General features: G+C 58.3%; 105 protein-coding genes, 2 tRNA genes and 3 rRNA genes (2 of these 110 cut by a window edge). 75 read left to right on the top strand and 35 right to left on the bottom strand.

Going from position 1 to position 114,738, the window contains the following annotated elements; genetic code table 11:
- The 16 genes from Q7U39_19220 to Q7U39_19145 all read left to right on the top strand — a co-directional run.
- Positions 1-272 carry the 3' portion of a PqqD family protein gene (locus Q7U39_19220; GenBank protein ID MDO9120090.1) on the top strand. It extends 187 nt beyond the left edge of the window, so only the last 272 of its 459 coding nucleotides appear in the window; the start codon falls outside the window, past its left edge; its stop codon occupies positions 270-272.
- Between the two features lie 79 nt (positions 273-351).
- Positions 352-1,386 (top strand): hypothetical protein, encoded by a 1,035-nt coding sequence (locus Q7U39_19215; GenBank protein MDO9120089.1) that lies wholly within the window; start codon positions 352-354, stop codon positions 1,384-1,386.
- 122 nt (positions 1,387-1,508) lie between these two features.
- Positions 1,509-1,640 carry a hypothetical protein gene (locus Q7U39_19210; GenBank protein ID MDO9120088.1) on the top strand — a complete coding sequence of 44 codons (132 nt, stop codon included), beginning with the start codon at positions 1,509-1,511 and terminating at the stop codon, positions 1,638-1,640.
- A gap of 95 nt (positions 1,641-1,735) precedes the next feature.
- Complete coding sequence (locus tag Q7U39_19205; protein MDO9120087.1) at positions 1,736-2,812, top strand: sterol desaturase family protein; 1,077 nt, start codon at positions 1,736-1,738, stop codon at positions 2,810-2,812.
- Positions 2,813-2,835: 23 nt separating this feature from the next.
- Positions 2,836-2,973, top strand: a complete 138-nt coding sequence (locus Q7U39_19200; protein MDO9120086.1) for a hypothetical protein — start codon at positions 2,836-2,838, stop codon at positions 2,971-2,973.
- Between the two features lie 207 nt (positions 2,974-3,180).
- Positions 3,181-3,309, top strand: a complete 129-nt coding sequence (locus tag Q7U39_19195; protein ID MDO9120085.1) for a hypothetical protein — start codon at positions 3,181-3,183, stop codon at positions 3,307-3,309.
- Between the two features lie 181 nt (positions 3,310-3,490).
- Positions 3,491-4,525 carry a sterol desaturase family protein gene (locus tag Q7U39_19190; protein MDO9120084.1) on the top strand — a complete coding sequence of 345 codons (1,035 nt, stop codon included), beginning with the start codon at positions 3,491-3,493 and terminating at the stop codon, positions 4,523-4,525.
- 2 nt (positions 4,526-4,527) lie between these two features.
- Positions 4,528-5,784 (top strand): nucleotidyltransferase family protein, encoded by a 1,257-nt coding sequence (locus Q7U39_19185; GenBank protein MDO9120083.1) that lies wholly within the window; start codon positions 4,528-4,530, stop codon positions 5,782-5,784.
- A gap of 139 nt (positions 5,785-5,923) precedes the next feature.
- Positions 5,924-6,460, top strand: a complete 537-nt coding sequence (locus Q7U39_19180) for a TlpA disulfide reductase family protein (protein ID MDO9120082.1) — start codon at positions 5,924-5,926, stop codon at positions 6,458-6,460.
- Between the two features lie 56 nt (positions 6,461-6,516).
- A complete protein-coding gene (locus Q7U39_19175) occupies positions 6,517-6,756 on the top strand; it encodes a hypothetical protein (protein ID MDO9120081.1) in 240 nt (79 codons plus the stop codon).
- Positions 6,757-6,803: 47 nt separating this feature from the next.
- Positions 6,804-7,397, top strand: coding sequence for a hypothetical protein (locus Q7U39_19170; protein MDO9120080.1), 594 nt, complete (start codon positions 6,804-6,806; stop codon positions 7,395-7,397).
- 12 nt (positions 7,398-7,409) lie between these two features.
- A complete protein-coding gene (locus Q7U39_19165) occupies positions 7,410-8,234 on the top strand; it encodes a tetratricopeptide repeat protein (GenBank protein MDO9120079.1) in 825 nt (274 codons plus the stop codon).
- Positions 8,231-8,668, top strand: a complete 438-nt coding sequence (locus Q7U39_19160) for a hypothetical protein (protein MDO9120078.1) — start codon at positions 8,231-8,233, stop codon at positions 8,666-8,668. Before Q7U39_19165 ends, Q7U39_19160 begins: the two co-directional genes overlap by 4 nt.
- Positions 8,665-9,732 carry a methyltransferase gene (locus tag Q7U39_19155; protein MDO9120077.1) on the top strand — a complete coding sequence of 356 codons (1,068 nt, stop codon included), beginning with the start codon at positions 8,665-8,667 and terminating at the stop codon, positions 9,730-9,732. The genes Q7U39_19160 and Q7U39_19155 overlap by 4 nt, the downstream gene beginning before the upstream one ends.
- 370 nt (positions 9,733-10,102) lie before the next feature.
- Positions 10,103-10,498, top strand: coding sequence for a DUF393 domain-containing protein (locus tag Q7U39_19150; GenBank protein ID MDO9120076.1), 396 nt, complete (start codon positions 10,103-10,105; stop codon positions 10,496-10,498).
- A gap of 125 nt (positions 10,499-10,623) precedes the next feature.
- Positions 10,624-11,511 (top strand): hypothetical protein, encoded by an 888-nt coding sequence (locus tag Q7U39_19145; GenBank protein MDO9120075.1) that lies wholly within the window; start codon positions 10,624-10,626, stop codon positions 11,509-11,511.
- A gap of 11 nt (positions 11,512-11,522) precedes the next feature.
- On the opposite strand, the gene Q7U39_19140 is transcribed toward Q7U39_19145, so the two are convergent.
- Complete coding sequence (locus Q7U39_19140; protein MDO9120074.1) at positions 11,523-12,953, bottom strand: hypothetical protein; 1,431 nt, start codon at positions 12,951-12,953, stop codon at positions 11,523-11,525.
- 136 nt (positions 12,954-13,089) lie between these two features.
- Here Q7U39_19140 and recG point away from each other — a divergent pair, with 136 nt between their 5' ends.
- From recG to Q7U39_19110, 6 genes are all read left to right on the top strand, one after another.
- Positions 13,090-15,642 (top strand): ATP-dependent DNA helicase RecG, encoded by a 2,553-nt coding sequence (gene recG, locus Q7U39_19135; GenBank protein ID MDO9120073.1) that lies wholly within the window; start codon positions 13,090-13,092, stop codon positions 15,640-15,642.
- An 8-nt stretch (positions 15,643-15,650) separates the two neighbouring features.
- Positions 15,651-15,974, top strand: a complete 324-nt coding sequence (locus Q7U39_19130; protein MDO9120072.1) for a hypothetical protein — start codon at positions 15,651-15,653, stop codon at positions 15,972-15,974.
- A complete protein-coding gene (locus Q7U39_19125; GenBank protein ID MDO9120071.1) occupies positions 15,971-16,927 on the top strand; it encodes a Ppx/GppA phosphatase family protein in 957 nt (318 codons plus the stop codon). The genes Q7U39_19130 and Q7U39_19125 overlap by 4 nt, the downstream gene beginning before the upstream one ends.
- 619 nt (positions 16,928-17,546) lie before the next feature.
- Entirely contained in the window at positions 17,547-17,966 is a 420-nt protein-coding gene (locus Q7U39_19120) for a nucleotidyltransferase domain-containing protein (protein MDO9120070.1), read from the top strand.
- A complete protein-coding gene (locus Q7U39_19115) occupies positions 17,963-18,379 on the top strand; it encodes a DUF86 domain-containing protein (GenBank protein ID MDO9120069.1) in 417 nt (138 codons plus the stop codon). The genes Q7U39_19120 and Q7U39_19115 overlap by 4 nt, the downstream gene beginning before the upstream one ends.
- A 203-nt stretch (positions 18,380-18,582) precedes the next feature.
- Entirely contained in the window at positions 18,583-18,897 is a 315-nt protein-coding gene (locus tag Q7U39_19110; protein ID MDO9120068.1) for a hypothetical protein, read from the top strand.
- Positions 18,898-19,515: 618 nt separating this feature from the next.
- On the opposite strand, the gene Q7U39_19105 is transcribed toward Q7U39_19110, so the two are convergent.
- Together Q7U39_19105 and Q7U39_19100 are read right to left on the bottom strand one after the other, a co-directional pair.
- Entirely contained in the window at positions 19,516-21,006 is a 1,491-nt protein-coding gene (locus tag Q7U39_19105; GenBank protein ID MDO9120067.1) for a class I SAM-dependent methyltransferase, read from the bottom strand.
- 147 nt (positions 21,007-21,153) lie between these two features.
- Positions 21,154-21,531 carry a hypothetical protein gene (locus Q7U39_19100; GenBank protein ID MDO9120066.1) on the bottom strand — a complete coding sequence of 126 codons (378 nt, stop codon included), beginning with the start codon at positions 21,529-21,531 and terminating at the stop codon, positions 21,154-21,156.
- Positions 21,532-21,860: 329 nt separating this feature from the next.
- Here Q7U39_19100 and Q7U39_19095 point away from each other — a divergent pair, with 329 nt between their 5' ends.
- The 15 genes from Q7U39_19095 to Q7U39_19025 all read left to right on the top strand — a co-directional run bounded on the left by Q7U39_19095 (position 21,861) and on the right by Q7U39_19025 (position 40,298).
- Positions 21,861-22,430 (top strand): hypothetical protein, encoded by a 570-nt coding sequence (locus tag Q7U39_19095; GenBank protein MDO9120065.1) that lies wholly within the window; start codon positions 21,861-21,863, stop codon positions 22,428-22,430.
- 108 nt (positions 22,431-22,538) lie between these two features.
- On the top strand, positions 22,539-22,982 hold the full coding sequence (locus tag Q7U39_19090; protein ID MDO9120064.1) for a hypothetical protein: 444 nt from the start codon (positions 22,539-22,541) through the stop codon (positions 22,980-22,982).
- Between the two features lie 274 nt (positions 22,983-23,256).
- Entirely contained in the window at positions 23,257-24,351 is a 1,095-nt protein-coding gene (locus tag Q7U39_19085) for a pentapeptide repeat-containing protein (protein MDO9120063.1), read from the top strand.
- Between the two features lie 75 nt (positions 24,352-24,426).
- A complete protein-coding gene (locus Q7U39_19080; GenBank protein ID MDO9120062.1) occupies positions 24,427-25,245 on the top strand; it encodes a segregation/condensation protein A in 819 nt (272 codons plus the stop codon).
- Positions 25,242-26,252, top strand: coding sequence for an SMC-Scp complex subunit ScpB (scpB, locus tag Q7U39_19075; GenBank protein MDO9120061.1), 1,011 nt, complete (start codon positions 25,242-25,244; stop codon positions 26,250-26,252). Before Q7U39_19080 ends, scpB begins: the two co-directional genes overlap by 4 nt.
- Positions 26,253-26,506: 254 nt before the next feature.
- On the top strand, positions 26,507-29,470 hold the full coding sequence (locus Q7U39_19070; protein MDO9120060.1) for a 6-bladed beta-propeller: 2,964 nt from the start codon (positions 26,507-26,509) through the stop codon (positions 29,468-29,470).
- 39 nt (positions 29,471-29,509) lie between these two features.
- Positions 29,510-30,976: an IMP dehydrogenase gene (gene guaB / locus Q7U39_19065; protein ID MDO9120059.1), complete on the top strand. Its 1,467-nt coding sequence runs from the start codon at positions 29,510-29,512 to the stop codon at positions 30,974-30,976.
- A gap of 125 nt (positions 30,977-31,101) precedes the next feature.
- Positions 31,102-32,658: a glutamine-hydrolyzing GMP synthase gene (gene guaA / locus Q7U39_19060; GenBank protein ID MDO9120058.1), complete on the top strand. Its 1,557-nt coding sequence runs from the start codon at positions 31,102-31,104 to the stop codon at positions 32,656-32,658.
- A gap of 155 nt (positions 32,659-32,813) precedes the next feature.
- Entirely contained in the window at positions 32,814-33,662 is an 849-nt protein-coding gene (locus Q7U39_19055) for a pseudouridine synthase (GenBank protein MDO9120057.1), read from the top strand.
- Positions 33,659-35,422: an aspartate--tRNA ligase gene (aspS, locus tag Q7U39_19050; protein MDO9120056.1), complete on the top strand. Its 1,764-nt coding sequence runs from the start codon at positions 33,659-33,661 to the stop codon at positions 35,420-35,422. Before Q7U39_19055 ends, aspS begins: the two co-directional genes overlap by 4 nt.
- 337 nt (positions 35,423-35,759) lie before the next feature.
- Complete coding sequence (locus Q7U39_19045; protein ID MDO9120055.1) at positions 35,760-36,200, top strand: hypothetical protein; 441 nt, start codon at positions 35,760-35,762, stop codon at positions 36,198-36,200.
- 6 nt (positions 36,201-36,206) lie between these two features.
- A complete protein-coding gene (gene aroC, locus Q7U39_19040) occupies positions 36,207-37,370 on the top strand; it encodes a chorismate synthase (GenBank protein ID MDO9120054.1) in 1,164 nt (387 codons plus the stop codon).
- A 127-nt stretch (positions 37,371-37,497) separates the two neighbouring features.
- Positions 37,498-38,790: a ribonuclease HI gene (gene rnhA / locus Q7U39_19035; GenBank protein ID MDO9120053.1), complete on the top strand. Its 1,293-nt coding sequence runs from the start codon at positions 37,498-37,500 to the stop codon at positions 38,788-38,790.
- A 223-nt stretch (positions 38,791-39,013) separates the two neighbouring features.
- A complete protein-coding gene (locus Q7U39_19030; protein ID MDO9120052.1) occupies positions 39,014-39,928 on the top strand; it encodes a S16 family serine protease in 915 nt (304 codons plus the stop codon).
- Positions 39,912-40,298, top strand: coding sequence for a hypothetical protein (locus Q7U39_19025; protein MDO9120051.1), 387 nt, complete (start codon positions 39,912-39,914; stop codon positions 40,296-40,298). The genes Q7U39_19030 and Q7U39_19025 overlap by 17 nt, the downstream gene beginning before the upstream one ends.
- A 31-nt stretch (positions 40,299-40,329) precedes the next feature.
- On the opposite strand, the gene Q7U39_19020 is transcribed toward Q7U39_19025, so the two are convergent.
- Positions 40,330-41,355, bottom strand: coding sequence for a S1C family serine protease (locus Q7U39_19020; protein MDO9120050.1), 1,026 nt, complete (start codon positions 41,353-41,355; stop codon positions 40,330-40,332).
- 131 nt (positions 41,356-41,486) lie between these two features.
- Between Q7U39_19020 and Q7U39_19015 the strand changes: the two genes are divergently transcribed.
- Complete coding sequence (locus Q7U39_19015; protein MDO9120049.1) at positions 41,487-41,777, top strand: hypothetical protein; 291 nt, start codon at positions 41,487-41,489, stop codon at positions 41,775-41,777.
- A gap of 35 nt (positions 41,778-41,812) precedes the next feature.
- Here Q7U39_19015 and Q7U39_19010 read toward each other — a convergent pair whose 3' ends face one another.
- The 5 genes from Q7U39_19010 to Q7U39_18990 all read right to left on the bottom strand — a co-directional run bounded on the left by Q7U39_19010 (position 41,813) and on the right by Q7U39_18990 (position 45,639).
- Positions 41,813-42,259, bottom strand: a complete 447-nt coding sequence (locus tag Q7U39_19010; GenBank protein MDO9120048.1) for an FUN14 domain-containing protein — start codon at positions 42,257-42,259, stop codon at positions 41,813-41,815.
- The gene (locus Q7U39_19005) at positions 42,256-43,119 is read right to left on the bottom strand and encodes a neutral zinc metallopeptidase (GenBank protein MDO9120047.1); all 864 of its coding nucleotides are present in this window, start codon (positions 43,117-43,119) and stop codon (positions 42,256-42,258) included. The genes Q7U39_19010 and Q7U39_19005 overlap by 4 nt, the downstream gene beginning before the upstream one ends.
- 35 nt (positions 43,120-43,154) lie before the next feature.
- Entirely contained in the window at positions 43,155-43,811 is a 657-nt protein-coding gene (locus tag Q7U39_19000; protein ID MDO9120046.1) for a DUF2959 domain-containing protein, read from the bottom strand.
- 173 nt (positions 43,812-43,984) lie between these two features.
- On the bottom strand, positions 43,985-45,199 hold the full coding sequence (locus Q7U39_18995; GenBank protein MDO9120045.1) for an OmpA family protein: 1,215 nt from the start codon (positions 45,197-45,199) through the stop codon (positions 43,985-43,987).
- A gap of 260 nt (positions 45,200-45,459) precedes the next feature.
- Positions 45,460-45,639, bottom strand: a complete 180-nt coding sequence (locus tag Q7U39_18990; GenBank protein MDO9120044.1) for a hypothetical protein — start codon at positions 45,637-45,639, stop codon at positions 45,460-45,462.
- A gap of 350 nt (positions 45,640-45,989) precedes the next feature.
- Between Q7U39_18990 and Q7U39_18985 the strand changes: the two genes are divergently transcribed.
- Complete coding sequence (locus Q7U39_18985) at positions 45,990-46,550, top strand: Slp family lipoprotein (protein MDO9120043.1); 561 nt, start codon at positions 45,990-45,992, stop codon at positions 46,548-46,550.
- Positions 46,551-46,682: 132 nt separating this feature from the next.
- The gene (locus Q7U39_18980) at positions 46,683-47,363 is read left to right on the top strand and encodes a pseudouridine synthase (GenBank protein ID MDO9120042.1); all 681 of its coding nucleotides are present in this window, start codon (positions 46,683-46,685) and stop codon (positions 47,361-47,363) included.
- A 15-nt stretch (positions 47,364-47,378) separates the two neighbouring features.
- Here the strand turns inward: Q7U39_18980 and Q7U39_18975 are convergent, their stop codons facing one another.
- Both Q7U39_18975 and Q7U39_18970 read right to left on the bottom strand, forming a co-directional pair.
- Positions 47,379-48,296 carry an alpha/beta hydrolase gene (locus Q7U39_18975; GenBank protein ID MDO9120041.1) on the bottom strand — a complete coding sequence of 306 codons (918 nt, stop codon included), beginning with the start codon at positions 48,294-48,296 and terminating at the stop codon, positions 47,379-47,381.
- A gap of 174 nt (positions 48,297-48,470) precedes the next feature.
- Entirely contained in the window at positions 48,471-49,508 is a 1,038-nt protein-coding gene (locus tag Q7U39_18970; protein ID MDO9120040.1) for a molybdopterin-dependent oxidoreductase, read from the bottom strand.
- Positions 49,509-49,814: 306 nt separating this feature from the next.
- Between Q7U39_18970 and Q7U39_18965 the strand changes: the two genes are divergently transcribed.
- The 5 genes from Q7U39_18965 to rrf all read left to right on the top strand — a co-directional run bounded on the left by Q7U39_18965 (position 49,815) and on the right by rrf (position 55,124).
- A 16S ribosomal RNA gene (locus Q7U39_18965) occupies positions 49,815-51,352 on the top strand.
- 151 nt (positions 51,353-51,503) lie between these two features.
- Positions 51,504-51,580 (top strand) — tRNA-Ile (locus Q7U39_18960).
- A 63-nt stretch (positions 51,581-51,643) separates the two neighbouring features.
- A tRNA-Ala gene (locus tag Q7U39_18955) sits at positions 51,644-51,719 on the top strand.
- A 139-nt stretch (positions 51,720-51,858) separates the two neighbouring features.
- Positions 51,859-54,865: ribosomal RNA gene (locus Q7U39_18950) — 23S ribosomal RNA — on the top strand.
- 142 nt (positions 54,866-55,007) lie between these two features.
- Positions 55,008-55,124: ribosomal RNA gene (rrf, locus tag Q7U39_18945) — 5S ribosomal RNA — on the top strand.
- Together the 16S, 23S and 5S rRNA genes with 2 tRNA genes alongside form the textbook arrangement of a ribosomal RNA operon.
- A 228-nt stretch (positions 55,125-55,352) precedes the next feature.
- On the opposite strand, the gene Q7U39_18940 is transcribed toward rrf, so the two are convergent.
- On the bottom strand, positions 55,353-57,581 hold the full coding sequence (locus Q7U39_18940) for an ATP-binding protein (GenBank protein MDO9120039.1): 2,229 nt from the start codon (positions 57,579-57,581) through the stop codon (positions 55,353-55,355).
- Positions 57,582-57,587: 6 nt separating this feature from the next.
- Positions 57,588-59,324, bottom strand: coding sequence for a hypothetical protein (locus tag Q7U39_18935; protein ID MDO9120038.1), 1,737 nt, complete (start codon positions 59,322-59,324; stop codon positions 57,588-57,590).
- Positions 59,325-59,678: 354 nt separating this feature from the next.
- Here Q7U39_18935 and Q7U39_18930 point away from each other — a divergent pair, with 354 nt between their 5' ends.
- From Q7U39_18930 to Q7U39_18920, 3 genes are all read left to right on the top strand, one after another.
- On the top strand, positions 59,679-61,046 hold the full coding sequence (locus Q7U39_18930; protein ID MDO9120037.1) for a dicarboxylate/amino acid:cation symporter: 1,368 nt from the start codon (positions 59,679-59,681) through the stop codon (positions 61,044-61,046).
- Between the two features lie 269 nt (positions 61,047-61,315).
- On the top strand, positions 61,316-61,609 hold the full coding sequence (locus Q7U39_18925) for a BrnA antitoxin family protein (GenBank protein MDO9120036.1): 294 nt from the start codon (positions 61,316-61,318) through the stop codon (positions 61,607-61,609).
- Between the two features lie 181 nt (positions 61,610-61,790).
- Entirely contained in the window at positions 61,791-62,384 is a 594-nt protein-coding gene (locus Q7U39_18920; GenBank protein ID MDO9120035.1) for a CDP-alcohol phosphatidyltransferase family protein, read from the top strand.
- A 147-nt stretch (positions 62,385-62,531) separates the two neighbouring features.
- On the opposite strand, the gene Q7U39_18915 is transcribed toward Q7U39_18920, so the two are convergent.
- Entirely contained in the window at positions 62,532-63,704 is a 1,173-nt protein-coding gene (locus tag Q7U39_18915; GenBank protein MDO9120034.1) for a YncE family protein, read from the bottom strand.
- 244 nt (positions 63,705-63,948) lie between these two features.
- Here Q7U39_18915 and Q7U39_18910 point away from each other — a divergent pair, with 244 nt between their 5' ends.
- The 11 genes from Q7U39_18910 to Q7U39_18860 all read left to right on the top strand — a co-directional run bounded on the left by Q7U39_18910 (position 63,949) and on the right by Q7U39_18860 (position 74,850).
- Positions 63,949-64,239, top strand: coding sequence for a nucleotidyltransferase family protein (locus tag Q7U39_18910; protein MDO9120033.1), 291 nt, complete (start codon positions 63,949-63,951; stop codon positions 64,237-64,239).
- A complete protein-coding gene (locus Q7U39_18905; protein ID MDO9120032.1) occupies positions 64,236-64,514 on the top strand; it encodes a DUF2442 domain-containing protein in 279 nt (92 codons plus the stop codon). Before Q7U39_18910 ends, Q7U39_18905 begins: the two co-directional genes overlap by 4 nt.
- 357 nt (positions 64,515-64,871) lie before the next feature.
- A complete protein-coding gene (locus Q7U39_18900; GenBank protein MDO9120031.1) occupies positions 64,872-66,326 on the top strand; it encodes an N-6 DNA methylase in 1,455 nt (484 codons plus the stop codon).
- The gene (locus tag Q7U39_18895; GenBank protein ID MDO9120030.1) at positions 66,323-67,501 is read left to right on the top strand and encodes a restriction endonuclease subunit S; all 1,179 of its coding nucleotides are present in this window, start codon (positions 66,323-66,325) and stop codon (positions 67,499-67,501) included. Before Q7U39_18900 ends, Q7U39_18895 begins: the two co-directional genes overlap by 4 nt.
- A 9-nt stretch (positions 67,502-67,510) precedes the next feature.
- Entirely contained in the window at positions 67,511-69,196 is a 1,686-nt protein-coding gene (locus Q7U39_18890; protein ID MDO9120029.1) for an RNA-directed DNA polymerase, read from the top strand.
- Positions 69,193-71,529 (top strand): DEAD/DEAH box helicase family protein, encoded by a 2,337-nt coding sequence (locus Q7U39_18885; protein MDO9120028.1) that lies wholly within the window; start codon positions 69,193-69,195, stop codon positions 71,527-71,529. Before Q7U39_18890 ends, Q7U39_18885 begins: the two co-directional genes overlap by 4 nt.
- A gap of 58 nt (positions 71,530-71,587) precedes the next feature.
- The gene (locus Q7U39_18880) at positions 71,588-72,511 is read left to right on the top strand and encodes a sigma-54 dependent transcriptional regulator (GenBank protein MDO9120027.1); all 924 of its coding nucleotides are present in this window, start codon (positions 71,588-71,590) and stop codon (positions 72,509-72,511) included.
- Between the two features lie 225 nt (positions 72,512-72,736).
- The gene (locus Q7U39_18875) at positions 72,737-72,943 is read left to right on the top strand and encodes a hypothetical protein (GenBank protein MDO9120026.1); all 207 of its coding nucleotides are present in this window, start codon (positions 72,737-72,739) and stop codon (positions 72,941-72,943) included.
- A 210-nt stretch (positions 72,944-73,153) separates the two neighbouring features.
- Positions 73,154-73,381, top strand: coding sequence for an addiction module protein (locus tag Q7U39_18870; protein ID MDO9120025.1), 228 nt, complete (start codon positions 73,154-73,156; stop codon positions 73,379-73,381).
- A 593-nt stretch (positions 73,382-73,974) separates the two neighbouring features.
- Positions 73,975-74,190, top strand: a complete 216-nt coding sequence (locus tag Q7U39_18865) for a hypothetical protein (protein MDO9120024.1) — start codon at positions 73,975-73,977, stop codon at positions 74,188-74,190.
- A gap of 261 nt (positions 74,191-74,451) precedes the next feature.
- Entirely contained in the window at positions 74,452-74,850 is a 399-nt protein-coding gene (locus Q7U39_18860) for a YkvA family protein (GenBank protein MDO9120023.1), read from the top strand.
- A 53-nt stretch (positions 74,851-74,903) separates the two neighbouring features.
- On the opposite strand, the gene Q7U39_18855 is transcribed toward Q7U39_18860, so the two are convergent.
- The gene (locus Q7U39_18855) at positions 74,904-75,173 is read right to left on the bottom strand and encodes a helix-turn-helix transcriptional regulator (GenBank protein MDO9120022.1); all 270 of its coding nucleotides are present in this window, start codon (positions 75,171-75,173) and stop codon (positions 74,904-74,906) included.
- A complete protein-coding gene (locus Q7U39_18850) occupies positions 75,170-75,451 on the bottom strand; it encodes a type II toxin-antitoxin system mRNA interferase toxin, RelE/StbE family (protein MDO9120021.1) in 282 nt (93 codons plus the stop codon). The genes Q7U39_18855 and Q7U39_18850 overlap by 4 nt, the downstream gene beginning before the upstream one ends.
- A 275-nt stretch (positions 75,452-75,726) precedes the next feature.
- On the opposite strand from Q7U39_18850, the gene Q7U39_18845 reads away from it, so the two are divergent.
- The 4 genes from Q7U39_18845 (at position 75,727) to Q7U39_18830 (ending at position 78,463) form a co-directional block, all read left to right on the top strand.
- Positions 75,727-76,125 (top strand): YkvA family protein, encoded by a 399-nt coding sequence (locus tag Q7U39_18845; GenBank protein ID MDO9120020.1) that lies wholly within the window; start codon positions 75,727-75,729, stop codon positions 76,123-76,125.
- A gap of 229 nt (positions 76,126-76,354) precedes the next feature.
- Positions 76,355-76,687 carry a hypothetical protein gene (locus tag Q7U39_18840; GenBank protein ID MDO9120019.1) on the top strand — a complete coding sequence of 111 codons (333 nt, stop codon included), beginning with the start codon at positions 76,355-76,357 and terminating at the stop codon, positions 76,685-76,687.
- Positions 76,688-76,702: 15 nt separating this feature from the next.
- A complete protein-coding gene (locus Q7U39_18835; protein MDO9120018.1) occupies positions 76,703-76,912 on the top strand; it encodes a DUF4926 domain-containing protein in 210 nt (69 codons plus the stop codon).
- Positions 76,913-77,551: 639 nt separating this feature from the next.
- On the top strand, positions 77,552-78,463 hold the full coding sequence (locus Q7U39_18830; protein ID MDO9120017.1) for a hypothetical protein: 912 nt from the start codon (positions 77,552-77,554) through the stop codon (positions 78,461-78,463).
- Between the two features lie 272 nt (positions 78,464-78,735).
- Here the strand turns inward: Q7U39_18830 and Q7U39_18825 are convergent, their stop codons facing one another.
- Positions 78,736-79,014: a hypothetical protein gene (locus tag Q7U39_18825; GenBank protein ID MDO9120016.1), complete on the bottom strand. Its 279-nt coding sequence runs from the start codon at positions 79,012-79,014 to the stop codon at positions 78,736-78,738.
- A 6-nt stretch (positions 79,015-79,020) separates the two neighbouring features.
- On the bottom strand, positions 79,021-79,218 hold the full coding sequence (locus Q7U39_18820) for a hypothetical protein (GenBank protein ID MDO9120015.1): 198 nt from the start codon (positions 79,216-79,218) through the stop codon (positions 79,021-79,023).
- A 324-nt stretch (positions 79,219-79,542) separates the two neighbouring features.
- On the opposite strand from Q7U39_18820, the gene hflX reads away from it, so the two are divergent.
- The 5 genes from hflX (at position 79,543) to Q7U39_18795 (ending at position 83,256) form a co-directional block, all read left to right on the top strand.
- Entirely contained in the window at positions 79,543-80,931 is a 1,389-nt protein-coding gene (gene hflX / locus Q7U39_18815) for a GTPase HflX (GenBank protein ID MDO9120014.1), read from the top strand.
- 176 nt (positions 80,932-81,107) lie between these two features.
- Entirely contained in the window at positions 81,108-81,386 is a 279-nt protein-coding gene (locus Q7U39_18810) for a hypothetical protein (GenBank protein ID MDO9120013.1), read from the top strand.
- 196 nt (positions 81,387-81,582) lie between these two features.
- Positions 81,583-82,146 carry a hypothetical protein gene (locus Q7U39_18805; GenBank protein MDO9120012.1) on the top strand — a complete coding sequence of 188 codons (564 nt, stop codon included), beginning with the start codon at positions 81,583-81,585 and terminating at the stop codon, positions 82,144-82,146.
- Between the two features lie 118 nt (positions 82,147-82,264).
- Complete coding sequence (locus Q7U39_18800) at positions 82,265-82,912, top strand: DUF3365 domain-containing protein (protein ID MDO9120011.1); 648 nt, start codon at positions 82,265-82,267, stop codon at positions 82,910-82,912.
- A gap of 80 nt (positions 82,913-82,992) precedes the next feature.
- Positions 82,993-83,256, top strand: a complete 264-nt coding sequence (locus Q7U39_18795) for a hypothetical protein (GenBank protein ID MDO9120010.1) — start codon at positions 82,993-82,995, stop codon at positions 83,254-83,256.
- A 30-nt stretch (positions 83,257-83,286) separates the two neighbouring features.
- On the opposite strand, the gene Q7U39_18790 is transcribed toward Q7U39_18795, so the two are convergent.
- A complete protein-coding gene (locus tag Q7U39_18790; protein MDO9120009.1) occupies positions 83,287-84,309 on the bottom strand; it encodes a TIM44-like domain-containing protein in 1,023 nt (340 codons plus the stop codon).
- Positions 84,310-84,524: 215 nt separating this feature from the next.
- Between Q7U39_18790 and Q7U39_18785 the strand changes: the two genes are divergently transcribed.
- From Q7U39_18785 to Q7U39_18775, 3 genes are all read left to right on the top strand, one after another.
- Positions 84,525-85,253 carry an MBL fold metallo-hydrolase gene (locus Q7U39_18785; GenBank protein ID MDO9120008.1) on the top strand — a complete coding sequence of 243 codons (729 nt, stop codon included), beginning with the start codon at positions 84,525-84,527 and terminating at the stop codon, positions 85,251-85,253.
- 190 nt (positions 85,254-85,443) lie between these two features.
- On the top strand, positions 85,444-85,725 hold the full coding sequence (locus tag Q7U39_18780) for a hypothetical protein (protein MDO9120007.1): 282 nt from the start codon (positions 85,444-85,446) through the stop codon (positions 85,723-85,725).
- Positions 85,726-85,727: 2 nt separating this feature from the next.
- Positions 85,728-86,873: a glutathionylspermidine synthase family protein gene (locus tag Q7U39_18775; GenBank protein MDO9120006.1), complete on the top strand. Its 1,146-nt coding sequence runs from the start codon at positions 85,728-85,730 to the stop codon at positions 86,871-86,873.
- Between the two features lie 6 nt (positions 86,874-86,879).
- Here the strand turns inward: Q7U39_18775 and Q7U39_18770 are convergent, their stop codons facing one another.
- Positions 86,880-87,908, bottom strand: a complete 1,029-nt coding sequence (locus Q7U39_18770; GenBank protein ID MDO9120005.1) for a zinc-dependent peptidase — start codon at positions 87,906-87,908, stop codon at positions 86,880-86,882.
- Between the two features lie 732 nt (positions 87,909-88,640).
- Here Q7U39_18770 and Q7U39_18765 point away from each other — a divergent pair.
- The 3 genes from Q7U39_18765 to Q7U39_18755 all read left to right on the top strand — a co-directional run bounded on the left by Q7U39_18765 (position 88,641) and on the right by Q7U39_18755 (position 90,952).
- On the top strand, positions 88,641-88,778 hold the full coding sequence (locus Q7U39_18765) for a hypothetical protein (protein MDO9120004.1): 138 nt from the start codon (positions 88,641-88,643) through the stop codon (positions 88,776-88,778).
- A 948-nt stretch (positions 88,779-89,726) separates the two neighbouring features.
- Positions 89,727-90,677 carry a hypothetical protein gene (locus Q7U39_18760; protein MDO9120003.1) on the top strand — a complete coding sequence of 317 codons (951 nt, stop codon included), beginning with the start codon at positions 89,727-89,729 and terminating at the stop codon, positions 90,675-90,677.
- A 107-nt stretch (positions 90,678-90,784) separates the two neighbouring features.
- Positions 90,785-90,952, top strand: coding sequence for a hypothetical protein (locus Q7U39_18755; protein MDO9120002.1), 168 nt, complete (start codon positions 90,785-90,787; stop codon positions 90,950-90,952).
- A 358-nt stretch (positions 90,953-91,310) separates the two neighbouring features.
- On the opposite strand, the gene Q7U39_18750 is transcribed toward Q7U39_18755, so the two are convergent.
- From Q7U39_18750 to Q7U39_18680, 15 genes are all read right to left on the bottom strand, one after another.
- Positions 91,311-92,750 (bottom strand): sigma-54 dependent transcriptional regulator, encoded by a 1,440-nt coding sequence (locus Q7U39_18750; GenBank protein MDO9120001.1) that lies wholly within the window; start codon positions 92,748-92,750, stop codon positions 91,311-91,313.
- 116 nt (positions 92,751-92,866) lie between these two features.
- Entirely contained in the window at positions 92,867-95,185 is a 2,319-nt protein-coding gene (locus Q7U39_18745; GenBank protein ID MDO9120000.1) for an ATP-binding protein, read from the bottom strand.
- Between the two features lie 12 nt (positions 95,186-95,197).
- The gene (locus Q7U39_18740) at positions 95,198-96,103 is read right to left on the bottom strand and encodes an ABC transporter substrate-binding protein (GenBank protein MDO9119999.1); all 906 of its coding nucleotides are present in this window, start codon (positions 96,101-96,103) and stop codon (positions 95,198-95,200) included.
- A gap of 73 nt (positions 96,104-96,176) precedes the next feature.
- On the bottom strand, positions 96,177-98,597 hold the full coding sequence (locus tag Q7U39_18735; protein MDO9119998.1) for a PAS domain S-box protein: 2,421 nt from the start codon (positions 98,595-98,597) through the stop codon (positions 96,177-96,179).
- Positions 98,598-98,736: 139 nt separating this feature from the next.
- Positions 98,737-99,126, bottom strand: a complete 390-nt coding sequence (locus tag Q7U39_18730; protein ID MDO9119997.1) for a hypothetical protein — start codon at positions 99,124-99,126, stop codon at positions 98,737-98,739.
- Between the two features lie 53 nt (positions 99,127-99,179).
- Positions 99,180-99,374 carry a hypothetical protein gene (locus Q7U39_18725; protein MDO9119996.1) on the bottom strand — a complete coding sequence of 65 codons (195 nt, stop codon included), beginning with the start codon at positions 99,372-99,374 and terminating at the stop codon, positions 99,180-99,182.
- 148 nt (positions 99,375-99,522) lie between these two features.
- Positions 99,523-99,696 (bottom strand): hypothetical protein, encoded by a 174-nt coding sequence (locus Q7U39_18720; GenBank protein MDO9119995.1) that lies wholly within the window; start codon positions 99,694-99,696, stop codon positions 99,523-99,525.
- Positions 99,697-99,963: 267 nt separating this feature from the next.
- Positions 99,964-100,722 carry a DUF928 domain-containing protein gene (locus tag Q7U39_18715; protein MDO9119994.1) on the bottom strand — a complete coding sequence of 253 codons (759 nt, stop codon included), beginning with the start codon at positions 100,720-100,722 and terminating at the stop codon, positions 99,964-99,966.
- Positions 100,723-100,798: 76 nt separating this feature from the next.
- On the bottom strand, positions 100,799-103,168 hold the full coding sequence (locus Q7U39_18710) for a CHAT domain-containing protein (protein ID MDO9119993.1): 2,370 nt from the start codon (positions 103,166-103,168) through the stop codon (positions 100,799-100,801).
- Between the two features lie 10 nt (positions 103,169-103,178).
- Positions 103,179-104,942 (bottom strand): ShlB/FhaC/HecB family hemolysin secretion/activation protein, encoded by a 1,764-nt coding sequence (locus Q7U39_18705; protein ID MDO9119992.1) that lies wholly within the window; start codon positions 104,940-104,942, stop codon positions 103,179-103,181.
- 13 nt (positions 104,943-104,955) lie between these two features.
- Entirely contained in the window at positions 104,956-107,907 is a 2,952-nt protein-coding gene (locus Q7U39_18700; GenBank protein MDO9119991.1) for a filamentous hemagglutinin N-terminal domain-containing protein, read from the bottom strand.
- 674 nt (positions 107,908-108,581) lie between these two features.
- Positions 108,582-109,334 (bottom strand): hypothetical protein, encoded by a 753-nt coding sequence (locus Q7U39_18695; GenBank protein MDO9119990.1) that lies wholly within the window; start codon positions 109,332-109,334, stop codon positions 108,582-108,584.
- A 21-nt stretch (positions 109,335-109,355) separates the two neighbouring features.
- Positions 109,356-109,946: a C39 family peptidase gene (locus Q7U39_18690; protein ID MDO9119989.1), complete on the bottom strand. Its 591-nt coding sequence runs from the start codon at positions 109,944-109,946 to the stop codon at positions 109,356-109,358.
- Positions 109,947-110,293: 347 nt separating this feature from the next.
- The gene (locus tag Q7U39_18685; protein ID MDO9119988.1) at positions 110,294-111,487 is read right to left on the bottom strand and encodes a hypothetical protein; all 1,194 of its coding nucleotides are present in this window, start codon (positions 111,485-111,487) and stop codon (positions 110,294-110,296) included.
- A 1,314-nt stretch (positions 111,488-112,801) separates the two neighbouring features.
- Positions 112,802-113,305, bottom strand: coding sequence for a response regulator (locus Q7U39_18680; protein MDO9119987.1), 504 nt, complete (start codon positions 113,303-113,305; stop codon positions 112,802-112,804).
- A 604-nt stretch (positions 113,306-113,909) separates the two neighbouring features.
- On the opposite strand from Q7U39_18680, the gene Q7U39_18675 reads away from it, so the two are divergent.
- On the top strand, positions 113,910-114,738 hold the 5' portion of the coding sequence (locus Q7U39_18675; GenBank protein MDO9119986.1) for an SDR family oxidoreductase. 35 nt of this gene lie beyond the right edge of the window; only the first 829 of its 864 coding nucleotides appear in the window; it begins with the start codon at positions 113,910-113,912; its stop codon lies off the right edge, out of view.

Below are 114,738 nucleotides of genomic sequence, written 5' to 3'. Positions count from 1 at the left end.
TGTCGGCGGTGCCGCGCCCCAATCAGGATGTCCAGGGAACGACACTGGACGGCGAAACGGTGTTGCTCCACTTGGGGACCGGCCGCTATTACACCTTGAATCGGGTTGGCAGTGCGATCTGGGAGGCCTGCAACGGAAGTCTATCCCTTCAGGCGATCCACGTGGCGCTGTGCGGGCGGTTCGACGCTCCGCCGGAGCGGATCGCCGATGATCTATTCGCCCTCGTGACCCATCTGAGTCACGAAGGACTGCTGAGCCTGGAAGAGGTGTGAGAACGCAGGGGAGCGGCGCGCAGGTCGTATGGGCTGGCCGGGGATGATGAAGAAATCAACTTCTCTAATGAGGGATGCAATGAGCGCAACGATCACGACAGGCGAATATCTCTTCAATTGTCATGGCCTCGATCTCCGGTTTCGGACGTCCGTTCCCGCATTTGTCGAGCCGACACTTACCTTCCTCCGGCATTTCCAGACGGACGTGGCGCAGGGAGCGCCGGTGCTGACGATCCAGTTTGACGAAGTTGCCAGTCGAGCGGAGGTGCCGGTGACGATGTCAGCAGGCTCGAAGGTGTTGTTTGCAGGGGAGCGGCCTTCCTTGGGGGATGCGGTGCGTCCGCTGTGGCAATGCGAGATCGTGCAGGACGGGAACCGGCTCATTGCCGACTTTCATGAACAGGGAGTGCTGGTGATCGACGGCGTCCGGAATCTGGTGGAGGGCTACTTCATTCAGCCCGATGCGCTGCATCCCGATGTGCGGACGAGCTTTCTCCATTTCGCGCTCGCTGAGCTGCTGAAGCGCAACGGCCTCTATACCGTGCATGCGACGGCGCTCGAGTATGAGGGGCAAGGCATCTTGATTCCCGGCTATAGCGGCCAGGGGAAAACCACGTCGTTTCTCTCGCTCCTGCGTTCGGGGTTCCGGTACCTGTCGGACGACTATCCCTTGCTGCGCGATCGGGGCACGCAGATGGAACTGCTGGCCTTTCCCATGAAGATCGATGTGACGGATCGGACGATCGAGTTTTTCCCTGAGTTACGCAATGCGCCACCAGGCCTGTTGAAACAAGGGGTTCAGAAGAAGCACTTTCAGTCTGAAGACCTCTATGCCGAGTCCATCGGCCGCTCCTGCACGCCGGCCATGATCATGTTCCCGCACGTCGTCGATATGCCGCATAGCTGTCTGGAACCGCTGCCCAAGAGCCGCGCGCTAGAAGCCCTGATGCCGCAAGGCCTCCTGGTCTACGATCAGACGGTGGCCCGCCGTGAGTTTCAGGCCTTATCGAAACTCGTCCAGCAGGTCGATTGCTATCGGCTCCACTTCGGCCGGGACATCCTCGATCTGCCCACGTTGATCCGTCCGCTGCTTGAAGCCCGATCCGCGGCGTAGTCGGCCTGCGCGGGGGCTTAGCGGTAAGGATGGGAATTGTGCTGCGCAAGAAAACCGTGAATACGCTCTCGTGACGCACCTGGTCATGAGGGACTTTAACAAGCGAAAGGGGGTGAAGAACAATGGAACAACAGAAGAAGGAATCGTACGCAGAGCCCGTGTTGGTCGCGCATGAATTGCTGCGCGATGTGACGGGTGGAGCGTCCGCCGTGAAGAACGCGCGGGAGAAAGTCGGCAACGAATCGCCTGCGTAGCCGCGAGTGTGGGTTGGCCGGCTTCGGTCGGCCAACCCACCGATATTACAAGGCAGGTTCCGTCGTTCACGTGGTGCAAGAACTGATAGAGGGTGATGGTGATTGACGCAGTACGATGGTTTCTGGAGCGCGTGGCAGAGTATTCCCTGTCTGCCGTTTCATCCTGGGACAGTTTCACGGCAGCGATCGGAGAGGTCCTCGGGACCTTCACCAGGCTCACGAGCGGCCTGGCCTGGCCCTATGTGCTGGCCAGTGTGACGATTGCCGGGGTGGCGTACCATGTGTCCAAGAAGCGCGACGTGCCGCCCGCCCCCTCCTTCAGGGCGTTTCTGTTTCCTCGCGGTGTGTACGGTCACCCCTCTGCGCTGCTGGACTATCGTTTCTATCTCGTGAGCGCTCTGCTCAATGTGTTGCTCTTTGTTCCCATGTTGGCCGGCGTCGGGGTCCTCGCAGAGAAGATGGGGAAGGGGTTTTTGATCGGATACTTGGCGTGGGAACCTCCGGCCACCTTGCCGGTGCCCGCCCTCTTCGCCGCGGCGCTGGGGTTTTACCTGCTGCACGATTTCGTGAATTATTGGGCTCATCTGCTGCTCCACAAAGTCCCACTGTTGTGGGCCTTTCACCAGGTCCATCATTCGGCTGAGGTGTTGACGCCCATTTCAGCGTACCGTGCGCATCCATTGGAATTTTTCGTGACGGCGATCCTGCGCGCGCCGGTGATCGGCTTGGCTTTTGTCTTTTATGAGAACTTTCCTGCGCAGGACTTAGCCGTCACGACGATGTTCGGGGTCAGCCTCGTGGGGTTTATGTATGGACTCTCAGGGCTTCATCTGCAGCACTCGCATCTTCCGATTTCCTACGGTCCCCTGCTGGATCGCATTCTGGTGACTCCGATCGTGCACCAAACGCATCACAGCCTCGATCCGCGGCATCACAACAAGAATTTCGGGGTGAAGTTTGCGTTGTGGGATTGGTTGTTTGGCACTCTGTGCCTGCCGGATCGCCACGAACGCCTTCGATTCGGGCTTGTCGGCATAAAAAAGGACGATTTTGCGACAGTCGGGAAGCTGTATGTCGGGCCGTTTCAACGTGCCGGAGGGCGAATCCGGCGCAGCCTCGCCTCCGATCCGCTCACTCGCTCTCAGGATGCCGTGCGTTCTGAGGGACTTTAATGATGGAAAGGGGGTGAAGAAGAATGGAGCAACAGAAGAAGGAATCGTACTCGGAACCCGTGTTGGTCGCGCATGAATTGCTGCGCGATGTAACGGGTCAGAAGTACAAGGAAAAGGTCAGCGACAAGGCTGGCAAGGAGAGCGACGGCGTCTTGTTCTAAGTTGGGGTTGCTCGGATCGCTGTTCGCAAACATGAGCTGGCCAGTTCGAGAGGACGGGCCAGCTCATGACTTGAACGCAGCGCGCTTCCGTTGAGGCGGGTTAGTGGAGCGAGAGGACGACGCAGGCTGAAGGCAGATAGAGGGTCGCCGCTCCCGTGAGCCGCAGAGGCACGGGGGACTTTGCGGAACGAAAGGGGGTGAAGAACAATGGAGCAGCAGAAGAAGGAATCCTACTCAGAGCCCGTGTTGGTCGCGCATGAATTGCTGCGCGATGTAACGGGCCAGAAGTACAAGGAGCAGTGTCAGAAGGCGGTGGACGCCGTCTGCGTCAGCTAATCGATGCCTCTGGTGACGGAGGTGCGAGGAGTGCGCTGGCTAGACTGGTTGGTGAAAAACCGCCAACCAGTCTAGCGGTGTTCCTGAACGGGCGGTGATGCCCAAGCCGCTGCCCCTCAGAGTGCCTCGTGGGAAGAGAAGAGACTGTGCCTGATGATCGTTTGTGGGATAGGTCGTCGCCATGATTGAACGGATCAGCTGGTTCTTCGAACGGGTGTGGGAGACGGTGTTTGCGTCATTCCGCTCCTGGTCCAGCTTTCAAGAGGCCATTGAGCGGATTCCGCTGGTGTTCGTTAACTTTACGAACGGGCTGGCCTGGCCCTATCTGCTCTCCAGCCTGGTACTGGCGTGGGGGCTCTATCATGTCGCCATGCGGCAGGGAGGAACGAGCGCCAAGTCGTTTCGCGAGTATGCGTTTCCGGCGCACATCTATCGCCATCCGTCCACGTTGCTGGATCTACGTTTCATGGCCGTCGATACTGTGCTGAATTTTCTCATTTGGATCCCGGTCTTTTCCGGGGTCGGTCTTCTGACTGCCAAGATTCTCTCGGCGGTGGTCATCCAGCGATTGGGCTGGGAGCCTCCCGGGTCATTGTCCCCGGCGGCGATCGCCGCCGCGACGATGGGGTTTCTGCTCTTGTCCGATCTGATCAATTACTGGGCGCATGTGTGGCTCCACAGCAATCCCGTCCTCTGGTCATTTCACCAGGTGCATCATTCCGCCGAGGTGCTGACACCGGCGGCCGCATTTCGGGTGCATCCGGTTGAGAATCTGATCACGGTGGTGCTTCAGGCGCCGGTGGCCGGACTATCGGCCCTGGTATTTCAGAATGTGCTTGGTCGGGACCGGCAGTTCATGATGATCTTTGGCGTGAGTATTTTTGGATTTCTCTATGGCTTACTGGGGACTCATCTTCGGCACTCCCATATCTGGATGTCCTATGGGCCTTGGTTGAACCGGGTGGTGATGAGTCCGGCGCATCATCAACTCCATCACAGCATTGACCCTCGGCACTGGAATAAGAACTTTGGGGTGAAGTTCACTCTCTGGGATGCGCTATTCGGCACGCTGTATGCCCCAGGCAAGCCGGAGGTATTGCGCGTCGGAATTCCAGGGGCAGACTCCGGGCAGTTTGCCACTATCTCCAAGCTTTACGGGATTCCCTTTGTGAACGCGTTTCGCGGCGTGACGCGCTCGCTCGAGAGGAGGGCGTAGCGGTGGGATTCTCGCTCCGACATCCGGTCGATGGGAAGGCACCCTCTGTTGGGGCTGCTGGATGGGTGAACCCGGTGCGCTTTCGGGAGGCCCAATTCCTCATCTGGTGCGCCAGAGCCGCTGTGCCTGAATCTCTCCGCCGCCGGATTCGTGAGGTGGCGCAAGCCGGTTTGAATTGGCCCTTGTTGATGGAGTTGGCCAAGAGCCATGGGGTCGAGTCTCTGCTCTCCCGGACGCTGACCGAACTGTGTGCCGACCGTATTCCTCCGGCGGATCTGGATGCCCTTATTCGGAGGACGGAAGAGGCGGCAGCCGCGAATCAAGCCGGAGCGGGGGAACTGCTTCGACTGTTCCGCGCTTTTGATGAGGCCGGAGTCTCCGTGCTTCCTTTCAGGGGCGTAGGTTTCGCCGCCATGATCTACGGCGATCTCACGCTCTGTGCTCCCGCCGATCCGGTTGCGCTTGTGCGTCGGGACCAGCTTGCGAATGCAGAACAAGTGTTGGTCTCGCAGGGCTATGCTGTGCGAGGAGGGGCGGGTGACCGCACAGTCGATGCCGGTGCGTGCGAGCGGCCGCTCGTCTACCTTCACGGCAATACGTCGCGTCAGATCGAACTGCTGTGGGCGGTGAGACATGCACATCAGAAGTTCCCTATTGATCGGCCGGAGGTGTGGGGCCGCGTTAGGCCGGTTTCGCTGGACGGCCGGAAGACTAAAGGAATGGCTCCGGAGGAAGCGTTGCTCGTACTCTGCGTGCATGGAGCGCATCAGGCTTGGGGACAACTTAGTCTGGTGACGGAAGTAGCCGGACTCATCCGTGCCGGACGGCTGAATTGGAAGCGGGTGCTCACGACCGCTCTGGAATGGAGATGTTATCGGGTCCTGTTGCTCGGTCTGGCGTTGTCTTATCGACTCATGGATGCGCCTATTCCTCCGCAGATTCTGAACATGATTGCGGCCGATTCCGATGTCATGGGTTTGGCCCACCGCATGCCGAAGAGCCTCCTCCTACAGCAGCAAGAGGGGATTGAGGATCAGGACGTCGGGGCGCTGTTGTTTACACTTCAGGAGGATTGGAAGGCGCGGTGGCGCTACGGGATTGCCTTGTGTCGGAGTCACGATCCCGTGATTCATGCGGCGCCGGCGTGGTTCCGCTGGCGCCGGTCGTTGCACTGGCTCGCTCGCGGCGTCAGCCCTGTCCACACGCTCTCACGCTGGCTCTCTCCTCCGGCTTCGATTCGACACCTCTTCCATCGGTGAGTTGAGCTCTCTCGCAATGCTGGGGTGTGGGGCGAGAACAGATGGATCCGTTGTCTGCCGTTGCCCCTGAAAAATTCTGCATGGTAGGATAGCTGTCGTCGTTCATTCGGTTGTTCGATCGATGGCGAAGGAGGCTCTCATGAAGCGATCTCTGTGGATATTCGGTGCGTTACTCTTTCCGGTCTTCGCGGCGCATCTGGTGCTGGCGGCCGGATTCTTCAAAGTGGGCGAGAAGGCGCCGTCGTTTACGTTGACGGCGATTACCGGCGAGACGGTATCGTTGGATGCGTATAAAGGGAAAGTCATCGTCCTCGGGCTGTTCCATATCTGCGATCCCTGCATGATGCAGGGCTCAAACCTTCAGAAAGTATCAGAGCTGACCAAAGGAAAAGATGTAGCGGTCGTCGGTGTCAATTCGTCGGGAAATTCAAAGAAAGACGTCGGTGAGTTCTTGTCTGCTTTTCCCGTGAAAGTCACCTATCCCTATTTGCTCGATCCGGGGAAAGTGACCGACAAGCTCTATGGTGGCGGAAAATTTATTCCGAATGTCTATGTGATCGACCAGGCAGGAGTGATCCGGTGGCAGCGGGTAGGCAACATGGATATCGATCTTGCAGGAGCGAACGAAATCGTTGTGGAGGTTGAGAAGTTGCTGGCGGCTCCTGCGAAGATGTAAGGCGATTCCAGGATCCAATGTCTCTGCGGGCCTGATGAGCAAAAGGGTGATGATGCATGGATGAGATGGAAGCGGGGAAGCAGAAGTTTCTGGATATGATCAAGGGTGTGGATGGGGCCGTACAGGTGGTGATTCCGGTCACTCCGTCGAACAGCATGTTTTTAATCTCCCTCACCAAAGGGCCGAACCGCAAATTCATTACGGTTTCGGAAGACGATATTCTGGATCTCCCCAATGACGCCGGGATTTTGACCAAGGTTACGAAAGTCGTAAAGGACGCCGTCGCCGCCCTGTGAGCCCGTCCTGTCATCCGTGATCGGCGAGGCGCCATCGGCTTCTATCTATGAAAAACATTCTTCCCGGTATCTGGCAATGGTCCTGGTTCTCCGAGGAGAAGCAGCTAGATTTCAATGGGCTCTTCTTGACGGTTGGCGAACATAAGATTCTCGTGGACCCTCCGCCGATGACCGGCGATGCGAGCGCGGTGGTGCTGCGCAACGGTCCCGTCGATTACATTATCGTGACGAATCGGGACCATCTCCGTGAAGCGACCCGCTATCGGGACGAGTTTCAGTGTCAGCTCCATGTCCCGGAAGCGGACGCGCCGCAGATGGATCTCAAGCCGACGAAGACCTTTAAAGACGGGGAACTGCTGGTCGGCGGGATCTGGGCGATTCAACTCAAAGATCAGAAATCTCCCGGAGAGTCCGCGCTCTTCATCCAACAACGGAAGGGCGTCTTGATCCTTGGTGACGCCTTAATCGGGAAGCCGGCCGGCGCGCTTTCCATGCTGCCGGCCGAAAGGTATGCCGATCGTGAGAAGGCCAAAGAGGGGTTACGGCGCTTGTTGAAGTATGAGTTCGATTCTGTATTAGTCGGCGATGGCACCTCGATCATGACCGGGGCGAAACCCATTCTGGAGCAGGCGCTGCAGTAGCGACATGTCCCTATGCCATTACGAAACGGGCTATCCGAAGAATTGAATCGCCAGGGGAACGAGCATTTCGCGCGCGGCCTCTATACGGAAGCCTACACCTGCTACGCCAAGGCGTTGGAATGCGACCGGATGACCGGGGATCAGCGCGCGATGGCCGCGACGCTCGGAAATCTTGGGAATATCTGCGCGGTCAGCGGCCGGCGAGACTCGGCGCAGACGTACTACCAAGAAGTGTTGGAGCTGCAAAAGATTCTCGGCGACGAGAAGGGCATCGGGACGACGCTCGGGAATCTGGGCAATCTGCGCGCCGACGCCGGGGAATGGGATCGTGCCCGTGCCTACTATCTCGAATCGCTGGATCTCCTGACCAAGACCCATGATGAAGCGGCCAAGGCGGTGTTGCTCTCGGATCTTGGCTTGGTCGCGCGCGAGAACGGTCAATTCGATCAGGCGATTCAATACTATGAGCACTCGCTCGTACTGATGCGGCGCTTGGGGAATCAAGGCGGCGTGGCCGATGCCTGGCGGATGATCGGCCGGACGTTCCTGCTCCAGAAACGCTACGACGATGCGATCGCCTGTTGCCAGACCAGCCAGTCGATCGCTGAACGGTCTCGTGACGAACTGCGGACCGGCGGGGCGCGGTTTGTGCTGGCGCAGTGCTATGAAGAACAAGGCCGGTTGCAGGAAGCGGCGGATCTTCTCGAGCTCGTCGTGCATATGGACCGCAAATATCAGCTGCCGAAGCTGGAAGAAAATACGAATCGTCTGATACGGCTCCGTGCCAGGCTGGCGGAGACCGATCCGACTCCTCCCTATCGTGAGTCGCATGCATGAGTGATCCGGCTGTGTCTGCCTGGTTGCAGCTCCGTACGGCGCTGACGCAGGCGTTTCCCCAACTCTATGAATTGGAACCGGGCGGCGCCCTCGCGATGGATCTCGGGTCCGACGGCTGGTTACTTGAGGTCAAGCCGGAGGGCGCCGTGCTCTGCCAGTACGGGATCGCGATGGACGATGTCATGGCGTTGATGTCCGACGGGACGCCGGAGGATCTCGGGACGGACGAAGTGGCGAAGCAGGCGAAGTATTTTATTCAGCCGGCGGTCGGGAAGTATCGCGCGCTGCTTCTGCAATCCGGATTTACCGAGGAAACGGAAATGAACGACGAGTTCGTGGCGGCGACCTTTGCGCGTCCGGTCGATGTCACGAATCCGTCCAAGGTGCAGGATCTTATGCGGTGGTGTTTGCGGCAAATCGGCGGAGCCTCGTGAAGCCGCGCATCACCAGTTTCAATGAATTTCGTGATGCGGTGTCAGCCTATCGGTTGCCGCGCATTCTCCTTACGGCGTTGGAGTTGGATCTCTTTACGAAGATCGGCACGCGCCGCTGGACGATCCCTCAGTTGGCGAAGGCCGTGGCTATGAGCGAGCGGGGACTCTCGATCCTCTGCCGCAATTTGGCGATGTCCGGCCTGCTCACGAAAGCCGGACCGATCTACCGTAATAGCCGGCTGGCGGCGACGGCATTGAATGCCCGAGATCCGGCCTATCGCAAAGATTACCTGGATCTCATGACGAGCCATTGGCAGGATTGGGCGCGCCTGGACGAGTCCGTGCGATCAGGCCGTCCGTTGGATCAGGATGAACCGGAAGAGCCGGGTTATCGCCAACGATTCACCTGGGCCATGCATTATCGGACGTTGGAGACGGCGCCGAAGATTGCCGCACAAGTGGACTTGCGCGGGGCGACGACGTTGCTCGATCTCGGCGGCGGACCGGGCACCTATGCCATGGCCTTTCTGTCCAAACACCCGCGTTTGCGTGCCGCCGTCGGCGACCGACCGGCGGCCCTCGAGGTGGCGAGGGAAATTGCCGCGACGCATAAGGCGGGCCCTCGACTCAGCTATGTGCCGCTCGATTTCACGCAGGAGGACATCCCGGGCACGTACGATGTCATCTGGTATTCGAATGTGCTGCACATCTATTCACCGGCTACGAATCGTGTCATCTTTCGGCGCGCGCGTGCGGCCTTGAATCCCGGCGGGCGTCTATTGATTCAGGATGCGTTTCTGCACGATCGCGAAAGCCTCCATCCTGCCGAAGCCAGTCTCTTTGCCGTGTCGATGCTGCTCTTCACGGAAGAGGGCAATACGTATTCGGCGAAGGAGACGAGTGCCTGGCTCAAGAAGGCCGGATTCGCCACGACTAGGGTGTTGCGGATGAAGCCGGAAACGGAGGATTGGGAGGATGGGATCCTGGAGGCGGTGGCGCCTGGGGCACGTCCAAGAACGCGCGTCCGCCGAAGGCAATCACGAGAAAGTTCAAAATCCCGCTGAACCCGTTGGCCGTCAGCGAAGCGACGGTCGGTTGCTCTTTCGTAATCAACTGCACGATCGTCGACAAGTCCAGGGCCAATCCCACGGTTCCATAGATCACACTCGCCATAAGCGCCCATCGATACCCCAGGCGCACTACGACCAGCATGAACAGCGGGATGCCAACGAGAAACCCGATGAGGAAGCGGCTGGGCTCTGCCTGGTCCGGCTGACCCACGAGAAACAGAGTCGCCATGCCGACGGCGGTGAGGCCGATCAAGCTGATCATCAATCCCCATGGGCGTATCATGGTGTCACTATAGCTTGTTCAGTCGGCAGCGACAACGGCGCCTTGATGAGCGAAATCTCTGGGTGATAGCCTGTTCGCATCATGCAAGAGCCGTTGCCTGCCTGTCCGAGAGATTCTCTGCATACCAGCCTGCTGATCTATGATTCACATTGCCGGCTCTGTGTTGCCGCCAAGGAGCGCCTCGACCGGGCGGGAATAGGAGTTCAGATGATTCCCTACGAGAGTCAGGAAGCGGCCAGCGCATTGGGGGCGCAGTATCGGCCAGGCCCTCCGTCCATGGCCTATCTCATCAGCCCTGCAGGCGGGGTATCGCAAGGCCTTGACGCATTCCTTCCGTTGATGCACGGCCTCCCAGGTGGGACATTCGTCCGGTGGATAGTGAAAGCCCCCATCGCTCGAAGCTTGGCTGAACGGGTCTATCGTTGGATCGCCCGACATCGCTATCGCCTGTTTGGCGCTGTAAATCCTCACGCATGAGCGTCGCCTGTTCTCGGCTTCTTCGGCCCATTCCCCCCCCTCTTTCGAGGGGAATCCTCCCACAGTGGGGAATATACGAGGAGGGTTCGACGCAGGCAGAATGACCCCAACATCACGGAGGGGCCATGCCAATCATTTCTTGGATCAGCCGTCTTCTGCAGTCAATAACCGGTGCCATGTCTCCCAAGCTTCCAGTGAAGAAGCTCCACTCGTCCAGCCGTCTGCGGCATTCCATAAAAAGCCTGGCCTGGGTTCTTGTCGGTATCCTGCTCGGCCCGTCGCTGGCGTGGGCCGAGGTGGCTCCAGTCAAAGCGGGGATTGTCGCGGCCGGGTTCGGCTATCAGGTCGGGGACGTCTCGACGATCACCGTGAAGATCTACGACCCGCAGAGCGGCGAAGTGCTTTCGGATGACACCTATGAGTTGAATGTGAAAGAAGAACACGCGACGAACGGACCGCAGTCGCAAGCTCGAATCTTTGCAGGCGGGGTCGGCCCGGGCGCGACGGACCTCTCCAATTTCGTGCTGCGTGTCTATGACGCGACGACCGGAAAGTTTCAATGGGAAGGAAACCTGAATCTGACGCCCCGTGATGCAGAGAGTGCGGGGCAGTTGGTTTCGACCCTGGTGCCGAGGCGCGCGACAGTGACCCGAGTCCGCGAGATGTCGTCTGCGTCTCCTCGACCGTCTTTTTTGCTCCGCGCGCTTGATCCTGAAACAGGCGGACTGGTCTGGGAAGACGAGTTTTCAACGGATGGAAACAACCGCGCCAGGATGGAACGTATCGCCGATCGCCGTGTGAGCGAGGATCGTGATAACCCGGAACTCAGCCGCTCGTTTGATTTCAGGATCCGGATGTCCGAGGACGAAGGGCGCCACATTCTCTGGGAAGATCAATTTGCTCAGACGGAAGCCGAAGACGTCGCTGAATCAGAAGTCGTGGAGGAGAAGGCGCTGCAGTTGCCGACCTGGTCTGGCCAAGCAGGACGACCACTACGGGAAGAGTGGGTCTAAGCGAGTGACGGCTAGCCGCGCTTTTGCAGGAACGTATCCAGCCACTGTTGGTGAAACTGATCGTAGGAGAGATAAAGCTTATCCTGCAGGGCGGTTGCCACGGTGGCTTTTCCCTTAAAGGCATCCAGGAGATCGACGACGCGGCTCATGCCGAATCGTTCGATCATATAGTGCGTCGCGGAATTGGCCTCGAGGTAGGCGAGGGTCGCCACGTCGTTCGGCATCTGTCCCCATCCCCCTTCCAAGTAGCGCAAGTGCAGAACTGAGCCGCCGTTCGGCATGGCCTGATCGAGGTCCGGCCAGGCACTACCGGCTAGTTGCATGGCCAGCCCTTCGTTGAGCCACACCGGCAGCAAACCGATCTGGCCCTCCAGGCGATCATGTAAAAGGGCATGCACATATTCATGCCGCAGGACATTGGCAAGCCACTTGGTATCGGTGGTGGCGCCTTGTGTCGGAATTTGGATGCGGCCGAGCGTCGGATCGTAGAGGCCGTCGGCCCAGGCCGGGCTGCCGGTGGCCGTCTGAAACGTATCTTTGGTGTGCAGGACCACCACGATCGGTTTGGCGGGGAAATGGCCGAATCGTTGCCCGATTTCGCGATAGGCCTCTTCTAAGATTTCCAGTACCACCGTCCAGGTGCCGTGATCTTCCGCTCCGTTGTATTTCACCAGGAAGTGGCTGCTACTTCTGGCATTCATGCGGGATTCCACCGCGTCGGTATGGCGTACTTTCTCCGTGACGGTCGAGAGATAGGACTGGACGCGCGGATCTTTGCCGGCCCGTTCCGTTGCCTGTGTCAGATGCTTGGTCGCCTCTGTCAGCTGGTCCTGTTCGTAGAGCAGATCCGCCATTGCGAGATGCGGGAAAGGCTCGTTTGGTGCGAGGGTGATCAGATTGATCAAAAAGTCCTGATTGAGAGCCGGATCGCGCAGTTCCCAATAGGCGTGGGCCAGGTTCAATTGGATGATCGGATTGCTGTTGTCGAGTGCGGCGGCTTTCTTGAACGCTTTAACGGACACCTTGGTTCCGTCGATCCGTTCCTGTTCCAGCCCGAGATTGTTCCAGAGAATCGCGACGTAGGGCTTCGCTTTGGCATCGGCGAGGACTGACGGGGCCAGACTCATCAGCTTTCGTTCAGCAACAGGGAGCTGCTTCTTTTCAATTTCATCGCGAATGGCTTCCAGGAGCTGGCTGGAATCGGTTTCTGGAACGATAGTAGGGTCAATCCCACGAACCTGTTTGATCTCTTCCTCGGTCGGAGGCGGCTCAGCCTGCAATCCGGCCGTGCGCGGCTCTGTTAACTCGCCGGTTGCCTGGGCGGGTGTGTGCGCAACCGGTACGGTGACCCACAGGGCTTTGAAATACAGCTGATAGGCCAGGAAGAAAATCAGGCCTACGGCCAGGGGAATGAGGACATGTTGGATGTTGCGGCGATACATAGTGGTTAGGGTGGCTCAGTGTAACACCTGAGAAGGAGCGGGCCAAGAAATCCCCATATAATGAACGACCGGTCAGCGCGAGGCCGGCGAGCTATCGGTGAGCGCCGGAGGACTTCATTGAGTGACTTGCGGCGGTATGCTACGATCCCGCCCAGTTATGGAGCCTCCCGCCGAGTCCAGCTTGCCTGCGACGTTTCACGAGTGGCTCGATCGCCTCGCGCGGCCGATTGAGTTTGCGACGAAGGACGACTGCGCCCACGCCGGGGCCGTGAAGAATCTCAGCAGCTTCGTGTCGAGTCAGGTGCAATCCGCTCTCGCTCAGGAATGGATTCCCCCGGTTATTGAATCCCGTCTGCGTTCGCTCCGTGAACTCTTCATCGATTTCCAGCAGGCTCTCCCGATCGACGAACAACAGCGGCGGTTGCAAGCGGCCTGCGCTATTCTCGGGCGGCTTCGCGAATCGGCGCCTGAGGCGATAGCTGCCCGTGAAGGCCAGATCGACGACGCGGCGTCGTCCGCGGGATCGACGCGAGGGGACATCTGGAATCTTCCAGTCCAATTTGTGAAAGGGGTGGGGCCGAAGCGGATGGCCTTGCTGCAACGGCTCGGGGTGGCGACGGTGGAGGATGCCTTGTGGACGATCCCCTGGCGCTACGAAGATCGATCCGTCATGACACCCATCGGCAACCTGGTGCCGGGTATGGTCACGTCGATTTGCGGCACCATCGCGAAATGCGAAGCGAAGCGTACGAGGAATCGGCGCTTGTCTGTGCTGGAGGTCGGTGTCGAGGATGAGACCGGGAAGATGCAGGTGGTGTTCTTCAATCAGGCCTATCTTGAAGACGTCCTGGCGGTCGGGAAAGTCGTCATGATGAGCGGTCGCATCATCTCTGGAAAACAGGGATGGATGGTCCCGCGCATGGACGTGGCGCAGTATGAAGTGGTGGGCGAGGCGGCGGAGTCGGCGCTGCATGTAGGCCGCATTGTGCCGATTTACCATGAGACGAAGGGCTGGACCTCCCGGCAATCGCGTGTGCTGGTGAAGGGATTGCTGGATGAATATGCCAGAGAGTTGCGCGATCATCTGCCGGTGACTCTGCGGGCCCGCCAACGTCTGATTCCGATTCAAGAGGCCATTCAAGATGTGCACTTCCCTAAAACGGAGGCAGATGCCCGACTGTTGGAGCAGGGCAAGACGCCAGCACATCGCCGTCTCGCGTTCGAAGAATTGTTTCTATTGCAGATGGCCTTGGCCACCAGGCAACGGTCAGTGCAGGAGCAGCCGAAGGGGTTGAAGTTCAATCCGCGGGCGCCGATCGTCGATAAGTTGAGCCGCTTGTTGCCGTTCCGCTTGACGGCCGCGCAGGATCAGGTCATTCGCGAGATCTATCGGGATATGATCTCGTCCAAACCGATGAACCGCCTGGTGCAGGGCGATGTCGGGTCGGGGAAGACCGTGGTGGGGCTCCATGCCATCGTCATGGCCTGCGGATCCGGATATCAGGCCGCGCTCATGGCCCCGACGGAAATTCTGGCCGAGCAGCACTATCGCAATCTCAAAGGTACGTTGGAGGCGCTGGGGTTGAGCGTGGTGTTGCTGCGCGGGAGCGATAAGGCGGCGGTGAAGAAAGCACAAGCGGTGCAGTTGGCATCCGGGGAGGTGCAGGTGGCGATCGGGACCCATGCCTTGATTCAAAAGGGCGTGGCCTTCAAGAACCTCGGGCTGGCGGTCGTGGATGAGCAGCACAAGTTCGGTGTGATGCAGCGAAAGAATCTGATCGATAAAGGGTATAAGCCGGATGTGCTCGTGCTCACGGCGACGCCGATTCCGCGCACGCTGGCGATGACGGTGTATGGCGATTTGGATGTCTCCGTCATCAACATGTTGCCGCCCGGCCGCCGGCCGGTGCGAACGTTCCTCTTCGGCGAGGCTCAGCGACGGCGGGCCTATCAGATTCTCAAAGATGAATTGCGGAACAAGCGGCAGGCCTATGTGGTCTATCCGTTGGTTGAGGAGTCAGAGAAGACTGATTTGCAGGCGGCCATCCAAGGAGCCGAGTTGTTGCAGAACGGCGAGTTCGCTGAGTTCAAGGTCGGGCTGTTGCATGGGCGCATGAAATCGGCTGAGAAAGAAACGGTGATGGCCGACTTCAAGGCCGGGAAACTGCACCTGCTTGTTGCCACCACCGTGATAGAAGTCGGGGTGGATGTACCGAACGCGACGATTATGATGATCGAACATGCCGAGCGGTTCGGCCTGGCGCAACTGCATCAACTGCGCGGGCGGGTCGGGCGGGGAGCGGAACAGTCCTATTGCCTGCTGATGGCGGCCGGGTTGGGGCGGAATCGTCCGACGCTGGGGTTGCATCCGCTCGGCGGGGATGAGCCGGTATCGAACGCGCGGGAGCGGCTGGATGCTCTGGTGCAATCGAATGACGGTTTCGTAATTGCGGAAGAAGATTTGCGCATCAGGGGACCGGGGGAATTCTTCGGGTTTCGCCAGTGGGGCATGCCGGAGTTTCGCGTGGCCAACATCGTACGAGACGGCGATTTGTTACAGCAGGCCAGGCTGGAAGCCTTCTCATTGCTCAAACAGGATCCACAGTTGAGCGCGCCGGGGCATCAGGGATTGAAAGAAGCGATGCTGAGGAAGTGGGAGCAGAAGCTGGAGTTGGGGTCGATCAGTTAAGGAGAGGCATGGGACTGTTGCAGCGGTTGAAAGACGATTTCCGGTCTGGCCTGGCCACACTGCGACTGGGTACGGCGCATGTCGCCGGTCGCGCGCTGGAAGAGACTGAATTACTCCGGATGCGGTTGGAGATCCGGAAAATCGATCAGCAATTGTCCGATCTCTACAAAGACATCGGCGAGCGGGCCGTTGAAATGAAAGAGCGGGGCGAGACGGCCGAACGGGTGACATACGACGAAGAAATCGGTCGTGTGGTCCGCGAGATTCAGGAGTTGAAAGACGCCCGGAAGAAACTCGAAGCCGAGATGGACGAGATCCGGGAAGAGCAATGAGCGCCCTCTCCGTTCGCCCGCGCCGGCTTGCCGGTATCGATATCGGCACCCTTACCTGTCGGCTCCTCATCGCCGATCTTTCCCCGAACATGCTTCTCAAAGAGCTGCGATCTGAGCGGCGTATTCTTCGCCTGGGCGAAGGCGTCGATCAGAATAAGCGCCTGAGCCAGGCGGCGATGGATCGGGTGATCCACTGTTTGTGTGAGTGGAAGGCCGTCATTGAGACCTATCGAGTCGATGGCTGTACGGCCGTTGCCACGAGCGCCGTCCGCGATGCTGCCAATCGTGCAGAATTTCTGGATCGGGTGAAGCGCGAAGCCGGGTTCGATGTCGAAGTGATCACCGGCGACGAAGAAGCGCGGCGCACACTTCTGGGGATTCGTTCCGGTCTACCTGCTGGTGTGACCGATATGCTGGCCCTCGATATCGGCGGTGGCAGCACGGAATTCATTCTGGACCGGCCAGGCCAGCAGCCGGTTGTCCGCTCCATCGATATCGGCGTCGTGCGCCTCTGCGAACGATTGCTCCATCACGATCCTCCAACGAGTGAGGAGGTTGGACAGGCGCGGGAATGGATTGCTCGGGAGACGCAGGCAGCCGTTACGGAGATGGCGGGCTATGAAGCGGCGACATTCGTCGGGACCGCCGGAACGGTGACGGCCCTTGCCGCCATGGCTCAGAAACTTCCTACATACGAGCCTATCCGTATCCACAACTATCGCCTAACCCTCGCCACCGTTCAGGAGCTTGAACAGATCTTGCTGAGCCGCAAGAAAGCCGACCGTATCGGCCTCCCAGGCCTGGAAAAGAACCGCGAAGAAGTCATCGCCGCCGGCGCCATCATCATCAGGACTGTGATGGAGACATTAGGTATGACGGCGGTGCTGGTGAGTGATTTGGGATTGCGGGAGGGGGTGTTGATTAATCTATTCAGGGGCTACCAAACGCGATGATTACTCAAACGGCAGCGGTTCTTATTCTGCTTATCCTCCTCGGGGGACTCGTGTTCTTTCTGGTTCGATCGTATGATCGTCGAATATCAGAGGATCATAGTTCAAGCGACCCCACAGACCCTACAGAAAGAGGAGGACCTCGGGGTGCAAGGCTCCATTCAAATCAGTCTGTCCGAGAAGGTCGAGGTTCTATTGGCGATGATGGTGTTAACGCTGGTGGCGGTGACGGTGGAGGGGCGTGACCCATAGAAGAGAACTAATCGGTGACGTTCTATTCTGTAGAACTGAGGGATTCCTCTCGGTACATCGAGTGAGTGCTCAGTTCGAAAGACTCTTTCTCATTCTCTTGCGCAAAGTGTCTGCTGTGGTCGCGTCCAACGAAGACCTTTTCCTCCCCGCCTCTCTACTGAGAGGTTGCCTGATCGGCGAGCGCAGGGAACCACTCAGGAACCCTCAATCCCGCTACTTCTGCAAATACCACCGATAGCACTTGGTCTCGGCGATTGGGCTTTATGGGCTCCGTTTGGTGCAAGGGGAGAGCGGGTTTCTTGTTCTCCCTCTGATGGCGGTGTAAGATGCACATCGAATCTCGTCAGTACACCTCAGTGCGGTTTTTTGAATGAAGCGAACACGCTATACAATTCAACCGGAAGCCCGCGAAGCGCTGGCCTGCCGTCTCACGGCTGAGCTGGAGAAAGAGTCGGCGGTTGCATTCGCTTATCTCCATGGATCGCTGCTCGACTCTGACACCGTGCATGATGTCGATGTTGGGCTGTATCTTTGTGAGTCCGATGCCGAAAGAGGCGCGGCAGTTGCTTCAGTGCTATCTGCTCGGCTCACGGCTATGGCGGGATTGCCGGTGGATGTTCGTGTGTTGAACGAGGCGCCGCTGTCGTTTGTCTATCACGTCCTGCGTGGGCGGTTGCTAGTCTGTCGGGATGAAGATCTCCTGACCTCAAAGCTGGAAGATATCGCCAGGCGCTATCTAGATCTCGCTCCCTTGCTCTATCAAGGCACGAAGGACGCCTTCGCAGCATGAGCCTCAATCCGGATCTTATCCGGGCGCGTTGTGGGGAAATTGATTCGTCCTTGAGCCGCCTCGAAGAATTTCGCCGCCTGTCCCGCGACCAATTCCTAGCCAATCAAGACGGTCTCGATGTGGCCTGCTATCGTTTGCTGATCGCCATCGAAGCGGCATTAGCCCTCTGCTTTCACGTGTCCGCGAAACGATTGCATCAGGTTCCCGAGGAGTATGCCGGGTGCTTCAGTACGCTTGAGCGTGCCGGATTGATCCCTGCCGATCTTTCGAGCCGCTTGCAACAGATGGCGCGCTTCAGAAATCTGCTAGTGCATGTGTATTGGAAGATCGACTACGGTCAGGTGTACGAGGTTATCACCACGAGGCTCGCTGACCTCCGGGCATTTCGTGCGGCTATTGCCGGGCTGATCTAACGCGAGACTCTCTACTTCTGCGAATACCACCGAGAGCCTTTGTTCTCGGTGAACTGGGCTTTGGGTGCGCCACCGGGCTTTTCCAATAACAGCACCTTGAAGTCGATGAGGCTGAAAAATGGTTATATTTGTAGGAATGTGGAGGCGTTGACTTCGCCAGTCTTGCGTCCTAAACTTTGCAAAATTCTTTCAGGGGATTGGAAGTGGACCAGGAATCGCTTGCGCAAATTCAACAGATCGTCGGTGCGGCTGCTGAAGCACTTCGCGCCGACATTGCTGATGCCAAGCGACATACTGGTGTTTTGACCGAAGGGGTCAGGCACGAGCTTCAGCTAGTAGCCGAAGGGTTTCAGTTGCATCTTGATCGGCGCCATGCCGATGATCGAGCGTATCTGGATGAACAGTTTAAGGAAACCCGATCGCTCATTCAGCTCTCTTACGGCCAGATTCAAGAACGCGTCGAACGTTTAGAACAACGGGTTCGTAGCATTGAGCAACATCTCGGGCTTACCGCGTAGGCGTTCTCGTTTCTATTTCAGCCCAAGAAGTGGGCCTCTCTCAATAAACAGCGTTTCGTGTGCAAGCCAAATCAGGATTAAGTGCTGCTGCTGATTGTTGGACTGTTCGGTCATGAAGAAGAAAGCGACGAAGTCGAGCGGCAATGTCTTTGTGGACCTCGGTTTCCATCCGGCTGAGGCTGCGGTCCTTCAAATGCGCTCCAGCCTGATGAGCGCCTTCGTCTCTATATTGAGAAGCAGAAACTCACCCAGGCCGAAGCGGCCAAGCGCTTAGGAATCGCCCAATCCCGGGTGTCTGATCTTGTGCGCGGCAAGTGGGATAAGTTCAGTCTCGAAATGCTCATTACGCTCGAAGCGCGTCTGGGACGTACTGTTCGGGTTGAATTCGCAGCGTAAGGAGCGCTGCTTGAGACGAGAAGGCGGTGGTGATGTGGCCTGATTGCCTTTCATCACGCGTGTTCAACGAGGCTGTTTTCTCCCTCCCACTCTACTGAGGGGCACCTGGTTGGTTCCTTACTGCGGGCATTGACCGAGCACCGCCCTTGATATAGGAATTTGATAATTCTTGTGTGCGCGGTTGGCGAGCACAGGGGACTGATCAGGCGACCCTTAACCCTTCTACTTCTGCGAATACCACCGATAGCCTTTGTTCTCGGTGAACTGGGCTTTGGGTGCGCCACCGGGCTTTTCCAGTAACAGTACTTTGAAGTCGATGAGGCCGAACCAGGCGGGATCGACCACGTCGTGATAGTGGGCGCCGTGGATTTTGGGGAGCATGTCGTTGAGGGTCTGCTTCAGTTCGCCCTCGGTGTAGGCGCGGACAGTAAAGGGCTTGTTCATGGCCTGGCAGAATCGCTGAATGGTATAGGCCGCGCCGGTGCAGAGGACTTTCGTGTCCGGCTTCATGGCGAGGAACTGGGGGAGTGAGAGGTAGCGCTCCTGGAATCCCAGCCAGCGCACGGCCTGCCGCAGGTGGCTGTATTGCACTTCATATTCGGTATGCCCCGGCAGTTTCACTGAGGCCGGCCAGCCTTCTTCGACGCCGAATTCGGTCAGGAAGGCATGGCCTCCCGGTTTCAGTACGCGCCAGAGCTCTGCGACAAAGCGGATCGGCCCCAGGTTAAAAATGACATCGTCCGGCGGATTGGCTTCGATCGGGAGCCGGATGCGTCTGATCCAATCGAGCGCTTCTTGATGCTGCTCGGTCTCGCCTTTGTTTGTAAGCAGTTCATTGCGCGTCAGTTTGACCGGCGTCATGTCGGCCATGTTTTCGTTGTCGATGACCAGATCGACGGAGTGGTCCGTGAAGGGGAGGGCTTCGGCATTGGCCCTGGTTCCCAGGCCTCCCCAGCCGCCCTCTTTGGCCCGCTTGGTCTGCAATTTCAAAAACGGGCTGGTGATGTCGAGGGAGATGTAGCGGATACTTTGCCGCTCGAACGGCAGCAGCTCTTTGGCGAGTTCTCGCGCCACGTAGCCGAGCCCTCCGCCGACTTCTACAATGACTTTAGGTTTGGGATTAAACCAGCCGAGCTGACGGAGCTGCCGCATGAGGAGCCGGCCATAAGTCAGACCGTTCAACGCCTCATTCGGTTCTCGAAAGAGATGGGAGACGGTGGTTTCGATCAGGTCGAAATGGCCGTCGTCCTCGGCGCTCTCGGTCAATTCATGGTGGTGGAAATCTTCCAGGTGTTCTTCGCCTTCGAACCCTTCGTGTCCGGACCAGCCTTCGCGGATTTGTTGAAGCAGAATGTCCCACTTGGCTTGGTGTCGATGACCGCCCGGCGGTTCGGTCCCGAAGTAGCAGAGGGAGTAGTTCGGGGTGGCCCAGCGTTCCAGATGCCATTGGCCGGGCTGGCCGTCGGGTCCGCAGATTTTGGTACCGTATTTTTCAAGCAGCGCGCCGACGGTGATGTGGCCGTTCATCGATTTCAGCATCTCGATGCCGGTCAGGTTGAGCCGGATCAGCGGAAAATTATCGTCGAGCGGCGCGAGCCAGTATTCGTCTTCGCGATGTTGATAGGCGACAAGATCAGGAATGTGCCAGGCGAGGAGAGACAGCGTCTCGCCGGTCAACTGGAGCGGTTCTTGGACTGCGGCAACGGGCTTCATGACCTGTGTTCCTACCCCGTGGGAAGGCGCAGCCTACCTGAGCGGACAGTGAACTCGCAAGAGTCCCGCGTGACGCGTCGTTGGCGAAGCGCCTCTCGATAGAAGCACCGTTTGCGAGAGACGATTGATGAATTGCGAACGACGAGTTTAAAGCTGAGACGGCATGGTGGCGGCATCCGTCACGGTCAGGACGCCACGCATGATGGGGTGGATGCGGCAGTGATAGGGATAGCGGCCGGGGGGGAGGCCGGTCACTCTGAATTGCTCTCCGGGAGGAATAATGCCCGAGTCAAAGAGGCAGGGGGTGCCGTCTTCAACGCAGCCGTTATGCGTGACGGTATGATCGGTCGGCGTCGGGTTGTTCCAGAGGATCGGGCTCCCGCTGGTGGCGATGGCTTTGGACGGGGCAAAGTAGGGGGATCCGTCTTCGATCATGATTTGCGTCGCAATGGGCATTGCTGTCGTCGGCCAGGCCAGACTGGTGATGAAGAGGCTCACGAGGGCGATGGTCAGAGAGCGTGTCATGGGCTGAGAAGTCCTCTTTAGGCTGTTGTGCATAATTGGAGCCGGAATTGCGGCGAACGATTCATGAAACAGTAACGGGTTGCAAGTGCAGTTTACCACGAGGCCGTCCCTCCGGGGCTAGTCCTGGGAGCATTCGGGGTTGAGGATCCAGCCGGGTGATGGGGGGGCTTGTCCTGTTGAGTGCTCCAGGGAGTGGGGCGATCCCTAGCCAAAACTGCGCAGGTTTCGGTCGATCATTCTACCGGTTGCAAGAGGCTATGGGTTCATGCTAGATGGAGGCCGCAATGCGATCCGCCATGCGTTGTGCACTTGAATCAGGAGGAAATCTGATGGCGAAGTCTAAGAAGAAGGTCGTGGCAAAGAAGGCCGTCAAGAAGTCGTCGGGCAAGAAGAAGGCCGCCAAGCCGTCCAAGAAAGTGGCCGCCAAGAAGCCTGCGAAGAAAGCGGTCGCGAAAAAGTCGGCGAAGAAATCGGCGAAGAAGGTAGTGGCCAAGAAGCCTGCGAAAAAGGCGAGTGCGAAGAAGGCCGCCAAGCCGGCTCCGAAAAAGAAGGTCGCTGCCAAGGCGGCACCCAGGAAAGCCGTCGCCGCGAAGAAGCCTGCGGCTCCCTCAGCCCCTAAGTCCGTGGCTCCGGTGAAGTCCGTGGTGCCTCCGGTTGAGGAAGCCCCGAGGCTTTCAGTGGCGGCCAGGCCGGCTCCGGTATCGATGCCGAAAGAGATCGATGTAGATGAAGAGCTGGTCGACGAGGAATTAGAGGTCGAGGCCGAAGCCGAAGCGGAAGGCGACATCGAAGAAGAGCTGCAAGGAGATCTGGCGCTCACCGATGACGACGAAGCCGCTGACTTCCTCGAGAAGTCCGAAGACCTGTTGGACGACACCGACGATTATCGTAATAACTGACGGACTATTCCTGTTGCATGTGCCGGTCCTCCCGGAGATCGAGAAGGATCGGCACAGGTGAGCGTGGCGACCGTCTCATTCCTTCCTGGTTTCTGATCCCGAACATCCATGAGTCATTTTTTATTTGTGGCCGGTACCCTCCGCGAGCGCAGCTCACCTGAAAGCGCCTCGCTCCAATTGACCCACGGGTTGTGGGGCTGTTGCTCGGCTTTGATTCGCGACAATCTGACCACGTTCCTGACCCCCGATTCCCATGCGCTGGTCTATGTGCTGAAGGCGGGGATTTGCGCCGATATCAAGATTGTCTCCGCCGTCCTCCCCCTGCAGCAGATGGATGAGTTCCTGCGTGAGGATTTTAAGACTGAGGCGCGGTTCGGGTTCGTGCGCGTCGAGCTGAGGAAGCAGTGGACCTCGACCCCGCAGGAGAGCCATGGTCTATTGCAGTCGGTCCTACAGATTGCGGATCAGGCGGAACTCACCCGGCGGCTGAGCTTGGGGATGCATCGTTTGACGGAAGACGAGTATCAGGCCATCCTGACCGGCCTCCACTAGCAGACTGTTGACAAAGTTCGCCAGCGGCGTTCTCGCGGCGCTCAGAGGCTCAACGTACGGCAGAGAGTACGATTTCGCCTCTTCGCTTGCTGCGGCCTTGCTGGACGGCCTTTCTGAAAAGCCTGCGGGCCATACAGATTCGGTTCAAGATCTCAGTCGAGCCACCCTCGCCGGGGTCGTCATAGAGTTTGTCAACACTCTGTTAGCGCAACCGTGTCGACTGTCTGTGCACTCCGCCTTGCCTTGGCCTCGGGCATCTCGTATAACGGCGACCATGATCTCTATTGAAACACTTCGTTGGATCGGGCTGGTGTGTTTGTCCCTGCTGCTGTGCGGGATTTACCGGACCGGCGCCGTTGAAGCGGCCTGTACGGTTGAATCCTCCCCCGGTGGGAAACCCGGCCCGCTCATGAAGCATTTGAGCCCGGATTGTACGAAAGCTGAGCGTGAAGCGCAGGTTGTTTCTGCAGCGAGTGTGATGCAGGCGCTCACGCAGAGACAGGCGGTGGATCTGGTCGGTGTGGTGCTGCAGGGCGATCTGATCTTCGATCAGCTGCCGGTTCGAAAATCGCAAATCCCCAAAGGACTCACACCCGAGCAACAGGCCGCGCTCAGCGCGCTGAACGACGAAGAGCCGCGGATCGTGGCGGGGAATCTGATCATTCGTGATTCAGTCGTTGACGGAGCCCTCCGGCATCGATCGGCGAAGGGGACGCTGGAGTTCGAGGGGACGGTCGATTTTCATGGCACCAGGTTTACGGATGGCGTGGATCTGTCGCGGTCGGTCTTTCAGAAGAGCCTGGCCATAGATGGCGCTCTATTTGAGCGGGAGGCCTATTTTGTTCAAGGGCACTTTGCCCAGGGGCTTAGCTGCGCCGAGGCCAAGTTCGGTCCCCATACCCGGTTCCATCGTTCCGTCTTTCGGGGGCCGGTGGATTGCCAGGGAAGTCTGTTTGATGGGATGGCGGAGTTTCTTGAAGTGGTTTGTGAAGCCCCGGTGAATTTTGAGCGGGCGCGATTCGGGTTGGGGACGGGATTTTCCGGCGCGCACTTCAAGAAGCTGGCGAATTTCTCCGATGCCATATTCAGTCGGGAGGCGTTCTTTGCCTTCGTGGTTTTTTCCGGTGAAGCGCGGTTTGCCGGTGCTCAATTTCTCCAAGCAGCGGATTTCTCCAATGCCGATTTTAAGCGGGGCGACGATCTGGCCAAGGTCCGCTTCGATCAGAAGCCGTTGACCAACGGGACAAAGGGAATCGCGCAGGAAGGGGCGGGGAAGGGGGGGCAATCCGACTTCCAGCAATATGCCATTACGCTGGGCATTCTGCTGGTGGCAGCCTTCCTCGTCGCCTACGCCGTCAAATTGAAATAACCCCATGAAGTCTCGGACCCCCAACATATAGTTTCAGGCTTGCCCCGCCCCCCTATAACTTGCTATAACGCCCCCGTGGATCAGCCCAACCAACAGACCAGCGGGTTTGAACAAACCGAGCTGCCGTATCAGGTCCGTATCGAGAATTTCGAAGGGCCGCTGGATCTCCTTCTGCATCTCATCAAGAAGAGCGAAATCAATATTTACGATATTCCGATCAACCTGATCGCCCAGCAATATCTCGAGTATGTCGAGGCGATGAAGGATTTGAATCTGAACGTGGCGGGGGAGTTTCTGGTCATGGCCGCCACTCTGCTGCAGATCAAGTCCAAGATGCTGCTGCCGGCGGACGAGGCGGCGGAGGACGAAGAAGACGGGCCGGACCCGCGCGAAGAACTGGTCAGGCGGCTGCTGGAGTACAAGACCTACAAGGAAGCGGCCCGGCAGCTCGACGGCCAGGAGAAAATGTGGCGGGAGATTTTTAGTCGCGAACCGGAGCCCCTCGTCGTTGAAGTCGAGTCTGATGAGATGTCGATGGAGAACGTGTCGCTCTTCGATCTGGTCGATGCGCTGAAGGCGATCGTCGAGCGGAATCCGGGAAAGACGCTGATTGAAATTGTGCCGGACAATCTGACGGTGCGAGAGCGGATGAACGTGATTTTGGAAACACTGGAAGGCAAGGACTCGGTATCGTTTGCCGCGCTCTTTGACGGCTCCTGCCACCGGCTGGTGATTATTGTGACATTCTTGGCTTTGCTGGAACTGATCCGGTTGCGGGTCGCACACGTGTTTCAAAGCGAGACCTTCGGGCCAATTTTGGTTTCACGAACGTTCTCGCTCGTGCCGGATCCGGCTGAGCTCGATGACTTAGACGCCGAATGGAGGGGGACATGACTCCGATCACCGACGAATTGAATCTGACCTCGGTTGAGGTCGAGAGTGAGGCTGCTGAATCGGTGGAATCCATCGACGCGACGGCATGCGACCTATCGGCCGGCGAAGTGGTTTCTGAGGGATCTGAAGGACGTGAGGCCTCGGCTGCACCGGACGTTTCGGCTGAAGCTGAATCGACTGAATCCCCCTCCGTAGAGACCGCCACAGAGGCTGCGCCGGCGAATGATGGCGCCGTGCAGGCGATTGCCGAGCGCGAACTGCGCGGCATTGTCGAGTCCCTGTTGTTCGTCTCCCCTGAGCCCTTGTCCGTGCAGCGTCTGGTGGCGATCATGGGCGACGTGACGAAGTCGGATGTTGCGCAAGCGCTGCGCGGCCTGGGAGAGGAATTGGAGCAGGAGGGGCGCGGAGTCAGGCTGGTCGAAATCGCCGGCGGGTTCCGGCTGGTGACCAAGCAGGAATATGCCACTTGGATTAAGCGCCTGGATAAAACGAAGTCGGCGGCCAAGCTGTCCCGATCCGCATTGGAATCCCTTGCGATCATTGCCTACAAACAGCCGATCGTTCGGTCGGAGATCGAAGAGATTCGCGGCGTCGAAACCTCCGGGGTCGTGCGGACATTGTTGGAGCGGAAGCTCGTGCGCATCGTGGGCCGGAAGGAAGTGCCGGGGCGTCCGATTATGTACGGCACGACCAAGTTCTTCCTTGAGCATTTTGGTTTGAACGACTTGACCCAATTGCCGCCTCTGCGGGAATTCACGGAATTGGGCGAGTCCGATCAGTCGCTGTTGCCGATGGAATCCATGGAGGTGGCTGCGCCAACGGCTGCCGAAGCCGCGGTGATCGATAGCACCACAGAAGCGATTAAGGCCTTGAGTGAAGAGGCTTCATCCCTGACGGATGCCGGGGAAGCGCCGGTTGAACTCACGGTTGAGGAAGAAATCACGATCGAGATCGAGTCGAAAAGTGAGGACGTGTTTGTCGAAGAAGAGTCCATTCCGCAGAGTTAGCTGGTTGGTCCTTCCCTCCTGTTTTTTCTTCCAGCCGGGCAAGGCGTAAGTCCTTTTAATGCGCGCATTGAACGAGGGTCTTCTGAGACCGCGCGTTCAGCGAGCACAAAGGGCTTCTGCCTTGTCCGGTCCTATTCCCCCCGCTCCTTGACTCTGTTTCCAGCGCTTTGTTAGACTCGCCAATCCAATTCTAAGTGATTGAAAGACCCTTGGTTCTTGGCGCGGGACGGCTTTAGCAACACGAGGCAACACCAATGATGAAGGCATGGCTTTTTGACGAAATGTTCCAGTTTGATCGGCTGGTCTTGTCCGCCGAAGGCACCCAGAGTGAGTGGGGTGCCGGCGATTCGGTCGCCGCGGATGAAGAGCTGCCGCCCGCGCCGCAAAACGTTCAGGCCAAAGCAGGCAATGGTCGGGTTACGATCACGTGGGATGCGGTCCCCGAGGCCATGTACTACAACCTCTATTTCCAGACCACGAAGGGCGTGCAGATCAAGTTTTCAGAACTCACGCGCCCCATCGCCAGCGCCGAGGATTTCAAGGCCGTCATTGGTGTGAAGAAGGAGAAAGCGACCTGTCTCGAAGGTGCGACCGCTCCGTTTCTCCATGACGATCTCGCCAACGGGACCTGTTACCACTATGTCGTGACCGTCGTCACGCAGAAGGGGGAGAGTCTGGAGTCGCAGGAAGTCATGGCGATTCCCTCGCCCTATCTCTTGGCCATGGCCTTCGGTCAGGAAGGCCCCGACGATGGAGAATTCAGCTCTCCGACGGGATTGACGCTCGACAAAGACGGCAACATTTATGTTGCCGATACCGATAACCATTCGATTCAGAAATTCACGAAAGATGGCAAGTTCATTGCCCGATGGGGGAGCGAGCCGAGTTCGCAGGAAGGGTGTTTTTATTATCCGCGCGGATTGGCGGTCGGGCCGGACGATGTCATCTACATTGCCGACAGCGGCAATAACCGCGTGCAGAAATTCGACCTCGAAGGCAACGCCATGAAGGCCTGGGGTAAGTTCGGATTTGCCTGGCGCGGTGCCGACATGGGCAAGTTCGATGTGCCCTGGGGGATCACCACCGATCAAGAGGGCAATGTCTACGTGTCCGACACGAGCAACGCCCGCATTCAGAAATTTCAGTCCGATGGCCAGCCGCTGTTGAAGTGGGGGCGTGACGGCAGCTTCGACGGCGCGTTCTTTTTCCCGCGCGGCGTGGCGGTCGATTTCGTCGGCAATATCTTTGTGGCGGATGAGAGCAACAACCGGATTCAGAAATTCGATTCGCGCGGCAGCTTTCTGACCAAGTGGGGGCGCGAAGGGCATGGGCCGGGGCAATTTAAATCGCCGTGGGGCATTGCCTGCGATGCGCTGGGGAATGTCTACGTCGTCGATAACGGCAATCATCGTGTCCAGAAGTTCGACGGCAACGGCACCTTCCTCTGCTCCTTCGGAAACCGCGGAAAGACAGAGGGGCAGTTGAATTTCCCCTCCGGCATCGCCGTCGATAAAGAGGGCGCAGTCATCGTCGTCGATAGCGGGAACAGCCGCGTCGTGAAGTATGTGCCGACAGAAGAAGAAATCAATCGAGGGAAAGAGCAGTCGCTGCCGGCTCCGGCGGCGGGTGCGGTGCAGCCTCCGCGCAGCGTGGCCGTCAAGCCGGGCGACACGGAAATCTATTTGAGCTGGCTGGATGTGCAGGGTGCGGTCTCCTATAATCTATATTTCAATACCGCGCAGGGCGTCACGATCCAGACCGGGACCAAGATCGAAGGGGTCACCAGTCCCTATACGCATTCCGGATTGACCAACGATACGCCGTACTTTTATGCGATCACGGCGGTGTTCGAAGACGGCACCGAGAGCGAGGTGTCGGAAGAAGTCACGTCGACGCCGGTTCTCATCGACATTACCGCTCCGCAGAATCCCTACGCCGTCATCAATCACGGCGCGTTCATGACGAATTCTCCGGAAGTCGTGGTGACGATCTCCGCCACGGATTTGGATACCGGAGTGACGGCCTATTTCATTTCGGAAAGTCCGCTGACGCCGATGGGAGGCACGCCCGGATGGGTCGATGTCACGACGGCGATCAAGTTCGGCGCCACGATTCCCTTCATTCTGTCGCCGACCGACGGACCGAAGACCATCTATGTCTGGTTCAAGGACGTCGGCAACAACGTCTCGACTCCGGCCAGCGCGAGCATTCTCGTCAACACGTCCGGGTACGTCTGTGTCTCCAAGTGGGGCCAGCCGGGCCGCGGTGCGTCGCTCCTGCACGGGGGCGAATTCATGGCGCCGCTGTACGGCTTGTGCGTGGATCAGCAGGGGTCGTTGTTCGCCGTCGATAACGGCAACAACCGCATCCAGAAATTCGATAACGCCGGAAACTTCATTATTCTCTGGGGCTGCTTCGGATCGGCCAACTCAAACTTCCATAATCCGACGGGCATCGCCTGCGACGGCAAGGGCGATGTGTGGGTGGTCGACACAAACAACCATCGCGTGCAGAAGTTCGACGGGAAGCTCGGCGGGTACCTGATGAAGTTCGGATCGCGCGGCAACGGCGAAGGCCAGTTCAATGCCCCATGGGGCATCGCGGTCGATCGCGTGCGCGGGTTCGTCTACGTCGTGGACAGCGCGAATTTCCGTGTGCAGAAGTTCGATATGGCCGGCGAGTTCATCATGGCCTGGGGCAGCTTCGGCAGCGGCGACGGGCAGTTCTACTTCCCGCGTGGCGTGGCCGTAGACCAGAACGACGGTGCGGTGTATGTCGTGGACATGGGCAACCACCGCATCCAGAAGTTCGACACCAGCACCAACGTGTTGCCGCAGTTGCTGGCCAAGTGGGGCGGCAGTCCAGAGGCCGGCCATGCGAGCAGTCCGCTCGCGCAGGAAGCCGGACAGTTGCGGAATCCCTGGGGCGTGGCGGTGGACGGCGCCGGCGATGTGTATGTGACGGATGCGGGAAACCAGCGCGTGCAGAAATTCGACAAAGAAGGCAATTACATCACGCAGTGGGGCGGCTACGGGAACGGCGACGGGCAATTCAATTTCCCGTATGGCATCGCGGTCGACGCCCGGGGCAGCGTGTTCGTCGTGGACAGCGGGAATACGCGGGTGCAGCAGTTCATGCCGGCCGATGAAGGCAGCGAGCGGCTGCAGGAAAATGCCGAAGCGATGGCGGAACTCGATAAAGCGCAACAGACGCGATAGGGCCTGACGAACGGGCCGCAGGGTTGGTACGGGGAGATCATGCTGGATAAAGAACCGCGATTGGGCCTCACGTATGACGACGTCGTCCTGGTGCCGGCGAAGTCTCAAGTCTTGCCGAACGAAGTCGAGACGTCGACGCTAGTGACGCGCAATATTCGCATTCACGTCCCCTTCGTGAGCGCGGCAATGGATACCGTGACCGAGGCGCGGCTGGCTATTGCGATGGCTCGTGAAGGCGGGATTGGGATCATCCATCGGGTCTTGTCGCCGGTGGATCAGGCCGCGGAAGTGGATCGGGTGAAAAAGTCGGAGAGCGGGATGATTATGGATCCCGTGACGATCTCACCCGAGCAGACGATCCGCGACGCGCACGCGCTGATGGCGAAGTATCGCATCTCCGGCATTCCCGTCACGAAAGAGGGTAAGCTGGTCGGCATTCTGACGAATCGGGATCTCCGGTTCGAAACGCGCATGGACCTCAAGGTGTCGCAAGTCATGAAGCGCGACAAGCTCGTGACGGCCCCGGTGGGGACGAGCCTTGAAAAAGCCCGCGATATTTTGCATGAGCACCGTATTGAAAAACTGCCGGTCGTGAATAAGAACTACGAGCTCAAAGGGCTGATCACGATCAAGGACATCGAGAAGCGGATCAAGTATCCCAATGCCTGCAAGGATACCCATGGGCGTCTGCGCGTGGGCGCGGCGGTCGGCGTGGGGCCGGATACCGATGAACGGGCGAGCCTCTTGATCAAGTCCGGCGTCGATCTGATCGTCGTCGATACCGCGCACGGGCATTCCCAGGCCGTGCTCGATACGGTGAAACGGCTGAAGAAGCAACATCCGTCTCTAGAATTGATTGCGGGCAACATTGCGACGGCGGAAGCGGCCAAGGATTTACTGAAGATGGGCGTCGATGCCGTGAAGGTCGGCGTGGGGCCCGGTTCGATTTGCACGACGCGCATCGTCTCCGGCGCAGGGATGCCGCAGTTGACCGCCATTGCCGATTGCGCCAAAGCGCTTCGCGGGAGCGGGGTACCGATCATCGCGGACGGCGGAATCAAGTTCTCCGGCGACGTGACCAAGGCCCTGGCGGCGGGTGCGTCCTCTGTGATGTTGGGCGGACTCCTGGCCGGAACGGAAGAATCGCCGGGAGAGACCGTGCTGTATCAAGCGAGAACCTACAAAGTCTATCGCGGGATGGGGTCCATCGGCGCGATGGAGCGCGGCGGCGGCGATCGGTATGGCCAAGGCGGACGTCCGGCCCAGAAGCTCGTGCCGGAAGGGATCGAGGGCCGCGTTCCGTACAAAGGGCAGCTGGGAGCGGTCATCTATCAGTTGGTCGGTGGCGTCAAGTCGGGGATGGGGTACTGCGGTTGTCAGACGATCGCCGAGCTTCAGAAAAATGCCACCTTCATCAGGCAAACCGTGGCCGGTCTTCGCGAGAGCCACGTGCATGACGTCATTATCACCAAAGAAGCACCGAACTACCGGATGGATTGGGAGTGAGCCGGAGCGAATGGCTGATGGCGCAAAGCCGATAGCAGAAGCGCCGGATGCCGATTCTGTACTGCCTGCCGACTTCTCTTTCTGAGTTATCAGCCATCAGCTATCAGCCATAGGCTCTTAAAATCATGGAACTTTGGCACAATCGCATTCTCGTCCTCGACTTTGGATCGCAATACACGCAACTGATCGCCCGGCGTATTCGCGAGGCGCAGGTCTATTCGCAGATTCTGCCCTGCACGGCGTCCCTCGCGACCATCCTGGCCTATCGTCCGCAGGGCATCGTGCTCTCCGGCGGACCTTCCAGTGTGTATGAAAAGAAGGCGCCGTCCGTCGCGAAGGAATTATTCGATCAGGGCATTCCGATTCTGGGCATCTGTTACGGCATGCAGTTGGTCACGCACCTGTCCGGCGGCAAAGTCGTGAAGGCGCCGCATCGGGAATACGGCCGCGCGGACCTTCTGATCGATGACCGCAGCGACCTCTTTAAAGGAATCGGCGCAGGCGGCTCTTCGGTGGTGTGGATGTCCCATGGAGACCGGATCGAGCGCATGCCGAAGGGGTTCCGGTCCATCGCCCATACAAGCAACTCGCCGGTCGCGGCCATGAAATCGGAGGATGCGCAGCGGCGGATCTATTGCCTGCAGTTCCATCCGGAGGTCGCGCATACGCCGGAAGGTGCCAAGATCCTTCGCAACTTTGTGTATGAGATTTGCGGCTGCACGCCGACCTGGACCATGCAGTCCTATGTGGATCAGGCGGTGACCCAGATCCGCGAGCAGGTCGGGAAAGATCGCGTGATCTGCGCGTTGAGCGGCGGAGTCGACTCGTCGGTCGCCGCGGCCCTCACACATCGGGCTATCGGGGACCAGCTGACCTGCATTTTCGTCGACAATGGAGTGCTGCGGGCCGGTGAACGCGACCAGGTGAAGAAGACCTTTGCGTCGCAGATGCATCTGAATCTGCGGGTGCTCGATCGCACGACACAGTTCCTGGATGGCTTGAAGGGCGTCACCGATCCTGAGAAGAAGCGCAAGATCATCGGGCGCCTGTTCATTAAGAATTTCGATGTCGAGTCCAAGAAGTTGAAGGGCGTCAAGTATCTGGTACAGGGCACACTGTATCCCGACGTCATTGAGAGCGTGAGCTTCAAGGGCCCGTCGGCTACGATCAAGACGCATCACAATGTCGGCGGGCTGCCCGCGCGGATGAAGCTGAAATTGATCGAGCCGCTCCGGGAATTGTTCAAGGACGAAGTGCGGGTGTTGGGTACGGAACTCGGGTTGCCGGATGAGATCGTCTGGCGGCAGCCGTTTCCCGGTCCCGGTCTCGCGATTCGGGTGCTCGGATCCGTGACGAAGGAACGATTGGCGATCCTTCGCGGAGCGGAAACGATCGTCGATCAGGAAATCCGCGGAGCGGGACTGTATCGCGAAATCTGGCAATTCTTTGCCGTGCTCCTGCCGATCCGCACGGTCGGCGTTATGGGCGATCAGCGGACCTATGACAATGTTGTGGCGATTCGCGCGGTGACCAGCGTCGACGGGATGACCGCCGACTGGGCCAAGATTCCGAACGATGTGCTGGGCCGGATGTCGAGCCGAATCATCAATGAAGTGAAGGGCGTGAACCGCGTCGTCTACGACATCAGCTCGAAGCCGCCAAGCACGATTGAGTGGGAGTAGGGGAGGGCAGGAGCCGTCCTATTGTCTCTTGTGCTTGCCCGGCGCGCAGAGGGACTTGATGTGACATGCTAGGTGGCGGGCGGTGCTCGCCGGATGCGCGCAATAAGAGCCAATAGAACTGCTCCTGCTGAGAAAGCAGTGAAGAAAAGAGATTGATGGAAACTCGACTGCAGAAAATAATCGCGACGACGGGCCTGGCATCGCGCCGGAAGGCGGAGATGTTGATCGCGAGCGGGCGCGTCACCGTCAACGGCAAGGTGGTCACGGAGCTCGGGACGAAGGTCGATCCCGAGCGCGATCACGTGAAGGTGGACGGTAAGCACCTCGAAGACGCACAGCCCTTCGTCTATCTCATTTTGAATAAGCCGAAGAACGTCATGTCGACGCTAGACGATCCGGGCGGCCGGCCGACGGTCAAGAATTTTCTGCACGGCGTGTCGGTGCGGGTGTTTCCGGTCGGCCGGCTGGATTTCGACAGCGAAGGCCTCATGCTGCTCACGAACAACGGGGATCTGACGCAGGCGCTGCTGCACCCGCGCTATCATGTGCCGAAGACCTATCTGATCAAGGTCAAGAGTGTCCTGACGGATGCAGAGATCGCCCAGCTTGAGAAGGGGATCAAGCTCGAAGACGGCATGACCAGTCCGGCCACGGTGAAAAAAGTGCGCAAGGCCGAAGCCAACTCCTGGGTGGAAATTACGATTCACGAGGGCCGCAAGCATCAAGTAAAGCGGATGCTGGAAGCCGTCGGCCATCCGGTGATCAAATTGACCCGCGTGAAGATGGGGCCGCTGACGCTCGGCAATCTGGAGTCCGGCGAGTTCCGATTCTTGACGGATCGGGAAGCGAATGCCTTGCGCGACATCGTCGAGCAGCGCATGACTTTGGAGAAGGAAGGGAAGGACCCGGGTGTCCGACCGCCCAAGCCTCCCCGGCGACCCGGCTGGGCCAAACCATCGAAGACTAAACGACACTCCGCGAAGAAAGCGAGACACGTGGCATGAAGGTGAGAACGCATCGCTGTGGCGAATTGAACAAGACCCATGTCGGCCAGACCGTCGTCTTGAACGGCTGGGTGCAGCGCCGGCGCGATCACGGCACGGTGATCTTCATCGATCTCCGCGACCGGACCGGTTTGACGCAAGTGGTGTTTAACGCGGAGCGTAACGCGGCGGTCCATCAAGGCGGCCATACGCTGCGGAGCGAATGCGTGGTCTCCATCACCGGCCAGGTGATGGCGCGTCCGGATGAGTCAAAAAATACGAATCTGTCGACCGGTGAGATCGAAATCTTTGTCGATGCCGTCGAGCTCTTGAACGAGTCCAAGACGCCTCCGTTCGTGATCGAAGACGACGCCGAAGTGACGGAAGCCATCCGTCTGAAGTACCGGTTCTTGGATTTGCGCCGTCCCCGTATGCAGAAGCTGATGAAGACCCGGCACGACATCGCGCAGGCCGTGCGCGGGTTCCTGAACAAGGAAGACTTTCTTGAAATTGAAACGCCGATCCTCACGAAGAGCACGCCGGAAGGGGCGCGGGACTATCTGGTGCCGAGCCGCGTGAACCCCGGGACGTTCTTTGCGCTGCCGCAGTCGCCGCAGCTCTTCAAGCAGGTGCTCATGGTCAGCGGTATGGATCGCTACTATCAAATCGCCCGCTGCTTCCGCGACGAAGATCTGCGCAACGATCGCCAGCCGGAGTTTACTCAGATCGATCTGGAGATGTCGTTCGTCGATCGGCTGGACGTGATGAGCTTGATGGAAACGATGATCGTCACCGTATTCCGCGAGGCCGGCGGCGTGCAATTGCCGACGCCGTTTCCGCGGATGACCTACGCCGACGCGATGGGGCGATATGGGTCGGATAAGCCCGATCTGCGTTTCGACATGCCGTTGCACGACGTGACGGCCTTTGCCGCGGGCAGCGAGTTCAAGGTGTTCAAGGATGCCGCGACGAAGGGCGGATTGGTCAAGGCCTTGATCGTGAAGGGTGGCGGCACGCTCTCTCGAACCAGAATCGATGCTTTGGGAGAAACGGCGAAGAGCTTCGGCGCCAAAGGCTTGGCCTGGCTGAAGATCACGCCCGAAGGGCAGTTGGAATCCGTCATTGCGAAGTTCCTGGATGCCAAAGCGTTTGCCGCAGCCTTGCCGGAAGCCAAGCCCGGCGATCTCGTGCTGTTCGGCGCCGACAAACCGGCAGTGGTGCACGATGTGCTGGGTCGCATCCGGCTCATGTTGGGCGAGGAATTGAACCTGATCGACAAGAATGCCTGGAAGCCGCTCTGGGTGACCGAGTTTCCGCTCCTCGACTATTCGCCGGAAGAGAAACGCTACATCTTCATGCATAACCCGTTTGCCGCGCCGATGGATGAAGACTTGGCATTGCTGGATTCAGAGCCGTTGAAAGTGCGCGCGAAGGCGTACGATATGGTGTTGAACGGGAGCGAGATCGGCGGCGGCAGCATCCGGAACCACCGCAGCGATATCCAGCTCAAGATTCTGGAGTTGCTCGGTATCAACAAAGAGCAGTCGCAGGCGAAGTTCGGGTTTCTGTTGGAAGCTCTGGAGTATGGCGCGCCACCGCACGGCGGCATCGCGTTCGGCCTCGATCGTTTGATCATGCTGCTGGGCGGCGCAGATTCCATCCGCGACGTCATCGCGTTCCCCAAGACACAGCGCGCGCAATGCCCGTTGACCGACGCGCCCTCGGCCGTGAGTGCGGAACAGTTGAAGGAACTCCGGATCAAGCTGGATCTTGTTGAGTGAGCGCTGCATGAGGTTGGATAACGGGCAGATTGAGGTCGTCGATACCATGATGGCCGAGGTCTTGCGGCGCAAGTCTCCGGCTCAGCGCATCAGTATTGGTTTTGCAATGTGGGATTCCGCCAAGCGCATATTGACCGCCCATCTTTCCGCTGAACATCCGGATTGGAGTATGCCGCACGTCCACCGAGAGGTGGTGCGGAGATTATCGCATGGAGCTGCAGGAGCTGCTTGAACGGTTAGTGACCGCGCTCGAACGATTGCAGATCCCGTATCTCATTACCGGGTCGGTCGCGTCGATGGCCTAGGCGAGCCACGCCTGACGAACGATATCGATGTTGTGGTTGATCTGAAAGAGACCCATGTGCGGGGCCTGCTGGCGCAGTTCTCGCCGGAGGAGTTCTATCTCAGCGACGAGGCAATTCGAGATGCGCTGGTTCGTAAGGGGCAGTTCAATATTATCCATCCCGCTTCCGGATTAAAAATTGATGTCATGATCCAGAAGGGAACACCGTTTGAGGAAAGCCGCTTCAAACGCGCAAGGCTGATTCACTACACCGATGTTCGAGGTGCCTCGTTTGCCTCTCCGGAGGATGTGATTCTCAAGAAAATGGAATATTATCGCGAGGGAGGGTCCGAGAAGCATCTTCGCGATATCGCGGGGATACTGAAAGTCAGTGCCGGTATGATCGATGAGCCCTATATCGGAGAGTGGGCGGATCGGTTAGGGCTTCGAGAGATTTGGAACGCCGTGCTGCGGCGACTTCAAGCGGGAGACTGAGTGTTCATGGCTGGCAATACGATCGGACACATCTTTACCGTTACCTCCTTTGGCGAGAGCCATGGGCCGGCGATCGGCTGTGTGGTGGACGGGTGCCCGCCGGGGATGGCGCTGTCGGCCGAAGATATTCAGGGGGATTTGGACCGGCGCAAGCCGGGCACGTCACGCCACGTCACGCAGCGACAGGAATCGGATACTGTCGAGATTCTCTCGGGTGTTTTTGAAGGAAAGACGACCGGGACACCGATCGCCCTCCTGATTCGCAACGAAGACCAGCGCAGCCGGGATTACGGCAATCTCATCGATACGTTCCGTCCGGGCCACGCCGACTATACCTATTGGCAGAAGTACGGCATTCGCGATCATCGCGGCGGGGGACGCTCCTCCGCGCGTGAAACGGCGGTGCGCGTCGCGGCGGCGGCCATTGCGAAGAAGTGGCTGCATGAGACCTATGGAGTCGTCATCCGGGGCTATCTGAGCCAGTTGGGCCCGATCGACGTGCCGTTCCAGAGTTGGGACGTCGTCAGAGCCAATCCGTTCTTTGCCGCCAATGCCGACCTTGTTGCGAAGCTCGAAACGTTTATGGATGACTTGCGGAAGTCCGGCGATTCCGTCGGCGCGAAGATCACGGCCGTGGCCGAGCATGTGCCGGTCGGGTGGGGCGCCCCGGTCTATGCAAAGCTGGATTCCGATCTGGCCGGCGCAATGATGAGCATCAACGCGGTCAAAGCGGTCGAAATCGGTGCAGGTTTCGCCTCGGTCGCCCAGCGCGGCTCCGAACATGGCGACGAACTGACGCCGGAAGGTTTTGTGACCAATCATGCCGGCGGCATCCTCGGGGGTATTTCAACCGGTCAGGATGTGGTCGTGACCATTGGGATCAAGCCGACCTCCAGCATCCGCGTCCCGCGCCGGTCTATCGATAAAAGCGGCAATGCCGTTGTGGTTGAAACCAATGGCCGCCACGACCCCTGCGTGGGCATCAGAGCCACGCCGATCGCCGAAGCCATGCTGGCCCTCGTCCTCATGGATCACGCTCTGCTGCATCGCGCGCAGAACGCCGACGTGAAGACCGCGACCCCGAAGATTTCCGGTTTGTCGAAGAAGACTGCTTCCTCAGCGGGCAAGAAATCGACTGCGAAGATCAACTCCGATCCTGCCGAAGCATAGTTACGTTACGAAGCAGAGCCTCGTTCTACTCCTGGCCGGTCTTTCCGGGGCGGTGTAGAATCGTGTCTGCGCTCGATGAGCGGGTGTGCCGGAAATTATTCTGACGGTTTACGAGGAGCCTGGGCCGATGATCGAAATCTACACGGACGGTGCCTGCAGCGGAAATCCCGGTCCTGGTGGCTGGGGCGTCTTGCTGCGTGTCGGCACGGCTGAGACGGAACTCTGCGGCGGAGAGCCGGCGACGACGAACAACCGGATGGAATTACTCGCCGTCATCGAAGCTTTGCAGTCGCTTGCATCGCCGGTGGAAGCGCGCGTCTATACCGATTCGCAGTATGTCCAGAAGGGCATCAGTGAATGGATCCATAGCTGGAAACGGCGCGGTTGGAAAACGGCCGGCAAAGAGCCTGTGAAGAATGAGGATTTGTGGCGTCGACTCGATGCGCTGGCTTCCGGCCACAAGCTTGAATGGCATTGGGTGCGGGGGCATAACGGGCATCCGGAGAATGAACGCGTAGATGCCTTGGCACGCACGGGGCTTGAACAGTCGCGCAGTGCTGGGAAGAAAGTCGGCGGTCCCCTGCCCCCTGCCGTGCCGGTCGCAACTCCCGTCAAAGAGACGCGTCGTATAGGCAACTCTCGTCCTATCCTCGATATTCAGCATGCAACCGTCTATCGAGGGGAGACCTGCGTGTTCTCGGACTTCTCCTTTGCGCTACAAGAAGGAGAGCATGCGGCGATTGTCGGCCCCAACGGGGCGGGTAAATCGACGTTGCTCAAACTCTTAGCGGGCGGCGTCCATCCGTTGCCGTTGGACGAGACCAGGATCAGCCTTTTCGGCGAGGAAGGCGGGAATGTCTGGGAAGTGCGCAAGCGGCTCGGGATTGTGTCGCACGACCTTCAGCGGGACTATCTTATCTGTGCGGAGGGGCTGAATGTCATTCTGTCCGGGTACTACGCGAGCAACGACACCTACGAATATCAGGAGTTCAGCGAGGCGCAGATTGCACGGGCGCGTGAGGTGATGAAGGAGTTGGGGATCGAGTCGCTGGCCGGCCGCCGCTTCGGCCATCTCTCAACCGGCGAGCAGCGCCGTTTTCTCCTTGGCCGCGCGCTGGTGCATGATCCTTCTGTGCTGGTTTTGGATGAGCCGACAAGTGGACTCGATTTGAAAGCCTGCTTCCAATACCTAGACCTCTTGCGTGCGCAGATCCGCAAAGGGAAGACCGTGCTCCTCGTCACGCATCATCTGCACGAGATCCCGCCGGAGATTGAGCGGGTCGTCTTGCTCAAAGAGGGGCAGATTGTCGCTGATGGGAGCAAAGCCAATCTGCTCACAGATATAAACCTCAGCCGGCTTTTTGAGCAGCCCGTGACGCTTGTCCGGGCCAACGGTTGGTATCAAGCCCTGCCTGGGTAACGTGGTTCGACGCATCTCGTATGATCTGCCCCCATCGTTTCTGCCCTTCTTTCTAGTTGCGAATCTTCTGCCAGTGTCCGAACCGCTCTTTCTTTTGACGAAGTCTGTCTTGAGGGGTACGTTTCACAGATAAGTGTTCCTTATGGCGAGGGTCTGAGGAATAGACGAGGTTGAGGTCTCTTTCTTCCGATGGACGAATCGGGAGTCCCATAACGAGCTCCATATGTTGGAACGCTTATCTGAGCATCGACATCTGCACATGTTGTCCTGGCTATTCGGTCTCTGGTGTTTCCACTCCGGGGAAATCTTCGTCCCGACAGCCTGGGCGGAGACCTGGGTCTGTCCACGGCCTGGACAATCAGATCTGTACACGGACCATAGTGGGCCGGGCTGTTGGAAGCTGGGGGAGCCCAAGACCTATTCGTCTTTGGAAGTTGTTCCGGCGCCTATCCTCCCACCGCTCAAAGCCAGTTCTGTCCCTGAGTCGAAATCGACCGCTGTGCACATGCCTGTCCAGAATTTGAATAAGCCGGCTCTATTTCCTGATGTATCTTTGGCCGTGCCGGTTCTCGGCATTTCATCAGAAGGCACGCTGGGATCGATTACCGGCTCGTGGAATGGGCTCGTTGCGCGGATTACAGTCGGCTACAGAGAGGACGGCAGGGGGCCGGAGATTCTGCCCAATGAGAATTTGAAGCCGGTATCGGTTGGGTCATTGCATACGGCTGTGATTGCGGCAGCGAGGGCTGTGGGATACGACCCTCGATATTTGACCGTTCGCCTGCTGATCCCGACGAAGATGGATGGTCCGAGCGCCGGTGGAATGATGGCTGTCGGCATTGCTGCGGCTCTCCTCGGTGATCCGATTCGCCCCGATGTGTGCATGTCAGGAACGATTGAGCCGACGCTGGAGATCAAGCCGGTTGGCCGACTGGTGGATAAGATGAACGCCTGCCGGGATCTCAAAAAGACCACGATGATCGTGCCGGACGGATTGGACAACAGCCATCTCAATTTTACCGGAGCGGAGAAGGCTATTCATGTCATCGAGGTCCATACGTTGGCTGAGGCATACACCGCTGCGTCAGGCGGTCCACTAACACACACGAAGAGGGGGAGTGATGCGTCATCAGATTGAGACGACAAAACGGCTGGTCGGCTTTGCGGGAACGCTGGCGTTCCTGTGCAGTGTGTTGGCTTCCATGGCGTGGGCGGCGGAACCGGTGAAGGTCAATTCCTTGCTCGCGTATCCTCAGTCGTACAATATGAAATTGGTGCGGGTCGAGGGCACCGTCAGTCGCTATCGCATGCAACAGTTTATCGGTGCCCGCAGTAAGCTCGAGAAGTGTATTCAGGAATTTGCGGTCGCAGACGACACCGGTACTATCAATGCCACGTATGCGACGCTTTGCGATATGGGAACAGTCATGCTCAGAAACGGTGACCGTGTGACGATCGACGCACACTTTTCCGGCGTTCTAGATGTGCGGTCGGTGACGAAGAACTAATGTGGCCATCGATTTTCAATCGAGCCGTCTGCTATCCGCCTCCTAACGTCACCGTAAACGTCAGATCCGCATCAATGCGGCGGACTTTGACACGCACTTGCTGGCCCGGGGTGGTTCGCTCGATCAGATAATTCTTCAAATGCGCCGCGTCGTTGATCTCGGTTCCATCCACCGCGATGATGATGTCGTGCTTCTGAATGCCGGCTGACTTGGACGGCTCATTCACTTCCTTCACCGCCATGCGCCATTTCGTGCCGTCCTTCACGGCCATCATGTGAATGCCCATCTTCGAGAAGGTCATCGGCTTTCCGTCGATGGCCGACTTCACGATCCGTTCAGCCAGCAACGCCGGAATCGCAAAGGCCATGCGGCTGCAGTGGGCGGTGGAGTCGTCCCGTTCGGTTTGGATGATGGCGTGCATAATGCCGACCACGTCCCCCTTGTCGTTAAAGAGTCCACCGCCGGAGTTGCCGCTGCAAGCCGCGACGTCGGCCTGGATCAGTCTGGTGTCCACCGTTTGGAGGAATGTATTCGTATTGCCCAAATGCCCGAAGGACATCGTGGGTCCCCAGCCCATCGGATAGCCGACGGTGAAGACATCTTGGCCGGGCTGCACGTCGCCGGCGGCAAAGGAGGCGGTGGCGTGAAGCTTGGCCCGGTGGGCTTCCGCCACGCGATAGACGACGACATCCATGAAGGCGCTGTCGCCGACCAGGTCCGCGGTGAGCTCGTGCAGATCCGTCGTCAGGATATGGATCTGCTTCTCAATGATGGTGCCGGTGGTGACATCGTGCTTCTCTGCGGCATGACGGGCGGTCACGATGTAGCCGTCGCGCAGGTGAAAGCCGGTGCCGCGCACCAGAATCTTTCCCGGTTTATCCGGCGTCCGCTGATCTTGCGTATCTTCGAGCACGCCGACGGTCGCGAGCTTGGCGCGGTCGAGCGCCGCAGGGGATAGTTCTGCATGCGCGGGTGCTGTCAGCATAAGTATCGGGAGTGCAAGCATGAAGAGGGCAGAGCCACGGAAAATTGAACGAATGAGAGCAGTGCGTCGCATGCAAGATCCTTTCATGTCAGAGCCGATAAACCATTCTAGTATAATCCAGAGCGTAGGCTAAGGGGAAAGGGGGGGGTACAGGGACAAGAGGTGATTCGCATGCTATGCTATCTTTATAAAAGGAGTGCGGTATGCCTACAAGAATAGTTTGGATGCGGGTGCTCTGTGCGCTGTCGACGGTGGTGGTGCTCGCAGCCTGTCCTGTTTTCGCCGAAGAGCCGCAGGGGATGATGCAGCGGGTTGAAGCCACGGCGAAACATATCGGCGAAAAGATTGAGAGTAAGACCAAAGCGGTGGTGAAAAAGGTCGAAGAGAAGCACGTTGTGGACAAGGTCGGCGAGAAGCTCAAGAAGGCTGCGACGAAAACGGCCGAAGGGTTCGAAAAGGCCGGGAATAAGATCAAAGAAAAGTTGAACGACTAAGCCGTCTGTTCTCTCGAATGTTTCTGATTGCTCTTCTACTTCTTCCGAAATCCTAAAAACGTTCCGGCGCCGCCTGCTCCGGCTGAGGGGAGATAGCCTGTGAGGATTTCTTTGAAGCCCTCGGTCTTGCCCTGTGCCCAGGCGACACTGTGCGAAATATTGGCTTCGATGGCCGTCCAGTCGAGGTCGACGATGCCGCTCATTTTCACGGCAGCCAGAAGCGTCAACAGCAGGCCGGCGACAATTGCGGCGAGCTTGATTGTCCGGCGAATCGCCCAGCCGATCAAGAACCCTCCCATAAAGCTGGCGCCTCCGCGTGCGAGGGCCGGGGACATCATGTCATTCATCCAGGCCCCGAGTCCGGCGAGGGTCGTGGCTCCTGCGCCGAGGAAAGACGTCGAATTCCACGGAGGATCGGCAAAGAGCGTCTCAAGCGCGCCGGTTGCCAGATGGTGCGTGGAATCCTGTTCGTCTTGACTCATGAGCGTATGCCTTCAAAGGTGTTGCAGACGCTGGGATCGCCGCTTTCCAAGCCCCGCCTGAGCCAGGTCATCCGTTGGTCGGAGGAGCCGTGCGTCCAGCTTTCCGGTTGGACGTATCCCTGACCCATTTTCTGCAGGCGATCGTCGCCGATGGCGGCGGCGGCTTTGAGCCCTTCTTCGAAATCGCCCGGCTCGATCAGATTGCGCTTGCGGTTGGCATGATATCCCCATACTCCGGCGTAACAATCGGCTTGCAACTCCATGCGGACCGACAAGGCATTGGCCGCTTTCTCCGATCCCTGATGCTGAAGCCGGGTAATTTTCTTGGCGACTCCCGTTAGATTCTGTACATGGTGTCCCACCTCATGCGCGATGACATAGGCTTGCGCAAAATCTCCGGGGGCGCCGAGGCGCTGAGCCATTTCGTTGAAGAACGTAAGGTCGAGATATACTTTGTGGTCACCCGGGCAATAAAACGGACCGACGGCTGATGAGGTGGTCCCGCAGGCAGACCGGACGCTGCCGCTGAAGAGGATGAGTCGGGGTTCCTCGTATTCAGGTCCCAGCAACTGCTTCCAGGTCGTTTCAGTATCCGCGAGGACGACTGATGCAAACTTGCCGAGTTGGTCGCTTGGTGCCCCTGTGGCAGCAGGTTCTGACGGGACGGAGGACTCCGTCATGCTCTGGACTCCGCTCAGCATATTGATGAGCGTCAGGGGATTGGTGCCGGTAAAGTAGCTGACGGCGAGCACCAACACGATGCCGCCGATTCCCAGTCCGCCGACACTGCCGACCCGGGCCGGGCCCATGCCACGGCGGTCTTCGATATTGCTGCTTTCCCGTTGTCCTTCCCACCGCATGGCGATCCTCCGGTCGAACTCTCAGGCCTATCGAGTTAGGCCGGTTCTTTTTCCATCGATTGAATGAATTTGTCCGCTTCGGCGATGGACTTGTTCATGTCCTTGACCAGTTGATCGACCTGGGCGTCGACCTTGACGAGTTCGCCTTTGATAGCGGCCAGGGCGCGTGCATTCAGGTTGTGTTTCAGGTAGAGGACTTGATCGCGAAGCGGCTTCAACACCGGGTCGATGCGCTGCTCGGCTTTTTTCATGGCTCCGAGCATCTCGTTGTACCGGGCTTTGGTCTGAGTCAGCTTCTCTTCACTCTTGCGCCGGAGATCGGCACTGGAATATTGGCCGAGTTCGGTCTTCCATTCGGCGAACAGCGAATCCGCCACGCTTTCGACATCCTTGATCCGTTTCCGCACGGTCTCGGCGCTGTCTTCGCTGCTTTCCAACTCGCTGTTCAGTTTCTTGTAGGTGGTTTCCAGATCGCCACCTTGATAGCCGACGACTTTTCCGAATTGTTCCAGGGCGCTCTGGATTTCTTTCTTGGCGTCCTCCTGCGCATTGCGCGCAGACTTGACCCGGCTGCTCAGAATATCGCGTTTGGCATATCCGACCTTCTCCATTGCGGCCATATAGGCGGTATCGCAGGCCGTCAATCCGAAGGAGAGCGTGCACACGACAGCAAGTCTGATCAAGTGGACCATGACATCCTCAAGCTGAAGGATCCATAAAAGTGCTTACGAAGGGCTGTGGATTTCTGCGGCACGGCGGCATCATAGCGGAAGTGATGACCGAGGGGAAGTCTTCAGACACGCACGGCGAAGAGAGGCGGCCACCACAGGATGTGTGGTGGCCGCCGCGGTGCGAACGGGCGGGCTTATTTCCCGTCCGGACCGGTGGAGCCCAGCTGGCCGGTGATTTTGGAGAGGTCTTTCGGATGGAGGACGATTTCGATCCGTCGATTGGCGCTTCGGCCCTGCTCGGTCTCGTTGGGAGCAATCGGGCGTGTCTCGGCATAGCCGACGGCGGACATATGCTGCCGGCCTACTCCACCTTGATCGATCAAGTACCGCACGACATTGGTGGCGCGGGCGGTGGAGAGCTCCCAATTCGTTTTGAATTTATCCTGTAGCTTCGTACTGATCGGCACGTTGTCCGTATGACCTTCAATGCGGATCTGTTTGTCGGAAATCTTGTTCAAGACATCGCCGACCTGCTTCAGGACTTTCACTCCGGCCGGTTTGACCTGCGCCTGCCCCGAGTCGAAGAGCACCCGGTCGACCATGTTGATCGTCAACTGATCGCGAACCTGCTGGATCGTGATGTTGCCTTTCGAAATTTCGTCCTGGAGTGATTTGGACAGTTCCTCCTGCGTGCGAGTCAGCCGCGCGATCTCCGCTTCTTTGGCGGCGCGTTCCTGTTCAAGCCGAGCCTTCTCGGCTTCCTCGGCCTTCAGTCGCGTTCGTTCCTGCTCCAGGCTCGCCGTGAGCTGGGTTTGTTCCTGGCGGAGTTGCTCGCGTTCCTTGGCGACGCGGGCGGCTTCTGCTTCAAGGTCGGCGGCGCGCTTCTGCAGCTTGGCGATCTCGCTCTGGGCGGAAGCGGTCCCACTGGCCAATTGTTGTTTGTCTTTTTCCAGCGCGCTGACCTGGGCCGCCTCGTCGGCCAGCTTCTGTTGGAGTTGGTCGATCTGGCCGCGCACCGCGCTCAGCTCGGTGCCGAGTTGGCCCTTGTCTTTTTCCAGGCCGTCCAGCTTGGACTGCAATGCTCCCGAGCGGGCCTCCAGGGCTGCCCGTTCTTTGGCCAGTGCGGCCGCGGCCTCCTCGGCGGTTTTTCGTTGCGCCGATTCCTGATCCAGATTCTGTTGCAGGCTGGCGAGTTGCTGTTTGAGTTGATCCGATTGGGCCTGAGATTGTTTCTTCAACGCCTCAAGTTCGGCGGCCCGTTGAGCGGATGCTTTCTTCGTGGCATCCAGTTCGGTGAGCGCTTTGGTGTGCGTTTCATTCGTGACGCATCCGATCGGGGCGATGGCGCACAAGGCGATCAACGAGGCGGTTCGGAGCGATGAGGTCTGGAACGGACTACGTGGATGCATAGATTCCTCCCTATAAAGGATGACACGCGGAACACAGCGAGAAGGAGCAAAGTCGATGCCTGAGTGTTTCCGTAGGGACGGACGAGAAAGTTCTGGTTATTCAAGGGAATGATTGGAGAAGGGAGCGGGGAGATGGGGGAGACTGTCGTGAGATGCCACGGTCCTGTAGGAAGAGGCCTACAGATTCGATAGATATCGGTATGGAATATATCGGGTCGAGGAATGGGGGCGCAACGGCTGTTGCGCCCCGGAAGGCAGGCTTACTTGCCCATCTCCTTCTTTTCATCCTTTTTCTTGCTCTCGTCATCGGCTTTGGAGCCGCTCATATCCTTCTTGTCCTTCTGTTCGACCGGTGCCGGTTCACTTGCGAAGGAGACGGCCGTGCCGAGACCGAAGGTCAAGAACGCTGCGAGTGCGATGAAGCTGGCTAAGCGAGTCATGGGAACCTCCTCACGTAGAGAGTGAATGAAAATAGGCCACGGTCATCCGCGATGCTGTGGCCGCTGCGAACACTGAATGAATCCGATGAGAGTGGCGAAGCTCTCATGCCGGGTAATAGAGCAAGCCTGATGCCGGAAGAAACGGATGGGTGATATCCACCATTCGGAGATGGCCACATCTTCTAAGTCGCGCTGTCGACAGGCATTCTCGTCGTCGAGCGATTTCATAGCTCTCGAGGCGTGACGGAAAGACTGTATGGAAGCGCTCTGGGATTTGCAGGGGAATACCTACGATTCTACACGGGGGATGAGAATTGAGGGTGGTGCGCAGGGTCAGGTATAGTGGCGGCATGATGATCAATTGGATCAGGATGATCGCCGCGCTGTGGTGGAGCGCGTTGATGATGCCCGGCTGCGCGTCGCACGTTGTCGTGCCGGCGGCGCTTGAGGCCCAGCTCGACAAGGATGTCACCTTCGCGCAGATTCTTGCGGCGCCGGAGTCCTTGGTCGGGAAACGGATTGTGGTCGGCGGTGAGGTACTGAAGGCAAAGCGGATCGCTGCCGGCATGCTGATCGAAGTATTGCAGCTTCCATTGAACGCCGACTATGAACCGACGGTTGTGAGGACAGACTCGCAAGGCCGATTCCTGGCGCTCACTCAAGAATTGCTCGACCCGGCGACGATCCGGGAGGGGACGGCGATCACTCTGGTTGGCGAAGTGACCGGAGCCCGCATGGATCGCCTCGATGAGGTGGAGTATCGGTATCCGACCTTTGGCGTGAAGCATCTCTATGCGTGGCCGCCCGGGTATGGTGCGGAGCCGCGATCAGGGTTTTCTCTCGGGGTCTTCGGTGGCATGGGCGTGGGAAGCGGCGGGCGAATCGGCGGAGGATTCGGCCGTGGCTACTGATCGCGTCCTTCAGAGGCAGGCGGAGCATTCGACTGATCGAGATCGATTCATTTCGTTGCCCTGTCGGCGGTGCCGTACCCTGAGCCGGAGTCTTCTCAAGCTGCATGTGGCTGAAACCGCGGCGGCCGGCCGGTGAAATCCACGTCCCGCATGACACCGGCCACGTCGAGTCCAACGCGCGTTCACACCATCGCGTTTCATAAGCCCTATGGCGTCCTGCCGTGTTTTACCGATCCTGACGGGCGGCCGACGCTCGCCGACTATGTCGAGTTGCCCGGTGTCTATGCGGCCGGGCGGCTGGATATGGACAGTGAAGGGTTGATGCTCCTGACATCCGACGGAACGCTCTCTCACCGCATCACCGATCCGCAACACAAGCTTCCTAAGGTCTATCTGGTGCAAGTTGAACGGATGCCCGCTGAGCAGGCGCTTCGGCAATTGCGCCAGGGTGTGGTGCTGAGCGGAACCAAGACGAGGCCGGCGGAGATTCGCTTGCTGGACGAGCCGCCGGCATTGCCGGATCGGCCGGTGCCCATTCGGTTCAGGAAAACCGTGCCGACCTGTTGGATCGAGATGACCATTCGCGAAGGGATGAATCGGCAGGTGCGTCGCATGACCGCGGCGGTCGGGCACCCGGCGCTGCGGTTGGTTCGGGTGGCGATTGGCCCTATCTCGTTGGGGAATCTTGCGCCCGGTGTCTGGCGTGAATTGACCGCTGGCGAGGTGCAGGCGATTCAGGGCAGTGGAGCGTCCGCTGGCAGCAAACCACGGCGGCCCGAATCTCAGGGAACTTCACGCCGCGCCACTGAATAGCGCGGCGGTTGTTCGTTACTTCCTCAGGCTCTGCAGGAATTCCCCTAGCACTTTCCGAAACTGTTCCGGATCTTCCGCCATCATGAAATGGCCGGTGTTGAACTCCACCAGTTGCGCGCCGACGATCTGTGCCTGAATGCCGCGCGCGATGGCCGGAGTCGCGACATCATCTTTGGCTCCGACCACCACGAGCGTCGGCGCGGTGATCGTATTGATTCGTCCGTGCACGTTGGCCTGAGCCATGCTTGTGAGGGCTTCGCGGAGTACTGTGCCGTTCCAGCTCGGAATGCGGTCCAACAAGGGCTGATAGAGTGTGGCGGGCGTTCCCTGGGGGAAGCTCTCCACGATAATGTTCTTGGATACGTCGCGAAAGTCGCGCGGGTTGCCGATGGTCGGCAGGTCCTTATCGAGCACCATCGCCCCGTCGGTCGTCGAGACGAGTACGAGCGCCCGCACGCGCTCAGGATAATCCAGAGCCAGCTGCTGCAAAATCATCCCACCCATGGAGACGCCGACCCAGATCGGCCGCTCGATCCCCAGCTTGTCCGCGAGTGCAATCAGGTCTTTGGAAAACTGTGCGATCGTAAAACCGTTCTCCGGTTTTTGCGATTCGCCGTATCCGCGGAGGTCGACGGCAATACCCCGAAAGTCCGGCGAGTAGGCGTTCAGATATTTCGGGAAAATATTGCTCGTGGTGACGACGCCGTGAACGAAGATGATCGGGTCGCCGGTGCCGGCTTCCAGAATGCTGAGCGAGACGCCGGCAATCGTCACGGCGCGCCGCCTGATTTCCCCGTTCACACGTGTCGCCGTCGCATGGGTTTGGGCGGATCCCAGGGACGTCAGCCGGTCTTGCTGTAACGCCGGAGCATGTAGATCGCAGCCGGTAAGGCTAAGGATGAGGGATGAATAGAGGATGAAACGTCGTGCCATGGTCCCTCCAGCGAATATGAAGCAGAGCGACTATCACTAGCGAGATTCCCGGAGAGAAGCAAGTCAGAATATATAGTGTAGGTGAAGCAGCTGGAAAGGAGCGTTGCCCGAGAGTGGGGGCGGATGCGGATGAATTTCGGTGCCGTGCGGCCGATTGCGACGGGCGTCGCAAGTCTACAGCTCTGCCAGTTCCGAAATGATCGTATGCAATCCGCTTGCGCCGGCTGGCTGCGGCCGGACGATTTCGGCTATCTGCAGTTGCCCTTTTGTATCGGTCGCCCGCACCACCGTTTGGAATTTTCCTCGCTTGGGGGCGGTCCAGGTGTAGTTCCAGACGACCCAGGAGTAGGGCGACATCGGGGGTTCAATCTCGCATTCGTTCCACGTGCGACCGGCATCGAAGCTCAGCTCGACTTTGCTGATGGAGTTGGGGCCGCCGAAGGCAATCCCGCGGAATTTCTGCACGGGGCCGCGCAAGGTTTGATAGTGGCCGGGGGAGTCGATGCGGGAGAAGATCTTGATGGTGGCGTCGTCCGTCCAGCCCTTGCGTTGCCAATATCCTAGGTAATCTCCTGGGTAGACCTCGATTTCGGTAATCCATTTCACGTTCTTAATACCGTACAGGCCGGGGACGATGAGGCGAATCGGGAAGCCATGCTCCTTAGGGAGTTTTTCGCCGTTCATCAGGAAGGCAATCATCGCATCGTTTTGCATGGCGCGCGCGAAGGGGATGCTGTCATCGTAGCCATCGATGCCGCGAAAGATCACATCGCGCGCCGTTTCTTCGTCGGCGCCGGCGTCTTGGAGGAGCTTTTTCAGTGAAATGCCTCTCCAGGTGGCCGTGCCCAGGCTGTCGCCGCCGGGGAGGGTGTCGATACACATCAGCGTGGAGACTTGATCGTAGGAATCGCGATTCAAAATGTCGCGCCAGCCCAGTGAAAGCGGCGTATTGACGACGCCTTTGACGTGAACTTTCCATTGCTCGATATTCACCTCGCGGGAGAAAGAGACGGCGGAATCCGCGTAGTTGACGACGTAAAATTTAGAATTCGGCGTGAAATAGGTGGTCTCGCGGGGTGGAATCGCAAACATGCGTCCGAAAACAGAACCGACGGCGTCGCAGCCGCCGGTTAATCCTGCCGTCGCGACGAGTCCAAGGGTTTTTAGAATCGTGCGTCGCCGCATGGATAGTGGTGATTCAATGTTTTTCATATTTTTTTCATTATACATGAAAATGTTGCTTGACACTCGTGGGGGAGCTTTGTTATCTTCCCACTCGTTCGAGGGCAGAGGGCGGATGAGTTCTTGCCTACATACCGCAACCAGACGGTGCGGTGCCTGAGGGAAACTACCCGAAGTTTTTTGAGTGGGTCCCTTGACATGAGAGTGCGCAACGTTTATATTGCGCCTCCCGCGTCACGAACGCGACGTTGTGTTCTTTGACAACTGAATAGAGGAAGTTGAGCAAGGTGTAAGGTGTATTGAAGTGGTGGCCCTTGGTCCAATTTTAGAGAACACCTATTTGAGAGTTTGATCCTGGCTCAGAACGAACGCTGGCGGCGCGCCTAATACATGCAAGTCGAGCGAGAAGGTGTAGCAATACACTTGTAAAGCGGCGAACGGGTGAGGAATGCATGGGTAACCTACCCTCGAGTGGGGAATAACTAGCCGAAAGGTTAGCTAATACCGCATACGTTTCCGGAACTTCGGTTTCGGAAAGAAAGCAATACCGTGGGTATTGCGCTCATGGATGGGCTCATGTCCTATCAGCTTGTTGGTGAGGTAACGGCTCACCAAGGCTTCGACGGGTAGCTGGTCTGAGAGGACGATCAGCCACACTGGCACTGCGACACGGGCCAGACTCCTACGGGAGGCAGCAGTAAGGAATATTGCGCAATGGACGAAAGTCTGACGCAGCGACGCCGCGTGGGGGATGAAGGTCTTCGGATTGTAAACCCCTTTCGGGAGGGAAGATGGAGTGGGTAACCACTTGGACGGTACCTCCAGAAGCAGCCACGGCTAACTTCGTGCCAGCAGCCGCGGTAATACGAAGGTGGCAAGCGTTGTTCGGATTCACTGGGCGTACAGGGAGCGTAGGCGGTTGGGTAAGCCCTCCGTGAAATCTCCGGGCCTAACCCGGAAAGTGCAGAGGGGACTGCTCAGCTAGAGGATGGGAGAGGAGCGCGGAATTCCCGGTGTAGCGGTGAAATGCGTAGAGATCGGGAGGAAGGCCGGTGGCGAAGGCGGCGCTCTGGAACATTTCTGACGCTGAGGCTCGAAAGCGTGGGGAGCAAACAGGATTAGATACCCTGGTAGTCCACGCCTTAAACTATGGATACTAAGTGTCGGCGGTTTACCGCCGGTGCCGCAGCTAACGCAATAAGTATCCCGCCTGGGAAGTACGGCCGCAAGGTTGAAACTCAAAGGAATTGACGGGGGCCCGCACAAGCGGTGGAGCATGTGGTTTAATTCGACGCAACGCGAAGAACCTTACCCAGGCTGGACATGCAGGTAGTAGAAGGGTGAAAGCCCAACGAGGTAGAAATACCATCCTGCTCAGGTGCTGCATGGCTGTCGTCAGCTCGTGCCGTGAGGTGTTGGGTTAAGTCCCGCAACGAGCGCAACCCCTGTCTTCAGTTACTAACAGGTCAAGCTGAGAACTCTGGAGAGACTGCCCAGGAGAACGGGGAGGAAGGTGGGGATGACGTCAAGTCAGCATGGCCTTTATGCCTGGGGCTACACACGTGCTACAATGGCCGGTACAAAGGGCTGCAAACCCGCAAGGGGGAGCCAATCCCAAAAAACCGGCCTCAGTTCAGATTGGGGTCTGCAACTCGACCCCATGAAGGCGGAATCGCTAGTAATCGCGGATCAGAACGCCGCGGTGAATACGTTCCCGGGCCTTGTACACACCGCCCGTCACACCACGAAAGTTTGTTGTACCTGAAGTCGTTGCGCCAACCGCAAGGAGGCAGGCGCCCACGGTATGACCGATGATTGGGGTGAAGTCGTAACAAGGTAGCCGTAGGGGAACCTGCGGCTGGATCACCTCCTTTCTAAGGAGCATACCTCCAAAGAAAATCCAGGGCCGAGGGCCACCTCTTCAATACACTTACACCGAATTTTAGTGAAGGCTCAGTCGTGAATCATGTTGCAGGATCTATCGTGTCCTGTGAAAACGGGCCTTGATGGCGTCATGGCTCAGCTGGGCCTGTAGCTCAGTTGGTTAGAGCACGCGCTTGATAAGCGCGGGGTCGATAGTTCAACTCTATCCAGGCCCACCATCTGAGTCTAAGTTACGCAGCATTCCAGGCAACTGTCTGGGGGACTATCCAGTAAGGATCTGCGGGGCTGTAGCTCAGTTGGGAGAGCACCTGCTTTGCAAGCAGGGGGTCGCTGGTTCGATTCCAGTCAGCTCCACCAAAGATCTGAGTCGGTGTCGAATCTGTTTCTTGCTCAACTTCCTCTATTCAGCGTCGGATGACGGGTAACCTGTCGTCCATGTTCTTTGAAAATTGAATAGGTCTTGATGAAAGACCATGTGTATCAGGAGCAAAGTGATTGTTAAGCTACTAAGGGTGTACGGTGAATGCCCTGGCATCAGCAGGCGATGAAGGACGTAGCTAGCTGCGATAAGCCTCGGGAAGCCGCAAGCAGGCCGTGATCCGAGGATGTCCGAATGGGGAAACCCAGGCGATTAATGCCGCCTATCCGTCACTGAATACATAGGTGACGAGAAGCCCACGCAGGGAAGTGAAACATCTCAGTACCTGCAGGAATAGAAATCAACCGAGATTCCCCAAGTAGTGGCGAGCGAAAAGGGAATAGCCCAAACCGCAGTGATGTCAAGCCCGTGTGCGTTGTCGCTGCGGTGTTGTAGGTCTCTGTTAGACGGTGATACGGACCCGTCGGCAAGTCAAAAATCAGGATCATAGCAGAACGGTCTGGAAAGGCCGGCCATAGAAGGTGACAGCCCTGTAAGCGACATGACCCTGACTTGTTGGACAGAGATCCTGAGTACCACGGGGCCCGAGAAACCCTGTGGGAATCCGGGACGACCACGTTCCAAGGCTAAATACTCGCTGATGACCGATAGCGCACCAGTACCGTGAGGGAAAGGTGAAAAGAACCCCGGTGAGGGGAGTGAAATAGAACCTGAAACCGTACACCTACAAGCAACGAAAGGGCTATGCCCGCAAGGGAATGCCTGATCGTGTGCCTTTTGCTTAATGAGCCTGCGAGTTATCTTGCGCAGCAAGGTTAAGGCGGAAAGCCGGAGCCGTAGCGAAAGCGAGTCCAAACTGGGCATTTAGTTGCGTAGGATAGACCCGAAGCGAAGTGATCTACCCATGGCCAAGGCGAATTCGACGTAACAGTCGAAGGAGGCCTGAACTGATGTTTGTTGCAAAAAGCTCGGATGAGCTGTGGGTAGGGGTGAAAGGCTAATCAAACTTCGTTATTGCTGGTTCTCCTCGAAATAACTTTAGGGTTAGCCTCGTGACAGCCGTGACGGAGGTAGAGCACTGAATGAGCTAGGGGCGTTCCAACGCTACTGAACTCAATCAAACTCCGAATGCCGTTACTGGACGCACGGGAGTTAGACTACGGGTGCTAAGATCCGTGGTCAAAAGGGAAATAGCCCAGACCATCAGCTAAGGTCCCTAAGCGCAAGCTAAGTGGGAAAGGTTGTATTGTCGCTCAGACAGCCAGGAGGTTGGCTTAGAAGCAGCCATCCTTTAAAGAGTGCGTAATAGCTCACTGGTCGAGCGATGATGCGCCGAAAATATAACGGGGCTCAAGTTTGCCACCGAAGCTATGGACTCACCCGCAAGGGCTGAGTGGTAGAGGAGCATTCTCTCAGCTGTGAAGGTTGACCGACAAGGACAGCTGGAGCGGAGAGAAGAGATTATGCAGGCATAAGTAGCGATTAATGATGTGAGAATCATCATCCCCGTAAACCTAAGGTTTCCTGGCCTATGTTCGTCAGGTCAGGGTGAGTCGGACCCTAAGCCGAGGCCGAGAGGCGTAGGCGATGGAAAACAGGTCAACATTCCTGTACCACTGTCATAGCGTTATCAGCGAAGGGGGGACGCAGAAGGGTAGGCACCGCCGGGTCCCTGGAATACCCGGTCCAAGCCCGTAGGCGGGTCTCGTCGGCAAATCCGCGGGGCCATTAACGCCGAGAGGTGATGGGGAGGCCGCAAGGCCATAAACGGGCTGATCCCATGCTGCCGAGAAAAGCCTCGTAGCGAGTTATGATAGTGTCCGTACCGCAATCCGACACAGGTAGGTGGGTAGAATATACCAAGGGGCGTGAGAGAACACTTCCTAAGGAACTTTGCAATTTAGCCCCGTAACTTCGGGAGAAGGGGTGCCACGCGTAGGTGAGATTGTACAAATTAAGCCGAACGTGGTTGCAATAAAGTGGCTCTAGCGACTGTTTACCAAAAACACAGGACTCTGCGAACACGCAAGTGGACGTATAGGGTCTGACGCCTGCCCGGTGCTGGAAGGTTAACCGGAGGAGTTAGCCGCAAGGCAACGCTCTGAAGGGAAGCCCCAGTAAACGGCGGCCGTAACTATAACGGTCCTAAGGTAGCGAAATTCCTTGTCGGGTAAGTTCCGACCTGCATGAATGGCGTAACGACTGGAGCGCTGTCTCGGGAAGTGACTCAGCGAATTTGTTGTTCCGGTGAAGAAGCCGGGTGCCCGCAACTAGACGGAAAGACCCTGTGCACCTTTACTACAACTTGACATTGGATGTTGGAATGCGCTGTGTAGGATAGGTGGGAGCCTGTGAAGCCTGGCCGCTAGGTCGGGTGGAGGCAACGTTGAAATACCACCCTGAACGTTCTGATATTCTAACTCGGCTCTGTAATCCAGAGCGAAGACAGTGTCTGGCGGGTAGTTTGACTGGGGCGGTCGCCTCCCAAAAAGTAACGGAGGCGTTCAAAGGTTCCCTCAGGCTGGTCGGTAATCAGCCGTCGAGTGCAAAGGCATAAGGGAGCTTGACTGCGAGAGTGACAGCTCGAGCAGAGACGAAAGTCGGACTTAGTGATCCGGTGGTTCTGCGTGGAAGGGCCATCGCTCAACGGATAAAAGGTACGCCGGGGATAACAGGCTGATCTCCCCCAAGAGTTCACATCGACGGGGAGGTTTGGCACCTCGATGTCGACTCATCGCATCCTGGGGCTGAAGCTGGTCCCAAGGGTTAGGCTGTTCGCCTATTAAAGCGGTACGAGAGTTGGGTTCAGAACGTCGTGAGACAGTTCGGTCCCTATCTGTTGTGGGCGGAGGAGAGTTGAGAGGGGCTTTCACTAGTACGAGAGGACTGTGAAGGACGGACCTCTAGTGTGCCGGTTGTCGCGCCAGCGGCAGCGCCGGGTAGCTATGTTCGGAAGCGATAATCGCTGAAAGCATCTAAGCGAGAAGCGTGCCTCAAGATAAGCTCTCCCGTAGCAATATGCTACCTAAAGACCACTTGTAGACCACGAGTTTGATAGGCTGGGTGTGGAAGGCGTGTAAGCGCTGTAGCTAACCAGTACTAATCGGTCGTGCGGTTTAACATCCTTTGCTCCTGATAGACATGGTCTTACCGCGGCGCGCAGAACGCGTCACGGAGTGCTGATGAAACGTTCTGAGTGATGCGCTATGCGCGGACTTCGAACCGATCTACACACAGCACGCACCAATCAAGACGTATTCAATGTTCCCGGTGTCCTTGCCGGAGGGGCCACACCCGTTCCCATACCGAACACGGAAGTTAAGCCCTCCAAGGCCGATGATACTGCTGCCGCGAGGCAGTGGGAAAGTAGGACGATGCCGGGTTACAAAAAGAAGCCTGCTGGTGAAAGCCAGCAGGCTTTCTTATTTTGAGATCGGTATCAACGTCCTGAAGAACTGGGCCTGTTTACCTGGCTAGCAGTAAGGCCATCGGCCACAATGGAAAGTGAAGCCTGCTGATTCATATCAGCAGGCTTTTTTATTGCCTGCATAGAAGAAGGGCAGGATCTTGAAGGGGAGAGAGCAAGTTCGAATCGGGGCTCGCTGCGAACGTTAGGGCCCGTCGGTTCCGGTCTGTCCGGTAAGGTGAGGTGGGAGACGCGGGAGGAACACCAGTTTTCCTGGAGAAGGAGACGCAGGCCGCTCGGCTGTTTCTGCGTGGGGCTTGTCCGGGAGGACGAGCGTGAAGACGGTGCCTTGGCCGACCGTGCTGCGGGCCTCCACTTTCCCGGCATGTTCCTGAATGATCTGGTGGACGATGGAAAGCCCGAGTCCGGTTCCGGCATGCTCAGTGCTTTCATGTTTCGTGGTGAAAAAGGGATCGAAGATGTGGGGGAGATCCTCGGGGGCAATTCCGCAGCCGGTATCCGAGACCTGGATCTGAATCCATCGCGTTCCGTCGAGTCGAGTCAGGTGCTGCGTGACGACGCTCAACCGTCCTCCCTGGACCTTCATCGCGTCCATGGCGTTCAGGATCAGATTCATCAACACCTGCTTGATCTGTTGTCGATCCACCATGATCGGCGCCAACGGCTCGGCCAGGTGCTTCTCGATTGTCACCCCCAGCGTCGAAGCCTTCACCTCGATGAAGTGGAGGCAGGACGCGACGATCTCGTTCAGCGATTCCGATGAGAACTTGGGTTTCATATAGCGGGCATAGTCGAGAATCTCTTCGATCAGGCGTTCGATACGCGCCAGATCGTCGGCCACCACGGCGCTGAACGAGTTCATAAAGTCGGCGTCATCGCGCCGAGAGGGCGCCAACTGGATGAAGGTCTTGATCGAAGTTAAGGGGTTCCGTATCTCGTGGGCGAATCCCCCCGCGATCGTTTCGAGCGAGCGCAGGCGGTCCGCTCGCCGGATGAGGAGCTGAGTCTGTTTCCAGTCCTCGTAGAGCATCGCATTGTCGAGCGCAATGGCCGCACTGTCGGCCAGCGAGCGGAGCAGATTGAGTTCATCCTGGGAATAGAAGTCCAGCGAAGGCTTGTGCCCCAGGTTCACAAATCCGATCAGGCGGGATTTATTGACCAGTGGAAGACAGACCTCCGAGTCCATCGTCGTCAGTGTGTCGAGCAGACCGGGCATCACTAGGTCGTCCGGGCCAGGAGGGTCGTCCTGTAGTTCTTCTTTGACGATTGGCTGGTTGCGCTCCAGGAGAAAGCGCGCAAACGATTCAGAGCTCGTGAGCCGGATGGAATGGGCCAGGGCCTCGTCCACTCCGTGCGAGGCTTTCAACGCGTAGCGGCCCGCCTCTTTGTCGAAGAGAAACAGGGACAGTTTCTCGATGCGCAGGACGGTCTGCAGCGTCCGCACGATCTCCTGCTGTAAATTGACGAGATCGAGATTCATGACCATGGCGTGGCTGAAGCGCGTCAACGTGTTGTAGGCGTCATACCGGCAGGGAAACAGCGCTTTGTTGAGCGCCGATTGCAGCCATGGCTGGAAGGTGACGTACAGAGCGGTGAACGCCACGGTGGCGCCCGCGAGCACGCTTGCCAGTGCGAGGGGGGAGAGGTCGCTCAGTCCCTGTGCGAGCAGCGCGAGCGCCAGCGTGAAGGGGACCAGGGGGAGATAGGTCGCACTCATCGACACGAACAGGGCGGCATCCAGCAGGTGGTACCGGAGAATGGCGATCGTCACCACCACGGTCAGCAGGAAAATGGGCACGTAGCCGAAGGGATACAGGTCGTACCCAAACGCGGGAAAGAAATCCACCGAGCCCAGGTAGGCGATCACAAAGGCAATCAGGACGAATTTGATCTGCTGGCGTCTGATCGGAGTCGTGGCCCTGCGGTAGGCGCACACGTAGTCGGTAAAGGCCGCGGTCATGTAAGCGAAGAACACAAGAAAGAACAGGGCGCTCGCCGGGCCCCACTGTGGGAAATACCCCCATCGGTAGAGACGAACGCCCGTCACGAAATCGTCGCGGAAGACGACGGCCAGGGCCAGCAGGGCGGCCAGCCCGTAGCCCAGCCGGATGAACCGTGAGCGCGGCAGCCGAAGAAACTCTGCGGAGAAGGCGTAAAACGCGACGGAAATGAACATGACGCCGACGTTATCGAGCCGGAACCAGGCCAACGCCTGCTCCGGCGTGGAGGCACAGAGCCCGATGCTGGTAGCGGTGAGCCACAGGGCAATGCTTGCGCACAGGACGAGGAAGTGGCGATGGGCGGCGGACCGGTGGTTTGACCGGTAGACCAGCAGTCCCAGTCCGAGCGTGACGCCTCCCATGAGCAACATGGGAATCGCATGCACGTTGATCGCGTAGCCGGAGGTGGTCATGGTCTGTTACGCCATTCTGGCTCGGGCGATGGTGGAGAGCTGCTCGTCGGTCACATAGCCGCTTGAGTTGCGAAATTTCGCCAGGCGGAACCCCAGAGCCCGGCCCGAGGCGATCATATGGGCGGCCAATGCCGGGTCGGCTTTGCCGAGAGAGTAGTGCCCGTGCCATCCGATGGCGGTCAAAATCATCGTTTCCGAGAGACAGCCGAGCGCTTCGCCCTGAGCGAGATCGAGATCGAAGTGCACGTCCACGTCGGGGGTGCATACCACAGCCGATTCGATCACGAGCACGTCGGGCCGCTGGCGAGGAATCTCTTCGGAGACATTCTTGGGCTGGGCCGCATCGATTACGATCGCGCCGGGCTTCAAGTGGGCCGCCGTCAGAAGAATGTACGGATTGTTTGTGGCGGCGATGACAATATCGGCCTCGCGGACGCAATCGAGATTCGACGTGCCCTCTGCGGCGGCCGGCTGGCAGGCGAGGTCCGTAAGCAGCGTCTGGACAGCATCCTTCTTAATGTCGATGATAATGAGCCGGGCGACCAGCCGGGCCAGCATCTTGGCACAGGAGGAGCCGACTGAACCGGCGCCGCCCACAATCGCGGCTGTCGCGTGCGGCAGGCTGAGATTCGTCAGGGCTGCGGCCTCCAGCACATTCTGCACGGCGATCGCCGCCGAATGGGGGTTGCCTGTCGTTAAGCCCAGCTGCACCTTGCCTTCGAGATCGCGGCCGTCGCGGGTCACGATCGACGTGAAGGCCCCCAGCCCGGCGATCGTGGCGCCCATCTTTTCGGCGAGGCGGACGGTTTGCAGCACCCGCTGACGGGCCAGGCGGGGATTGCGAATCATCTGTTCCGTCGTCAACGGAGAAATGAGCATCGCGCCCGTCGTCGGCGTCCCGTCCGCCATCGTCAGGCCGGTAATGTACGAGGCGACAAAGGGCCATTGATAGCGGAACCACCGCTCCACCAATCGGGTGGGCAGGAGGCGGGCGAAGGGAAACTTCCGCGGCACATCGTCCAGCATGCGGGGGTGTCCGATGAAGGCGAACGAAATCGGCGTCACGAACAGGCGCGCGACCCGCCCCGGCAGGAAGCGGATCGCCAGGTCGCGCAACAGTTGCGCGGCGAGTCGGAAGCCTTCCGCGACCAGGCTCCAGGACCAGGTCGTCGCCCCCGTGGCGCGGATCGGAGCGGCCTTCGGTGTCGGGTCCGACGGTAGCGTCGCGGGCGGTGCTCCGGCCGGTGGCACCGCGCTGCGTGGCGGCGCCTCGGCGACGAGGGGCAGGCGATAGGGGAGGGCAAAGGGATTATCGGTGATAAACAACGAGAGAATGGAGCGGGGATTGGCCGTGACCAGTTCGGCGCGGGCCGCCGCGCGCGCCACGTTGTCGGGAGCGCCGAGACTGTCCAGGTATGTCGCGAGTTCCTGGAATGCGGATTCGAGGACGCGCCGTTCGGCCTCGCCGAGCGAGGGCAACTCGATCTCGATGCGAAACTGGGCGGGTGAGACGTCGGCGTCCTCCGTCACGGCTGTGACCCGGCCGGCCAGCGGCATATAGGCGACATTCCGGCCGAAGTGGAAGAGCACTGAAAGCGACGTGCCGACCGACGCGGGGGAGTCGGTCACGAAAGACAGGCATGAGAGGCCGAGATCCTGGGTGACCCCCCTCGATAATGTGCCCTGGAAATCAGCGACGACGGGAAGACTGATGACAAGTTGGTCTGGGATCGTCTGGAGCATGAACTTCCTCTCCTTCTCGGTCCAAAGCACCGTCTATTCTCGCGGGGCTGTCGAGTATGGGGACGCCGGGTCCGCGGACGGGAAACCGCCATGGCGGCGGGACAGAGACAGTCGAGACGTGTCTTGTACTATTGTCCGCGATCCCTTGTTTGTCAACTAACGGCGTCCTCTCTGTCAACGACGCAAGCGGCCCCAGTCGTCGCCGCACGGCATGGCCGGTCGGATCTATACGACTAAGGCCGTCTGCCGCATGCCGCTGTACGGTCCAAAGATTCAGGCGGGAGTGAGTGGCCCGCGTCGGGGTGCGTTTGGATGGCGAAACAGGTATGCTGCCGCGACTCACGAGAGGCCCTGATGCACACGTCTTTGCGCGGAATGCCGCCGCTCTATACGCAAGTCCTCATCGCCGTCGCCTGTGGTGCGTGCCTTGGCGCCATCTTCGGTCAGGACCCCTATCTCGGCGGTCTGCGGAATGAGCAGCTGGGCAAGCTCGGCCTGTTCGTCGTCACGCTCCTGAAGACACTTGCGATCCCGCTCATCTTCTTTGCGATCCTCGATGCGTTGATCCGTACCAGCATTCCGCTTCGCCAGGGCGGCAAGCTGCTGGTCATTTGTCTGGTGAATGTCTCCGTCGCCATGGCCATCGGCCTGGCCATCATGAACTTCTGGCAGCCGGGCCTGGCCTGGCTGGGCCATGTCGATGAACTCCTCCACCTCGTACCCGGCACCACGCTTTCGTCGTCGGCGCTGGCCAACGTGCAGGCCGGCTCGCAGAGCCCGATCGAGTATCTGGCGTCCTATATTCCGCGCACCATCGCGGATCCCTTTTCCAGCAACAACATCATCGGTGTCGTGCTCCTCGCGCTCGTCCTGGGCGCGACCCTGCGCTACCTGCACGGCCGGTCAGGCCAAGCGGGCGGGGTGGTCTTGGCACTCGTGCAGGGAATCGAGCGCATCTATGGTTGGCTCGTGCAGATCCTCGGCTGGATCATCCTGGCTGTGCCGCTCGCCGTCTTCGGCGTCGTCGCCCAGGTCGTGGGGAAATCGGGCGTCGGCGTCTTCTCCGTGCTGTGGATCTTCCTTGTCGCCATGCTGGCAGGCCTCGCCATCCATTCACTCCTCTACTATCCGCTCGTCGCCTGGCTGGTCGGGAAAAAGAATCCCAAGATCTATCTGGGGCAGGGGGTCGACGCGATCATGACGGCGGTGTCCTGCAACAGCAGTCTCGCCACCGTGCCCGTCACTCTTCGGTGTTTGGAGCGTATGCAGGTCTCCGCACAATCCTCGCGGCTCGCGGCCTGCGTCGGGACGAACCTCAATAACGATGGCATCACCCTTTACGAAGCCATGGCCGCGCTGTTTCTCGCTCAGGCGCTGGGGTATGACCTGCCGATGGCCAAACAAGTCTTGATCGTCCTCGCGTCGATCATCGCCGGGGCGGGCGTCGCCGGCATTCCGGAAGCGGGGTTGATCGTCCTGCCGCTCGTGTTGGCCGCCGCCGGATTGCCGGACCACGTCATCATCGCGGCGATCCCGCTCATCATGACGGTGGACTGGATCATCGCCCGCGCCCGTTCCGGCGTAAACGTCATGAGCGACATGCTCGTCGCCATCCTCCTCGACGCGGGGCAGGGGGCTCAGGCTACAGCGCCTGTCACAGTGCCGGTCGCGATCCAGCCTCAATCAGAAACGGCTCCTCCAGCAGAACCGCAGCGGTTCTGAGACGCACTCGGCAGTCCCGGTAGTCTTGCCGGCAGGGGCTCTATTCGTGTATATACGAGAATGTGTTTACGTGGGACAGTAAGAAGGCGAGTGCCAACTTCGAAAAACACGGATCCCATTCGAAGAGGCCTCGATGATCTTTGTCGATGCCAATGCCTTGGACGGAGAAGATTCAGAACACTCCGCCTATGAGCATCGTCGCCGGCGTATAGGACAATCACTGGCAGGGCGAATCCTCTTCGTGGTGTATACGATACGAAGGAGAAACCATGAAAAAGAAACCATCCGGATCATCAGCGCAAGGCAGGCGAGCCGGAAAGAGCGTCAGGCCTATACCGGACGCGCAGATTGATTTCTCCGACATTCCGGAGGCGACGGACGCGGAATTACGGCGTATGCGTCGGGTGGGCAGGCCGACCACCGGTAGGGCGAAGCAGTTGATCGCGATTCGTCTCTCTCCGACGCTGTTGAGCCAGCTTCGCAAGATGGCCGCCAAGCAAGGGAAGCCCTATCAATCCCTGATTCATGAGCTCTTAGAAAAAGCTGCCGCGAAGGCGGCGTAGGATGTGCGTGGGGGGACGGCCAGTTCCGGATCGTCTTCGAAGCCATTCGCGAACTCATGACAGAGCCCGCCTCCAAATCCCGCCGCATCGGCTTCACAGCCTGACGAAGCCTCCTGGACATTTGCCGGACTCCGTCGTAGATTGCCCCGCAGTGGCAAGGACTCCTCGCAAATACTTCTCGATGATCCGCCAGTTTCACCTGGCTGACTTCCTCACGCTCGGGAACGGCGCCTGCGGGCTCGCGGCCGTCTTGTTGAGCATGCGCTACATGGGGAATCAGTCGGCGTCCCATTTCCTCGCCGCCACCGCCCTGGCGCCGGCGGCCCTCCTCTTCGACTGGCTCGACGGCCGGGTCGCCCGCTGGCGGCACATGCAATCGCCGCTCGGGCGGGAGCTGGATTCGCTGGCCGACGTCATCTCGTTCGGAGTCGCGCCCGCCGCGCTCGGGTATGCCGCCGGCTTGCAGGGAGGGTGGGACTGGATCGCACTCACCTATTTCGTCTGTTGCGGCGTCAGCCGGCTGGCCCGGTACAACGTCACCGCCGAAACGCTGTCCGCGGGGAAGGACACAGTGGCCTACTTCGAAGGCACGCCCATTCCCACCACCGTCGTGTTGACCGCCGTCCTGGCCCTGGCCGCCTGGCAAGACCGGCTGGGCGAGCAGCTCTATTGGGGCGTCTGGACCGTCGGGCCCTGCGACCTGCACCCCTTGTCCTTGCTCTTCGTCCTCTCCGGCAGCTTGATGATCAGCACCATCCGCATTCCCAAGGTATAGGGGCGGGCAGCCTGGTCGTCTTCCTGCTCGTGGAACGCGCGGCCCGTTGGGAGTACGCGGCGTCTTGGCGCCGCGAGGGCGGGCGGGTGAAATAGGTGTGGGCCCTCGTTCGACGCGCGCAATCCACTCAGCAGAGTCTTTCCCTCCTCACCGGCTCGCCCGCATGCTGCTCTCCTGAAAATGATTCGGCAGCAGCATGATGCAGTTGGGGTTGAACCCCTGCGCTTTCAACGTGTCGATGCTCCCCAGGACTGTGTCGTTCTTCAGGTCGATCACCGTGATGGACCCGTCGCTCAGGCCATCCAAATTCAGCAGACTATTCTGGACGAAGAGGTACCGTTCATCGGGCGACAGCACACTATGATGAGCGCCGGCAGCGGCGGCAATCGTTTTGAGGAACTTCGGCTGCCGCGGATCGGTATTGTCATACAGATTCACATACCCCGGCTTGGCCGTGGTGACGAACAAGCGGTCCCCTTTTTTGTTGTAAAGCATTTCCAACGGCATCCCTTGTTCCCGTGGACCGAAGTCATCGACCTGATTGAAGGAAAACGACCGGGCCTTCGGATCCCAGACTCCGGCCCACAGCGTCCCTTCCATCATATTGGTGATGTGCACCACGGGAGGATCAGCCTTCGGGCTGAACATGATTTCGACGGGAGCGGATTTCGCGGGAGAAGGTTTCGTCGAGATTTTGTGCGTCGAGAGCACGTTCCCGGTACTGGCTTCCAGTACCGTAACCGACTCACCCACCTCCGACATATCCGGCTTGACGGAGCTGGTGACGAGGACGCGATCGATACCATTATGAATCGCAATCCCGTGCGGATACAGAATGTAGGCCGCTGCCGGTGCCGCCGCGCTGATCGTCTTGATCGGTTTATCGAGGCGCGCGTCGCCCATAATCACCTTGCTCGAACCCATACAGGTGAGGTACCAGGTCCGGTTATCTTCCGAGACGACGAGATCCTCGCCGACCTGGCAGTCCGGCACATCAATCGCACGCAGGCGATAGGGGAAATGGGTGAGGTCTATGACATGCAACAGGCTTTTCCCCAAGGACGTGATATAAGCCTTGCTCCGGTCGCGATTGAAGAAAATGTGGTGCGCGACGAGGTCGGGCGGAAGGGGAATCTCCATCAGGATCTTCCCGAAGTCCGCAGAGTCGGGATCAATGTCCATGATGGCGATGCCTTCGCGCCGCACCGGCTGGCCCGGCTTGCTCTCATAGTTCAAGAGAGCCAGAATTTCAGCTGAAGCCAGGGCCGTAGAGGAGAGGAGCAGCACAACAGTGACGAAGAGGATTCGGAAGCGTCGCATGATTGCCTCCTTTCTGGTGGGAACAGTGAAAACGGTACTCTTCTCCCAAGCTCGAATCAATCGGTAAACCCTCTGAGGCCGATCCCCCCTAGTCCCGCAGTTCCCGTCTTCAGCTCTTACGCCCTCAACTCAGTACCAAGGACTCAGGACTTCCGTGGAGCACTCAGCACTTCCAGGGACTGAGAGGGGCGCATTGCTGGAGTTCCCGGCGGGTTTTGGCTACACTACGCGCAGGAGACATGAGATGAGCATCCGCCAACTACTCCAGTCCAAACGAAGCCAAATCCTCCAAATTGCCGCACGGCATGGTGCGCGAAAGGTACGGGTATTCGGATCAGTCGCGCGCGGCACCGCTCGTCGGAACAGTGACATCGACTTTCTCGTCGAGATGGAAGAAGGTCGAAGCCTGCTGGACCATGCGGCGTTGGTACTCGATCTGGAACGGCTGCTCAAGCGCTCTGTCGACGTCGCATCCGAGCGCGGGCTCCGCCGCCTGGTTCGAAAAGACGTGCTGAAAGATGCCGTTGCCCTATGAAAGACATCGTAGCAGCCACCGCCTTGGAGGGCTATGACGTTCGTCTACGCTTTGAAGATGGCGTCGTGGGTGAGCTCGATCTTTCGGCGGTGATGAAGTTTGAAGGTGTGTTTGCTCCGCTGAAGAATCTCGACCGCTTCAGGGAACTCAGTGTTCATCCAGATCTTGGCACCATCTATTGGCCAAACGGAGCCGACCTCGATCCCGCCGTCCTCTATGCCCGTGTCACCGGAATGCCCATCCCAACCTACGAGATCAAAGTCGGCAGCCACTAGGTCGTCTGATCTGGTTCTCTCCCTCTCTCGGCTGTAGCCTGAATCCCCATACTCAGCACCCAGCACGTCCGCTCCCCCCAACGTGTGACGGCTCACGTCTTCCGCCTCCCACATGTCCATCGTTTACCTGGTCCCTGTCACCGTTTCGGCGTCGGCCTCAGGAAATTCACGACTCGGCCCTAGTAGTCCTACGGGGCGGGGCGTCAGAACGCGCAGAACACAGCGCCGACGAGCGTGTTTCACCGTTCACCTGTCACCAGCGGCGTGTCACGTCCCCTAAAAGGCGGGGTGATTTCCTGGCAATAACAGGGTATTCTGCGCCCTCCGTTCCCTCACCGCTGCGCGGAGAATTTCTGCATGTTTGAACAAGCGTTTAGAAATATTGATGATGTGCTTCGGAAGGAGGCTGGCTGTACTACCGAGCTGGACTATACCGAGCAGACCTCGTGGTTGTTGTTCCTCAAGTATCTCGATGGGTTGGAGCAGGATAAGGCCGACGAAGCGAAGCTGGAGGGCAAACGATACAGCTTCATTCTCGACAAAGATTTTCGCTGGGAGAGCTGGGCCGCGCCCAAGGGGAAAGACGGCAAGCTCGATCACAATAAGGCCCTGACCGGCAGTGATTTGAGCGAGTTCGTCAATCTGAAGCTCTTTCCCTACCTGCACAGCTTCAAGCAGAAGGCCAGCGGGCCGAACACCATCGAGTACAAGATCGGTGAAATCTTCGGCGAAATTAAGAACAGGATCCAGAGCGGCTACAACCTCCGCGAGATCATCGACCACATCGACGAACTGCGCTTCCGCTCGCAGACCGAAAAGCACGAGCTGTCGCACCTCTACGAAGCCAAGATCAAGAACATGGGCAACGCCGGGCGCAACGGCGGCGAGTATTACACCCCGCGTCCGCTCATTCGCGCCATGGTGCAGGTGGTCAAACCGAAGATCGGCGACAAGATCTACGACGGGGCCTGCGGGTCGGCGGGCTTCTTGTGCGAGGCCTTCGACTACTTGAAGTCAAAGGGCAACCTGACGACGAAAGACCTCACCACGCTCCAAACCCGCACCTTCTACGGGAAGGAAAAGAAGTCCCTCGCCTACGTCATGGCGATCATGAACATGATTCTGCATGGCATCGAGGCACCGAACATCATCCACACCAACACGCTCACCGAGAACCTCGCCGACATTCAGGAGAAGGACCGCTATGACGTCGTGCTGGCCAATCCGCCCTTCGGAGGGAAAGAGCGGAAGGAAGTGCAGCAGAACTTCCCCATCCGCACCGGCGAGACGGCGTTTCTGTTCCTCCAACATTTCATCAAGATGCTCAGGGCGGGCGGACGCGGCGGCGTGGTCATCAAGAATACGTTCCTCTCCAACACCGACAACGCTTCTGTGAGCCTACGCAAATTGCTCTTGGAGAGCTGCAATCTGCACACCGTGCTCGACTGTCCCGGCGGCACGTTTCAGGGCGCGGGTGTGAAGACCGTGGTGCTCTTCTTCGACAAAGGTGCGCCGACACGCAAGGTCTGGTTCTACCAGCTAGACCCGGGCCGCAGCCTCGGCAAGACCAACCCGCTCAACGACGCCGACCTCGCTGAGTTCGTTAAATTGCAGAAGACCTTCGCCGACTCACCCAAGAGTTGGAGCGTGGATGCGAAGACCATCGACCAGACGACCTTCGATCTCTCCGTGAAGAACCCGAACGGTGGAGAGGCCATCACGCACCGCAGTCCGGAGGACATCATGGACGAGATTGCTGCGCTGGATAAGGAGAGCGCGGAGGTGTTGAGGAATATCAGGGCGTTGCTATGAAGAAGGGGTGGCCAACGAAAACACTAGGGCAGTTGTGCCAACTCATTTCTGGTCAGCATATCGAGGCGAAAGACTACAACACAGAGTCTCGCGGCGTCGGCTATCTCACTGGCCCTTCCGACTTTGGGCCTTTGAATCCGGTCATCTCGAAGTGGACAGAACATCCGAAGGTCAAAGCAAAGTGTGGTGACGTTCTGATTACTGTCAAAGGATCAGGCGTCGGCAAAATCAACTTGCTAGACCAAGACGAAGTTGCGATAAGTCGCCAGTTGATGGCTGTGCGGGTAACGGGCGCTGACTCTAGATTTGTCCATGCGATCCTCAGTTCGACGTTTGACCACTTCCAATCATTGTCCACCGGCGCGGCAATCCCTGGAATCTCACGGGAGCAGGTTCTTGGATTGAAAATTGCGCTTCCTCCGCTCCCCGAACAGCAGCGGATCGTCGGCATCCTCGACGAAGCGTTTGAGGGCCTGGCCACCGCCACAGCCAACGCAGAAAAGAACCTCCACAACGCCCGCGCCCTCTTCGAAAGCCACCTCCAATCGGTCTTCACTCAGCGCGGAAAGGGGTGGGTGGAGAAGACACTCGGCGATGTGTGCGAGTTTGAGAATGGTGATCGTGGGAAAAACTATCCCAACCGCCATGAGTATGTTCAGTCCGGGATTCCTTGGATTAATACGGGACACATTCAGCCTGACGGAACTCTTTCTATGAAAGAAATGAACTTTATCACTCGGGAGAAATTCGACTCGCTTCGCAGTGGTAAGATTCAGACAGGCGACTTGGTTTATTGCTTGAGAGGTGCAACGCTTGGTAAAACCGCTTTTGTCGATCCGCTCACCGAGGGCGCAGTCGCGTCTTCTCTGGTCATTGTCCGCCCGTCGTCACTTCTGGACAGCAAGTTTCTCTATTTCTTTCTCACCAGCCCATTCGGACAGGGGCTCATCAAAGGATTTGAGAATGGAGCTGCCCAGCCCAATCTCGGAGCACGGAGCGTTGCGAAATATCCGATTCCAATTCCTCCAGCCGTAGATCAAAGACGAATCGCCGAAAGACTGATGGACCTCCGCCAAGAAACCAAACGCCTCGAATCCATCTATCAGCAAAAGCTCGCCGCGCTGGACGAATTGAAGAAGTCGCTGCTGCACCAGGCCTTTGCCGGTCAACTGTAGGGGCATGCCATGAACCAACAAGACACCCCTCCAGTAAAGCCAAAAATTGAACGGTATTTCAGTCTTGATCATCTGCCGAAATGGAGTCTCGACGAATTAAGCACCAATGATGTTTTAACCGGGTTACTTGACCACGGCCTGTTCGCGGAAAAAGTACCTCCTTGCTTCACCTCGAAGGGGCTCGCAGCTCAAGCGGAATCATTGCTTGGAAGCCTATTGGATGAGGCAAACGAGAAGAAATTATTGAAGGAGATCAACGGAAAATCCCATGACTACATTCGGTATGAGGCGTTACGGGATATCAATATTCCAAGACATCTTGGTATCCCGCACCCGGAAAGCTATTCAGTTCAGGCTCTAGCGATCAAGAAACATTGGGATGAGGTTAAGGAGCACTGCGGCAAACCTACACCACCAGTCAGTCGAATTCATGTCAGGCATGTTGGCGGTGGCTGTATCTTTGAGATGAATTACAAGGGGAGTGAACACTATCAGCTTGAGGAGGATGAGATTGAATGGCAGGCAGGCGCGCAGTTTGTTGTTAAGGCAGACATCGCCGCGTGTTTCCCAAGCATATACACACATTCAATCCCGTGGGCACTTCATGGGCGAGAGACCGCGAAAAATGAAAAGGGTTTAAGCAAGCTGTCCGGCAATCTGCTGGACAAATGCACGCAAAATGCCCGGGATGGGCAGACAAACGGTTTGATAATTGGTCCTCATGCGTCCAACATCCTTTCGGAAATTATTCTGACCAGCATAGATTATGAACTGCTGTCCAAGGGATACACGAAACTTAAACGTCACATTGATGACTATGTGTTTTACGCAGATACCTACGATGAAGCTGAGAGATTTCTCAAAGATTTAGGCCTGAATTTGCGCGCATACGAAATGTCACTCAATGAGAAGAAGACCCGCATACTTACTCTTCCCAGGCCAAGTGAAGAAAATTGGACTCAGGAGCTTAATCGTTTTGCTTTCCCCAAGGGCGACCTTGTGAGGTTTTCAACAGTTCGGTCTTTTCTCGATTTGGCACTAGAGAACGCCATTGCAGCGGGTACGTCGGCACCGCTGAACTATGCGATCAAGATGTTGGCAGATGACAGAGACGAAAGACCTCTGAATCCGAGAGCGAAGCGACTTTATATTCAGGAAGCAATTAACCTCGCGCTTGCCTATCCCTACCTGGTTCCCCTACTTGATAAATATGTATTTGATAAATATGGGGGCGAAGAAACCGCGACCAAGATCGCTGAGTTTTCAACGTCACTCGTTCGTTTGGGGGCCAGGAGACTCTACCCGGATACGATTGCTCACGCTTTTTACTACGCTTTAAAGCATGAATTGCTTCTCCAGATAAAAGAGGAAGATTTATTGAGTGTCCTGACACTCGACGATTGCATTGCTAATGTGTTGCTGCTGGAGTATGCAGCCAAGCACGATTTGAAGAAAGTGCAGACTGCTGTGAGCGAACGCGCAGCCAAACTCAAATCCGGTGACTCAAGAGATAGGGATAAACATTGGCTGTTGATTTACCAGACGTGGACGGAAAATGAGTTACGTGGAAACAAACAGGAATTTTTAGCCACACTGAAGAAGCAGGAGTTCCGGTTTATTACAGTGCCAGCACGTGAAGTCGTGAATCCCGTGGTCAAGGATTCTGATTTTCCTGATTCCATTTATTCCTCATGAACGAAGCCGAAACTAGAGCCGAGCATATTGACCCCGCACTGAAAGCGGCGGGCTGGGGTGTCGTCGAGGGAAGCCGCATTCTGCGTGAATATCCCATCACGCTGGGTCGGATCGAAGGCCTCGGTCGGCGTAGCAAGCCCTTGATTGCGGACTATGTGCTGGTCTATCGCAATCATAAACTCGCCGTCGTTGAGGCCAAGGCCTGGGATGAACAACTGACCGAAGGGGTGGGGCAGGCCAAGAACTATGCGGGGAAGCTCGCCATTCGCTTCACCTACGCCACCAACGGTAAAGGTGTCTACGGCATCGACATGGAGACCGGCGCGGAAGGCGAGGTGCCGCACTATCCCAGCCCGGACGAACTTTGGAGCTTGACCTTCGCGAAACAGAATACCTGGCGCGACCGCTTTTCTGCGATTCCGTTTGAGGATAAGGGCGGGTCGCACCCCAGCCGCTACTATCAGGACATTGCCGTTGAGCGTGTGATGCAGGCCATGGCGGAAAACCGGCCGCGTATCCTGCTCACGCTCGCCACCGGCACCGGCAAGACCTTCATCGCCTTTCAGATTGCGTGGAAGCTCTTCCATAGCCGTTGGAACCTGAGCCGCGAGCCGTCGCGTCGGCCACGCATTCTGTTTCTGGCTGACCGGAACATTCTGGCTAATCAGGCCTATAACGCCTTCTCCGCCTTTCCCGAAGATGCGTTGGTAAGGATCGAGCCGGACGATATTCGCAAGAAAGGCAAAGTGCCGAAGAACGGCAGCCTGTTCTTCACCATATTCCAGACCTTCATGAGCGGGCCCCCGAAGGATGGAAAGCCATCGCCCTATTTCGGTGAGTATCCGCCGGATTTCTTCGACTTCATCGTCATCGACGAGTGTCATCGTGGCGGTGCGAATGATGAAAGTAATTGGCGTGGCATCCTCGAATACTTCTCTCCGGCTGTGCAGCTCGGTCTGACCGCGACGCCCAAGCGCAAAGACAACGTGGACACCTACGCCTACTTCGGCGAGCCGGTCTATATTTACTCGCTCAAGGACGGCATCAACGACGGCTTCCTGACGCAGTTCAAGGTGAAGCAAATCTCCACGACGCTCGACGAGTACGTCTATACGCCGGACGATACGCTTGTGGAAGGTGAGATTGAGGCGAAGAAGCGCTATACGGAGAGCGACTTCAATAAGATCATCGAGATCAAAGAGCGCGAAAAGAAGCGCGTGGACATCTTCATGAGCCAGATCAACCAGCAGGAGAAGACACTGGTGTTTTGCGCCACACAGGATCACGCGCTGGCCGTGCGCGACCTCATCAACCAGATGAAGACGAGCACCGACCCCAACTACTGCCAGCGGGTGACGGCCAACGACGGCGAACTTGGCGAACAACACCTCCGCGACTTCCAAGACAACGAAAAGACCATCCCGACGATTTTGACGACCTCGCAAAAGCTTTCAACCGGTGTAGATGCCCGCAACATCCGCAACATCGTGCTGATGCGCCCGATCAATTCCATGATCGAGTTCAAGCAGATCATCGGACGCGGGACGCGGCTGTATGACGGGAAGGACTACTTCACGATCTATGACTTCGTGAAAGCGCACCACCACTTCAGCGATCCGGAATGGGATGGGGAGCCGATCGAGCCGGAAACGAAAGCGGGAGGCAAGACGGTTCCACCATCGCCTCCACCTGTCGATGAGGTGCGTGAAGAGACTGACGAGTATGTGAGGAAGAAGAGAATCAAGGTGAAACTGGCCGACGGCAAAGCCCGCACCATCCAGCACATGATGGTGACGACGTTTTGGCATCCCGACGGGACGCCTATGTCGGCGCAGCAGTTTTTAGAAATGCTGTTTGGCAAATTACCTGAGTTCTTCCAGGACGAAGCCGAACTCCGCGCCTTATGGAGTGCGCCTGATACAAGAGTGAAGTTGTTACAGGGGCTTGCGGAGAAAGGGTTTGGCTCGGAACAGATGGCCGAAATGCAACGGATCATCGATGCCGAGAACAGCGATCTCTTCGACGTGCTCGCGCATGTAGCCTATGCTCTCGCCCCACTCACGCGCGAAGAGCGGGCTGTTAGGGCCAAGCTAGAGATCAGTGCCCACTTCAACCGCAAGCAGCAAGCCTTTCTGGGCTTTGTACTCGCGCAATACGTGAAGGTGGGTGTGGAGGAACTTGCTCAAGATAAGCTCTCGCCATTGCTCAAGCTCAAGTATCACAACGCCATCGCCGACGCCGTGGCCGACCTGGGCAAGCCCGAAGAGATCGGCAAAGTCTTCGCTGGATTTCAGAAATATTTGTATCAACCGCAGGCCCAGGCTCGGCCATAAGGCTGTGACTGCTGAGCTGGCTGAGCTAGGAATGCATTAAGCAGGGAACACCACTTCTATGTACGACGTTGATCGGATCTTAGGCAGCAGCGACTGTATGAAGGAGATTCGCAACCTTATCTCTCGCGTGGCTGATAGCCCCAGTAATATTCTGCTTACAGGGGAGAGAGGGACAGGGAAAGAGTTGGTCGCGAAGGTTATCCACCATATCAGTGGGCGGAGGGCAGCATCGTTCGTGCCAGTGCTTTGCTCCGCAATGTCAGAAGCCGCTTGGGAAAACGAGCTGTTCACAGAGGCCCATAACGGAACGCTCTTTTTCGACGAGATTGGTGAGTTGCCACTGATGCTGCAAACAAAATTGGTGCAGATCATTGAGGACAAGAAAGCCCACCGAATGGGAGCGGCCAAATCCACTATGGTGGATGTGCGGATTATTGCCTCGACAACTCTGGATCTTGCAAATGAGGTCAAAGCCAAGCGTTTCCGAGGGGATCTCTATTATCGACTGAAGGTGGTTGAGATTGACCTACCTCCATTGCGAGAGCGGCGGAAGGATATTCCCGTGTTAGCGGAAATATTTGTGACTCGGTATTCGCAAGAGTATTCGAAGCCGGTTCGTGGGCTTAGTGAAGCGGCTCTAGTTTCGCTCATGCATTACTCTTGGCCTGGCAATGTGCGAGAGCTTGAGAGTGTCATCGAACGCGCTGTCACATTAAGTCAATCAGGCGAGCTGCTTTCTAGTGATTTGCCTGTGTCTGTTCAATGGCTAGATAGCAAGCTGCAGATGACTTCGCCAAAACTGCGCCTTGCCAGTGATGTTCAGAAGGCCAAGACCCTTAAACAAGTCGAGGAAGAATATATCCGCTTAATTCTTGAGAAGACTGGCGGTAATCACGTCCAGACCGCGCGCATCCTCGGGATCGATCGTAGAACGCTTTATCGAAAATTGGAAGTAATGGAGAATACCGGAGTCATCGAATGAAGGCGAAGAAAATGGTGACAGGCTACTTAATCCCAAGTCGTCCCGCCATTTCACGCCTCGCCCGTCTCCAACTTTCCACCCCCACCGCGGTGAAGTGCTGAGCATTGAGTGCTGAGTCCTGGGTCCTGAGTGCTCCTCTGAAGTGCTGAGTTCATAGTCCTGAGCCCTGGGTTTCGGGGTGCTGAGTAGAGATAGACTGGTCGCGGTTGAGCCTGGAGGCGCGCGATGTGGATCCTGTTACTGATGGGCTTGCTCCTGGTTGACGCGCTCTCCTTTGCCGAGCAAATCTTTCCTGAGCAATACGAGCGTGACGATACTATCTTCAATCTAGCCGCGCCGGCGTTCGCGCCGGATCATCCCTTCAACCCGGCCAACCGCCTTGATATGGGGGCTATGGAGCACGTGCCGCATGCGCAAGAAGGTGGACTCTGAAAGGTGCATCAGTTGTTTCCAGAAGGGGTTTCAGACCATAATAGGGCCCTGACTGTGGCCCGGGTGGCCTACTAACAGCGGAGCGAATGTTTCAAGAAGCGCAGAAGCTTCCGGACACGCTCGGGCCGGAAGTGCTGGATTTCATCGAGTATATGTAAGTGTCCAGCCCTGCAGGATTACGACCGGTAGAGCAGTGAAGGGAGGTCGATCATGACGGACAAGTCACAAGCTATCGTAGAACAAGCCCTCAAGCTCTCGCCCACTGAACGCGCAGAAGTGGCCGAGAAATTGATCGTCAGCCTCGATGAGGCTCCGGATATCGATGTAGAGCAGGCTTGGCAGGAAGAAATTCAGCAGCGTTTACAGCAAATCGAACGTGGCGAGGTGAAGACGATTCCTTGGGAGGAGGTCCAGAGGCGCCTGCGACATGGCCGGTGAACTGCTTCTCGAATTTCATCCCGCCGCTCTCGACGAGCTCGAGAGGGCGAAAGTATGGTACGACGCACAGCGACCAGGTCTCGGGGGGTCGTTTTTCTACGAAATCACTGCTGCCGTCTCCCGAATACGAGAAACTCCAAATACCTGGCCGGATTATAAGCAAGGAACAAGGCGCTTCCTTGTGCATCGCTTCCCATTCGCTGTTATTTATAGCCAACACGCTCGTGGTCTGCTCGTCGTCGCCATCATGCATCTGAAACGACGGCCTGGCTATTGGCAGTCGCGGTTAGGCTAAGGGTGCCGTTGTTCGTCTGAATCGCCGCGCGACCATGTCGCAGCCAATTGTCTCGTTGAACCGGACGACTCCGGGGGAGGAAATGGGGACCACAACTGAATCCCAAGCCCTCCCGCCAGCTCACGCCTCGCTCATCTCCAACTTTTCACTCCCACCGCGCTGAAGTGCTGAGTCCTGGGTGTTGAACCGATATGTCTCAGAGAGTCTCCTATCCTGATCGGTCTGGTTGCGTGCTTCATCACCTGAGGAGTAGGGTGGCTTCTCGACAACCTTTCCCCAAGTGAGTTATAAGAGGGCCATGCTGGCTAAACGATCTGCAAAGGCAACAACACCTCGTCCGCGGTATGTGACTGACCGACAGGGAAAGCGAACCGGGGTGGTGCTGTCGCTCAAGCGCTATTCGCGCCTGATGGAAGATCTGCACGACCTCGCGGTTGTGGCTGAGCGACGGCCTGAAAAAGTTGTGAGCGCCGATGACATGAGAAAGCGGCTTCTGAAACGTGGCCTCGTATAGACTCGGCTTCAAGCCGAGGGCGAATTTAAGGGGTTGGGAGTCTTTCCTTCCCGTGAATCCCAAGGCTTGGTAGTCTTCTCCTCTTTTGTCGTCCGTCACACCGTCTCACGCATTGCCCTCATCAGAGTTTTCTCCCCACCACGCCGCTGATGGTTCGGTCCTGCGATTTGCCATCGGTCCAAATTGATCCTGCGCGGACTGCCTGTTATCCTCACTCGTCATTGCGTACCGATACCGTGCGTACCCATTTGGGAGAACAACATGAAGAGACTGTCTCCAGCCATGCTCCTGAAGGCGTTGAAGGTGTTTCGCGGATTCACGAAGGCGGCAGGGGAGTATCTCAGGGATAAAGAGCGGCTGCGTTATCTGTTGGCCGCGGCGGTCTCGATCGCACAAGGCCGCGGTGGGGCGCTGTTGCGAGACCTTCAATTATTGGTGCGGCTCCTGAAAGCGTCGGTGAGCGGGGCCTATACCGGCCTCTCCGTCCACAAGCTCGTGACCATCGTTGCGGCGATGCTGTATCTCATCAGTCCGCTGGATGTGATTCCCGACTTCATCCCGGTTATTGGCTATGTGGATGATGCGGCGGTGATCGCCTGGGTGCTGAAGAGCATTGCTGAAGAGCTGAAGGACTTTCGGATGTGGGAAGAGGGGACGTGACCGGGCGTCATGACGGGGGCCTGAGAGTGTTGCGTCCTTGGTCCTCTCAGGAGCTAGGCTGCGGACTGCTTGGCCGTGTCCCAGCCGGGAAAGACCAGGACGGCTGGATGGCACTGGAGGACCCGCGCCAGAGTTTTGGCCCGTTCGACGCCAAGATTGATGGTGTCGTTTTCAATGGCCGAGATCGTGGACTGTGGAATCTTGGTCCTTCGAGCCAACTCGCTTTGCGTGAGCCCTTGCAGTTCACGGACAATCCGAACGGATTCTCCCACCGAGACCATCACCCGCGCTTTTGCCGGACGAACGTCTTTGGTTTTCATCATTGCCTCCGATAATCGTGCGCGGTCACGTCCATGATCACGACCAGAACGCGCTGTTCTTCAACCTTGTAGATCACTCGATACTGTGCATTCAACCGTGACGAGCGGTGACCTTCCCATTCGCCTTGAAGGCGTTCATCGTGGAAACCTTTGATCAGGCGTAGGCCTGCCGGGCCGGAGATCCGCACGATGTCTTTCCACTTTTCGTAGCGTTTCAGCAATTCGAGCGGAAGGCGGTCGAGGCTCTTGCTTGCTCGGCGGTGTTCGTAGATCTCCCACATGGCCGGACGTACTATACCATATTAGATATAGCCTGCTTCAAGGCCTTGTTCGCTTCTGAAACCCCAAGCGGGGCCAGGTCTTGCAGCCACATAGTCGCCTTGGCGGGAGTCTTTCCCTCCCCTGAGCCCCAATGCTCCGTAGCCTATTCCGTCTGCACCGCCGATGGTTTGCCTATGTGTTTCGCTATCTGCCCAAATTGATCCTTCGCGGACTGCCTGTTATCCTCAAGCCTAATTGCGTTTAGGGGCCGTGCTCACTCTTCAGGGAGGACGACATGAAGACACTGTCTCCAGCCATGCTCCTGAAGGCGTTGAAGATGTTTCGCGGGTTCACGAAGGCGGCTTCGGAGTATCTCAGGGACAAAGAGCGGCTTCGTTATCTCCTGGCCGCGGCGGTCTCGATCGCACAAGGCCGCGGTGGGAAGCTGTTGAAGGACCTTCAATTATTGGTGCGGCTCCTGAAAGCGTCGGTGAGCGGGGCCTATACCGGCCTCTTGGTCCACAGGCTCGTGACGATCGTCGCGGCGCTGCTGTATCTCATCAGTCCGCTGGATGTGATTCCGGACTTCATCCCGGTTGTCGGCTATGTGGACGATGCGGCGGTGATTGCCTGGGTGCTGAAAAGCATTGCTGAAGAGCTGAAGGACTTTCGGATGTGGGAAGAGGGGACGTGACCGGGCCTGCCATGACCTGAGGCCGATCTCCCCTGACGGTCCGCTGCCGTGACCAGTCCTGCTGGCACTGAGATTCTCTGCCCCGTGGTCGCTTCCAAATGCGGTAGGGCTAAGGTATGCTTCTGTTCTGAATTGCTTTCATGAATCCTCCGCGTGTATCTCTGATCCGTGGTTGGGCGGACGCCATGATGTGTGTGGGTGTCCTCATTATGGTGCACGATTCATTCGCATGAAGCTCCCAAATGCCGAACAGGCTTTCGTGGATGTGCGCAAACTCCGCCAGTATTGTTTCAATACAGAGCACCCTCGCGGTCAGCACAAGGCGAGGGTCTTCAAACGGGCGTTGGGGTGGACGGCGGAGCAGGCCGACGACGTGCGGCATAGGCTTCTGGAAGCGGCGCTGATCGAGGATGCGAGTTTTCTCGGTGCGGATGACTACGGACAGCGATATACGGTAGACTTCAATGTGCAAGGCGCGAGCGGAGTGGCGACGGTTCGAAGTTTGTGGATCATTCGTTTTGGAGAGAGCTTTCCACGATTCGCCTCGTGTTATGTGCTGTAGCAAGGAGCCTGCATCATGATCCAAGACATTCATGTGCTTGATGTGGTGGCGCTGACGGAAGATGTGTCTGATCGGGGCTTGCTGCGTGGGCAAGTGGGCACGGTGGTGGAATCGCTTGGCCCAGGTGTGTTCGAAGTCGAGTTTGTGGATAATGATGGCAGGACCTATGCCTTGTGCCCGGTGAAATCCAGCCAACTCCTTGTTCTGCACTATCAGCCTGCATGACAGACCTGAGGGGATAATCCGGTCAAAGACGTAACGGGCTGGAGACTTTTCTTCCCGTGAGTCCCAGCCTCGACCGCCTTTTCGTCTTTCGTCGTCAGTCACGCCGTTTCACTCTTCACCCGATCTGACTTTCCGTCCCCACCATGCCGCCGATGGTTCGTGCCTGTGGTCGGCTACGTGGATTATGCGGCAGTGATTGCCTGGGTACTGAAGGCATTGCTGTCGAACTGACTGTCTAAGTTCGTGAGGCTCTCGTTCCTGCTAACGGGGCCACCTCTCCAGCACCGCGACGACGATGGCCCAGGCCAAGAGTCCCAGAGATTTGAAACAGGCTTTGATGGTCATGGTGTCCATCTCCTCCTTCGGATTGCGCGCGTGATGGTTCTGAAGAACAAGCCGTCAGGATCAGTGTGGCAGCGGAATGTTACAGGCACGTAGCAGGAGGGTAAATATTCTGTAACCGGGGGCGGGCAAACAATGGTGGGAGTGAGGGGCACAACAACGTGAGAATAGGGTAGAGTGCGTTGGACTGGTTATGGCGGGTATCGTCAAGATGCCAACGGCTGTGGCGCAGTAGGCAGGACTGGCGCGGTTCAGTTCATGTTCCATCGTTACATGGTGTGTTGAAGGAGAGTGGTCATGGGAGATGCTGTGCGGGATGTCGAGGATATGAAGCGCCTGAAGTCGGTTGCGGACGAGCTGCATCGGGAGCTGTCGGGACGGCTTGGACGATTGATCCGGCTGCGCGCCAAGCTGCCGTTGAAAGAGTCTCACACCAACGGGTGGCGTGTTGAGCTGGGGTCGTTGGGGCTGGGGGAGCCGAGATTGGAAATCTGGTACTGCGAATGGGCTCGAGAAGGTCAGCGGAGACTGTGGTACGGGTTCTATGCGGCGCAAGCGGACAAGCTGCGAAGGAGAATCGCCGTCTTGCCGGAGTCGCTTCGGTCTGTGCGGCAATTGAACGACAAGGACATGCGGCTCGCTACCGGCTCACGATCAGACTATGTGCTGAAGAAACCGCTAGGCGCCAGCGAATATGACCGGCCCATCTATGAAGAGTTCCACGAGAGTGAAGGCGATTATTCTTATTACGGGCAGTATGGGTCGGCTCTTCCGGAGGACCCGGAGACCATCCGGATCCTGGTGGGCCAGGCCACGGGGTTTTTTGAGAGCGTCATGAAGAGCCGGCAGCCCGACGCGCTGCCACGCGAGAGCGATCGCGAGCAGGACTACGTTCGAGTGGTAAACCGTCACGCCGTGCGCCAGCATCTGGCCCGTGAACAGGACCGTCCCTCGGTTGAGCACTGTCTCCGGCGGGATCAGTTCAGATGCCAGGTCTGTGAAATGTCGTTCCGGGAAGTGTATGGCGAGATCGGGAACGGCTTTGCGGAAGCGCATCATGTGCTTCCGCTGGCACAGCTGGCGGAGAGTGTGGTGTCGTCAAGCCATGACCTCGTCACGGTCTGCGCGAATTGCCACCGGATGCTGCACCGGCTGGGCGGAGAAGAAGGCGATATCGCGCGACTGCGGAGAATGTTCCATCGGGAATAGGTGGGCCATTCGAAGCAGAGATAGGCGGGGGGCTTCATGGCCTCACCCGCCTCTGACTGTTCGCCCTCACTACGCCGTCGATGGCCTATTCAGGTTATCTCGTCTCTCTGACAGACCTAATGGCCTCACCAGCATTTTTTGCTCGCGTCTTCAAGCGGGGCGTAGGGGTGGACGGCGGAGCATAGCGCTCAATCCTGGGCTCTGAAGAGCTGAGTGTGAGGTGTGGGGCCTCTACCCCTTGATGGGATGTGGGCAGCGTCAGGTGGCGCGGTCTACTTGAACATGTCGTAGTCGTAGATGAAGTGATGATGCCCGATGTAGCGCAGCTCGACGTGGGTGGAGTCGAGGAATGTGAAGATAATGCGATAGGATCGGTCCACGCGAAAGCTCCAGACTTGGTGGTGCTTGGGACGGAGCTTTTCCGTGCGCAGCGAGGGATGAAAGGGATTCTCCCGAAAGAGATCCGTCTTGACCGCGGCTTTGCGCTGAATTGGTTTCGGGAGCTGAGTGAAGAGTGTGTCGAACGTGGCAGTAGTCGAGAGTGCAATCATGATCGGCTAGGCGATCAACTCCCGCAGTGACTTTCGTTTGGTGACCCGTCCTGCGCGGTGGTCTTTTTCTGAGGCGTCCAAGTCGGCGAGGAACTCCTGGCGGTACAAGCCGATCGAGTCGCAAAAGGACTCGAAGTTCTCTTTCGAGATCTTGAACTGAAAGCTGTCTTTTGTACGCTTGACGACTTTGGCTGCGAGTGCCACGTTGCACCTCTTGATGGTTGAATTCTACAGCCTTCCTGCCCGAGAGACAATCTCAAACTCATTGAGGCTGGACCAGGGAGGAATGATCTGTGGCCGGGCGACTAAATCTGAACCCTGCGCTATTGGTTGAACCCACTCAAGAATTGCCCGCATTTGAGTTTCCATTCCCACATCACCGCGCTGAGTCCTGCGCGCTTCTCTGAACTGTTGAGTGAGGGATGTGGGACGCTCCCGTCCCGGGGTGGGGCGCAAGCTGGCCTTCAGGCGAAATGCCCTGTTAAGATGGAGCCCCCTCATCAACCTGTACCCAAGGAAAAGCCAGCGATGTCGAAGCCTGCACAATCACATGCCGTTCTTGTGGCGATCCGCACCCCTCGAATGACAGCGGAGGAGCTGGAAAGTTCTCTGCAAGAGCTCACGCGTCTTGTAAAAACCCTCGGGTACCATGTCGTGGGCCAGGTGACGCAAAAGCGTAGTTCCGATAAATATGCAGCGGTCCTGGGTCAGGGGAAACTTGCCGAATTGGCACAGTGGACCGGCGGTTCCGGGAAAATCGAATCGGCGTTTGAACGGCCGAAGCATAAAGCGGCGTCGAAGTTCGAGGCGGCGGACTCGGACATCACGGAAGAATCAGACGACGATGAATCGGATGATACCATCGAGACCGCACCCGGCCCTCGCGAGCAGGCGCAGATTGTCATTGTGGACTGCGATCTGTCGCCGTCCCAATTGAAGAATCTTGAACGTGCCGCCGGCGTGCCGGTGCTCGATCGTACCGGGGTCATTATTGAGATTTTCAGCCGTCACGCTCGGACGAGGGCAGCCCGGCTCCAGGTGGAGATCGCGCGGCTCAATTATCTTGCGCCGCGCTTGCGGGAAACCGGCGGCGGCAGCGAGCGGCAAGGCGGAGGCGTCGGGGGCAAAGGGGCCGGGGAGACGAGCCTGGAGCTCGATAAGCGCAGAATCCGCGATCGCATGAAAGAACTCAGAGCCGAATTGGCGGCGATCGGGGACGAGCATCAGACGCGCCGCGCGAGACGGGAACACGAATTGACGGTCGCGCTCGTTGGGTACACGAATGCCGGGAAATCTTCGCTGATGCGTGCGATGACCGGGATCGAGGTGCTCGTGGCCGACAAGCTGTTCGCCACACTCGATACCACGATCCGACCGCTGTATCCCGACACGCGTCCCAAAGTGCTCATGAGCGATACGGTGGGATTCATCAAAAAACTCCCGCATGACCTGGTGGCGTCGTTCAAGTCGACGCTGGATGAAGCGGCCTCTGCTTCGTTGTTGCTGTTCGTCGTCGATGCCTCAGATCCCTCCTTTCGCTCCCAACTCGAGGTCACGCGGACGGTGTTAGCCGAAGTCGGCGCCACGGATGTTCCCAGCCTCTTGGTGTTGAATAAGCAAGATCGTCTCGGTCCGGACGCGCTCGCGGCGCTGAAGGCGGAATATCCGGACGCCTTTTTTCTGTCCACGAGAAGCAAGGACGATCTGCAGGCGCTCCGTGAGCGCATTATGGGGTACTTTGAGAGCGAAATGATCGACGAGGAATTGCATGTTCCGTTTACGGCGCAAGGGGTCGTGGCGGAGATCCGCGCCAAGATGCGTATCCTGTCCGAAGCCTATGATGCCGAGGGCCTCACGATACGGGTCCGAGCGACCCCTGAGGACGTGGCTGGTCTCAAAAAGAAGCTCGCGCGATAAGCCGCGGATGCCGCCGTCGGGATCGCCGGAGCAGGCATCTTTCGCCTCTGCCGTTCCAGCGTTTCTTCTCCCTCTCCGCCCCCTCCGTCTTCAGGCCGTGATGCAATTGCCGCTGCTGCCACGGATCGAGTAGAGTGGGCGGATTATTTCTCATTGTCCGATCGTGAGGAGGAATTATGGGAGTCTTTCGACGACCCGAGTTGGAAAAGGATAATCCGGTTGCGCCGCAGATGTATGTGGGGCCCCGGCGAAGGCTTGCGCTGGCCCGCGCGGCGTCGAAGGCGCAGGTTTCCGCGCAGAGCGATATGGCCGAGACGCTGCAGACGTTAACGGCCGCGGCAGAACGGTTTGTGGCGACGGTGCCGGCCTCGAAGGCACGGCACAAGGAACGGGCTGCCTTGCTGAAGGCGATCACGCAGGCGCAGCGCCGCTTGTCCAGCGAGCCGCGGCCCTGACGGGGACGCAGAGAGGGCCATGGGCCTGGTTCGACGGATGCCACCGGTTTGTGCGAGACTCGGCCGGGCGGCGGCGATCGTCGGGCGAAAAAGTTGTTGCCAGGTCACGGACAGAATTGGTATGGAAACTCCCCCGGCGGTCTGGTGACGGGCTTGGGGAACGCGGGTGCCGGGGTATTCGATAGGACACATGGTTATGTTTGACGGGTTGGATCAATTTCTCGCGTTCATCGGGGCGGTGGTCTGTCTGGTTGTGGTGATCGGTGGCGCATACCGGCTCTGGCAGCTCGGGGTGCGTGGATGGTTGAATGCGCTCAACGCGCGCGTGGCGCGGGTGTATTGGAAGGTGCCGAAGCACACGCTGGTGGTCTTGCCGGCGCAGGCGGCCAATGTGTGGTGGGAGATGGGGCAGAAGGACGGCACGCCCTGCATGCAGGTGGTCGGGGAGTTTTTCTTTACGAATATCAGCAGTGAGCCGGTCCTGGTGCCCAAGACGTGTTTGGTGGTGTACGGGTCGCGGTATTGGTTCATCCCCACGTCCCATCGGGTGGAAGGGAATATTCTGGTGCGGCAGGCGCAGGGTTATCTGTTTGGCCATACCGATATCCCGTCGCGCGGGTTGACGGAAGGGCGGGCGGATTGGTTGATTCTTCCCCCGGTGAGACAGAAGGGGGAGCTCTTGCAAGGGCGGGCCTGTTTTATCGACGGATATGGGAACGAGCACTGGACCCCGATGATTTCGTTTGCCTATCGGGAATGATGTGACTTCCGGTCGTGTTCGATTGGGCGCCTCGCTGTTCTGAGAGGAGGCTTCCCCTACAGCCTGTTCGTCTGCCGCCGGTCCTGTTCTATGTCGAATTACTCGGGAGGGTTGTGCGATGTCAACGCGTCACCTCGGTCTCGCCGCGGGCCTGGCAGGTTGCTTCATGGTGCTGGCGGCTTCTGTTACCTGGGCTGATCCGACCTATGAGCAGACGGCCCGCTATGTGCTGGATGTGGTGAGGGCGTTTCGCACGGCCTATGTGCTGCATGTCGTGGAGCATACGCGCGGAGCGGGCCCCGAGCCGCGCGAGGACTGGGAGCGGGACGCGCATTTCATTCCGCTTCCCGCGCAGTTCGTGAAGGCGGCTGCCGGACAGGTGACGTCGGTGGAGATCGGTCTGATCAGCCTGACGCCGATCAATCCGGCGAACCGGCCGAGAACTCCGGCGGAAACCAAAGCGTTGATTCAGTTGGAGAAGGACCGGCAGCAGAGCTTTCTCAGTTTTGCGGACGGGGATCAGTTCACCGCGGTCTCGGCGGATCTGGCGCTGGTCCGGTCCTGCGTCGAGTGCCACAATCAGCATCCGCAGTCGGCGAGAAAAAATTTCCGTGAATGGGACGTGATGGGTGGGCTCGTCGTGCGATTCAGGCGCCCGGGATCCACGCCGGGACTGCCGCTGCCTCTGGGACCGTCCCCGAGTTCTTCTGACCTGCTCGAGCAGCCCGTGTCTCCGCCGCCGGTCACGCCGCCCTGGGTGCGCTGACCGCTCCGCTCGCTCGACAACCGCTTCTACGGCTCCCGGCTCGGTGGAGACTCGCGTCCGGGACGCGCCTGCTGTCCCGCATGCATTGGATGGGAGCGTTGTTCTATACTCAGCCTATGCCGAGTTCTTCCCATCCTTCTCTCATGCATTCCTTCAACTCTGAATACCGCCGGCGGTTCTATGAGGGCCATCGGTCGCTTGCGCTGCTGATGATCCTCATTGTGTTTCTGTCCCCCTTCGCCGGGCTCTATGTGGCAGGTTTGTTCGGGGCGGTGATCGGGGTATTGCTCTCCTTCGCGGCCTATTATCTGACGCCGTATCTCTGGCTCACGATCGGCGGGTGATCCGCCGATCGTGCCGTGTCCCGCTGCTGGTTACTGTTGAATCGCCGACAGGAGCCACTTGCCATCCCCGAATCGCATGAAGGTCCAGACTTCGCTGGATTCGGCCGGGGTTTCGTCGCTGCCGTCGATGAGATAGCCCGGTTCTCCGCGCTGCTTCTTCATTGAGACGGTATAGTCGCGGGCGCTCCAGTGGAGCCCCACCGTGGCGTACTGCGTCGCATGTTCGATCCAGGCTTCGCGGACATCCGCGCGGCCGAGGACCACATTGTCGACATGGTTCTCAATGTCCTGACTCGTGTTCTCTGCCAGGGCGGTGGTGAAGTAGGTGAGCATCTCCGGTGTGACGAACCGTTTCAATGCTGCCAGGTCCTGTGAACTCCAGGCGGTCTGAATGTCGGTCAGGAGCTGCTGAAACGCGGCTTTGTCTGCGGTGGTGAGATCGAGGTCGGTCGTCGCGGGCCGGAGGGCGGTCGCTGAGGATTCCGCCAGCAGGCTTCCGGCGACGGCGCTGCTTCGCGTGATGCCGGACAGCACCGGGGCGGGAGTCCGCCGGACTTTCAGAAAGTAATAGGCGGCGCCGGCTCCCAGGATCATGAGAAACAGGAGGAGGCCGCTGTTGCCGGCTGCGCCGGCTGCCTGGCCGACAGCCTCACCGGCTTCGTTCGTTTTGGCGCTGCTCTCGGTGGCGCCGAAGAGCATGTGGCCGATCCAGGATCCGGAGAGGCCGCCGGCGATCCCGGCCAGAAGGGGATTGCGCTGTAAAAAGGACGGTTGCGAGGCCGGCGTCGGTTGGGCCATGGGGGCCTGACCGGCTGCCGCTGATTGCGGGGTCGCTGTGGCCGGCTTCGGGGTGGTCGATTGTTGGATCGGCTGGGCGCCGTTCTGGTCGTGGGTCCGCGAACCCCGGCTGCCGATGTTGCCGGAGGCACTGCTGCTCCGGGATCCGCTGGAATACCCTCCGCCTGATCCGCCCCGGGCTTTCGCCAGGGAGACGGCCGGGGTTCCGATGAGCGCAAGTACGATGCCTGCTGCGATGACCTGTGTTGTATTCACGTGCAGTTCCTTTCAATCGATGCGAGAGGCTGACGAGATGAACCTTGTCATCCTACCAGTAATGGGCTCGGGAAGGCGGTTTATTCGAGCGCCGACGGACTTGCGATAGACGGGGCCCGCGTCGGCGTCTCCCGCTGCTTCCTAATGGTTTGCGCGGATTGACCCTCCCGTCGGAGGGCTCGTACGATGTCCGTCTCACCCTACGAGGAGGACCTATGGCGCAGATTACTGAAGTCGCTCCGGACCTGTTCCGCATCACGACATTTCTCGAGCCGTTCAATCTGCAGTTCAGCCAGTTCCTCGTGCGCGATGCCGAGCCGCTGCTTTTTCACACCGGTCCTCGCGCGCTGTTTCCGGCGGTGAAGGAAGCGGTGGGGGCGCTGATCGATCCCCAGTCGTTGCGCTGGATCGGGTTCAGCCATTTCGAGGCCGACGAGTGCGGGTCGCTGCCGGAGTGGCAGGAGGCGGCCAGGCATGCCACGGCGGTCTGCAGCCTGGTGGGCAAGCTCGTGAGTGTGGATGATTGTCTTGCGGTCCGGCCCGCCAAAGGGATGGCGGACGGCGAGGTGCTGCAGACGGGCAAGTACCGATTCCGGTTTCTGGCGACGCCGCATGTGCCACATTGCTGGGACGCGGGGCTGTTGTTCGAAGAGACGCAGCGGACGCTTCTCTGTTCGGATCTGCTTCACCAAGCCGGCAATGGGGACCCGGTGACGGAATCGGATGTTGTGGGCCGCTGCCGGGACGTGCTGGTGGAATATCAAAAGGGCCCGCTGGCGAATTATCTGCCCTATGGCCCGTTCATGGATGCGACCATGCACCGTCTGGCGGCGCTCCAGCCCAAGACGCTGGCGACGATGCACGGTTCGGTCTACATCGGCGACGGGGGAAAAGCGCTCCAGGACCTTGCCGGAGTCTTCCGGGATGTGCTGGGCGCTTCGTAACGGTTTCCCCACCGGAAGAACCGGATGATCGGGTCTGTCGATCTCCCTGTTCACGTTCGCGTATTTGGCTCACCTCGCCTGCCCGGAATCCGTGTAAGATGTTCGAGCGTTCGTTCCCGGCAGGCCGTGAGCTTCAGCCCGCCTCCCTGTCCCTTCCTTTTTCTCCTGTTGGTGTGTGTGAAAGGTCCCCATGGTAAAGAAATGGCCGGATGGGCCTGTGCCCGGCTCGGTGATTCCTCGTCTGCGGCAATCGACTGAGGTGCGGGTGAGTCTGGCGGCGATAGCCGACGGCATGGGGGAGATGGTGTGGATTGCGGCCGGTCAAGGGCCGGACGTGCCGCTGGTCGCGGACACGGTGCCGGATCACGATCGGCCACGCTGTTGCCCTGAGGAAGCCGCGAAAGATGCTTGCGAACGTGGCGGATTTGGCGTGACCGGCGGTCAGTTCTATAAGCCGGAAGAGGGGCCGTAGTCATGCACCGTCGCGCGATGGAGCCGCGATCCGACTGGCCCGCGCAACTCGACCGGGTCGGCCTCACGTATCACAGTCTGGACGGGGGCTACTGGCGCGAAGATGCGGCCTATGAGTTCTCCGACTCGCAGATCGATTGCCTGGAATCCGCCACGGCTTCGTTGCATCGGCTCTGTGTCGATGCGGTCGAGCGGATTGTCCGCGACGATCGTTTCGCCGATCTCAGGATCCCCGATGGATGGCGGCCGCGCATCATCGACTCGTGGGAGCGGCAGGATCCGTCGCTCTATGGACGCTTTGATTTCTGGTATGACGGGGCGGGGGCGCCGAAACTCCTGGAGTACAACGCCGATACGCCGACCTCGTTGATTGAAGCGGCGGTCGGGCAATGGGGATGGCTGCAAGAGGCTTGTCCGGCGGCCGACCAATTCAATCGTCTGCATGATCGATTGATCGGGCAATGGCGTGAGATCCGTCGGCAGGCTTCGACCGATCTGCTCCATCTGGCCTGCTTGGATGGGAGCGACGAGGATCGGCAGACGGTGACCTATCTGGCGGATACGGCGAATCAGGCCGGGTGGCGGGTGCAGACGCTGCCGATTGAGCGGATCGGGTGGGAGCCGGGCAGTCGGCGGTTTGTGGATTGCCGGAACGAGCCTATCTCGGTGCTCTTCAAGCTCTATCCCTGGGAATGGCTCTGTCAGGACGCCTTTGCCGCGGAGCTGTCCAGGTCTTCGATGCTGGTGCTGGAGCCGGCCTGGAAACAGCTGCTCAGTCATAAAGGGCTGCTGGCATTATTGTGGGAGTGGTATCCCGATCACCCGAATCTGTTGCCCGCCTTCTTTTCAGGACCGGGGGATTGCCCCGCCTATGTCCGAAAACCATTTTGGTCGCGTGAGGGCGCCAATATCTCGATCGTGAATGGAGATCAAGTCCTGACAACGTCCGGGCCCTATGATGCGGGAACGTCGGTCTTTCAACAGTACATGCCGTTGCCGGTGTTCGATGGATGGCATCCGGTCATCGGGTCCTGGGTGATCGGCGATCAGCCGGCGGGGATCGGGATTCGTGAGGATCGCGGGTTGATCCATGGGAATCAGAGCCGCTTTGTGCCGCATTGTGTGGAGAAGGGCCTGTCTGTGCTCTGAGGGGGCTTACTCCGTGGTGCCTGGGGCGCTGCCCGTGGTTCCTGTGTTCCTGCCGTTGGCTTCCGTCTTCTTCAAACAACAGTGTGCATACTTTCTCCCGCTGCCGCAGGGGCAGGGCGCGTTGCGGCTGAGTCCCGGGCGCCGCCAGGGCAGGGAGGGGAGGAGTGCTTCCGTATCCTGATGAAAGAGACTCCGCATCAGGGAGTAGAGCGCGGGATCGCGGCGCTTCAAGAGTTCGGGCGAGGTGAAGAAATACTCGGCCAGCACCGCGAAGAATTCGTGTTCGTTCGTATAGGCGTAATCGCTGACGTGGGTGTGGCGGGAGGAGGGATGGGCGAGTTCCCGCGCCACGTATCGAACCCACTGGCGGACCGCCATCCAGGGGACTTCCGGCGGCAGTCCGTATTCGCCGGCTTCTTTTTCGACCAGGTGCGCAAATTCGTGCACGCCTACGTTGTGGGTGCCGGGATGCGGGGAGAAACCTGCCAGCAACGCCGGCTTCGAGAGAATCATCACCCCGCTCAAATGATGCAGGCCGACCATGCCGAGTAGATGTGCTTCCGACCCACCACTGGTACGGTAGGCGTCATCGAAGGCATCCGGGTAGATCAGCACTTCATGCAGCCGATGATATTCCCAGTCGTGGAACCCGAAGATCGGGATAACGGCACTGGCCGCCACCAACACTCGAGTGGTCTCGTCCGCCTCGGTGCGAATGCCGGTGATCCGGACCTCGTCGAGAAAGATCTGCACCAGTTGCCGGAACCTGGTCTTGCCCGCCTCATCGAGTGCCAGAAAGAAGGCGACATGTTTGCGAAGGATTTGTTCCCGTTCTTCGGGAAACGGTTGGCGCATCATCTCCATCCGACGAAGGCAGGGCCGCCGCACCCATCTGTAGGCCAAGGGACAGAGTCCGAGCAGGGGCCACAGCAGTGGGAAGAGCCAGGTCATCCATCCCGCCGTTCCTGCTACCAAGATGGCGGCGATGAGGGCTTGCTGCTGATTCCGACGTTGAGCCTCTGGCGTCACGAGCATCGGGTTGATCTCCCAGGAATAGGCACTTGCCCTGTCGCGATTCTACTCTGAACCGCCTCGTGGTGATCTCGGTCTGCGTTTTACGGATGCTGATTCAGGCTTCAGCGCTCCGGATCGAACCGGGGATTCAGTCCCGCGCTTTCTCTATGTCCAGAACGGAATGTCTGCGGTATTGCGCATGCAACTTATTGAAAACACGATAGAAAATTAAGTATTTTTCTATCGTGTTTTCTATGGCCTGTTCGTGCTAAGATCCCCTTGCTGCTTTCTTGGTCGCCTTGGGTCTTCACCCAGCGGTTAGGAAGTCGGGGAGGTGATGTGGCCATCACCTCCCCTTTTTTTTGCCTTGTGGCATTCTTGCCTCAGTGTCTTCAGACCCCACCCCATCAATCGTGATGGGTTTCTCCTCTCCAAGCTGTGCGTTTGCCCTCTGGTCTTTCCCCCTGTCCCCCTCCTTCTGTATGCCGCTGCATCGGAATGTTCTGGAGAGCGATGAGACCTGCTCGCGAGTTTTCGATTTTGAATGGGTCGGGAACTCGGGGGCGAGGTGGACGGGATGGGATATGGAGGGGGAGTCACTGATGGGGCTGTCTCATCGGATCGTAGGAACGATGATGGAGCCGGCGGACACCCGACGATGAAAAGTGAATGGAGAAATCTTGTTCGAGCTGTGAGTCGGAATGACGGGAGTGGGATGAGAGTGAGAGGGAGAGGGAGAGGCGAGGAGGCGACGTGACCGTCGCCTCCTCATGGTGCGACTACTTCTTCTTCTTCGCGGCAGCCTTTTTTACAGGCTTCTTCGCTGCTGCTTTCTTCGTGGCCATGAGTACTTCACCCCCCTTCGGTGTAAAAAGTTGTGATTCGATGTGACAGGTATAGCAGAGATTGCGCGGCGAGTAAATTACTTCCGTGCGGATTTTGTTGGTCGGTCAGAAAACGAACGAGGCTTCCCCATCCCGGGATCCGCCCCTTTGCGAGGCGGGAAGGTTGGCTGGGGCAGGGTGACGTATCTGAGTTGGTCCGTTGGGAATCAGGTTGTCGATGATCGTCTTGCGTATGCGACGAGGAATGCGATCGGCGCAGGTTGTTTGCTGGCAATAGTTTCCGGCCACTCAGTTGTCCGCACTGTGAGGTGTGGCAAGTCGATGACCGTCGTCGATCCGGCTATTTTGAGTTTCCGATACTCCGTCGAAGGGGTGCGTGAGGGGATGAGGCGGGCGTGTGGTCCGGGTTGCGCGGCTGATCCGATCACGTGGGCTCATGAAAATATTTTTCATGGAAGGCCCTTTTCACCCCCCAACATCGGTGTTCGATGGAGTCCTGATTCCGGATCGCGAACTCTCAGCTGACGATGCGCAATTCATCTCCTGATTCGATTTCAATGCCGACACCTCGTTCAGTTACGTGTCGGATTCTCCTCGATGCCAATGAGGTCGCGAGAACTTTGGTGCGGTGTATGGAGCAACGGGCGGAGGCTTTCGCGCAGGTCGGCTAGCAGCAGGACTCTGCCCGCTCTTGCGTCGGGCGGCGCCGGAGCGTAGGCTGATAGTATCTTCTTGCAGCCGCCTCATTCTGTAGGTGGTGCTATGGTCCTCCGTGGAGCTTCAACCCATCGGTCCGGACCTGCCGGGTGTTTTCTTCTCACCAGACGGGCGGTCGACTGTACCTCAACGGGGCGAATGACCGGTCGTTCGGCGGCTCTCGCGTCGGGCACCGTCTCCGGTGCCGCTTCTTCACATCAAGCCACCCGAATCAGGCACGAACTGTCGCGGCTAATCTGCCGTTTGTCGGATTGCCTGAGGCGGAAAGGAGGTTGTCATGACCTATCGCTTTAGCGGTATCGACATCATCGTTGGGTTTGGCATGTGCGCCATTGTGTTCGGCGCGCTGTTCCTCTTCGTGGCCACCACCGGCACCTTCCTCGTTGCCATGCCGCCGGCGATGGGTGAGCCATTCTCCAGTTCAGCGAACGGAATGGTGTGGTTGCAGCCTGCTCTTGGGCACGCCATTGTCGAGCGCACGTTGTTGCAGCGGCAGAGCGATCGCATGACGGCCCAGGCGACATTGGAATGGGATCAGGCGTTACTCGCGCACTATAGCCTGCAATCCCTTCCCGGCGGTCCCTTCGGATTTATCATGGACCGTGCAGCGACGATGCCTGATGACCACGCGGCCCGCGTGCAGGCGGTCATGGGGCGTTCCATCGTGAATGCCACGAGGCGCGGATTGCGCAGCGGCATCCTCTCGGCGGATCACTATGTCTCTGATTACAATCGCGACGCAATCGGTGCCGCGGAGCAATTGGGCGGGCGCATGCAGGGGGCATTCGCAGCGACCTGGCAGCCGTTGCTTGGTCGCTGGATTGTGGATGCCAGCCGGGACTATGCCGCTCGGGCGGCCGTGGTTCAGGAGCAGTTGGGTGTGGCGATTGTCCATGTGGCGCAGGCCAGGACCGGGCTGGAAGAGGCCTGGGGGGCGAATCAATATCAGCTGGGGACGTTGCTGGCGGCGGTGGATCGCACGGCGACGATGACGGAACAGGCCGATCAGGTTATGGTGGCACGCGCGATGCCGACGGCCGCTTCGATGGTGTCGGATCCGGCAATGGCCTGGCCAGGGATTCCGCTCGGGTATCTTTTTGCTGCGATGATCGGAATGGGAGCGGTGTTTTTCAGCGGGTTGAGGCTGTCCGCCATGAGCCGGGAAGCAAAGGCTTCGGCCGATCTTCGGCGCGAGCGTGATCGCTGGGTCTATCGCCTGGCGGCGTAGTTGTGTGACGGGGGCGGCTGATTCCCGTTGCCGGTGTCAGCCGCCCGTTGAACGCCGGTTGGTTCGTGGAAACAGGATGAGTCTACCGGCAGATTGTGAGGGGGATCATGGTTATCCTCATTGGTCTGGTGACGGTAAGTGCGCTTGTGGGCCTGCTGGTCTGGTCGCTGACGGGGGAAAGTGATGCGGAGCATCGCCATGTGGCTGAGATGAAAGGCCCGTCCGGGCCGTCCTCCGCACCTGAGTCAGGGGTGCCGTTCAGGCGGGCGGCCTAGTCCGTCGATGCCATGCTCACAGGCCTCCAGGCTGGCTCTGGCGTTGTGTCGTTCGAGGGTGCCGATACATTTCCCCGCTGAGACCATGCGGCGTTCGCCACATAGTTTTGGTATAGGGCATTGAGCTAGACAGAGGTCGACCCATCCTGAATCGGCCGAAGCGGCCGTCAGCGCCGAACGTCTATTCCCGCCGAAGATCGACCGGTTGGCGGGTGGAAGGTATGACCGATCAGGGATTCGCCGGTCTGCTGAAGTGGCTGACAGAGGCGACCTGTTCCTGTCCCATCTCAAAAAGCCCTCAGATCGGAACGGTGTGGAACCGAAGTAGCGGCTGAATGCGTCCGCCGTCGATCAGTAGCTAGTTCGCCTCATTGTCAGAATGAGGTGAGGGGGGATGGCCGGGGATCTGTTTCTGGCGAAGTAGTTTGGTGAAGTAGGTGCGCTGGAGCTTCAACGCTTCAGCGGCTTTTGTTTGGTTCCATCCGTTCTGCTGAAGCGCTGTCTCCAGCACTTTCTTGCTGTAGGCCTCCATCATTTCATGATAGGCATGCAGCGACGGGTTCGGTCCGGAGTCCGGATCGGGTGTCGATGCGATCGCCATGAGCGACAGCTGCGATGGCTCAATCGTCGCGCTCGTGGAGAGGATGACGGCGCGGGTCAGCACATTCTCCAGCTCGCGGACATTTCCCGGCCAATGATATTGGCGCATGAGCGTGAGCGCGCGGTCGCTCAGTGTGTACTGGCGATAGCTTCCGAGTCCGGCGGCACGCCGGAGGAAATACTCGGACAGAGCTACTAGGTCATCCAGGCGCTCCCGGAGTGGGGGCAGCGTGCTGGCGATGACGGCAAGTCGGTAATACAAGTCTTCCCGAAAGATCCCCTGGCGGATGGCCTGCCGCAAATCTTTGTTCGTCGCGGCAATAAACCGGACATTGGTCCGAATGAGCTGCGTGCCGCCCACCCGGTAGAAGGTCTGATCCTGAAGCACGCGTAAGAGGTGGCTCTGCATGAGCATCGGCATATCGCCGATCTCGTCCAGGAAGACGGTGCCTCCTTCGGCGATTTCAATTTTTCCGGGTTCCCGCTTCAGCGCGCCGGTGTAGGCCCCTCGTTCATGTCCAAACAGCTCGTTCTCCAGGAGGGTATCCGGTAAGGCCGCGCAGTTCACCGCGACGAACGGCTTATCCCGTCGTGGGCTCCAGCGGTGAATGGCGCGCGCAATCACTTCTTTCCCGGTACCGGTCTCGCCGAGCAACAGGACGGTGACCGGCGTGGCTGCCGCTTGCTTGGCGATGGCGAGTTGTATGGCCATTTTCTGATTGGTTCCGATGATCGGATCGTACTGTCCCTCGACTTCCTTGCGGAGGACCTCGACATGGCGATCCAGCGCGAGGGTCTCAAGCGCTTTCTTGATCACGACCGTGAGGTGGTCGGCCGTGAAGGGCTTGGTCAGGAAGTCGAAGGCGCCTAAGTGCATGGCTTGCACCGCGCGCTCGATCGTGCCGAAGGCGGTCAGGATAATAATCAGCGGTGTGGTATAGGCGGGTAAGGGAGTCTCCGAGTCGGGCGCTGAGGCAGCGGTGGCGGCTTCCCGAACCTGTTGTAACACTTCCAGCCCGGAGCGATGGGGGAGTTCCAGATCGAGGAGGACGAGATCCGGTGCCTCCTGTTCAATAAGTCGCAGCGCCTCTGCCCCGTCGCTCGCGGTCAGGGGTTCATGCCCCATCCATGTGATGCGGTTTTCCAGACCGAGCAGGATATCCCGGTCATCATCGACGAGGAGGATTTTGGCGCGCATAGCGTGCAAGCCCCCTGTTCAGTCTTCGGAAGTGTAGTGACTTCATAGAGAAAAATATACGGCCTGTTGACGGCCTACACGGGCAAAGAGCCTCATGGTGGGCTACCTGTGCCACCTCATTGCGGTTGCCGGTCCGTCTCCGGAGCTGGCGCGATCGGCAGCGTAAAACAGATACAGGTTCCGCGACCGGGCGTGCTCTCCGCCCAGATTTCTCCCCGGTGCATCGTGATCAAGGTTTTGGTAATGAACAGGCCCAATTGAGCCCCTTGCGACGACGGCATCGACGACGGCACTTTTGAAAATTCGTTGAAGACGCTTGGTAAGTGGAGCGGATCAATCCCGCATCCGGTATCGGCCACGCAGGTCTTGACCATCCCGGCAGCATCACAGGAAAACGTGACGGTGACAGCCCCGCCGGGAGGGGTGAACTTGATGGCGTTGCCGATCAGATTCCAGAGGATTTGCTCCAGCTTGTCGCGGTCGCCGAAAATTCTGGGGAGGGGGCGCTCCGGCTGGATCCGCAGGGCGATCTGTTTTTCTGCCGCGACCGTCTGCAAGCCCTCTGCGGCAGTGGCGGCAATCTCTGCAATACAGACCGGTTCAGGCCGAAGCACATCTTTGGGGGTATCCAACCGCGACCAATCCAACAGCTGGTTGATGATGCGGGCCAGCCGCGCCACGTTGTGCTCGATCCGCGTGAGGTAGGTCGTCTGCTGGCTTGTCAATGGACCGGTGACACCATCCAGCATGTTTTCGGCAAAACTGCGAATGGCGGTCATAGGCGTGCGCAATTCATGGGACACGACCGACAGGAAGGTCGTGCGCCGTCGATCGTGGGCTTGGAGTTGGTCATTGGCGCGTGAGAGTTCCTCCGTGCGCTCGTGGATGCGTTCTTCCAGATGCTGGGTCAACTCGGAGAGGTGGGCATAGGCGCGGGCGTTGTCAATTGCGGCGGCCACATGGCTGGCGATCGTCAGAAGAATATGAAGATCTTCTTCGGTGCATATCTGTGCGCCGCGATCACCGGCTATGTATCCCAAGGTCCCGTGATGACTCTGGAGTGGAACGGCAATAAACGACGAGATGCCGGCCCGTTGCAGCAAGTCCATCACCGGCGGATAGATCCGGTCGGCTGCGGCCTCGAGGGCCTGGATGAGCACCGGTTCGCGGCGAAGAAACAGATCAGCAGTGATGCTGCCATCGTCTCGTATGGGGATCTCCAGGGTATAGGCGAGCTCGGCAATCTCGGGCGAGATCCCCGTGACGCGGGCGATGTAGGACACGTCCCGTTCCTCAAGCCGCAGGACCAGCACCATGCGCAGGAAGCCGAGATTGCCGACCAGGAGTTGGAGCACCGTGTCGAGGAGGTGGTTCATGTCCAGGGTGCTCGCAATGGCGGCGCTGGCTTGATGGAGGGTGGTCAGCTGACTGAATTGTTGTTTGATCGTCTCGAGGTTGGTGGTAATGGCCTGATTCCGCTCTTGAACCGAGCGGGCCATGACATTGAAGAGCCCGGTCAATTGGCCGACCTCATCGTTTGTGGACGGGGACAGTTGAACCGGCGCCGTACCCTCAGTCACCTGGCGGGCCATCCCGGCCAGGCGTCGCAACGGAGTCGTAATGCGCGAGGTCAGCAGGTGAGCGCCGAGGATGCCGGCTCCGATAATGAGGGCGGTCAGGGCAAAGACATTCTGGATCATGGTCAGCACGGCCTGACGCACGAGCTCATCGGTGAGGCCGATTTGAATAATGCCGTACACCGGGGGCCGTTTCATCATAGCCCCGTCGATGGCCGTGGATTCGGGGTCGAGTGTAAACGGGGTGATGGGTGCGGGTGATGCCCGAAGCACCGGCAAGGCAAAGTCATAGAGTGTCTCGGACAGAGTGGGGAATAGCTGAGTCATGTAGGAGCCTTGATTCTGAGGGGCGAGCGTGAGCTGATCCGAGACGGCAAGCGGGGTAATTTGCGGAACCGTCGCTGGCGTTTGAGCCAGTCGTTGGGCGATGTCCGCGGGAGGATAGATCGGATGGGAGGGAGATCGTTGTGGATCTGTCAACGACTGGCGCGCTCCCTTGCTGTACCGGGCGATAGCGTGGCCGTTTGAGCCCATGACGACGACATAGACGACTTCATCGATGGAGAGAAGACCTTCGATGTACTGCTGAAGGGTCGTTTGATCTTCCGCGACCAGGCCGGCAAATCGGAAATGGTTGTTGTGCGCGATGTTGGTCAGGAGAATTGTGCCGAGGCGATGGAGATTCTGCAGCATGGCATCGCGTCGAATCTCCACAAAATACCAGCTCAACGTGGAACAGGTCAGGACCAGAATCAGGCTGAAGAACACGACAAATTTCGTCCGCAAGCTGACGAACGGCCTGGTCGGTGCGCCGGGAGGCGGTGTCGGACTCTGGAGAGAAAGCGGTTCGGCTGCCATAGAAATCAGATCCTAATATTTCTCATCAATCAGGCGCTCGGCTTCGCTGGGAAAGGTGATCTCCAGGAAGTTGGCGGTCTTTTGGTTCACCGTAATGCTCAGGCGTTCGACGGGTATCGGTTTCATCGGGAGTTTCCTGTCTCCATCGAGGAGTCGTCTGGCAAGTAGGCCGGTTTCCCGGCCGACATCGCCGTAGGAGACGGAAATGCTGAGGAGCGCTCCGAGCCTGGTCATCTCCGGCGAGAAGCCGATGACAGGGACATGGCGTGCCATGGCCGATTCGAGGATGAAACCGACGGACTCCGCGGTCAAGACCGTTGAATCGGGTACCAGCCATAGTCCGTCGGCGGTCTCGATGAGCGCGCGTAGCTGCTGCGGCACCTCTCTTTCGCTGCCGACGGGAAATTCCGTCAGCTTGAACCCGCTGGCAGCCGCATAGGGAGTCGTTTCTTTGATGCGGGATCCGCTCTTCGCGGGGTCGAACAGGACTCCGAGCTGATGGAGCGACGGCAGCAACGAGCGAAGAATCTTGAATTGACGTTCCGCGGGAATCTCCAGCAGCGTGCCGGTCATATTCGGGGCGGAGAGACGATGCTTTGAAGGATCAAGAATCATCATATACACGATGGGCAGATCCATGATCTCCACCTGGGCGGCCAGAGCGGCTTTGAGACCGACGGCCAGAACGAGGGAGGCGTCGGAGGCCCTGATTTTCCTGGCCAGCTTTTTCCCGAGCTCTGGATCACCGCGCAAATCGTATTCGACATAGGTCATGGAGGCAGGGGCCGTGACTTTGAATCCCTCGATCGCCTGTGCATAGGCCGGCAAGTCGGAGGATTGCAGTATGGCAATTTCTCCGGCAAGGGCGTGGGCTGATCCGAGGAGACAAAATATGATGAGCAGAGCGAATCCCCCCAAGTATCTGCCAGGTGCGCGGCATCCGGCGAAGGGGGAACACTCCGTGTGGTGTCGATGAGGCGTCCTCATAATATCACGATCGCAGATTGTCGTGTCGCGGTTTCTCTGGGGCCTTGCGACCTGTCTGCGTGGGCTCTGACGGCGGCACCTGTCCGGTTGAGATGGATTGGACGGTCCCCAGGATGCGGGTCGCTGTCCCGGTCGCGCTCCGAACCACATGGCCCGACCATGAGAGCCACTGGAGAGTGCCGTCGGCTCGGCGCACGCGGTGAGCATAGGCGAACTCAGGCTGAGAGGATTTGGGCGCCTCCAGCAGCGCCGCCAGAACGGTGGCCTGATCCTCTGGGTAGACTCTGGCCAGAAATTCCTCCCTGGAGAGGGGACCAGCACCGACCGGGAGGTCGAGCAGATCATTGACGATCGGCGACCAATAGCAGTGGTCCGTCTGCAGGTTCCAGTCCCAGATGCCGACGCGCGCAGTCATGAGCGCGAGCTGAACCCGCTCCTCGTTGATGCGGAGGGCATCTCCAAGTCGTTTGCGTTCGGTGATATCGGTGGAGATTCCGCACACGGCATAGGGGGTCCCTGTTTCGTCGCAGAGCGGAAATTTGATCGAGATGTAGTGGCGCAGCCCATCCCGGTGAGGGGCGGTTTCGTCGTACTCCACCGGAGCCTTGCATTCCAGCACCTGGCGATCGTTGGCACTGAATGCGTCGGCGATTTCTCGGGGAAAGAGATCATGATCGGTGCGCCCGACGATCTGATCGGTGGTCAAGTTGAACAGCTGCCCGAACCGGCGATTCGTGAGCACGTAACGTCCGTCCAGCCCTTTCACGTAAATGACGGCGGTCGTGTTATCGATCACGTCTTTCAGCAGCCGTTCACTGCGTCGGAGGGCTTCTTCCATCCGTTTGCGGTCGGTGATGCACTGTAAGGAGCCAGCCATGCGGAAGGGCCGTCCATTGTCGTCCCACACGGCCTGTCCGCGCGCGCGGAACCAGCGGTATTTGCCCTGTTTCGCGAGGAGCCGGTACTCCACGTCGTAGGGCTCGTGTTGTTCCATGTGCGCGCGCAATGCGGCCAGGGCTCGCTCACGATCTTCAGGGTGCAACCGGGACATCCAGCTTTCCAGGATGTCCGGAAACTCCTCCCGGCTATATCCTAACAACTCGCGCACCCGCGGAGACCACCAGACCGGCGTGTGAGGGTGATGCCACGGCTGGCCGGGCAGAACCTGTCCATCCCAAAACCCGTCGCTCGATCCGCGGATCACACATTCCAAGCGGTCTTCCCGTTCCCGCAATCCCGATTCGACACGCCACTGTTTCGTTGTATCATGAAAGACCACGACCGCCCCGGCGACGGTGTCGTCCTCCCACAGCGGGGAACTGACGTATTCGACGGGGAAGCTGGTGCCATCACGCTTCCAAAATACTTCATGGGTGATGCGATGGATTTCGCCGTCGTGCAGGGCGGCGTAGATCGGGCAAGAGGCGTCGGGGTACGGGGTCCCGTCGATTCTGGTGTGGTGCAGGAGCGCATGCATGGGGCGTCCGATCAAGTCTTCCACCGAATACCCGAGTATCGCGGCCGCGCGCGGATTCACGAACGTAGCGAGCCCCTGGCGATCGATGCCATAGATGCCCTCGCCGGCCTGCGTCAGGATAAGGCTATGCCGGCGACGCAATTCATCCAGCGCCCGCTCCGTCTGTTTTCGTTGGGAACTGTCGCGGATGATACCGCTATAGTAGTTGCCGGTTTCGGTTTTCCAGGTAGCCAGCGAGAGTTCGATCGGAAATTCGGTGCCGTCCTGCTTGAGCCCCTGGAGTTCGATGACCGATCCGATGAGACGCCCCGATCCGGTTGCTTCCAGACGGGCCAGGCCGGCGTTGTGGCGATAGTGATACCGTGACGGCATGAGAACCGTGAGCGATTTTCCGATCAGATCATGGTTCGAATAGCCGAACATGGTCGCAGCTGATCGATTGTGCGAGAGGATGATGCCCCGCCCATCGGCCACCACGATGGCATCGCTGGCTGACTCCACCAGTGAGCGGAAGCGGTCTTCGCTTTCCGTCAGGAGATGTTCGGCGCGCTGGGCTTTCACCGCCAGTTCCTTGACCCCGATCGCGCGGCGGAGCGTCTGGCGGAGTTCCTCGCGATGGTAGGGTTTGGTTAAATAGGCGAAGGCCCCCCGCGTCAGCGACCCCACCGTTTTCTCCGTCGCCGTGCTGGCCGTGACGATGATTACGGGCAAATGCGGGTCCAGCTGTTGGATCGTGGCGAGCACCTCGAGGCCATCGCCGTCCGGCAAGGTTAGATCGAGCAAGACCGCATTAAAGTGATGGGCATGGAGCCGGGTGAGCGCGCCGGCGCAAGAGTCGGCGGTATAGACGGTATAGCCGTCGTGGGCGAGCAGGTCCTGCAGGCTCACGGCAATGTCCGGATTGTCTTCCACGACGAGCACGGTATGGGAAGGGGCTTCGCCGGCCATAGCGCCCTCAGTCAGTAAAGCCTTAGGGATAGGAAACGGCCTGACTTACCGTTGCCCAAGGCTCAGTGTTCCTGTGTTGCGCCGCACAATAACGAGAATCGCGCAAGCCTAGTGTAGATATACCACTTAAGGAAACCATTTAGAACCTCATCATCATCCAGCCCATCGCCCGGCTGCCGATCGTTTCGCCAAGAGGATACTCCTGGTGCTTGTCGTAGAGTGCGCTGAGTGCGGATTCTGCCACTTCAGCCTTGTCGTGCCAGAGCCGGTTCATCGTGCCTTGTACGTCGTTATAGACCGAGCGGCGATCACCGTTCGACGGGGCTTGCGAGATCGGCGGTTCATAGCGTGAAGCGATGCTCACGATGTCTGCTTCTTTGATCAATTCGATGGCGTCGATGTGGGGGGCTGAGTCGGTCACATTGGTTGAGTCTGGGGCGGGGGATTCCGCCTGCGCCGGGCCGCTCAGGCTGACGGTCAGCAGCATGGCTAGCATCGGATGGCCTGATCGTCTCAGCGCGGCGTTCATTGCATTTCCTTACTTCGGCATCGAGCGCTGACGGTCGAGTCCACCGGCGGCGCCTACAGGAGCGGCTCGGTAATGGAAAGGCGTTGTGCAGGGGGAACGCGGCGAGGTCGCCCTCGTTTCAGCGGAGCGAGGCGAAGAGGAAATAGGCCGCCGTTGGTGTGCTCCATCTCGGCCACCGCATCATCAATGGCATCAGCAATGACCCGGGCCATCGTGCGCTGTTCGGTCCAGTAAATGGCGTTTCGCAAGCGTTCGATCAGAGTCGTCGGGAGAAGGACGGTGATGCGCTGATTACGAGAATCTGCGGTGGCAGTCACCCCGTTGAGGGATGGGGCGTGAAGATCAACAGCGGCAGTCTGACTCGATAGGGGCAGGAGACGATCGTCTGCTTTCCGATCAGACCGCCATCCCTCGGTGCGAAGGTGTCCCGTCTTTTGAGAGCTCTTTTGTCTCATGGGTATGAACCCCTTTGTCAGTGCGGCGATCGTCGCCGGTGATCGTGATGACCATGAGCCACGAGATTCCTACCAGCCCCGCTAACAACACCCAGTTGATCAATTCCTGTGTCACGGTGTGGACTCCTGAGGAGTGTGGCCTCAAGTTCTTTCTGGAGGAGTTCGCAAGCCGTATGCCAGTGGCCCTGTCTGATTGCACGGGCATGTTTTTGGAGAAGATTGTTGGAAAAAGCGGAGCTGAGCCGATGCCCATCGTTATGTATGACGGTAGGAGTCGACGAGGGTGGATCAGATGTGATCCGTAAGTGAATCGGAAAGGATTCTCCGGTGGGCGAAGGAATCGCGGCTTGTCATGGCAAAGAGGGAAGGAATCAGAGGAGCGCTATCTGGTCGGGGTCGTGAGGGAGCGAAGATCCCATTCGGCCACTCCGTGTAGACCGACTTGTTTCAGCAGCGCAGCGCGCATGCGTCGGAGCGGGGCGTCGGTGGGGCGGGCATCGATGAGCGCGCAGAGACAGGCCATCGCGTCGTACCAGAAGCCCTGGCGGGCGTTGTCCTGCACGCTCTGCGTGCTGCAGGTGAGGTGCGGGCCTGCTTCGACCAGACAGGCATTGAACTCGCAGCGCTCGATGACTCCCCCCGCCACGATATCCTGCGATGGCGAGTCGGGGTTACGAATCACAGAGACGTACCATCGATACTGCACGTCCGGCTCGAGTGTCAGTCCCAACTCCTTCAGATTGATCGTCTGAATTCCTGCCTTCGTTGGAGAAGGGATGGGTGCTTCATGCACCGGCTTGATCGAGCGATTATCGATCAGCGTGAAACGAACCGTATAGGCCGTGAGTTTGGAAAGAAACCAATTCAGCACCGGCGTTTGATTGATGGTGAGGCCGACATGATCAGGGACGAGAGCTTGAATTTCAGGGTCGCTGCCGCCTGTCCCGCGCATTTCCCCACCGACACGCGCGCGCGGGGAATATTTTCTGGGTGGGGTATAGACCGGCAGCGACAGGTCGTCGGGGCCGGCAACTTGAGGGGCGTCGGATGGCTCGGGTCCTGCCGTGGCCTGCGTCGGCTCCGCAAGTGTCAGGCCCAGGGGCATTATACTGATGATGCAAACCAACAACGTGGGTTTCACCGTGCACCCCCTCTTGCTGAGGCTCTATGGTGAATGTCGATGCATGAATCGTACTCTAGCATATGGTCGAAACCCTTTATAGCCAGTTATTGAGCAACAAGAAGGGTGACCAGTAAGCCGGATGCTCATACACCCGATCAGCCAACAACTTCGTCTGAGCCTGTTGCAAGGCGACCGCTTTGGAAATTGATGGATTCCGGAGCCGCCGGTAGAATTCGGTAATCAGCGCGGCGGAGGCTTCATCGTTGATGAACCACAATGTGGCGATCGCGCTTCTGGCGCCGGCCTTGATGGCGATTCCCGCGAGGCCGAGGGCGGCGCGATCATCGCCGACGCCGGTCTGGCAGGCGCTGAGGGTCAGGAGTTCGAGCGGTGCCTGCCGGAACCGGTACAAGCCGACCAGCCGGTCCAGCTGGTTCACGGTGAGTTTTCCGTCGAACGTGAGCAGAAAACTCTCGTTCGCATCCGTCGAAAACTTTCCGTGAGTGGCAATGTGCAGCACGCCGAACTGACCGTCCCGCAATTCCTGCTCCAGTCTGGTGGTCTGAAATTCGCTGTTGAGCAGTTGATCGCCTCGATAGAGATCGTGGATCGCTCCCATTTCTTCGGCCACATAGGGGAGCGCCGGGAACCCCTGGACGGCATGGGTCAGTCCGATGGACAGGAACCGGACGGTCTCGCGGTCAATCGGGTGGGGGTCCGTGAGATTGAGCCCGGGGGTCAGCGCGACGGCAAATTTCTGAATGAGGAAGCCGGTTCCATCGTGCAAGGCGGCCAGGGGAATGGTGCGGAGCGCTCCGTCGGGGACAAACACCAGCGTATTGATGTGCAAGCGGGTCAGTTCTGCCTCGATCGGTCGAACCAGCCAGTCATAGAGCTGTTGAGCATGGGGAAGATATTCCCTGGTCGTCCGCTTCTCGACCGTGCGGCGGAATGCGCGTACTTCCTGCGCCAATGTCACGGCAGGGATGGGCACAGAGATCCGCATCATCCCGGTCGGGAGGCTGACGAGCATGTCCAATCGGTCTGCGAACATGATCGGATAGATGACTGCCGTGGTCGGGGAGAGCTGGTCGGGTTTGGTGATGCGGGCCTGCAGGGCATCGACGCATTCATCCTTGAAGTATTCCCGCAGCTCTGCCGCTTTGAAGGCTTCGATTGCGTCGCGCGCAGTCAGGAGATAGATCTGTGCGGCGGGGGTGTCGTCCGTCAACCCGGCGCGTTGGAGCAGGAGGTCGGCCAGTTCGAAAAATAAGGGGCGCACCGATTCCTGGTCAGGAGTCGACGCCTCATAGGAGGCGCGGGCCACTTCCGGTCTGATGGGCAGCAAGGTCGCGGCGGCCTGCCGGTAGGAGGCGATGGCGTCGTCGAGGTGCCCGCTCGACGCCAGCAGCCGGCCCACCTGCCACTGCCAACGGTAGAGCGCCTCCGGTACGCCCGCGGATTGCGCGGAGAACGCGGCGCGTCGGGACAACTGCAGCGCTTCCTCGGTGCGGCGTTCTGTTTCGTAGAGATGCCCGAGATAGCCGAGCGCATAGGACAAGGTGCGGGCATCTCCCAATCGTTCGGATAGGGCCACCGCTTCCTGCAGCACGCCGGCGGCTCGTATGAGCAGCGCATCGCCGATGGCGGGCAGGAGCGGCCGCAGGTGCCCGTAGCCCAGCCCGATATTAATCAAGCCAATAGCCTTGTTGTAAGACGGGGACAGTTCACGGGCTTGATCGAGGGATTGATCGAGCCAGAGCCGGCTGTCTTGCGGTTGGCCGAGCCGCAACGCCGCGCGCGCGGCGTTGATTCTGGCGGTAGTCGCGACCATGGGAAGCCCGGTGTCCTGCGCAATCGTCGTACTCTCATGAAAGGCAGCCAGCGCCTCGGTATCTTCGTGTCTGAGGGCGTGGAGAATGCCCAGATCGTTCAGCGTGGCGGCGGTGAGCGCGGGTGATGCTTCTTGACGGGCGAGCGTCAACGCGTCGGTCAGGCGTTCCTCGGCTTCATCGAGCTGGCCGACCGCGAGATAGGTGCGACCGAGTTGGGCCAGCACGCCGGCTGTGGTCTGCGGATCGCCGCTGTTCTGTGAGAGCACCAGGGCAAGGTCGAGTTGGAGCAGCGCCTGCTTGGACTGCCCGAGGGCCTGCGCAGCCTGTGCGGCGCCGAGGAGGGCCTGGATGTGTTCGCGGGTCGCGCCGCGTTCGCCGGCAAGCCCGGCGGCCTCCTTCCAGGAGGTGAGGGCTTGTTCAAACGCACCGCGGCGAAACGCGTCGGTGCCCTGCGCCAGCAGGGCGTCGAGATTGTCCGGGGTGGTCGCTCCCTGCACCGCGCTCGTGAGCAGGAGGCCCAGGAGTCCAACGAACGCCAAGCCGATCCAGCGGCGGATCCCTCGTGCGGCGTGCCGAGGGCCGGCCGCTGATGCCGTGAGGGGGAGGATGAGCATGTGTCGAGGGTTCATCGTCTCGTCCTTATAAGACTTGCACGACAAACTGCAGGTGGATGCCGTGATCCTGCAGATTGCCCGGCGGATGTGGGACGTGATTGAGCGGTTGTCCCCAGTAGAGTTCAAACCGCGCGCGTTCCTGCGGCAGCAGGCTCCAGCGAACGCCGAGTCCCACGCTCGCCAGCGTCTGTGGATCGGGTGTGCCGCCTTTCGCATTCCAGGCGCGGCCCACATCGGCGAATTGCGCGAACTGGAGGCGGGGCTCGCCGGAGGGAAATGTGAGTAGAGGGATGCGGGACTCAATGGAGGCGAGAAACGCGTTGTCGCGAATGAGCGTGTTCTCGCGATAGCCGCGGACGCTGAAGCGTCCGCCGACCGGCATCTGTTCCAGCGGGAAGAGGCGGTCGTTCGCGAGTTGGAGGCTCATCTGTCCCAGTAATTGCACGCCTCCCCACTCATCGAGCCGCCGCAGGCCTTGCACTTGGCCTAACCACGAGAAGAATTGCGTATCCGGGAGCGGACCGGAGTTGTTGGTGGCACCAAGCACGTCGAGCCCGACGGAGAAGCGGGAGCGGACAGCGATGACCGAGTTCGACGTGCGATGGACATACTCTTGAATGAAGCGGAGCGCGCTGACCGTGTTGACCCCGGTGTCCGACGAGCCGGGGATGAACAGCGAGGGGAGTCCGGCCTGGTCGAACGCGGAGGTGACCTTGTTATAGAGCCGTTCCCCGGTGATCGCGACCGCAAACTCATCGGTGAGCGTCTTGTAGAGCGGCTGGCGGAGCGTGATGCCGAAGATCTCCGCGTCGGCCTTCAGGTCGAGAAAGCGGAAGCTCTGATCGATCACGAGGAAATCGTTGCGCCGGTAGTAGGCCGATAGGGTCGTATCGTACCGGTTCACCGGAATCGTGTAGGAGGTGTCGATGATCGGATTCACCCCGCGCGACCGGCCGTAGGTGAAGCTGAAGGCATCGCCGTTTCCGGTGACATTCTGGTGCGCGATCGTCGCCAGACCGCGTTCGGCGCCCACGACCGGTGTCTGATGATTATTGAAATCCAGCCAGGCTTTCCAAGGAGAGGCTTCCTTCACCCGCAGACTCAGCACACTCTCCCCGCGGCGATCGCCGGGGCGGAGTTCCGCGTTGATGCGTTCGAGGCGTGTGTCCTGCTGGAGCAGTTGCAGTCGTTCCTGCAGCGGCGCGATGGCAAAGGGCGTCTTGACGCCCAGCGCCACCCGGTCGCGCAGATAGCCGTCACGGAACCAGTCGGTCCCCTCCACATCGATCCGCGCGACCGTGCCTTCGACGATGTGATAGGTGATGACTCCGAGCGTCACGTCCTGATCGGGAATGATCGCGCCCGACGTGATGTAGCCTCGATTGACGTAGAGCAGGGTCAGCGCCAGCCGCAGCCGCTCCAGGTCGTCCGTCGTGAGCGTGCGGCCCTTGAACGGCTTCGTGACCTGGTCGATCTCCGCTTCCGTAAAGACGGTGTTGCCGGTCACATGAATGTCATGCACGAAGACGCGGATCTGTCCCAATTGCCGCTCAAGGTCGCTATCCGGCGCTTGTGGGACCGGCGGCAGCACCATGCTCGGCGGGGGAGCCGGCGGCCTGAACTCCTTCTTGAGCGGACCGGGCGGTTCACCGGATCGGCCGGTCGGATCGAAGACCGGCGGGAGGGCTTGAGCCAGGAGTGAAGAAGGGGGCAGCGTGAGCAGCATGACGAACCCCGCAGAAAGGGCAATGCCTGCGCTCGGCCGCGCAAACGATGTGTAATTCCTCATCCAAGCCTCGACCTTACGCGCGGCATCCAGTCAATCCGCTCTCCGCAAAGCTCTGTGTCAGAAAGCCTGCGGGGGTCAACCGACGCAACGAGAGCGGGGCATCGGCCGATGCAGTCATGGCTGCGACCGGTGGCAACGCGATGGCAAGTGAATCGGTCTCCGCGCCCATGAGCGCGAAGGGACTGGGCGACCAACCGCCCGGCTCCGCCGGAAGAATATCGCGCCCGGCGACGATCAAGCTGCTGGATCGGCTATCGGCCAGTGCCGCGCAACGACCGGTCTGTAGTGATTGCACCTGGCGAAGCGAAGAGGGGAGTGAGGAGACGGTGCCTGCCAGGTTCGAGGTCGGACTCTGGATGTTCACCGTGCCGTTCAAGCCGAATTGCGACGAGGCATCCACCAGGCTGCCGGCATCGGCGAGGAAGAGTGGCGTGGTGATGGAAATATTCCCCCCGGCGCCCTGGACGGCCTGGGCAATCACCTGGCTGTTCTGCAAGATGACGACATTCGGATCGATCGTAATATTTCCACCACTGCCGCTACCGCCAAGTACCGATGTGCTGATGGAACTATTCACCAGTCGGATACGGTCAATGGCTTGAATGTCGATATTTCCGCCGCTCGCCTGAGCCGCTTCCGTCTTCACCGAGCCGTTGCGCATTTCAAATTGCTGGCCGGCATTGATCGCAATGTTGCCAGCGTTGCCTGGTCCCGTGCTGCTGGCGGAAACCGCCGCGCCGCCCGAGATGGTCACAGATTGCCCGGCTGTGAGAGCGATGTTGCCGCCTGATCCCGAATCATGGGCGGTTCCAACTGCCCGACTGAAGATGCCACCCGGTGTGCCGTCAGCTAGCGTGCCAGATAAAGTGATCGCGTTCGTTGCGCTAATTCCAATAGCGCCACCTTGTCCAGTGCTACTAGTTCCACTATCGATCGCTGCACCGCTGTTCAAGTTCAAGGAACCGGTGGTGATAGTGATGTGTCCAGCATCACCACAAGGGCCGGAACAGAACACGCTGCCAACCGTACGGGTGAAGATTCCACCAGGATTCGTGGCTCCCAGAGACAGTTCGTCTTCGGGGATAGGGAGTCGCCGTTCGCCGGATATAGATATAAGGTCCGTTCCGGTAATTGTGACATCGCCGCCCCGTCCGCTCGTTTCCGTAGTGGTGTTGATCCGCGCCCCCCCACTCATCTCAAGCCGAGGAGTTGTAATCATGATCGAACCGGCACGTCCTCCTAATGTATCCAGAGGTTCGTCTTCGACGCCCAGCGAGTTCGTGTACAACCCGGTGGGCCTGCTCGTGGTGGGCTGGTCGGAGAGGATGAGGCGCTCTGTGGCCGTCACAAGGATATTGCCGGCATCCGCATTGCCAGAGGTCTGGTTCCGTATAGAGGTTCCGTCTCTCAGTTCGATTACCTTCCCGGTGAGAGTAATGTCGCGCCCTGGTTCGAACGCGGTCTCTGTCTCAATTTGTGCTCGGGTCATCTGTATGCTATCGGCTGTGATGGTGATAGCTCCGCTGCCTCCCAGAGAAAGGGACCCAATGAGGCCATTCAGCATCTGCAAATTTCCGGCTCTTAGCGTAATGTCGCCTCCCTGCCCGAGGAATGAGTCTGTGGAGAGGACTGACGCGGTCATGTCCAAAGTGCTATCTGCCGTAAGTCGAATGTTTCCCGCGAAACCGGTGGCATCAATAATGCCCTGATTGATAGCCCGAAAGTCGCCTGTGCTGATGTTGACGTCATTCAGGCGAATGTTTCCTGCCGTAATGGTGACGTCTGATCCGTTGCCCGGACCGGTCGTTCCGCTATCGATGAGCCAGGTGCCACCGCTTGCGTCGAGATCGCCGGTCGTGATGTCAACCTTCCCCGCTTGGCCCGTCCCTGAGGTGCGGGTATCGATCAGGGCGAGCGTGGAGTCTAGAGCCGTTGATGTCACTGTCAAGTTGGCGGACGCTATGCGAGTCTCTCCGGCGTCACCCGATCCCGAAGATCTTGCCGTAAGCGCAGGCGCTCCATCGCTCGAGATGGACATGTCACCGGTGACATTGATGTCGATCGCAACTGGAGCCCCCGTGGTATTTATCGTATCGGCCAAGATCGTGGCGTTGTCCATCACAAGGGTTCCGCCTCTGATACGAACGGTGCCTGCGGCATTTCCGCTCACGACAACCAATGTGCCGGGGCTAAGGCTGATCGAACCGAGCGTCATTTCGGACGCTGGCTGGAAGGATGCGGCGAGAACTTCTCCAGGCGAGGCGACGCTCACGAAGTTGATGTGTCCCTCCGAAGCTGTGAGACGGGCAGATTGGATTGTGCCCGGTTCTACTTCTGTTGGTTGAATCGTGATATCTCCTCCAACGAGATTAATGGCTTGACCAGGTTGCACCGAGAGGTTGCTGCCTTGAACGGTGATGGATCCGTGATTGGAACCCAGAAACCCAAATGCCGCCACAGGGGCTGCACTCAGAAGAGCATCGGCTGGTCCAGCCACCGCGTTAAACAAGACACCGTCGTTCAGTCGAAGATTGTTAGCGGTGGTGAATGTGACAGATCCGCCGACATTCAATGTGGCATTGGGCCCAAATACGATGCCGGCTGGATTCATGAGAAACAGGTTCGCATTACCAAAGCCGGTGGTTTGAACGGTGCCGAAAATTGTCGAGAGATTTCCGCCGGTGACGCGACCGAGAATGTTGCTTGTTGGGAGTGCCGTCTCATTCAGAAAGTTGGCGATGTTATTTGTCGGAACGCCAAACTCACCGAAACTATGAAAGAGGTTTGTTCCGTTCCCAGGCCGAGTGCCGCCGGTGATACTGTGGACATTGCCGTTTGTTGTCACGACCGTGTTCAGACCAGAGGATGTGATGGGCGGGGAGACTTGAGCGTGACCGAGTGCGAGAAAACAAAACGGGACTAGGATAAGGACAAGGATAGCTAGAAGGGGTACCACGGAATGCATGTGCAGGTATGGGCTCCCATTTTTCAAGCCTGTCCTCTTCATGGTTCACCTTCGAGTTACGTAGATTTCCTCAAAATGCGTAACACAGTGCGCGCTCCGAGTTCACCAAAGGGACCTGCCAGGCTTCTCCATCGAGTAGGGGCGGTTGAAAATGTCTCCACTGCCCAGACGGACCGGCGTGGTGTGGTCGATCACACCACGCCTTCTGTTAGCGACCGTTCTGCAAGACCGGAATGTATCAAGGTGCCGGTGGCGGATTGAGACATTGACACGCACAAGGCCCACTAGTGCCACTGCTGGGATATGTAAATGTGGACGTGCATACCCTGTTTGGGTAGCGCAGTGAACATCCCGGGTTGTTATTGCCGCACTTGACGCTTCCGGCGTTACAGGTATAGCCGGATCCAACTGGACTGGGTCCGCCGATTCCCACAAAGCCTTGCGGGGACCCAGTGTAGCCTGTTGGGTCGCATCCCTTCGCGCCACAGTCATCGACCCCTACCACAGGTCCACGATCATCTGGTACCATGAGATCAGTGCGCCCATGGTGATATATATCGTGGCGACAGCCTTGCAATCCTACTAAAATGAAAACCCACAAGAGCACGCTTGCTCCTCCAGTCGTCAATGTCCGAGTTAACTTCAGCATCTCATCCCTCCCTTGTTTGGTGAGTTCACCGCTGGATCGATAAGCCGTGATTCTGGCCACCCGTTTGAGAAGGGGGCATTTCACCGTTAAGCTCCAGAAACAGTTTACGAGCCGATATGGGCTTGCCAGCTCGTATCTCGGTTGTGGGACCATCAGCAAGCGGGATCAGCACTAGTTCCCCTTGATCGGTTTGGTTCCCCTTGCTCAAGAACCGTAGGCCAATCGCTGAAATTACAACCAGATTATCTTCGTTGGATGTTCGGTATTGCTCGATTAGATGAATGAGTGTAGATCGTCCCTTCTTCAGGACTCTCCACCCTTTTCCCTGCTCTGATTCGGTGATCGTCAAGGACGATCGTGGTTGTCCCTCAACCAAGACCGGGAAGATAATTTCATGGACATCAAGTAACAGAGAGACCGGGTCGTCCGTGGCCTGAAAGGTTTTGAGCTTAATTATTGGGACATCATAGGTTCGTAGGCCAACCCCCAGCTCAGCAACCAATGTTTCTGAAGCGGTAGAGAGCCCTAATGCTTGGGCATACATCTCGTGATCGCGGTCCGGTAACAGTCCGATCTTCCGTATTTCCTCCAAGCCAAACTGTGCGGCTCCTTTTGGATTAGGAAATACTTGAGGGGCATGGAATGTTTGCCCGGTGTCCTCTCGGTTCACATCCGCAGCATGTGCGGAGAGGGAAATAAGAATAGGCAAAATGATGAGGGTTAATCTGGCCGACTTCGTATACAGGTAGATTGTTTTGAGGGATATGAAGTACCGCATCCTGTCAATTATCCTGTGCACCTACGGTTGGATATCGGAGATGTCTCCTGTATGTTGATTATTCATATCGCCCAAGCCAACTGGCACCTGTGCCGAACCAACTGACCTAAGCGTGCCGTCCCAGGGTTGGAACCAATCATCTGGAGGGTTGGTTTGAGGATCAATGACCTTGAGTTCTCTCGCGCCGCCCATGAGATCAGAAAATCCATGTACCACCAGGGTATGGGAAGGGTTACCGATGAGAGAGTGCAACCACACGATATAAGGCCGATCTTTTTTTATTTGCTCGACCGCTGCGGACCAAAATAGAAGCTGTAGCTGGAGCTGTCCATTTGGAGTGGACTGAGGCGAATAATCGAAAGCATATTTATCGAAAACATACTGTGGAAAACCACCTGCGCTCAGCCCGCAATCCGGTCTGGCATTGGGGTCATTAGTATCTTGGGCATATGGGCGACCGTCCTTGAGGCAGCAAGGCGACTGTTGTGGGTATACCCGGTTTGCAATCTCACATTGCGTGACCTTGATGTCATGATAGTCTAAGATGATCTGGGAGACGGCGTTCCAACACCAGCCAGCCTCAAGCTGCTTGAAAGCTTTCGTGCAGAGCACACAATAGTTCTGGTCGCAATAAAAAGGACATCCAAATTTGATTCCGTCATTGCTGGGAAGGCCAAAGGGGGGCCTTCGAATTCTACTGAGATCGGGAACGGGCTTAGGAATAGGAATCCGCCCAAGCCCTGGAGGCCTCGGAATCGGAGGTGTAGTTATTAGTGGTCTATCATCGGGAACGCGTTCAATCTCAGGGGCTATCAAAATAGCCGGCTGAGAGAAGCCGACTGATGCGTAGAGGAGCTGAATTGCGAAAGTAAGTGAGGTCAACAACCTTATTACTCTCTTCATACTATCCTCGTGCCCGGTTGAGCTTGGAAAGGTGTTACCAACATTTTCTGCTGATCTTAGCGCAGCCCTTCTTTAATTGTTTTTGTGATCTGGGATCCCAGCCACGAACCGATGACCCCAACATCAGCCGTGACGCCAACAAAGCCGCCTGTGAGAAACTTGCTCGTGGTGGGTGGTTGTGTGCCTGCTGCAACGACTTGACCGTCTGAAAACCCTCCGGCAAGTTGATCTATCTTTGCGAAATGTGCACCAGCCACGATATCCACTCCGAGAACGGGCTCAAAACTGAATCCTGCGTAAAAATTTTTGAAGGGATTGTCAACAAGGTTGATTCCCACAATCGGGTTTACTCGCTGGCGAAACCCTTCCCATGTTAAGTAGGGGGGATTTACCAAGATGTCCCGACCATCTTTCGAGAAACAGTAACACTTGAGAAATAGGGGAAAGTTCACGGGAGCATCATTTGTCCGCGATGACGAGATGACGGTTTGTCCCCCAGCATTTACTAAGGTGCTGTATGTGCGGTTCTTTGTGATGAGTGAAGAAAACACGGGCCCAGAGATGATGCGGAACCGATAGAGTTCGTGAACGAGGACGGTTCCCTTCAGCAGCTCTCCTTTAGTTGTATCGGTGAGTTGCTTCTCAACCGTGAATGTAATCCTGGTATTGCCTTTGTCCCTCGTTTCAAGATCGCATGGAAATACCTTGCCGTTTTGTTCCTGATTGATTGAAGTGATCCCTTTGACATTGGATAGGGTATCTGACGGGACTACGGGTGCATCAGACTGCTTAAAAGCGGCCTCAGCTTTTGTGCAGATTAGCGGCTTGTCCATTCCTGATAAATAGAGCAGAAGGTAGCCGTCATCTTTCCGGGTAATGATGGGTTTGGCCTTCTTGATCTCCTTATCCTTGTTTAAGATCTTTTGGTAGACTTCATGTGTCCTGGCTGAAATGTCGATCGCGCCTATCTCATTTTCTGGAACCTCATAGTAGCCATAGTAGAAATGTCCTAGAAGGTTTGGGCTATCTGGGAAGACGCCAGCCTCAGAATAAATAAGCCACTTTTCCGCACTTTCGGCATTAGGAGCGGAGAAGAGCTGGGATAAACATAGAGTAAGTCCCCCAACGATCCGTAGTATGGAATACGTCCCAGGACCCTTTTCCCTGTTTGTGCCATTGGATGTACTGAGTGCGATGAGATCTTGGGGGGAAGAAAAGAACTGATGTGCCCTGCGAATTTGAAGCGCCATCCTTGGCATCTCCTTCTGTCGCATTCGACCAAACTGACCGAGGACTTTCGTATCGTTCGGTTGCTGGTGCCTTCTAGCTAGGCTTCCGGCTCATTTTCCGCAATAACCCCTTGGGATAGGGCTGATGGGCCCTGGCTCGGAACATCGTCCTAGGACTGCGTTTCAACCTATTCCCCTCACTGGGGCATCAGGAAAATCCTGACTCTCTCACTCCATGCGCTTCAGATCTCCATGGGGCTTCCGATATGGAAGCTATGTCTATTTGTGAGCGCGTCTGTCTTCGGGCTCTTCATCGATCAAGCCTGGCCCTGCTCGGTCTCTCTTTACTTACCGGTTGTCTCCAGCTGGACCGGCGTGATGTGCTGCCTGCAACGATTCTGGCCTTGGTCTCTTCGTCCGTCGTGATCCCTGTTTCATCAGGGCCACTAACGGAAGATGAAGGGGAGTCGACAAGCCTCCTTCGTTCCGTAACCGGGACCGCCTGGCACGTATCGTCACTTCGTCTGGTCCAAGATGACGGTGGCTCCATCCTGCTCCACTCAGACCGCCGCTCCGGGTCTCTGCTTCAGGGGCTCGACCCTTCGCTTGTCCATCCGGCTGTCCGTCCATTCCTTTTTCCTTCCTGTGACGCCTCTGCCTTGCCTTAATCTGTTTTGAAGGAGCCGTCTCTCCGAATATGAAGCGAAGAGGCGGCTCCTATGTCCTCGGCCTGGAGGCGACGGCTGCAGCCCGGAGCGGGTTGGATCCTGGCTGCGTGGAGCGATTCGACTCCGCGTATGAGTCGAATGACACTTGGTCGGCTCCATGCTGAGGCGAGGGGTTTTTCCAAACGGAGTCATGTTTCGCTGATTCTCCCTTATCGGTTACGTTGCGTCATTGCTCGCAGTGTTTAGGCTGTCCCGATCTGAGCGCGCTACTCCTGCCAAATCAGCCGCACGACTAGGTAAATGAAGCAGGCCATGAATATGTTGGAAAGTAGGAGGAGAAGTGTGAAGTCCATGATGTGCTCCTTTCTATCCCTTCACGGCCGCTTGGCTGCTTTCTATTTTATTTGCGTCTCTGATGGCTGAGACCTTGTGCAAGCGCTGAACCATCAGTGATGGAATGTCGCTTCCGTCTGAACAAGCGTCGATTGTCAGATTGGCGTGGGATTTGTGAGCAATGATTTGCTCAGAGGTTTTCTGTTTCACTGATGAGCCATGCGGCAATGAACCCAAAATAATTCAGGCTGAATCACTTTCGATTCAGTGCCAACGGCACTAGAAGGTTCATTGAGCCTTGGTGCGCGAGAAGAACTAGGGCGAAGGTTTGATCCTACTGGTCGGTGGTCTTGTCGTGAAAGTCCTGTACTGCCTCAAACTCTGAGGGGGAGGCCGTTCTAGGACTTGCGTCTGAAGCATATGAAGGTCTGTTCACCGAGTCCTGCCTGGTTCTGAGCGTGAAGAGATGGACGGCGGTTCTGACTTTTTGCACAAGGACGTCCCGCGACACGGGTTTCCGCATCCAGTCGCCCACTCCTTGCTGGATAATTCCTTCAAGGAATTCCGTGTCGTCGGCCCCGCTGCAGACGATGATCGGGATGGCCGGGTGATGTTTCTGGAGGTGGGCAATGAGATACATTCCGTTGCCATTGGGCATGGCCAGGTCGCAGATCACGGCGCAGACTTCACTCGCCAGCACCGGTTGGTTCATTAGCTGTATAGCACTGTTGCCGTCCGGAGCCAGCCAGACTTCATAACCTTGCCGACTGAGCGTCATACGGGTGATTTCTCGAATGTCGGGATTGTCGTCGACCACCAGGATTGTTCCGTATGTCATGGTGCTGTTCCTTTTTCCTTTGAGTATGTCAGGTGCTGATCGCTGGTCGGCTCCATATCGCGCGATTTATTAATGCCCGATATCTTATTCATGGGTCGGTTGATTTCCCCATCGGTTTTTTGCCTGTTCTGATTCCGCTATTGCTTCCAGATCAAGTTCAGAACAAAAAAGATAAAGATGGCCATGAGAGTGTTGGTGGCGATTAAGATGAGTCCGAAGTCCATGGCGTTCTCCTTTTTTTCGGAGTGATGCTATGCACTCTGTGCAATGTGCGGGCCATACGGATGCCGGGCCCGCACGATCACTATGGCAGTGAACAAACATCAATACTGGTAAGACGTTTGGAGTTTTGTTGCGTCGGCACCATGCTGGGGCTGCCGGCGCATGAGGAGGGATGGATGGAATCCAATGCAATTCCCCTTGAATCCAGAGTGATCCACCGTGGGCGGGTGCTGAGTGCTGAGACCGGAAAGTGGCTGAGAGCTGCGGTCTGGAACTGATAGCTGATGACTGATCGCTGATAGCTGGAATCCGTGGGACGCAAGAGATGACCCCGTTCTGCAAAGCTGCTATGGTCGACGTCACGTGCTGAAAGGACAACGGGATGTTGAGCAGCAATGGCAAAACAGTGGTGATCACCGGAGCCTCGACCGGAATCGGCGCGGCCTGTGCGTGGCATCTCGACCGGCTAGGCTTTACGGTGTTTGCCGGGGTGCGTCGGATCGAGGATGGTGAACCTCTGAAGGCGCAGGGATCGGTTCGGCTCCAGCCTATTTTGCTGGATGTTACCGATGCGGGCTCGATCGAACAGGCGCGGCGGCAGATTGCCGGGCAGGTCGGGCCGCGAGGGTTGGCCGGACTGGTGAATAACGCAGGCATTGCCGTGGTCGGTCCGTTGGAGGCTGTGCCGATTGCCGACCTGCGCCGGCAGTTTGAGGTGAATGTCATCGGGCAGGTCGCGGTGACCCAGGCGTTTCTTCCGCTGCTCCGCAACGGGCGCGGGCGCATCATCAACATGGGGTCGATTGCGGGGCGCGCCGCGATGCCGGTGATGGGGCCGTATTCGGCGTCGAAGTTTGCGTTGGAAGCGTTGACGGATGCCTTGCGCCTCGAAGTGCAGCAGTGGGGAATTCAGGTATCCATTGTGGAGCCGGGGGCGATTGCCACGCCGATCTGGACGAAGTCCGGTGTGAAGGCGGAAGAGCTAGAGGCGGTCACGTCGGAAGAATTGAAGGCTCTGTACGCCGGAGTGATCGCGGGAGTCAGGGCGCGCGTGGCCGAGGCGTCGGCAAGGGCGATTCCTCCCGATGCCGTTTCGAATGCCGTGGTCCATGCCTTGACGGCCTCTCGCCCGAAGACCCGGTATCTAGTGGGAAGAGACGCAAAGATCCGTGCGCTGATGATCAAGTTGCTTCCGGACCGGTGGTCGGACC

The organism is Nitrospira sp. (genome assembly GCA_030653545.1).
In the GTDB taxonomy this organism is placed as follows: domain Bacteria; phylum Nitrospirota; class Nitrospiria; order Nitrospirales; family Nitrospiraceae; genus Nitrospira_D.
Note: the sequence above shows the minus strand (reverse complement) of the source record. Positions and strands in the feature narration are given on the sequence as shown.

What these genes read in the sequence shown, in the direction of transcription:
- Q7U39_18785 (MDO9120008.1), top strand. Translation starts at nt 84,525, where the DNA reads ATGGCGCAGATTACTGAAGTCGCTCCGGACCTGTTCCGCATCACGACA.
- Q7U39_18770 (MDO9120005.1), bottom strand. Translation starts at nt 87,908, where the DNA reads ATGCTCGTGACGCCAGAGGCTCAACGTCGGAATCAGCAGCAAGCCCTC.
- guaA (MDO9120058.1), top strand. Translation starts at nt 31,102, where the DNA reads ATGGAACTTTGGCACAATCGCATTCTCGTCCTCGACTTTGGATCGCAA.
- Q7U39_19130 (MDO9120072.1), top strand. Translation starts at nt 15,651, where the DNA reads ATGGGACTGTTGCAGCGGTTGAAAGACGATTTCCGGTCTGGCCTGGCC.
- Q7U39_18780 (MDO9120007.1), top strand. Translation starts at nt 85,444, where the DNA reads ATGGTAAAGAAATGGCCGGATGGGCCTGTGCCCGGCTCGGTGATTCCT.
- Q7U39_18705 (MDO9119992.1), bottom strand. Translation starts at nt 104,942, where the DNA reads ATGAGGAATTACACATCGTTTGCGCGGCCGAGCGCAGGCATTGCCCTT.
- Q7U39_18985 (MDO9120043.1), top strand. Translation starts at nt 45,990, where the DNA reads ATGATGATCAATTGGATCAGGATGATCGCCGCGCTGTGGTGGAGCGCG.
- rnhA (MDO9120053.1), top strand. Translation starts at nt 37,498, where the DNA reads ATGATCGAAATCTACACGGACGGTGCCTGCAGCGGAAATCCCGGTCCT.
- Q7U39_18835 (MDO9120018.1), top strand. Translation starts at nt 76,703, where the DNA reads ATGATCCAAGACATTCATGTGCTTGATGTGGTGGCGCTGACGGAAGAT.
- Q7U39_18755 (MDO9120002.1), top strand. Translation starts at nt 90,785, where the DNA reads ATGGTTATCCTCATTGGTCTGGTGACGGTAAGTGCGCTTGTGGGCCTG.
- Q7U39_19125 (MDO9120071.1), top strand. Translation starts at nt 15,971, where the DNA reads ATGAGCGCCCTCTCCGTTCGCCCGCGCCGGCTTGCCGGTATCGATATC.
- hflX (MDO9120014.1), top strand. Translation starts at nt 79,543, where the DNA reads ATGTCGAAGCCTGCACAATCACATGCCGTTCTTGTGGCGATCCGCACC.
- Q7U39_18930 (MDO9120037.1), top strand. Translation starts at nt 59,679, where the DNA reads ATGCACACGTCTTTGCGCGGAATGCCGCCGCTCTATACGCAAGTCCTC.
- Q7U39_18825 (MDO9120016.1), bottom strand. Translation starts at nt 79,014, where the DNA reads ATGATTGCACTCTCGACTACTGCCACGTTCGACACACTCTTCACTCAG.
- Q7U39_18795 (MDO9120010.1), top strand. Translation starts at nt 82,993, where the DNA reads ATGCATTGGATGGGAGCGTTGTTCTATACTCAGCCTATGCCGAGTTCT.
- Q7U39_18890 (MDO9120029.1), top strand. Translation starts at nt 67,511, where the DNA reads ATGAACCAACAAGACACCCCTCCAGTAAAGCCAAAAATTGAACGGTAT.
- Q7U39_18750 (MDO9120001.1), bottom strand. Translation starts at nt 92,750, where the DNA reads ATGCGCGCCAAAATCCTCCTCGTCGATGATGACCGGGATATCCTGCTC.
- Q7U39_19200 (MDO9120086.1), top strand. Translation starts at nt 2,836, where the DNA reads ATGGAGCAACAGAAGAAGGAATCGTACTCGGAACCCGTGTTGGTCGCG.
- Q7U39_19170 (MDO9120080.1), top strand. Translation starts at nt 6,804, where the DNA reads ATGAAAAACATTCTTCCCGGTATCTGGCAATGGTCCTGGTTCTCCGAG.
- Q7U39_18920 (MDO9120035.1), top strand. Translation starts at nt 61,791, where the DNA reads ATGATCCGCCAGTTTCACCTGGCTGACTTCCTCACGCTCGGGAACGGC.
- Q7U39_19140 (MDO9120074.1), bottom strand. Translation starts at nt 12,953, where the DNA reads ATGTATCGCCGCAACATCCAACATGTCCTCATTCCCCTGGCCGTAGGC.
- Q7U39_18895 (MDO9120030.1), top strand. Translation starts at nt 66,323, where the DNA reads ATGAAGAAGGGGTGGCCAACGAAAACACTAGGGCAGTTGTGCCAACTC.
- Q7U39_18900 (MDO9120031.1), top strand. Translation starts at nt 64,872, where the DNA reads ATGTTTGAACAAGCGTTTAGAAATATTGATGATGTGCTTCGGAAGGAG.
- Q7U39_18775 (MDO9120006.1), top strand. Translation starts at nt 85,728, where the DNA reads ATGCACCGTCGCGCGATGGAGCCGCGATCCGACTGGCCCGCGCAACTC.
- Q7U39_19095 (MDO9120065.1), top strand. Translation starts at nt 21,861, where the DNA reads ATGGCGAAGTCTAAGAAGAAGGTCGTGGCAAAGAAGGCCGTCAAGAAG.
- Q7U39_19195 (MDO9120085.1), top strand. Translation starts at nt 3,181, where the DNA reads ATGGAGCAGCAGAAGAAGGAATCCTACTCAGAGCCCGTGTTGGTCGCG.
- Q7U39_18840 (MDO9120019.1), top strand. Translation starts at nt 76,355, where the DNA reads ATGAAGCTCCCAAATGCCGAACAGGCTTTCGTGGATGTGCGCAAACTC.
- Q7U39_18760 (MDO9120003.1), top strand. Translation starts at nt 89,727, where the DNA reads ATGACCTATCGCTTTAGCGGTATCGACATCATCGTTGGGTTTGGCATG.
- Q7U39_19180 (MDO9120082.1), top strand. Translation starts at nt 5,924, where the DNA reads ATGAAGCGATCTCTGTGGATATTCGGTGCGTTACTCTTTCCGGTCTTC.
- Q7U39_19175 (MDO9120081.1), top strand. Translation starts at nt 6,517, where the DNA reads ATGGATGAGATGGAAGCGGGGAAGCAGAAGTTTCTGGATATGATCAAG.
- Q7U39_19025 (MDO9120051.1), top strand. Translation starts at nt 39,912, where the DNA reads ATGCGTCATCAGATTGAGACGACAAAACGGCTGGTCGGCTTTGCGGGA.
- Q7U39_18710 (MDO9119993.1), bottom strand. Translation starts at nt 103,168, where the DNA reads ATGAACCCTCGACACATGCTCATCCTCCCCCTCACGGCATCAGCGGCC.
- Q7U39_18875 (MDO9120026.1), top strand. Translation starts at nt 72,737, where the DNA reads ATGTGGATCCTGTTACTGATGGGCTTGCTCCTGGTTGACGCGCTCTCC.
- Q7U39_18695 (MDO9119990.1), bottom strand. Translation starts at nt 109,334, where the DNA reads ATGCGGTACTTCATATCCCTCAAAACAATCTACCTGTATACGAAGTCG.
- Q7U39_18940 (MDO9120039.1), bottom strand. Translation starts at nt 57,581, where the DNA reads ATGACCACCTCCGGCTACGCGATCAACGTGCATGCGATTCCCATGTTG.
- aspS (MDO9120056.1), top strand. Translation starts at nt 33,659, where the DNA reads ATGAAGGTGAGAACGCATCGCTGTGGCGAATTGAACAAGACCCATGTC.
- Q7U39_19150 (MDO9120076.1), top strand. Translation starts at nt 10,103, where the DNA reads ATGCAAGAGCCGTTGCCTGCCTGTCCGAGAGATTCTCTGCATACCAGC.
- Q7U39_18745 (MDO9120000.1), bottom strand. Translation starts at nt 95,185, where the DNA reads ATGGCAGCCGAACCGCTTTCTCTCCAGAGTCCGACACCGCCTCCCGGC.
- Q7U39_19085 (MDO9120063.1), top strand. Translation starts at nt 23,257, where the DNA reads ATGATCTCTATTGAAACACTTCGTTGGATCGGGCTGGTGTGTTTGTCC.
- Q7U39_18830 (MDO9120017.1), top strand. Translation starts at nt 77,552, where the DNA reads ATGGGAGATGCTGTGCGGGATGTCGAGGATATGAAGCGCCTGAAGTCG.
- Q7U39_19010 (MDO9120048.1), bottom strand. Translation starts at nt 42,259, where the DNA reads ATGAGTCAAGACGAACAGGATTCCACGCACCATCTGGCAACCGGCGCG.
- scpB (MDO9120061.1), top strand. Translation starts at nt 25,242, where the DNA reads ATGACTCCGATCACCGACGAATTGAATCTGACCTCGGTTGAGGTCGAG.
- Q7U39_18885 (MDO9120028.1), top strand. Translation starts at nt 69,193, where the DNA reads ATGAACGAAGCCGAAACTAGAGCCGAGCATATTGACCCCGCACTGAAA.
- Q7U39_18995 (MDO9120045.1), bottom strand. Translation starts at nt 45,199, where the DNA reads ATGCATCCACGTAGTCCGTTCCAGACCTCATCGCTCCGAACCGCCTCG.
- Q7U39_18810 (MDO9120013.1), top strand. Translation starts at nt 81,108, where the DNA reads ATGGGAGTCTTTCGACGACCCGAGTTGGAAAAGGATAATCCGGTTGCG.
- Q7U39_19215 (MDO9120089.1), top strand. Translation starts at nt 352, where the DNA reads ATGAGCGCAACGATCACGACAGGCGAATATCTCTTCAATTGTCATGGC.
- Q7U39_19205 (MDO9120087.1), top strand. Translation starts at nt 1,736, where the DNA reads ATGGTGATTGACGCAGTACGATGGTTTCTGGAGCGCGTGGCAGAGTAT.
- Q7U39_18685 (MDO9119988.1), bottom strand. Translation starts at nt 111,487, where the DNA reads ATGGCGCTTCAAATTCGCAGGGCACATCAGTTCTTTTCTTCCCCCCAA.
- Q7U39_18935 (MDO9120038.1), bottom strand. Translation starts at nt 59,324, where the DNA reads ATGCTCCAGACGATCCCAGACCAACTTGTCATCAGTCTTCCCGTCGTC.
- recG (MDO9120073.1), top strand. Translation starts at nt 13,090, where the DNA reads ATGCTACGATCCCGCCCAGTTATGGAGCCTCCCGCCGAGTCCAGCTTG.
- Q7U39_18845 (MDO9120020.1), top strand. Translation starts at nt 75,727, where the DNA reads ATGAAGACACTGTCTCCAGCCATGCTCCTGAAGGCGTTGAAGATGTTT.
- Q7U39_18910 (MDO9120033.1), top strand. Translation starts at nt 63,949, where the DNA reads ATGAGCATCCGCCAACTACTCCAGTCCAAACGAAGCCAAATCCTCCAA.
- Q7U39_19120 (MDO9120070.1), top strand. Translation starts at nt 17,547, where the DNA reads ATGAAGCGAACACGCTATACAATTCAACCGGAAGCCCGCGAAGCGCTG.
- Q7U39_18975 (MDO9120041.1), bottom strand. Translation starts at nt 48,296, where the DNA reads ATGGCACGACGTTTCATCCTCTATTCATCCCTCATCCTTAGCCTTACC.
- Q7U39_19015 (MDO9120049.1), top strand. Translation starts at nt 41,487, where the DNA reads ATGCCTACAAGAATAGTTTGGATGCGGGTGCTCTGTGCGCTGTCGACG.
- Q7U39_18915 (MDO9120034.1), bottom strand. Translation starts at nt 63,704, where the DNA reads ATGCGACGCTTCCGAATCCTCTTCGTCACTGTTGTGCTGCTCCTCTCC.
- Q7U39_19000 (MDO9120046.1), bottom strand. Translation starts at nt 43,811, where the DNA reads ATGGTCCACTTGATCAGACTTGCTGTCGTGTGCACGCTCTCCTTCGGA.
- Q7U39_19005 (MDO9120047.1), bottom strand. Translation starts at nt 43,119, where the DNA reads ATGCGGTGGGAAGGACAACGGGAAAGCAGCAATATCGAAGACCGCCGT.
- Q7U39_18865 (MDO9120024.1), top strand. Translation starts at nt 73,975, where the DNA reads ATGCTGGCTAAACGATCTGCAAAGGCAACAACACCTCGTCCGCGGTAT.
- Q7U39_18855 (MDO9120022.1), bottom strand. Translation starts at nt 75,173, where the DNA reads ATGATGAAAACCAAAGACGTTCGTCCGGCAAAAGCGCGGGTGATGGTC.
- Q7U39_18905 (MDO9120032.1), top strand. Translation starts at nt 64,236, where the DNA reads ATGAAAGACATCGTAGCAGCCACCGCCTTGGAGGGCTATGACGTTCGT.
- Q7U39_18700 (MDO9119991.1), bottom strand. Translation starts at nt 107,907, where the DNA reads ATGCATTCCGTGGTACCCCTTCTAGCTATCCTTGTCCTTATCCTAGTC.
- Q7U39_19165 (MDO9120079.1), top strand. Translation starts at nt 7,410, where the DNA reads ATGCCATTACGAAACGGGCTATCCGAAGAATTGAATCGCCAGGGGAAC.
- Q7U39_18860 (MDO9120023.1), top strand. Translation starts at nt 74,452, where the DNA reads ATGAAGAGACTGTCTCCAGCCATGCTCCTGAAGGCGTTGAAGGTGTTT.
- Q7U39_18730 (MDO9119997.1), bottom strand. Translation starts at nt 99,126, where the DNA reads ATGAACGCCGCGCTGAGACGATCAGGCCATCCGATGCTAGCCATGCTG.
- guaB (MDO9120059.1), top strand. Translation starts at nt 29,510, where the DNA reads ATGCTGGATAAAGAACCGCGATTGGGCCTCACGTATGACGACGTCGTC.
- Q7U39_19070 (MDO9120060.1), top strand. Translation starts at nt 26,507, where the DNA reads ATGATGAAGGCATGGCTTTTTGACGAAATGTTCCAGTTTGATCGGCTG.
- Q7U39_19055 (MDO9120057.1), top strand. Translation starts at nt 32,814, where the DNA reads ATGGAAACTCGACTGCAGAAAATAATCGCGACGACGGGCCTGGCATCG.
- Q7U39_19090 (MDO9120064.1), top strand. Translation starts at nt 22,539, where the DNA reads ATGAGTCATTTTTTATTTGTGGCCGGTACCCTCCGCGAGCGCAGCTCA.
- Q7U39_18880 (MDO9120027.1), top strand. Translation starts at nt 71,588, where the DNA reads ATGTACGACGTTGATCGGATCTTAGGCAGCAGCGACTGTATGAAGGAG.
- Q7U39_18800 (MDO9120011.1), top strand. Translation starts at nt 82,265, where the DNA reads ATGTCAACGCGTCACCTCGGTCTCGCCGCGGGCCTGGCAGGTTGCTTC.
- Q7U39_18870 (MDO9120025.1), top strand. Translation starts at nt 73,154, where the DNA reads ATGACGGACAAGTCACAAGCTATCGTAGAACAAGCCCTCAAGCTCTCG.
- Q7U39_19160 (MDO9120078.1), top strand. Translation starts at nt 8,231, where the DNA reads ATGAGTGATCCGGCTGTGTCTGCCTGGTTGCAGCTCCGTACGGCGCTG.
- aroC (MDO9120054.1), top strand. Translation starts at nt 36,207, where the DNA reads ATGGCTGGCAATACGATCGGACACATCTTTACCGTTACCTCCTTTGGC.
- Q7U39_18680 (MDO9119987.1), bottom strand. Translation starts at nt 113,305, where the DNA reads ATGACATACGGAACAATCCTGGTGGTCGACGACAATCCCGACATTCGA.
- Q7U39_19210 (MDO9120088.1), top strand. Translation starts at nt 1,509, where the DNA reads ATGGAACAACAGAAGAAGGAATCGTACGCAGAGCCCGTGTTGGTCGCG.
- Q7U39_19145 (MDO9120075.1), top strand. Translation starts at nt 10,624, where the DNA reads ATGCCAATCATTTCTTGGATCAGCCGTCTTCTGCAGTCAATAACCGGT.
- Q7U39_19100 (MDO9120066.1), bottom strand. Translation starts at nt 21,531, where the DNA reads ATGACACGCTCTCTGACCATCGCCCTCGTGAGCCTCTTCATCACCAGT.
- Q7U39_18970 (MDO9120040.1), bottom strand. Translation starts at nt 49,508, where the DNA reads ATGAAAAACATTGAATCACCACTATCCATGCGGCGACGCACGATTCTA.
- Q7U39_19105 (MDO9120067.1), bottom strand. Translation starts at nt 21,006, where the DNA reads ATGAAGCCCGTTGCCGCAGTCCAAGAACCGCTCCAGTTGACCGGCGAG.
- Q7U39_19190 (MDO9120084.1), top strand. Translation starts at nt 3,491, where the DNA reads ATGATTGAACGGATCAGCTGGTTCTTCGAACGGGTGTGGGAGACGGTG.
- Q7U39_19020 (MDO9120050.1), bottom strand. Translation starts at nt 41,355, where the DNA reads ATGCGACGCACTGCTCTCATTCGTTCAATTTTCCGTGGCTCTGCCCTC.
- Q7U39_19030 (MDO9120052.1), top strand. Translation starts at nt 39,014, where the DNA reads ATGTTGGAACGCTTATCTGAGCATCGACATCTGCACATGTTGTCCTGG.
- Q7U39_18990 (MDO9120044.1), bottom strand. Translation starts at nt 45,639, where the DNA reads ATGACTCGCTTAGCCAGCTTCATCGCACTCGCAGCGTTCTTGACCTTC.
- Q7U39_18735 (MDO9119998.1), bottom strand. Translation starts at nt 98,597, where the DNA reads ATGGCCGGCGAAGCCCCTTCCCATACCGTGCTCGTCGTGGAAGACAAT.
- Q7U39_18925 (MDO9120036.1), top strand. Translation starts at nt 61,316, where the DNA reads ATGAAAAAGAAACCATCCGGATCATCAGCGCAAGGCAGGCGAGCCGGA.
- Q7U39_18805 (MDO9120012.1), top strand. Translation starts at nt 81,583, where the DNA reads ATGTTTGACGGGTTGGATCAATTTCTCGCGTTCATCGGGGCGGTGGTC.
- Q7U39_18850 (MDO9120021.1), bottom strand. Translation starts at nt 75,451, where the DNA reads ATGTGGGAGATCTACGAACACCGCCGAGCAAGCAAGAGCCTCGACCGC.
- Q7U39_19115 (MDO9120069.1), top strand. Translation starts at nt 17,963, where the DNA reads ATGAGCCTCAATCCGGATCTTATCCGGGCGCGTTGTGGGGAAATTGAT.